The sequence below is a fragment of the Flavobacterium sp. MMS24-S5 genome, assembly GCF_050320125.1.
GTDB lineage: Bacteria > Bacteroidota > Bacteroidia > Flavobacteriales > Flavobacteriaceae > Flavobacterium > Flavobacterium tyrosinilyticum.
This window is the reverse complement of sequence record NZ_CP190016.1, coordinates 2,540,082-2,655,424: the sequence shown is the minus strand read 5'-3', so window position 1 is coordinate 2,655,424 and position 115,343 is coordinate 2,540,082. Positions and strand designations below refer to the sequence as shown.

General features: G+C 34.3%; 106 protein-coding genes and 8 pseudogenes (2 of these 114 cut by a window edge). 55 read left to right on the top strand and 59 right to left on the bottom strand.

Annotated elements, in window-relative coordinates; genetic code table 11:
• On the top strand, positions 1-926 hold the 3' portion of the coding sequence (locus ACPWTF_RS12295) for a hypothetical protein (RefSeq protein WP_427875638.1). Its footprint begins 658 nt before the window's first position; 926 of the gene's 1,584 nt are visible here — the last part of the coding sequence; the start codon falls outside the window, past its left edge; its stop codon occupies positions 924-926.
• Positions 923-1,174, top strand: coding sequence for a hypothetical protein (locus ACPWTF_RS12290; protein WP_427875637.1), 252 nt, complete (start codon positions 923-925; stop codon positions 1,172-1,174). The genes ACPWTF_RS12295 and ACPWTF_RS12290 overlap by 4 nt, the downstream gene beginning before the upstream one ends.
• 47 nt (positions 1,175-1,221) lie before the next feature.
• On the opposite strand, the gene ACPWTF_RS12285 is transcribed toward ACPWTF_RS12290, so the two are convergent.
• The 13 genes from ACPWTF_RS12285 to ACPWTF_RS12225 all read right to left on the bottom strand — a co-directional run bounded on the left by ACPWTF_RS12285 (position 1,222) and on the right by ACPWTF_RS12225 (position 12,316).
• Positions 1,222-2,109, bottom strand: a complete 888-nt coding sequence (locus tag ACPWTF_RS12285) for a fructose bisphosphate aldolase (RefSeq protein WP_427875755.1) — start codon at positions 2,107-2,109, stop codon at positions 1,222-1,224.
• Between the two features lie 90 nt (positions 2,110-2,199).
• Entirely contained in the window at positions 2,200-3,135 is a 936-nt protein-coding gene (locus ACPWTF_RS12280; RefSeq protein WP_427875636.1) for a DUF4421 family protein, read from the bottom strand.
• Positions 3,136-3,224: 89 nt separating this feature from the next.
• Positions 3,225-3,683 (bottom strand): IS200/IS605 family transposase, encoded by a 459-nt coding sequence (gene tnpA, locus ACPWTF_RS12275; RefSeq protein WP_427875635.1) that lies wholly within the window; start codon positions 3,681-3,683, stop codon positions 3,225-3,227.
• 817 nt (positions 3,684-4,500) lie between these two features.
• Positions 4,501-5,403, bottom strand: coding sequence for an oxygen-dependent coproporphyrinogen oxidase (hemF, locus tag ACPWTF_RS12270; RefSeq protein ID WP_427875634.1), 903 nt, complete (start codon positions 5,401-5,403; stop codon positions 4,501-4,503).
• A gap of 3 nt (positions 5,404-5,406) precedes the next feature.
• A complete protein-coding gene (locus tag ACPWTF_RS12265; RefSeq protein ID WP_427875633.1) occupies positions 5,407-5,832 on the bottom strand; it encodes a hypothetical protein in 426 nt (141 codons plus the stop codon).
• Entirely contained in the window at positions 5,829-6,206 is a 378-nt protein-coding gene (locus ACPWTF_RS12260) for a hypothetical protein (RefSeq protein ID WP_427875632.1), read from the bottom strand. Before ACPWTF_RS12260 ends, ACPWTF_RS12265 begins: the two co-directional genes overlap by 4 nt.
• 68 nt (positions 6,207-6,274) lie before the next feature.
• Complete coding sequence (hemE, locus tag ACPWTF_RS12255; RefSeq protein WP_111377708.1) at positions 6,275-7,300, bottom strand: uroporphyrinogen decarboxylase; 1,026 nt, start codon at positions 7,298-7,300, stop codon at positions 6,275-6,277.
• 97 nt (positions 7,301-7,397) lie between these two features.
• Positions 7,398-8,063, bottom strand: coding sequence for a uroporphyrinogen-III synthase (locus ACPWTF_RS12250; RefSeq protein ID WP_427875631.1), 666 nt, complete (start codon positions 8,061-8,063; stop codon positions 7,398-7,400).
• Positions 8,063-8,986, bottom strand: a complete 924-nt coding sequence (gene hemC / locus ACPWTF_RS12245) for a hydroxymethylbilane synthase (protein ID WP_427875629.1) — start codon at positions 8,984-8,986, stop codon at positions 8,063-8,065. The genes ACPWTF_RS12250 and hemC overlap by 1 nt, the downstream gene beginning before the upstream one ends.
• A gap of 94 nt (positions 8,987-9,080) precedes the next feature.
• Positions 9,081-9,485 (bottom strand): GxxExxY protein, encoded by a 405-nt coding sequence (locus tag ACPWTF_RS12240; protein ID WP_089053462.1) that lies wholly within the window; start codon positions 9,483-9,485, stop codon positions 9,081-9,083.
• 182 nt (positions 9,486-9,667) lie between these two features.
• Positions 9,668-10,918 carry a glutamyl-tRNA reductase gene (gene hemA, locus ACPWTF_RS12235; protein ID WP_250834712.1) on the bottom strand — a complete coding sequence of 417 codons (1,251 nt, stop codon included), beginning with the start codon at positions 10,916-10,918 and terminating at the stop codon, positions 9,668-9,670.
• A gap of 358 nt (positions 10,919-11,276) precedes the next feature.
• Positions 11,277-11,864: a hypothetical protein gene (locus tag ACPWTF_RS12230; protein ID WP_229353720.1), complete on the bottom strand. Its 588-nt coding sequence runs from the start codon at positions 11,862-11,864 to the stop codon at positions 11,277-11,279.
• A gap of 17 nt (positions 11,865-11,881) precedes the next feature.
• Positions 11,882-12,316: a hypothetical protein gene (locus ACPWTF_RS12225; protein ID WP_253786423.1), complete on the bottom strand. Its 435-nt coding sequence runs from the start codon at positions 12,314-12,316 to the stop codon at positions 11,882-11,884.
• A gap of 442 nt (positions 12,317-12,758) precedes the next feature.
• Here ACPWTF_RS12225 and ACPWTF_RS12220 point away from each other — a divergent pair, with 442 nt between their 5' ends.
• The 6 genes from ACPWTF_RS12220 to ACPWTF_RS12195 all read left to right on the top strand — a co-directional run bounded on the left by ACPWTF_RS12220 (position 12,759) and on the right by ACPWTF_RS12195 (position 18,441).
• Entirely contained in the window at positions 12,759-13,625 is an 867-nt protein-coding gene (locus ACPWTF_RS12220) for a helix-turn-helix domain-containing protein (protein ID WP_229353723.1), read from the top strand.
• 215 nt (positions 13,626-13,840) lie between these two features.
• On the top strand, positions 13,841-14,854 hold the full coding sequence (gene hemH, locus ACPWTF_RS12215; protein WP_095930220.1) for a ferrochelatase: 1,014 nt from the start codon (positions 13,841-13,843) through the stop codon (positions 14,852-14,854).
• 84 nt (positions 14,855-14,938) lie between these two features.
• Positions 14,939-15,487 (top strand): CopD family protein, encoded by a 549-nt coding sequence (locus tag ACPWTF_RS12210; RefSeq protein ID WP_095930221.1) that lies wholly within the window; start codon positions 14,939-14,941, stop codon positions 15,485-15,487.
• A gap of 128 nt (positions 15,488-15,615) precedes the next feature.
• The gene (locus tag ACPWTF_RS12205) at positions 15,616-17,031 is read left to right on the top strand and encodes a sensor histidine kinase (protein WP_427875754.1); all 1,416 of its coding nucleotides are present in this window, start codon (positions 15,616-15,618) and stop codon (positions 17,029-17,031) included.
• 10 nt (positions 17,032-17,041) lie between these two features.
• Complete coding sequence (locus tag ACPWTF_RS12200; protein WP_427875627.1) at positions 17,042-17,824, top strand: enoyl-CoA hydratase/isomerase family protein; 783 nt, start codon at positions 17,042-17,044, stop codon at positions 17,822-17,824.
• A 218-nt stretch (positions 17,825-18,042) separates the two neighbouring features.
• On the top strand, positions 18,043-18,441 hold the full coding sequence (locus ACPWTF_RS12195) for a hypothetical protein (protein WP_320495439.1): 399 nt from the start codon (positions 18,043-18,045) through the stop codon (positions 18,439-18,441).
• Positions 18,442-18,624: 183 nt separating this feature from the next.
• On the opposite strand, the gene ACPWTF_RS12190 is transcribed toward ACPWTF_RS12195, so the two are convergent.
• The 3 genes from ACPWTF_RS12190 to ACPWTF_RS12180 form a co-directional block, all read right to left on the bottom strand.
• The gene (locus ACPWTF_RS12190) at positions 18,625-19,278 is read right to left on the bottom strand and encodes a metal-dependent transcriptional regulator (protein WP_427875626.1); all 654 of its coding nucleotides are present in this window, start codon (positions 19,276-19,278) and stop codon (positions 18,625-18,627) included.
• A gap of 103 nt (positions 19,279-19,381) precedes the next feature.
• Positions 19,382-21,250, bottom strand: coding sequence for an Nramp family divalent metal transporter (locus ACPWTF_RS12185; protein ID WP_427875625.1), 1,869 nt, complete (start codon positions 21,248-21,250; stop codon positions 19,382-19,384).
• Positions 21,251-21,324: 74 nt separating this feature from the next.
• Positions 21,325-21,717 carry a Fur family transcriptional regulator gene (locus ACPWTF_RS12180; RefSeq protein WP_177211585.1) on the bottom strand — a complete coding sequence of 131 codons (393 nt, stop codon included), beginning with the start codon at positions 21,715-21,717 and terminating at the stop codon, positions 21,325-21,327.
• Between the two features lie 93 nt (positions 21,718-21,810).
• Between ACPWTF_RS12180 and ACPWTF_RS12175 the strand changes: the two genes are divergently transcribed.
• The 8 genes and pseudogenes from ACPWTF_RS12175 (at position 21,811) to ACPWTF_RS12140 (ending at position 29,592) form a co-directional block, all read left to right on the top strand.
• On the top strand, positions 21,811-22,164 hold the full coding sequence (locus ACPWTF_RS12175) for a MerC domain-containing protein (protein WP_095930228.1): 354 nt from the start codon (positions 21,811-21,813) through the stop codon (positions 22,162-22,164).
• Positions 22,165-22,367: 203 nt separating this feature from the next.
• A pseudogene (locus tag ACPWTF_RS12170) lies at positions 22,368-23,272 on the top strand (NAD(P)/FAD-dependent oxidoreductase).
• Between the two features lie 215 nt (positions 23,273-23,487).
• Complete coding sequence (locus ACPWTF_RS12165) at positions 23,488-25,740, top strand: TonB-dependent receptor (protein WP_427875623.1); 2,253 nt, start codon at positions 23,488-23,490, stop codon at positions 25,738-25,740.
• 177 nt (positions 25,741-25,917) lie between these two features.
• On the top strand, positions 25,918-26,382 hold the full coding sequence (locus tag ACPWTF_RS12160) for a thioredoxin family protein (protein WP_427875622.1): 465 nt from the start codon (positions 25,918-25,920) through the stop codon (positions 26,380-26,382).
• A gap of 18 nt (positions 26,383-26,400) precedes the next feature.
• Entirely contained in the window at positions 26,401-27,576 is a 1,176-nt protein-coding gene (locus tag ACPWTF_RS12155; protein ID WP_427875621.1) for a lycopene cyclase family protein, read from the top strand.
• 12 nt (positions 27,577-27,588) lie between these two features.
• Positions 27,589-28,386, top strand: coding sequence for a tetratricopeptide repeat protein (locus tag ACPWTF_RS12150; protein WP_427875620.1), 798 nt, complete (start codon positions 27,589-27,591; stop codon positions 28,384-28,386).
• Between the two features lie 220 nt (positions 28,387-28,606).
• A complete protein-coding gene (locus tag ACPWTF_RS12145; protein ID WP_427875619.1) occupies positions 28,607-29,053 on the top strand; it encodes an ArsR/SmtB family transcription factor in 447 nt (148 codons plus the stop codon).
• A gap of 128 nt (positions 29,054-29,181) precedes the next feature.
• Positions 29,182-29,592, top strand: a complete 411-nt coding sequence (locus ACPWTF_RS12140; RefSeq protein ID WP_111284876.1) for a BrxA/BrxB family bacilliredoxin — start codon at positions 29,182-29,184, stop codon at positions 29,590-29,592.
• 143 nt (positions 29,593-29,735) lie between these two features.
• Here the strand turns inward: ACPWTF_RS12140 and ACPWTF_RS12135 are convergent, their stop codons facing one another.
• From ACPWTF_RS12135 to ACPWTF_RS12125, 3 genes are all read right to left on the bottom strand, one after another.
• Positions 29,736-31,103: an efflux transporter outer membrane subunit gene (locus ACPWTF_RS12135; protein ID WP_427875618.1), complete on the bottom strand. Its 1,368-nt coding sequence runs from the start codon at positions 31,101-31,103 to the stop codon at positions 29,736-29,738.
• Positions 31,096-34,269 (bottom strand): efflux RND transporter permease subunit, encoded by a 3,174-nt coding sequence (locus ACPWTF_RS12130; protein WP_427875617.1) that lies wholly within the window; start codon positions 34,267-34,269, stop codon positions 31,096-31,098. The genes ACPWTF_RS12135 and ACPWTF_RS12130 overlap by 8 nt, the downstream gene beginning before the upstream one ends.
• Positions 34,270-34,432: 163 nt before the next feature.
• The gene (locus ACPWTF_RS12125) at positions 34,433-35,434 is read right to left on the bottom strand and encodes an efflux RND transporter periplasmic adaptor subunit (protein ID WP_427875616.1); all 1,002 of its coding nucleotides are present in this window, start codon (positions 35,432-35,434) and stop codon (positions 34,433-34,435) included.
• A gap of 259 nt (positions 35,435-35,693) precedes the next feature.
• Between ACPWTF_RS12125 and ACPWTF_RS12120 the strand changes: the two genes are divergently transcribed.
• The 5 genes and pseudogenes from ACPWTF_RS12120 (at position 35,694) to ACPWTF_RS12100 (ending at position 39,876) form a co-directional block, all read left to right on the top strand.
• Positions 35,694-36,089, top strand: coding sequence for a hypothetical protein (locus ACPWTF_RS12120; RefSeq protein WP_427875615.1), 396 nt, complete (start codon positions 35,694-35,696; stop codon positions 36,087-36,089).
• Positions 36,090-36,126: 37 nt separating this feature from the next.
• Positions 36,127-36,645, top strand: a pseudogene (locus ACPWTF_RS12115) (polyphosphate kinase 2 family protein); the annotation flags it as partial.
• A 178-nt stretch (positions 36,646-36,823) separates the two neighbouring features.
• Complete coding sequence (locus tag ACPWTF_RS12110; protein WP_427875614.1) at positions 36,824-38,182, top strand: rhodanese-related sulfurtransferase; 1,359 nt, start codon at positions 36,824-36,826, stop codon at positions 38,180-38,182.
• A gap of 222 nt (positions 38,183-38,404) precedes the next feature.
• Complete coding sequence (locus ACPWTF_RS12105) at positions 38,405-39,646, top strand: peptidase U32 family protein (RefSeq protein ID WP_427875613.1); 1,242 nt, start codon at positions 38,405-38,407, stop codon at positions 39,644-39,646.
• Positions 39,646-39,876 carry a ferredoxin gene (locus ACPWTF_RS12100; protein ID WP_427875612.1) on the top strand — a complete coding sequence of 77 codons (231 nt, stop codon included), beginning with the start codon at positions 39,646-39,648 and terminating at the stop codon, positions 39,874-39,876. The genes ACPWTF_RS12105 and ACPWTF_RS12100 overlap by 1 nt, the downstream gene beginning before the upstream one ends.
• A 54-nt stretch (positions 39,877-39,930) precedes the next feature.
• On the opposite strand, the gene ACPWTF_RS12095 is transcribed toward ACPWTF_RS12100, so the two are convergent.
• From ACPWTF_RS12095 to ACPWTF_RS12070, 6 genes are read right to left on the bottom strand one after another with little or no spacing between them, the layout of a single operon-like run.
• A complete protein-coding gene (locus ACPWTF_RS12095) occupies positions 39,931-40,974 on the bottom strand; it encodes an XAC2610-related protein (RefSeq protein WP_427875611.1) in 1,044 nt (347 codons plus the stop codon).
• A 27-nt stretch (positions 40,975-41,001) separates the two neighbouring features.
• Positions 41,002-41,754, bottom strand: a complete 753-nt coding sequence (locus tag ACPWTF_RS12090; RefSeq protein WP_427875610.1) for a hypothetical protein — start codon at positions 41,752-41,754, stop codon at positions 41,002-41,004.
• Positions 41,755-41,814: 60 nt separating this feature from the next.
• Positions 41,815-42,879, bottom strand: coding sequence for an ankyrin repeat domain-containing protein (locus tag ACPWTF_RS12085; RefSeq protein WP_427875609.1), 1,065 nt, complete (start codon positions 42,877-42,879; stop codon positions 41,815-41,817).
• A gap of 43 nt (positions 42,880-42,922) precedes the next feature.
• Positions 42,923-43,465 carry a hypothetical protein gene (locus ACPWTF_RS12080; protein WP_427875608.1) on the bottom strand — a complete coding sequence of 181 codons (543 nt, stop codon included), beginning with the start codon at positions 43,463-43,465 and terminating at the stop codon, positions 42,923-42,925.
• Between the two features lie 19 nt (positions 43,466-43,484).
• A complete protein-coding gene (locus ACPWTF_RS12075; protein ID WP_427875607.1) occupies positions 43,485-44,837 on the bottom strand; it encodes an ankyrin repeat domain-containing protein in 1,353 nt (450 codons plus the stop codon).
• A gap of 18 nt (positions 44,838-44,855) precedes the next feature.
• Positions 44,856-46,037 carry an ankyrin repeat domain-containing protein gene (locus tag ACPWTF_RS12070; protein ID WP_427875606.1) on the bottom strand — a complete coding sequence of 394 codons (1,182 nt, stop codon included), beginning with the start codon at positions 46,035-46,037 and terminating at the stop codon, positions 44,856-44,858.
• 431 nt (positions 46,038-46,468) lie between these two features.
• Here ACPWTF_RS12070 and ACPWTF_RS12065 point away from each other — a divergent pair, with 431 nt between their 5' ends.
• From ACPWTF_RS12065 to ACPWTF_RS12040, 6 genes and pseudogenes are all read left to right on the top strand, one after another.
• Entirely contained in the window at positions 46,469-47,875 is a 1,407-nt protein-coding gene (locus tag ACPWTF_RS12065; protein WP_427875604.1) for a PSP1 domain-containing protein, read from the top strand.
• Positions 47,859-48,338 (top strand): gliding motility lipoprotein GldH, encoded by a 480-nt coding sequence (locus tag ACPWTF_RS12060; protein ID WP_095930250.1) that lies wholly within the window; start codon positions 47,859-47,861, stop codon positions 48,336-48,338. The genes ACPWTF_RS12065 and ACPWTF_RS12060 overlap by 17 nt, the downstream gene beginning before the upstream one ends.
• Before the next feature lie 10 nt (positions 48,339-48,348).
• A pseudogene (locus tag ACPWTF_RS12055) lies at positions 48,349-50,657 on the top strand (penicillin-binding protein 1A).
• 165 nt (positions 50,658-50,822) lie between these two features.
• A complete protein-coding gene (locus tag ACPWTF_RS12050) occupies positions 50,823-51,524 on the top strand; it encodes a CoA transferase subunit A (protein WP_427875602.1) in 702 nt (233 codons plus the stop codon).
• A gap of 107 nt (positions 51,525-51,631) precedes the next feature.
• Positions 51,632-52,288, top strand: coding sequence for a 3-oxoacid CoA-transferase subunit B (locus ACPWTF_RS12045; RefSeq protein ID WP_427875601.1), 657 nt, complete (start codon positions 51,632-51,634; stop codon positions 52,286-52,288).
• A gap of 484 nt (positions 52,289-52,772) precedes the next feature.
• The gene (locus tag ACPWTF_RS12040) at positions 52,773-55,556 is read left to right on the top strand and encodes a M4 family metallopeptidase (protein WP_427875600.1); all 2,784 of its coding nucleotides are present in this window, start codon (positions 52,773-52,775) and stop codon (positions 55,554-55,556) included.
• A 101-nt stretch (positions 55,557-55,657) separates the two neighbouring features.
• Here the strand turns inward: ACPWTF_RS12040 and ACPWTF_RS12035 are convergent, their stop codons facing one another.
• Both ACPWTF_RS12035 and ACPWTF_RS12030 read right to left on the bottom strand, forming a co-directional pair.
• A complete protein-coding gene (locus ACPWTF_RS12035) occupies positions 55,658-56,185 on the bottom strand; it encodes a DUF6646 family protein (protein WP_427875599.1) in 528 nt (175 codons plus the stop codon).
• Between the two features lie 49 nt (positions 56,186-56,234).
• Positions 56,235-56,970 (bottom strand): annotated as a pseudogene (locus tag ACPWTF_RS12030) (metallophosphoesterase family protein).
• Positions 56,971-57,110: 140 nt separating this feature from the next.
• Here ACPWTF_RS12030 and dinB point away from each other — a divergent pair.
• Positions 57,111-58,193, top strand: a complete 1,083-nt coding sequence (dinB, locus tag ACPWTF_RS12025) for a DNA polymerase IV (RefSeq protein WP_250834749.1) — start codon at positions 57,111-57,113, stop codon at positions 58,191-58,193.
• Positions 58,194-58,297: 104 nt separating this feature from the next.
• Positions 58,298-58,624: a PAS domain S-box protein gene (locus ACPWTF_RS12020; RefSeq protein WP_427875598.1), complete on the top strand. Its 327-nt coding sequence runs from the start codon at positions 58,298-58,300 to the stop codon at positions 58,622-58,624.
• Between the two features lie 298 nt (positions 58,625-58,922).
• Here ACPWTF_RS12020 and ACPWTF_RS12015 read toward each other — a convergent pair whose 3' ends face one another.
• From ACPWTF_RS12015 to ACPWTF_RS11970, 10 genes are all read right to left on the bottom strand, one after another.
• Complete coding sequence (locus ACPWTF_RS12015; protein ID WP_427875597.1) at positions 58,923-60,527, bottom strand: fumarate hydratase; 1,605 nt, start codon at positions 60,525-60,527, stop codon at positions 58,923-58,925.
• A 76-nt stretch (positions 60,528-60,603) separates the two neighbouring features.
• Positions 60,604-61,350 carry a hypothetical protein gene (locus ACPWTF_RS12010; protein WP_250834752.1) on the bottom strand — a complete coding sequence of 249 codons (747 nt, stop codon included), beginning with the start codon at positions 61,348-61,350 and terminating at the stop codon, positions 60,604-60,606.
• A gap of 216 nt (positions 61,351-61,566) precedes the next feature.
• Complete coding sequence (locus ACPWTF_RS12005; RefSeq protein WP_250834753.1) at positions 61,567-63,006, bottom strand: nucleoside recognition domain-containing protein; 1,440 nt, start codon at positions 63,004-63,006, stop codon at positions 61,567-61,569.
• Between the two features lie 274 nt (positions 63,007-63,280).
• Positions 63,281-64,351, bottom strand: coding sequence for a winged helix DNA-binding domain-containing protein (locus tag ACPWTF_RS12000; RefSeq protein WP_427875596.1), 1,071 nt, complete (start codon positions 64,349-64,351; stop codon positions 63,281-63,283).
• 63 nt (positions 64,352-64,414) lie between these two features.
• Positions 64,415-65,128, bottom strand: coding sequence for a 3'-5' exonuclease (locus ACPWTF_RS11995; RefSeq protein ID WP_095930264.1), 714 nt, complete (start codon positions 65,126-65,128; stop codon positions 64,415-64,417).
• 165 nt (positions 65,129-65,293) lie between these two features.
• A complete protein-coding gene (locus ACPWTF_RS11990) occupies positions 65,294-65,770 on the bottom strand; it encodes a methylated-DNA--[protein]-cysteine S-methyltransferase (protein ID WP_427875595.1) in 477 nt (158 codons plus the stop codon).
• Between the two features lie 183 nt (positions 65,771-65,953).
• Entirely contained in the window at positions 65,954-66,523 is a 570-nt protein-coding gene (locus ACPWTF_RS11985; RefSeq protein WP_427875594.1) for a hypothetical protein, read from the bottom strand.
• A 135-nt stretch (positions 66,524-66,658) separates the two neighbouring features.
• The gene (locus ACPWTF_RS11980; protein WP_427875593.1) at positions 66,659-67,480 is read right to left on the bottom strand and encodes an SDR family oxidoreductase; all 822 of its coding nucleotides are present in this window, start codon (positions 67,478-67,480) and stop codon (positions 66,659-66,661) included.
• Between the two features lie 59 nt (positions 67,481-67,539).
• A complete protein-coding gene (locus tag ACPWTF_RS11975) occupies positions 67,540-67,866 on the bottom strand; it encodes an N-acetyltransferase family protein (protein WP_427875592.1) in 327 nt (108 codons plus the stop codon).
• Positions 67,867-67,974: 108 nt separating this feature from the next.
• Entirely contained in the window at positions 67,975-68,877 is a 903-nt protein-coding gene (locus tag ACPWTF_RS11970; protein ID WP_427875591.1) for a LysR family transcriptional regulator, read from the bottom strand.
• Positions 68,878-69,023: 146 nt separating this feature from the next.
• Here ACPWTF_RS11970 and ACPWTF_RS11965 point away from each other — a divergent pair, with 146 nt between their 5' ends.
• Positions 69,024-69,419: a rhodanese-like domain-containing protein gene (locus ACPWTF_RS11965; protein ID WP_427875590.1), complete on the top strand. Its 396-nt coding sequence runs from the start codon at positions 69,024-69,026 to the stop codon at positions 69,417-69,419.
• A 51-nt stretch (positions 69,420-69,470) separates the two neighbouring features.
• Here ACPWTF_RS11965 and ACPWTF_RS11960 read toward each other — a convergent pair whose 3' ends face one another.
• The 4 genes from ACPWTF_RS11960 to ACPWTF_RS11945 are packed head-to-tail and all read right to left on the bottom strand — an operon-like array spanning position 69,471 to position 74,652.
• Positions 69,471-70,340 (bottom strand): tetratricopeptide repeat protein, encoded by an 870-nt coding sequence (locus ACPWTF_RS11960; RefSeq protein ID WP_427875589.1) that lies wholly within the window; start codon positions 70,338-70,340, stop codon positions 69,471-69,473.
• Positions 70,341-70,369: 29 nt separating this feature from the next.
• Positions 70,370-72,763 (bottom strand): M28 family peptidase, encoded by a 2,394-nt coding sequence (locus tag ACPWTF_RS11955; protein ID WP_427875587.1) that lies wholly within the window; start codon positions 72,761-72,763, stop codon positions 70,370-70,372.
• A gap of 15 nt (positions 72,764-72,778) precedes the next feature.
• Positions 72,779-73,126: a hypothetical protein gene (locus ACPWTF_RS11950; RefSeq protein WP_057115356.1), complete on the bottom strand. Its 348-nt coding sequence runs from the start codon at positions 73,124-73,126 to the stop codon at positions 72,779-72,781.
• Entirely contained in the window at positions 73,123-74,652 is a 1,530-nt protein-coding gene (locus ACPWTF_RS11945; protein WP_427875586.1) for a GNAT family N-acetyltransferase, read from the bottom strand. The genes ACPWTF_RS11950 and ACPWTF_RS11945 overlap by 4 nt, the downstream gene beginning before the upstream one ends.
• A gap of 177 nt (positions 74,653-74,829) precedes the next feature.
• Between ACPWTF_RS11945 and ACPWTF_RS11940 the strand changes: the two genes are divergently transcribed.
• Complete coding sequence (locus tag ACPWTF_RS11940; RefSeq protein ID WP_250834763.1) at positions 74,830-75,162, top strand: single-stranded DNA-binding protein; 333 nt, start codon at positions 74,830-74,832, stop codon at positions 75,160-75,162.
• Positions 75,163-75,231: 69 nt separating this feature from the next.
• Here ACPWTF_RS11940 and ACPWTF_RS11935 read toward each other — a convergent pair.
• The 10 genes and pseudogenes from ACPWTF_RS11935 to metG all read right to left on the bottom strand — a co-directional run bounded on the left by ACPWTF_RS11935 (position 75,232) and on the right by metG (position 85,997).
• Positions 75,232-75,923, bottom strand: a pseudogene (locus tag ACPWTF_RS11935) (DUF2461 domain-containing protein).
• 351 nt (positions 75,924-76,274) lie between these two features.
• Complete coding sequence (locus tag ACPWTF_RS11930; protein WP_095930276.1) at positions 76,275-76,793, bottom strand: ferritin; 519 nt, start codon at positions 76,791-76,793, stop codon at positions 76,275-76,277.
• 186 nt (positions 76,794-76,979) lie between these two features.
• Complete coding sequence (locus ACPWTF_RS11925) at positions 76,980-78,116, bottom strand: OmpA family protein (RefSeq protein WP_427875585.1); 1,137 nt, start codon at positions 78,114-78,116, stop codon at positions 76,980-76,982.
• Between the two features lie 157 nt (positions 78,117-78,273).
• Positions 78,274-79,668, bottom strand: a complete 1,395-nt coding sequence (locus ACPWTF_RS11920) for a hypothetical protein (RefSeq protein ID WP_427875584.1) — start codon at positions 79,666-79,668, stop codon at positions 78,274-78,276.
• 33 nt (positions 79,669-79,701) lie between these two features.
• Positions 79,702-80,331, bottom strand: a complete 630-nt coding sequence (locus tag ACPWTF_RS11915) for a CatA-like O-acetyltransferase (protein ID WP_427875583.1) — start codon at positions 80,329-80,331, stop codon at positions 79,702-79,704.
• The gene (locus ACPWTF_RS11910; RefSeq protein ID WP_248728701.1) at positions 80,331-81,038 is read right to left on the bottom strand and encodes an HAD family hydrolase; all 708 of its coding nucleotides are present in this window, start codon (positions 81,036-81,038) and stop codon (positions 80,331-80,333) included. Before ACPWTF_RS11910 ends, ACPWTF_RS11915 begins: the two co-directional genes overlap by 1 nt.
• A 189-nt stretch (positions 81,039-81,227) precedes the next feature.
• Positions 81,228-82,112, bottom strand: a complete 885-nt coding sequence (locus ACPWTF_RS11905) for a DMT family transporter (protein WP_427875582.1) — start codon at positions 82,110-82,112, stop codon at positions 81,228-81,230.
• A 295-nt stretch (positions 82,113-82,407) separates the two neighbouring features.
• Positions 82,408-83,154, bottom strand: coding sequence for an SH3 domain-containing protein (locus ACPWTF_RS11900; protein ID WP_427875581.1), 747 nt, complete (start codon positions 83,152-83,154; stop codon positions 82,408-82,410).
• Positions 83,155-83,226: 72 nt separating this feature from the next.
• Complete coding sequence (locus ACPWTF_RS11895; RefSeq protein ID WP_427875580.1) at positions 83,227-83,505, bottom strand: hypothetical protein; 279 nt, start codon at positions 83,503-83,505, stop codon at positions 83,227-83,229.
• 356 nt (positions 83,506-83,861) lie between these two features.
• A complete protein-coding gene (gene metG, locus ACPWTF_RS11890; RefSeq protein WP_427875579.1) occupies positions 83,862-85,997 on the bottom strand; it encodes a methionine--tRNA ligase in 2,136 nt (711 codons plus the stop codon).
• 449 nt (positions 85,998-86,446) lie between these two features.
• Between metG and ACPWTF_RS11885 the strand changes: the two genes are divergently transcribed.
• Both ACPWTF_RS11885 and ACPWTF_RS11880 read left to right on the top strand, forming a co-directional pair.
• A complete protein-coding gene (locus tag ACPWTF_RS11885; RefSeq protein ID WP_427875578.1) occupies positions 86,447-87,946 on the top strand; it encodes a family 43 glycosylhydrolase in 1,500 nt (499 codons plus the stop codon).
• 317 nt (positions 87,947-88,263) lie between these two features.
• Positions 88,264-88,491, top strand: a complete 228-nt coding sequence (locus ACPWTF_RS11880; protein WP_427875577.1) for a CDGSH iron-sulfur domain-containing protein — start codon at positions 88,264-88,266, stop codon at positions 88,489-88,491.
• A 63-nt stretch (positions 88,492-88,554) separates the two neighbouring features.
• On the opposite strand, the gene ACPWTF_RS11875 is transcribed toward ACPWTF_RS11880, so the two are convergent.
• Together ACPWTF_RS11875 and ACPWTF_RS11870 are read right to left on the bottom strand one after the other, a co-directional pair.
• Positions 88,555-89,145, bottom strand: coding sequence for a hypothetical protein (locus tag ACPWTF_RS11875; protein WP_427875576.1), 591 nt, complete (start codon positions 89,143-89,145; stop codon positions 88,555-88,557).
• 15 nt (positions 89,146-89,160) lie between these two features.
• Positions 89,161-90,063 carry a PhzF family phenazine biosynthesis protein gene (locus tag ACPWTF_RS11870; protein ID WP_427875575.1) on the bottom strand — a complete coding sequence of 301 codons (903 nt, stop codon included), beginning with the start codon at positions 90,061-90,063 and terminating at the stop codon, positions 89,161-89,163.
• A 288-nt stretch (positions 90,064-90,351) separates the two neighbouring features.
• Here ACPWTF_RS11870 and ACPWTF_RS11865 point away from each other — a divergent pair, with 288 nt between their 5' ends.
• Complete coding sequence (locus ACPWTF_RS11865; protein ID WP_427875574.1) at positions 90,352-91,854, top strand: patatin-like phospholipase family protein; 1,503 nt, start codon at positions 90,352-90,354, stop codon at positions 91,852-91,854.
• Between the two features lie 4 nt (positions 91,855-91,858).
• Here the strand turns inward: ACPWTF_RS11865 and ACPWTF_RS11860 are convergent, their stop codons facing one another.
• A complete protein-coding gene (locus ACPWTF_RS11860) occupies positions 91,859-92,308 on the bottom strand; it encodes a protease complex subunit PrcB family protein (RefSeq protein ID WP_095930289.1) in 450 nt (149 codons plus the stop codon).
• Positions 92,309-92,643: 335 nt separating this feature from the next.
• Positions 92,644-93,147 (bottom strand): hypothetical protein, encoded by a 504-nt coding sequence (locus ACPWTF_RS11855; protein WP_427875573.1) that lies wholly within the window; start codon positions 93,145-93,147, stop codon positions 92,644-92,646.
• Positions 93,148-93,363: 216 nt separating this feature from the next.
• Between ACPWTF_RS11855 and ACPWTF_RS11850 the strand changes: the two genes are divergently transcribed.
• From ACPWTF_RS11850 to proC, 9 genes and pseudogenes are all read left to right on the top strand, one after another.
• Positions 93,364-93,903 (top strand): DMP19 family protein, encoded by a 540-nt coding sequence (locus ACPWTF_RS11850; RefSeq protein ID WP_427875572.1) that lies wholly within the window; start codon positions 93,364-93,366, stop codon positions 93,901-93,903.
• Between the two features lie 78 nt (positions 93,904-93,981).
• Complete coding sequence (locus ACPWTF_RS11845) at positions 93,982-94,902, top strand: hypothetical protein (protein ID WP_427875571.1); 921 nt, start codon at positions 93,982-93,984, stop codon at positions 94,900-94,902.
• Between the two features lie 159 nt (positions 94,903-95,061).
• A complete protein-coding gene (serS, locus tag ACPWTF_RS11840; protein ID WP_427875570.1) occupies positions 95,062-96,333 on the top strand; it encodes a serine--tRNA ligase in 1,272 nt (423 codons plus the stop codon).
• Positions 96,334-96,417: 84 nt separating this feature from the next.
• Positions 96,418-97,272 carry a prolipoprotein diacylglyceryl transferase gene (gene lgt, locus ACPWTF_RS11835; protein ID WP_427875569.1) on the top strand — a complete coding sequence of 285 codons (855 nt, stop codon included), beginning with the start codon at positions 96,418-96,420 and terminating at the stop codon, positions 97,270-97,272.
• Between the two features lie 73 nt (positions 97,273-97,345).
• A complete protein-coding gene (locus ACPWTF_RS11830; RefSeq protein WP_427875568.1) occupies positions 97,346-99,127 on the top strand; it encodes a tetratricopeptide repeat protein in 1,782 nt (593 codons plus the stop codon).
• Positions 99,128-99,253: 126 nt separating this feature from the next.
• On the top strand, positions 99,254-99,565 hold the full coding sequence (locus ACPWTF_RS11825; RefSeq protein WP_008465514.1) for a DUF4286 family protein: 312 nt from the start codon (positions 99,254-99,256) through the stop codon (positions 99,563-99,565).
• 121 nt (positions 99,566-99,686) lie between these two features.
• Entirely contained in the window at positions 99,687-100,472 is a 786-nt protein-coding gene (rsmA, locus tag ACPWTF_RS11820) for a 16S rRNA (adenine(1518)-N(6)/adenine(1519)-N(6))-dimethyltransferase RsmA (RefSeq protein ID WP_095930325.1), read from the top strand.
• Positions 100,456-101,806, top strand: a pseudogene (gene mgtE, locus ACPWTF_RS11815) (magnesium transporter). Before rsmA ends, mgtE begins: the two are co-directional and overlap by 17 nt.
• 111 nt (positions 101,807-101,917) lie before the next feature.
• Positions 101,918-102,694, top strand: a complete 777-nt coding sequence (gene proC, locus ACPWTF_RS11810) for a pyrroline-5-carboxylate reductase (protein ID WP_427875567.1) — start codon at positions 101,918-101,920, stop codon at positions 102,692-102,694.
• Between the two features lie 510 nt (positions 102,695-103,204).
• On the opposite strand, the pseudogene ACPWTF_RS11805 reads toward proC, so the two are convergent.
• Both ACPWTF_RS11805 and nhaA read right to left on the bottom strand, forming a co-directional pair.
• Positions 103,205-103,282 (bottom strand): annotated as a pseudogene (locus tag ACPWTF_RS11805) (c-type cytochrome); the annotation flags it as partial.
• A gap of 193 nt (positions 103,283-103,475) precedes the next feature.
• The gene (nhaA, locus tag ACPWTF_RS11800) at positions 103,476-104,615 is read right to left on the bottom strand and encodes a Na+/H+ antiporter NhaA (protein WP_427875566.1); all 1,140 of its coding nucleotides are present in this window, start codon (positions 104,613-104,615) and stop codon (positions 103,476-103,478) included.
• A 209-nt stretch (positions 104,616-104,824) separates the two neighbouring features.
• Between nhaA and ACPWTF_RS11795 the strand changes: the two genes are divergently transcribed.
• The 7 genes from ACPWTF_RS11795 to ACPWTF_RS11765 all read left to right on the top strand — a co-directional run bounded on the left by ACPWTF_RS11795 (position 104,825) and on the right by ACPWTF_RS11765 (position 108,903).
• On the top strand, positions 104,825-105,775 hold the full coding sequence (locus ACPWTF_RS11795) for a 2-hydroxyacid dehydrogenase (protein WP_427875564.1): 951 nt from the start codon (positions 104,825-104,827) through the stop codon (positions 105,773-105,775).
• 188 nt (positions 105,776-105,963) lie between these two features.
• The gene (locus ACPWTF_RS11790; RefSeq protein WP_427875563.1) at positions 105,964-106,338 is read left to right on the top strand and encodes a DUF805 domain-containing protein; all 375 of its coding nucleotides are present in this window, start codon (positions 105,964-105,966) and stop codon (positions 106,336-106,338) included.
• A 58-nt stretch (positions 106,339-106,396) separates the two neighbouring features.
• The gene (locus ACPWTF_RS11785; protein ID WP_095930301.1) at positions 106,397-106,675 is read left to right on the top strand and encodes a TM2 domain-containing protein; all 279 of its coding nucleotides are present in this window, start codon (positions 106,397-106,399) and stop codon (positions 106,673-106,675) included.
• Positions 106,676-106,875: 200 nt separating this feature from the next.
• The gene (locus ACPWTF_RS11780) at positions 106,876-107,136 is read left to right on the top strand and encodes a TM2 domain-containing protein (protein WP_427875562.1); all 261 of its coding nucleotides are present in this window, start codon (positions 106,876-106,878) and stop codon (positions 107,134-107,136) included.
• Positions 107,137-107,288: 152 nt separating this feature from the next.
• Positions 107,289-107,894 carry a hypothetical protein gene (locus tag ACPWTF_RS11775; RefSeq protein WP_427875561.1) on the top strand — a complete coding sequence of 202 codons (606 nt, stop codon included), beginning with the start codon at positions 107,289-107,291 and terminating at the stop codon, positions 107,892-107,894.
• 18 nt (positions 107,895-107,912) lie between these two features.
• Positions 107,913-108,386 (top strand): suppressor of fused domain protein, encoded by a 474-nt coding sequence (locus ACPWTF_RS11770; RefSeq protein WP_427875560.1) that lies wholly within the window; start codon positions 107,913-107,915, stop codon positions 108,384-108,386.
• A 70-nt stretch (positions 108,387-108,456) separates the two neighbouring features.
• Positions 108,457-108,903 carry a hypothetical protein gene (locus ACPWTF_RS11765; protein ID WP_427875559.1) on the top strand — a complete coding sequence of 149 codons (447 nt, stop codon included), beginning with the start codon at positions 108,457-108,459 and terminating at the stop codon, positions 108,901-108,903.
• 115 nt (positions 108,904-109,018) lie between these two features.
• Here ACPWTF_RS11765 and ACPWTF_RS11760 read toward each other — a convergent pair whose 3' ends face one another.
• Positions 109,019-110,821 (bottom strand): GNAT family N-acyltransferase, encoded by a 1,803-nt coding sequence (locus ACPWTF_RS11760; RefSeq protein ID WP_427875558.1) that lies wholly within the window; start codon positions 110,819-110,821, stop codon positions 109,019-109,021.
• Between the two features lie 119 nt (positions 110,822-110,940).
• On the opposite strand from ACPWTF_RS11760, the gene ACPWTF_RS11755 reads away from it, so the two are divergent.
• Positions 110,941-111,702, top strand: coding sequence for an exodeoxyribonuclease III (locus ACPWTF_RS11755; protein ID WP_427875557.1), 762 nt, complete (start codon positions 110,941-110,943; stop codon positions 111,700-111,702).
• A gap of 113 nt (positions 111,703-111,815) precedes the next feature.
• Positions 111,816-112,760 (top strand): OmpA family protein, encoded by a 945-nt coding sequence (locus ACPWTF_RS11750; RefSeq protein WP_427875556.1) that lies wholly within the window; start codon positions 111,816-111,818, stop codon positions 112,758-112,760.
• Positions 112,761-112,849: 89 nt separating this feature from the next.
• Here ACPWTF_RS11750 and ACPWTF_RS11745 read toward each other — a convergent pair.
• Positions 112,850-114,210 (bottom strand): IS3 family transposase gene (locus ACPWTF_RS11745; protein ID WP_427872395.1). Its coding sequence is split into 2 segments (ribosomal slippage): positions 112,850-113,727 and positions 113,727-114,210, totalling 1,362 coding nucleotides; the frame shifts between segments, so codons are not numbered across the junction.
• A gap of 239 nt (positions 114,211-114,449) precedes the next feature.
• Here ACPWTF_RS11745 and ACPWTF_RS11740 point away from each other — a divergent pair.
• The 3 genes and pseudogenes from ACPWTF_RS11740 to ACPWTF_RS11730 all read left to right on the top strand — a co-directional run.
• Positions 114,450-114,701 carry a hypothetical protein gene (locus tag ACPWTF_RS11740; protein WP_008465494.1) on the top strand — a complete coding sequence of 84 codons (252 nt, stop codon included), beginning with the start codon at positions 114,450-114,452 and terminating at the stop codon, positions 114,699-114,701.
• Positions 114,694-114,987 (top strand): type II toxin-antitoxin system RelE/ParE family toxin, encoded by a 294-nt coding sequence (locus ACPWTF_RS11735; protein ID WP_369013239.1) that lies wholly within the window; start codon positions 114,694-114,696, stop codon positions 114,985-114,987. Before ACPWTF_RS11740 ends, ACPWTF_RS11735 begins: the two co-directional genes overlap by 8 nt.
• Positions 114,988-115,244: 257 nt before the next feature.
• Positions 115,245-115,343, top strand: a pseudogene (locus tag ACPWTF_RS11730) (aldo/keto reductase) (it continues 940 nt past the right edge of the window).

Genomic DNA, 115,343 nt, shown 5'->3' with positions numbered 1-115,343 from the left:
AATATACTGTTGAACAAGCAGAATTTGATAAAAAATTAGCTGAAAAACAGCGAGAAATCATAAAAGCGTTATTCGAAAACGGATTTACAGCTCCGACTTCTCCAAAAATCAATGTTGCTGCTGATATTTCTTCTTGGGTAAATTATGGCGGAATGATGTCTAGTTTGTATTCCATGTATAATTATCCGCTTTCGTTATTTGGCGGTTACGATAAATATTTGCCAATGCAGAATAATTTTGGGAATTTTATAAAGGGCATCAATTTGGATTTTTATTTTGATAATGATAATGCTCGAATCGAAGAAGAGGTAGAATATTCTCCAGAGATTGCGAATGTTGTGAGTAAAATAAGCAATAGAAAAATCAATAAAAATATCTTTACTTATTTCCCTGCTCAGAAACCTTTGGGTTATATTTCGTATCATGCCAATACAAAAGCGGCGTTAGAAAACTTTCCTTCATTAATGACAGAATTATTTCAAAATCCGAAATTCGCCAAAGAAGATATTACACTTATAACAGATTTAATTTCGACAATTGTAGATGAAGAAGCTACAGCAAAGCTTTTTGATGGCGATTTAAGCGCGTTTTTATATGATGTGAAAGAAGTTGAGGTATTGAGCAAAAAATACGGTTATGACGAGAATTATGAAGAAACAATAACAGAAGAAAAAGTGAAAAAAGATATTCCGCTTTTTTCTGTGATTTTTACTTCTACGCATCCAACATTTGGAGATAAATTGTTGCAATTGGGTGTTCGCAAAAAAATATTAGTTCAGAATGGAAATTTCTACACGATTGCTGGAACTCAGGAATATGATAATATATTTATTCTGAAAGACAAAGACGTGGTAATTGTTGCCAATACAAAAGAGTATTTTGGCGCAGGAAACGGATCTTTACCAAAGACACCAAGAAAGATTTGAACAAAAACTATATTTCTGGAAAACTGAATATTGCACAAACAGTTAAGACATTTGGTAAAAACGCAAAAGACTCCGAATTGGATCGAATGACTAAAATTTCTTCTCAGTTTTCGGATATTGCTATAGAATCACCTAAAAAGTTAATTGATAATAAATTGAAATTTGTTTTTAAGCTGAATTCTTTCAAGTCTGATAAAAACATCATTTTGCAGACTTTAGACATGGCTGAAGAAATGACTTCTAAATAATTGAAAAATAAAATCCCTGAAACTCTTCAGGGATTTTTTTTATGATTTTATTGAATGGAAGCTTCGTAAATCTCTTTAATTGAATTTCCTAGTTGCGAATTAAATTCAGCGTCAGATTGCCCAGCGCTAAGCCCTTCTGATAAAGCTCTTGAAAAACTCGCAATCAATCCATGATTTTCTGCTAGTTTTTGATTGGCATCTTCTCGAGAATATCCGCCAGAAAGCGCTACAACACGAACCACATGAGGATCAGTCATTAAATCGCCGTAAAAATTATTTATAGTTGGGATAGAAAGTTTCAGCATAATTTTCACGTCTTGGTCTAAAGAATTTAGCTGTTTTTGAATTTCATCTTTCAAAATCTGTTCTGATTTTTCTTTATCAGTACTGTAAATATCAACTTCAGGTTCAATTATCGGAACAAGTCCTTTCTTAAATATCTGCAGACCAACTTCAAATTGCTGTTTCACCACTTCCTGAATTCCTTTTGGATTTGCTTCTTTAATAACAGAACGCATTTTGGTTCCAAAAATCTTTCGCTCTACAGCGCGATCAAGCAATTCGTTTAAATTAGAAATCGGTTTCATTAACTGAACGCCATTGGAAAGATCGGCAAGACCTTTGTCTACTTTTAGAAAGGGAATAATATGTTTTTTCTCCCAAAGATAATCTGCTGTCCATTGTCCGTCAATCTTTCGATCCATCGTGTTTTCAAACAAAATGGCACCCAAAATATATTGGCTGTCAAAAACGGGACTTTTAATAATTCTAGTTCTCATTTCATGTACAAGAGTGTACATTTCTTCATCATTTGTGTATTGACTCTCTTCAACGCCATATTGCGATAATGCCTTAGGTGTACTGCCGCCACTTTGATCTAATGCTGCAATAAAACCTTTTCCAGAATGCATGAGATTTAACTGTTCGCTGTTTATACCTTTCATAACAATGAATTTTAGTTTTTATAAATCTCTGTAATTTAAGCATTTTAATTGGGCTGTATGCTTATTTCGGGTTAAGATTTCTTACAAACCTATTTTTTTATTGACATTGTCGTAGACTTCTTTTACTTTTTTTGGAGGATCAAATCGGTAACCAACAGAAAGTTTTACCGTAGCAATATTGTCATTCAATCTTGGATCAACTTTATCATCTTGCGCAAAACTTACGGTATTGAGACTGGCAAAACCAAAGAAACGGTCTTTGTTGTAGGCCAGTTTTAAATTGAAATCGGCTTGGTATAAAGCTGAGGTTTCTTTATCAATAACATTTAACCCACCACCCAAAGCAAGTCCTGCGCCAATTAAAACGCGATCACTGATTACGAAATTATAAAAATAGGCGGGAGCCAAAGTGAATACATAAATATCTCCAGGTGACGAATCGGGAGTGTTTAAATCGAGATTGGTATAATAAAAAGAAAATGAAGGGATAAAACTTCCAGAGCTTTTAGTCTGCCATTCGTTTTGGCTGACCAATGTTTTAAAAGAGAATTTATCATTGAAAACATATGAAGTTGATCCGCCAATTTTTGTGGTACGCATATTAGGCAGCTGAGCTGTAATATTGTCATCACTAATATAAAATCCTTTTTGATTAATAAAAGTGAACGACTGCATCCATTTTTTATAATAAAAGCGAGTATTGAAATTAAAGTTTTTGGAATGAGAATCGCCCTTGTTCTGACTTAAGAATTTGGGAGCAAAACCAATTGTAATATCAACGATTTTATAATTTAAAGTAAAACCAATCTGTTCTCTTCGATTCGGAATTAGATTCACATACGTTTGCGAATCCTGACCTGAAGCAATTTGAAAACTATTGGAAGTGTCTAAATAATAAACGCTGGCAGTGATTTTATCGTTATAAGATTTAAAATACGAATTGTGCAGGGAATCGTTTTGGGCAAAACATCCAAAAAAGCTGATAAAAAATGTGATGTAAATCAGTTTCAAGATCATGTGGTATTTAAGAAATGCTTCGGAGAAGCAAAATATTTATAGTAATAATAATCAAATCAGATTTTAAGCTCCAGAGGAGCGACATAAAATTAAACGTCCTCAAAAATATATTCATTTTTAAAATCAATATTGAATAATTTTAGAAACGTGATATATTCTTCTTTGAACGTTTTAGTTTTATGATGTTCTTCTTGATTTTCAATGTACTTTATAACAGGTGTCAATTGTGAATGTCCGTATGAAAAAGCACCAAAACCTGTTTGCCATTCAAATTTTCCGTTTATCCATTTTTGCTCATTTATGAATTTGGATGAACTTGTTTTAATATCTCTTACCAAATCTGATATCGAAACATTTGGTTTTATTCCAACTAAGATATGAATATGATCTGGCATTCCGTTTATTGCAATTAGTTTTTGTTTCTGATTGGTAATAATTCCCGTAATGTATTTATAAATTTCATCTTTCCATTTTTTGGAAATTAAGTTTTGTCTTCCTTTTACAGCAAAAACAATTTGAACGTACAATTGAGAATAGGTGTTTGCCATTTTAATTAAAATTATTAAACGTAAAGCTAATTAATAAATTTAATTTGTAAGATAAGTATTTCTTTTTTTGTATTAGGCAAATATGTCGCCCCTCTGGGGCTTTATGTAGAGGTAGGTCAATTGTTCTATAAATATTTGGCTTCTCCGAAGCCATTTTAGATTAAAAAAACAGCTTCGGAGAAGCTGAATATTTATAGCAAAAAATTATAGATAAGTTTCAAAAGCTCCAGCGGAGTGACATAGATATTTTTAGATGGTTTATTTGTTGTATATGGTTTCCTTTATTTCGCCCCTCTGGGGCTTTATGCAGAGGTAGGTCAATTGTTCTATAAATATTTGGCTTCTCCGAAGCCATTTTAGATTAAAAAAAACAGCTTCGGAGAAGCTGAATATTTATAGCAAAAAATTATAGATAAGTTTCAAAAGCTCCAGCGGAGTGACATAGATATTTTTAGATGGTTTATTTGTTGTATATGGTTTCCTTTATTTCGCCCCTCTGGGGCTTTATGCAGAGGTAGGTCAATTGTTCTATAAATATTTGGCTTCTCCGAAGCCATTTTAGATTAAAAAAACAGCTTCGGAGAAGCTGAATATTTATAGCAAAAAATTATAGATAAGTTTCAAAAGCTCCAGCGGAGTGACATAGATATTTTTAGATGGTTTATTTGTTGTAGGTTTCCTTTTTTCGCCCCTCTGGGGCTTTATGTAGAGGTAGGTCAATTGTTCTATCAATATTTGGCTTCTCCGAGGCCATTTTAGATTAAAAAAACAGCTTCGGAGAAGCTGAATATTTATAGCAAAAAATTTAAAAAAAATTTTAAACCCATTCAATAGGGTTCTGCAATACATTAATCAATTTCTCTTCTTCGCTTCCCGCTTCTGGATGATGATCGTAAACCCATTGAACATGCGGAGGCAAACTCATTAAAATACTTTCAATTCTTCCGTTGGTTTTTAATCCGAATAAAGTTCCTTTATCGTGTACTAGATTAAACTCCACATAACGACCGCGACGGATTTCCTGCCAGTTTCTGTTTTCTGGTGTATATTCTAAATTCTTTCTTCTTTCTACAATTGGTACATAAGCTTCCAGGAAACTATTTCCAACTTCGGTTACAAAATCGTACCAGTTTTCCATTGACATTGCTTCATTTGCTTTGCAATAATCAAAGAACAAACCGCCAAGTCCGCGGGCTTCATTACGGTGTGCATTCCAGAAATACGAATCGCACTGTTTTTTATATTTCGGATAAAACTCTGGATTATGTTTATCGCAAGCGGTTTTACATGTTTGATGAAAATGTTTTGCATCTTCTTCAAACAAATAATAAGGCGTTAAATCCTGTCCGCCGCCGAACCATTGTTCGATTACATTTCCAGCTTCGTCGTACATTTCGAAATATCGCCAATTGGCGTGCACAGTAGGAACCATTGGGTTTTTCGGGTGAATGACCAAGCTTAATCCGCAGGCAAAGAAGTCGGCTTCTCCTACGCCAAACATTTTTTGCATCGTTTCAGGAAGTTTTCCATGAACAGCAGAAATGTTTACACCGCCTTTTTCAAAAACATTTCCGTTTTCTATAACGCGCGTTCTCCCGCCTCCGCCTTCTGGACGTTTCCATAAATCTTCACGGAATTTTGTTGTTCCGTCAACAGCTTCTAATCCAGCGCAGATTTGGTCTTGTAATTGTTGTATGTAGTTGTAAAATTGGTCTTTCATGTCTTAATTTTCATTTTCTGGTATAGTATCATGATACTTGAATGCAGCATTCATATCAATTACTATTGTAGTATCTTTTTTAAAGATTTTTACAAATCTTGAATTTACTTTTTTAAATAGCGAATCTCCTATTTCAGCTTTTTCCCAAAGAACAGGATAAACATATATTGGAGTCGAATCTTTTAGAATAAATTTTTGAGACATATGGTTATGTTTATCTAAAAATTTTTTCACAATTATCCCAGAAAAATTTTTATGAAACATTTCTTTATATGCGTCTTTACTAATTTTGGCTTCATTTGAAAAATAAGAACAAGTACTAGCAAATACCGCAAAAAATACCATTACAAAAAAACCTTGATATAATGGATTCAATTTTTCAAAATTAAAATCAGCAATATCGTTTAAAATTTTTTCTAAATAACTCATTTAAATTTTAACAAAGCGATTTTATTGTTTATCCCAAAAGAAAAAACCTTGCTTTCCTGCTGAATATATTGATAAACTGCCAAAGCTTTAGCTGTAAAATTATGGTTTTCTTCTTTTGAGAATTCTATTAAAATATCACCAAATTGTTCTAATTGATCCCAATCAAAATGAAGACGGGCTAATAAGGTAATTAATTCTTCGTTGGAGTAATCGATTAATGTTTGGATATTTAGTCCAAACTCTTTTAAATGATTTTCGATATCTGATTTTTGTAAATGACTCAAAGGATAAGGCACAAAAATGAGTGTTCGCAATGTCTTTAGAACATTGTCAATTCTGATTTTTTCTTCGTCTCTTAAACCTTTGTTTAGCATTTTTCTAGTTTTCAGTCGCAGTTTTCAGTCGCAGTAAAATCTGAAAACTGCGACTGAAAACTGAACACTTAATTCCCGTATTCCTTAACCGCGTCAATAAACGCTTTGGCATGATCTACAGGGATATTTGGTAAAATTCCGTGACCTAAATTTACGATATACTTATCTTTTCCGAATTCATCGATCATTTCGTGAACCATTTTCTTAATTGTCGGAATTGGAGAAAGTAATCTTGACGGATCAAAGTTTCCTTGTAAAGTAATATTTCCGCCAGACAAATAACGAGCATTTCTAGCCGAACAAGTCCAGTCAACTCCTAATGCAGAAGCTTTACTTTTACCCATTTCGCCAAGAGCAAACCAGCATCCTTTTCCGAAAACAATAACAGGAGTAATATCAGCTAAAGCGTCAACAATCTGGTTAATGTATTTCCATGAAAATTCTTGATAATCAACCGGAGAAAGCATTCCGCCCCAAGAATCAAAAATCTGAACAGCATTTACTCCCGATTTTACTTTTTCTTTTAAATATAAAATAGTCGTATCGGTGATTTTTTGCAATAAAGTGTGTGCTGCAGCTGGGTTTGAAAAACAGAATCCTTTTGCAGTATCAAAACTTTTAGAACCTTTTCCTTCAACAGCGTAGCAGAAAATAGTCCAAGGAGAACCAGCGAAACCAATCAATGGCACTTCATCATTCAGCATTTCCTTAGTCAATTTCACAGCGTCAAAAACGTAGCCTAAAGTCTCATTTACATCTGGAACGTAAACTTTATGAACATCTGCTAGAGAACGAATCGGATTTGGAATAATTGGCCCCAAATTGTCTTTTAATTCTACGTGAATTCCCATAGCACGTGGAACTACTAAAATATCCGAAAATAAAATTGCAGCATCTGGAGCAATTCTTCGGATAGGTTGAACTGTAATTTCAGCAGCTAATTCTGGAGTTTCGCAACGTGTAAAAAAATCATATTTATCACGAAGTTCTCTAAATTCAGGTAAATATCTTCCTGCCTGACGCATCATCCATACCGGCGGACGTTGCACAGTTTCTCCTTTTAATGCTCTTAAAAATAGGTCGTTTTTTAACATTTTTTCTTGCTTTAGGCTTTAAGCTTTAGGCTTTAAGCTTGTTTTTAACTATGATTTTTTTGCTTACGGCTTACTGCCTAAAGCTTATTGCTTTAATTTATTTGTATTCGTGAATTACATCTTCAATCACGTCTTCAATTGTGGGCTGATCTGCGATGATGATATTCTTTGTGATTTTTGATAAAGCTTCTGCGGTAGTATCACCAATGCAAAAGCAGATTTGTTTATTGATGGTATTATGTTTCAGATAACTTTTGACTCCAGACGGACTAAAAAACAAAATCGCTTCAGGATTTGCTTTTATTTTCTGTGGCTGAAGTGTGGTTTCGTAAACCTGAATTTCATTGAATTTAATTCCGTTTTTTTTTAAAGCTTCAGGCAAAGTGTCTCTTCTAAGATTTCCGCTAAAAAAAGTGTAGCTCTCATTCGCATAAATCAAAGTGATAATTTCAGCTAAATCGGAAGCATAACCGGTGTAAGCCACAACATTAAAGCCATTATCGCTTAAAAGCGTTTTGGTTTTAAGGCCGACGCAATACACATTTTTCTTTTTTAATTCTTCTGATTTTGGATCTGATAAAACACTATGAACAGCATTTTGACTTGTAAAAATCAGACTTTCATTAATGTCTTTTAATTCGAAAGGTTTGTTTTCGGTTTTAATGAAATCTGCTTCGATTAATTCGACGCCATATTTCATCAGCTCTTGTTTATGAAGAGGAGATAATATTTTAGTGGATAGTATCTGAATTGGATTTGCCATTATTTTTTCAGAGATTCTTTAATCTGTTTCATTAATTCCGTTCCGCCATTATTCAAAATTTCCTGAGCAGAATTAAAACCTAATTTTTTCCATTCAGAAATATCAACCGTTTTGTTGATTTCTAGTTTTTGTTTTCCGTCAATAGAAAGTAAAACACCTTGAAAATGCAAAGTATCTTCGTCTTCGTTATATGTTACTAGAGCTCCAATTGGGGCAGTACATCCACCTTCAAGCGTTCTCAAAAACTGGCGTTCGATATAGGTACAAATTTCAGTTTCAATATCATTTAACTGCGAAAGAGCATCTAATGTATAATTGTCATTTTCCATTCCCACGACAAGCATTGCGCCTTGTGCTGGAGCAGGAATCATCCAATCTAAGTTGATGTAATTTTCAGGTTTTAAGTTGATGCGCTCTAAACCTGCAGCCGCAAAAACAGCTCCGTCCCAATCATTGTCTTGCAATTTCTGCATGCGTGTATTCACATTTCCGCGTAAATCAACAACCGTATGATTTGGGTATTTATTGAACCATTGTGCCTGACGACGTAAACTTCCCGTCGCAATGGTACTTGGATTTGTAAAATCAGGATTTCCTTTGTGAACTAAAATGTCCAGAACATTCGCTCTTGGCAAAACAGCACCTTGAACGATACCTTTTGGTAAAGCCGTTGGAACATCTTTCATAGAGTGTACAGCAATGTCAACATCGCCATTGATCATAGCAATGTCTAGCGTTTTGGTGAAAATTCCGGTAATCCCTAATTCGTAAAGAGGTTTATCGAGAATAATATCGCCTTGAGATTTAACCGCAACAATTGAGGTTTTATAACCTAAATCATTTAGTTTTTTCTCGACAGTATGTGCTTGCCAAAGGGCTAATTCGCTGTCACGAGTTCCAATTCTGATTGTTTTTTCAGCCATTTTTTGTTTTTTACCATTAAGGGCATTAAGAGAATTAAGTCAATCTTTGTCAAGAAAATTAAGCTTAACTTTCTTAATATCTTAATGGTTAAATTTAATCTATTAATCTTGCAAAATGATCATTTACAAGAGGTTTCATTGATTTTGTTATGTTTGTTGTATTGAAATTTATCAATAACCCTTGAGGTCTTTGTAATAATTTCATATAAGTTAATAATTGGGCTTCGTGAATGGGCAATAAATTTTCTATAGCTTTTAATTCCACAACTACACAATCATTTACAAGTAAATCAATTCTTAAATCTGATTCAAATTCAAGATCATAATAATCAATTTTAACAGATAATTGTTGTTTTACATCATATCCGTTTCGTTCTAATTCATATTTGAGGCACTTTTCATATATACTTTCTAAAAGTCCAGGTCCCAAAGCTTTATGCACTTTTATAGCAAAACCTGTAATTTCATAAGCCAATTGAGTTACCTCTTTTTTTGTCATAGAACTTATTATTTACCATTAAGATATTAAGTTAATTAAGCTTTGTGTTCAAGAATAGTTTGGCTTAATTCTCTTGACAAAGCTTGGACTTAATTTCCTTAATATCTTAATGGTTTAATATTTATTAAGTATTACTGCTCAAATCTTAACTTTCTTAATATCTTAATGGTTTAAATTAAAAACTAAGATGCTTTTATTTTGAAGACTTTTTCAATCCATTCGATGCTTTCATCTACCATGGTATCGTCGTCTTTTAAATGATTTGCGAAATGAGTAGTGATTTTTTGAATGATTCTGTTACTGATGATTTCAGCTTGCGCCTCATTAAAATCGGCAATTTTTTTGCTTTGAAAATCTAGTTCCGAAGCTTTAATAGCATTTAATTTTTCTTTTAAAGCATTGATTGTTGGAGCAAATTTTCTGCCTTTCATCCAAGTAACAAATTCTTCTTTGATTTCTTCGATGATGGCTTCAGCGGCCGGAATGTGTAATTTTCTGTTTTCCAAAGTTTCATCTGTCAATTGAGACAGATAATCCATGTGGATTAAAGTTACACCTTCTAATTCCTCTACGTTTTCGTTCACGTTTTTCGGAATCGACAAATCCAGAATCAACAAAGGTTTTTTAAGATTCAAAATCGCTTTGTCAACTGTTGGGTTTTGTGCGCCTGTTGCCACAACGACAACATCGGCTTTTTGAAGTTCTAAATGCAATTCAGAGTAATCTTTAACAATCAGATTTAACTTTCCTGCTAATTTCTCTGCTTTATCTTTAGTACGGTTTATTAAAGTGATGTGCTCGTTTTTAGTGTGTTTTACTAAATTTTCGCACGTATTTCTTCCGATTTTACCAGTCCCAAAAAGTAAAATGTTTTTGTTGCTGATATCTTCAACATTCTTCAAAATATATTGTACAGATGCAAAAGAAACCGAAGTAGCACCAGAACTAATTTCTGTTTCTGTTTTAATTCTTTTGCTTGCTTGAATTACCGCATTCACCAATCTTTCCATAAAAGCATTGGCTAATCCCATTGATTTTGAATGTGTAAAACTGGTTTTTATTTGAGATATAATTTCGAAATCGCCTAAGATCTGACTGTCTAAACCAGTTCCTACGCGAAACATATGATTAATTGCTTCCTGATTTTTGTAAACGAAACCAACTTTTTGAAAAGCATCAACAGAGCCGTTGCTGTTGTCGCAGATCAGTTTTATTAATTGAAATGGGTGTTCGGCAAAACCGTAGATTTCGGTTCTGTTGCAAGTTGAAGTAACCAGTAAACTTTCTATTCCATCGTTTTTAGCCTGTTCCAGCAATCGCGTTTTCGCAACGGCATCCAAACTAAATTGACCTCTAACCTCAGCATCAGCTTTTTTATAACTCAGACCAACTGAGTAAAAATAAAGGTGTTTCGGTACGTTATTGTTTTCCATAAATTCACTTTCATAAAAGTGCAACAAAATTATTACTATACCATCGATAAAAATAACGCTAAAAGTACTTTTTATGTCGCTGCATGTTTTTTTAATTGTTAGTAGACCTATTTGGGTAGAAATCAGTACTTTTTCAGTAAAATCAAGTCGTTTGAAATGTTTTGTTTAGAGTGGTTCTAAATAACTAAGAACAAATCACTAAAAAAAAATCAAAAAAAAATATCGCTAAGAGTTCAAAATTAAATTAAAGGATTTCGAAATTATTTAATTTTTAGATTGGCGTTATTTTAACTCATCTAATTATTGAATTAAAAGCGCTATTTTAAATTTGTTAAAATAGCGCTTAAAAGAAAAGATATTATTTTTGAACAATAGGAGTTCTCAAAGATTCTAATACTGCAACGATATCTGTGTAAAGTTCTGTGTTAGAAGCAACACCGTTTGCATTTGCAGCAGCACCAACATAACCTTCAAATTTTGTATAATCAGCATTACTAGCTTTTGTTCCCATACGTGGGTTTTTTGCAGGATCATGTGCAGCAACCATATTTAAACCAGAATAAGTATTTACTGCATTAGTTCCTCCTGTATTAAAAGAGAAGAAATCGGTTAAATTGTCTGATAATTTTGCAATATTAGTAGCTTGAGTATTACCTGTTTCTGCCAAAAGCGGAGCAAAATGAGCTTGTAAATTACCAGATGCATTTGATTGAATATCAGCAACAATTAATCCGATAGTTGAGTTTACCACTTTACGAAAGCTCAAACGACCTTTTTCGATCATTTGTCCTGAATTATCTGGATCTGAAACCATTGTAGTTCCTCCCAGTCTTACATAAATTGACTCTTTTTCAGCTGGTTTATCATTATCATCATTACTGCAAGAAGTTAAAGTTGCCGAAGCAGCAATTAATACACTAAGTGTAATTTTTGAAAAATTTTTCATTGTAAAATATTTAAAGGTTAATTAAAAAAACGATTTATTTTTTGAGACATTTTATAGCTAAAGCTATTTTGGTCTACAGGACAAACTTCTTTGCTTGCTAAATTTGCAGGCAGAATGTATCGCTCAGCGCTATAGTTCCCCTTAGTCATCAATTCGTCATATACTTTTTTAGAATCGGTGATCTTATTATTGTGGAAATAAACCACAACATTTCTTTTTACAATTATAGAATCAGAAGTTAATCCTTTAATAGATCTTAAATCGGCGCAGATTTTTTTTGCAGCTGCAGAATCGATGTTTTCTTTAAAGTCAATTCTGCTTACTTGTAGATTTGGACTTTCGTAAACGGCAGGTTTTGCAGTAATAATGTGAAAAATTAAAATGCCAAAAAATAACACAAAAGTTAGCATTACTCCCCAAAGTACTTTTTTTATTGTTTTGTTAATTTGCATAGCGGTATCTTAAAAATTAGTTAAGTTTTTTTGATACTTACGAGTACTTTATAAAATAGGTTTTGTAAAAAAGTGGTAATTCGACAGTTTAGAATTGTTTTAAATAATTATGGATTGGAATTCAGAAGAGTAGCGCAAAAAAAGGAAAATGGGCGTTGTAAATTAAATTTATAATTAATTCTAAGTTTTTATGTCCTGTTGTAATGATAGTTTGTATGTATTTAGTTTAAGATACGATGGTTGTTCAAAAGAGAACCGTTCTAAATCTGGAGTAGTTTTGACAGAAATAGTTGAAAAATTCTATTTATAAGATTAAAAACAATAAAGAATTTATAAATTTAGAAGCAAGTAAACGATAAACCATCAAAAAGATTTAATTTTGAAATGTCAAATTATCGTTTCTTATAAAATGATATAATAACTTGAATAAAGTAAATCAAAGATGGAGGAAGAAATAAAAATCGAAGATGAGTTTACACTAATCAGGTTTCAAAACGATAGTCTGGAACCTTTTGTTGCACAGCACGAAATTGGTACTGGCCTGATACAGTTTCATTTTGGGTTAAAAGGAAATGCCAAACTTCTCTTTAATCAAGGCAATTATGCTTTAGATTTGAAAGAAGAAAAATCACTGCTGTTGTACAATCCGCAGAAACAATTACCGCTTAATCTAGAATTGGCACCAAATTCTTGGGTGATTTCTGTAATTGTATCAATAAAGAAATTTCACGCTTTATTTTCTGCCGAAGCCGATTATATCACTTTTTTGAGTGCAGACAATAAAGATAAAAAGTATTATAACGAAGGAAATATCAGTCCGTCAATGGCGATTGTTTTGAGCCAGTTGTTTCATTATAACCTTCATCCATCTATAAAAAACCTTTATTATAAAGGAAAAGGATACGAATTATTGAGTTTGTATTTTAATAGAACCGAAGATCCAAATGCAGAACAATGTCCGTTTTTGATTGATGAAGATAATGTTTTAAAAATCAGAAAAGCCAAAGAAATCATTATTGCTAATATGGCCGAACCGCCAGGATTGCAAGAGTTAGCAGATGAAATTGGTCTGAATTTGAAGAAACTTAAAATGGGTTTCAAACAAATTTACGGCGATACGGTTTACGGTTTCCTTTTCGATTACAAAATGGATTTCGCCCGAAAACTTTTAGACAGCGGATCTTATAATGTAAACGAAGTAGGTTTGAAAATCGGTTACAGTACAGGAAGTCACTTTATCGCTGCATTCAAGAAAAAGTTTGCCACGACTCCAAAAAAATATTTGATGTCGATTAATGCGAATGTTTAATTTTTTTCGCCACGAATTCATGAATTGGCACAAAAAAAATCAGCTGCTAAATTTCCCGAATTTGCGAGTGAAATCAATTTTATAAATAAAGACATAATTAAAAAGTAATAATTATCATATTTCCCAAAAGTAGCAAGTTCTACTTTTGACGAAATTTTTAAAAACAAATAAAAGCTTAAAGTCTAGTACTTAAAGCCTAATGCAAAAAAACAATAATGAAAGGCGTATTATTAGTAAATCTTGGATCTCCAGAAAGTCCAACTCCAAAAGATGTTAAACCTTATTTAGATGAATTTTTAATGGATAAATACGTGATCGATGTTCCGTATTTATTAAGAGCATTATTAGTTCGCGGTATTATTTTAAGAAAAAGACCAGAAGAATCTGCGCATGCTTATGCAAAAATTTGGTGGGAAGAAGGTTCTCCATTAGTTGTTCTTTCAGAAAGAATGCAGAAAAAGGTTCAGCCTCTTGTAAATGTTCCTGTTTCTTTAGCAATGCGTTACGGAAGTATGACAATCGAAAAAGGACTTCAAGAATTGAGCGATAAAGGAGTTACAGATGTAATGCTTTTTCCTTTATATCCACAATATGCAATGGCTTCAACTTTGACTATTTTAGTAAAAGCAGAGGAAATCCGTAAGAAGAAATTCCCACACATGAAGTTTACAGATGTTCCGGCATTTTATAATAAACCGGATTATATCAAGAATTTAGCCGATTCAATTCAGAAACATTTAGTTGGTTTTGATTACGATCATTTATTGTTTTCTTACCACGGAATTCCAGAGCGTCATATTCGCAAAACGGATGTAACTAAATCGCATTGTAAAATTGACGGTTCTTGTTGCAATACGCCTTCACCAGCGCACGAGTTTTGTTATCGTCACCAATGTTACGAAACAACAAGACAAGTTGTAAAATTATTAGGGCTTCCTGAAGATAAATACAGTCTGACATTTCAATCACGTTTAGCGGGAGATAAATGGTTGGAACCTTATACCGATGTTGAAATTGATAACATGCCAGCAAAAGGAATCAAGAAATTGGCAGTTGTTACACCGGCTTTCGTTTCAGATTGTTTAGAAACTTTAGAAGAAATTGCCATGCGCGCCAAAGAGGATTTTGAAGCAAATGGAGGAGAAGAGTTCTTAGCAATTCCTTGTTTGAATGACGATGACGAATGGTGTAAGACGGTTTCTAACTGGATTAATGATTGGGCGAAATAATATTTAGTTTCAAGTTTCAGGTTTCAAGTTTTTCTCAAAGTTGATAACTTGAAACTTTAAACCTGAAACTTTAAACTGAAAATAATGGAATACTATAATTACTTAAAATCACTGCATCTTATTTTTGTAATTACTTGGTTTGCGGGTTTGTTTTATATTGTGCGTTTGTTTGTTTATCAAATTGAAGCCAATGAAAAACCTTCGCCAGAAAAAGAAATTCTGCAGGCGCAATATAAAATAATGGCCTATCGTTTGTGGTACATTATTACTTGGCCATCGGCGGTTTTGGCGAGTATTTTTGCTTTTTGGATGTTGTTTTTTACAGATGCGGGAAGCGTTTGGATCAAAATGCCATGGATGCACGTAAAATTATGTTTCGTTTTTCTTTTATATTTATATCACGGAAAATGTCATCAGATTTTTAAACAACTGCAAAACGATGAGGTAAAATATACCAATAATTTTATGCGTTTATGGAATGAAGGCGCAACCATTATTCTATTTGCGGTTGTCTTTTTAGTAGTTTTAAAAAGTGCCATCAACTGGATTTTCGGCGTAATCGGAATTATTTTATTCTCCGTTTTAATTATGCTGGGTTTCCGTTTTTATAAAAGAATAAGAGAAAAAAAGTAATTAGTAAAAAGTGATTAGTAATTAGTTTCAAGCTTTTACTATTCACTAATTACTATTCACTAATCACTAAAAACATGCTAAACTTCAAAATGACAATGCTATCGCTTCGAACCAGGATTTTCCTGTCGATGATTGTATTGATTGTAGTGGCATCTTTTTTATTGGCTTCGATTTCCATTATTCAGTTTAAAACAGAGGCCAAAGAATACCATCAGGAACGTTTAGAACGAAAAGAAAATGCAGTAAAAGAGCATATTAATTATGTTCTGGCAACTACAACTTATCCGCTAAAAACTCAGAATTTAGATTTAATCTTTAAAGATAAAATCCACGAGTTAGCGCAGATTCATAAAATTGAAATTAACATTTATAGTTTGGATGGAAAACTTTTAAAGTCATCCAAAGAATCTTTTGCTGTTGATAAAATTGCACCGCCAATTCCAGAATATATTCTTAAACTGGTTCGTTCTTCTATTGAAAAGCGTTTTGTTGATATTAAAACTATCGACGGAGTCAAAAACCGCTCTTCATACAGTTTAATTAAAGACGAAAAATTCAAACCGCTCGGAATCCTGAATCTTCCTTATTTAGAAGACGATGGTTATTATGATAACGAGTTGAATACTTTCCTAATTCGTCTGAGCCAGGTTTATTCTTTTATGCTGATTGTTGCTTTTGCATTGGCGTATTTTCTTTCAACTTATATCACGAAATCATTAAAAACGATTTCAGAGAGACTAGAAGAGACTAATCTGGATCAGAAGAACGAAAAAATTGTTCTGGAAGCCAACAGTAAAGAAGTTAATTTCTTGATTAGAGCTTACAACGGAATGGTAGACAAATTGGAAACCAGTGCTATCAAACTAGCGCAAAGCGAACGTGAAGAAGCTTGGCGTGAAATGGCGAAACAGGTCGCGCACGAAATTAAAAATCCACTTACGCCGATGCGTTTGACGGTTCAAAGTTTCCAAAGAAAATTCGATCCTGAGGCTCCAGATGTGAAGCAGAAAATGAATGATTACTCCGAAACTTTAATTCAGCAGATAGATACAATGACAGCGGTGGCTTCCGCATTTTCGAACTTTGCTTCGATGCCAGCACAGCAAAACGAAACGCTGAATGTAGTTGAAGTTGTAGAATTGGCCTTGGATATCTTCAACGAAGATTATATTTCTTTTGAAAAAGAAGAAGAAGAAATCATTTCCAAAATGGATCGTACGCAATTGATTCGTGTAATTACCAACTTGGTTAAAAATGCCACTCAGGCTATTCCAGAAAGTCAATTTCAGAAATCGATAGTAGTTTCGGTAAAAAGGCGAAATAACGATGTTGAAATTGCTGTAAAAGACAACGGAATCGGTATTCAGAAACAAGATATCGGAAGAATTTTCGAACCAAAATTTACTACCAAAACCAGCGGTATGGGACTTGGACTCGGAATTATCAAAAACATTATCGAAAATTACAAAGGAACAATTACCTTTGAGTCAACTTACGGAAAAGGAACAACATTTACGGTTTCTCTCCCTATCACCAACTCATAAATATAGCGTCATGGATTACGAAAATATCTTAATTTCAATTGTAGAAAAAGTTGCTACCATCACTATTAACAGACCAACTAAATTAAATGCTTTAAACAAAGCAACTATTAGTGATTTGAGTAATGCTATTCAATCATTATCTAAAAATGATGATGTTCGTATTATTATTTTAACCGGAAGCGGAGAGAAAGCCTTTGTTGCTGGAGCAGATATTTCGGAATTTGCAAATTATACCACTGTTGAAGGCGCACAACTAGCTGCTGAAGGACAGGAGTCTTTATTTGATTTTATTGAAAACCTTAAAAAGCCAGTTATTGCAGCCGTAAATGGTTTTGCTCTTGGTGGCGGATTAGAATTGGCAATGGCATGTCATTTTAGAGTTGCTTCGGACAATTCAAAAATGGGACTTCCAGAAGTAACTTTAGGATTAATTCCTGGTTATGGTGGAACACAGCGTTTACCGCAATTAGTTGGAAAAGGACGTGCAATGGAAATGATCATGACCGCTGCAATGATTACTGCTGAACAAGCAAAAGATTACGGTTTGGTAAATCATGTTGTGCCTCAAGAAGAACTTTTGTCATTTACAAACGTAATCGCTCAGAAAATTATCAAAAATGCGCCATTCGCAATTGGAAAAGCAATCAAAGCAATTAATGCCAACTTTAAAGACGGTAAAAATGGTTTTGATACGGAAATAAAATCATTCGGAGAATGTTTTGGAACTGAGGATTTTAAAGAAGGAACCACAGCATTCTTAGAAAAACGTAAAGCTGAATTTACAGGAAAGTAATTTTTTCTTAACCTCAAAAAATATTAATTTTTAGCCACAGATTATTTGGATTAAAAGGATTTACTGGAATCTGTGTTAATCTCTATAATCTGTGGCTGATTTTTTTGCTCAATTCTTGTGTTCTTTGCGTAAATCTTTGCGACCTTTGCGGTTAAAAAAGACAAAGATTCTAAAAAACTTAGCATCTTAGTATCTCAGAACCTTAGCAACTTAAAAAAATGTACGAACCAATATTTGCCCTTTTTTGTGAACGAGTTAAAGAAAGCATTCAAAAAGGAACTTTCGCCAAACTGACTTTGGCCAAAACCATGGGAGATACCGAACTGAAAAATGTTTATTTCCGATTGGTTCTCAATGAAGATAATACATTCTCAATTTCGCTGACTTTTAGATATAAAACAGAAGAAATAGAAAGCATTCATACTTTAGATGAAGCCTTGTTGGTTTTAGGCTCACATATCAAAAATCCTTTTTTGACTGCATTGCTTTTTACAACTGATGATGATGTTACGTTTAAAGTAAATAAAAAGAACGCTGGAAGTATAATCGAACAAGCACCAACTTTTAAAAATGCTTCGCCAGTTATGCTGGAAATGATTGAAAAGGGGATTGTTTAAAGAATAATTTAAGTGGCTATGGTCGCTATAGAACTTATTTGTCAGGCTGAGCGAAGTCAATGCCTACGTTTGCAGAATCACTTTACGGGCGCTTCGACTTCGCTCAGCCTGACAGAAAAAACCTTGTTCAAACTCTTAGCGTATCTCTGTGAAACTTCTTTGTGAATCTCTGCGAAATAAGAATTAAACCAGCTTCACAAACAAATTAGAAGCAATTTTATTAGAAATAGATAATTCTCTATCATTCACTTTGATTTTAACCGATAGATCGAAGGATTCTTTAGAAAGCAATTCAATTTTTGATCCTAAAGCAATTTCTTGTTTGTCGAGATATTTCAAAAATTCTGAAGAAGTATCTTTTACGCCAACACAAATTCCAGTTTGATTCTCTTCAAGCTCTGATAAAAGGTGTTTTTCGATTTTGATAATTCTTCCATTCGCATCAGGAATTGGATCACCATGTGGATCTTCAGTTGGATTTCCAAGAAAATCATCCAGACGGTTAATCAATTGTTCCGATTTTATATGTTCCAATTGTTCAGCGATATCATGAACTTCATCCCAGCTGAAATTAAGTTTCTCTACCAGAAAAACTTCCCAAAGACGATGTTTTCTCACAATCATTTTAGCAGCCAGTTTTCCGTTTTCGGTTAAAGAAACCCCTTGATATTTTTTATAATTTACCAAATCTTTCTCTGCTAACTTTTTAAGCATATCGGTTACAGAGGAAGCTTTCGTTTCCATAATTTCGGCAATAGCATTCGTACTCACTTCGGTTTCTAATGCCGCTGTCAAGTGATAGATCGATTTAAGGTAATTTTCTTCTGAAAAGGTCATTTTTTTAATCTTCTAAGTTTCTAAGATGCTGAGGTTCTAAGTTTTCTTTTCAGGCTTTTTAATAAAAACCTTAGAATCTTAGTAGCTTAGCATCTTAGAAACTTTATTTAACAATCAACAAAGGTATCGAAATTTTATGTCTCAATTTGTCTACTGTTGTGCCAAAAAGAATATCTTTCAATCCAGTGTGGCCGTGGGTTCCCATGACAAGAATGTCAAAATTTCCTTCGTTTATAATTTTCGGAATTACTTTGTTTGGTTTTCCAAAACCAAGTTCTGTTTTGATCTTGAATCCTTTGTCTGAAAGCATGTCCTTGTATTTCAGCAATAATTTCTCATCGATTGTGGTTTCATGATCGTGAACATGAACGCCATACATTAAGGCTCCGACCGTTTCTACAATGTGAATGAGGGTATATTCTGTGTCAATGCCACCCAATTCAAAGGCTTTGTTTAAGGCAGCTTCATCGGCATGTGAGAAATCTACAGAAACTGCAATGTTTTTGATGCTTTGGCTTTCTCTTGGCGAAAACTTCAATTTTAAATTGTGCGGTGAATGATTTATTGCTTTTGATTTGAATTTGGCAATAAATGGTTTGAAAACAATGTACAGCAATAAAAAGGAGAATGCGATAGCTAATGGAACAACCGTGAACCAAAGAACCATTGGATGATTGGAGCTTGCTAACCACGAAGTAATTTCGTCATAAACCAATTTCGCGTTTAGAGAAACAATGATCGTGGCAATAATCCAAGAAACAACCTGAGTCGTTCTAGAAATATGAAAACCATTCATTTTCGATTTATCACTCACAAAATGGATAAGCGGAATAATAGCAAAACCCAATTGCAAACTCAAAATGACCTGACTAAGAATTAACAGTTTTCCGGTCACGCTTTCGCCATAAATCAGAATCACGATTACGGCAGGAATAATGGCGATTAAACGTGTAATGATTCTTCGTACCCAAGGCTGAATTCTAAAATGTAAATACCCTTCCATTACGATTTGACCTGCAAGTGTTCCTGTTACGGTCGAACTTTGTCCGGCAGCAATTAGCGCAATAGCAAATAAAGCTGGTGCCCATTTTGTTCCCAGTAGTGGTTCTAAAAATTTATGTGCGTCTTGAATTTCGGCCACTTCATACATTCCGTTTTTATGGAAAGTGGCTGCTGCCAGAATTAAAATAGCCGCATTTACAAAGAAAGCAAGATTTAAAGCGATAGTAGAATCTATAAAGTTATATTTTAAAGCTTGCTTGATTCCAGCAGGAGTTCGATCAAATTTTCTAGTTTGCACTAAAGACGAATGCAAGTACAGGTTGTGAGGCATTACAGTTGCACCGATAATTCCGATTGCAATATATAAAGCAGCTGAATTTGGAATGGAGGGAATAAGTCCTTGTAAAACTTTGCCCATTTCTGGTTCTGCAAAAATCATTTCGAAAATAAAAGAGAAGCCAATTATGGCAACCAAAGCGATAATGAAGGCTTCCATCTTGCGAATTCCTTTATTGATCAGGAAAAGCAGTAAAAAGGTATCTAAAACGGTAATTAGAACGGCTTCAAGCAACGGAATTCCGAAAAGCAGATTAATTCCGATTGCCATTCCAAGAACTTCTGCCAAATCGCAGGCCGCAATGGCAATTTCAGCAAGAAAATATAAAATGTAGTTGATGTATTTGGAATAGGTTTCTCGAGAGGCTTGCGCAAGGTCGCGCTGTGTTACAATTCCGAGGCGTGCACTTAAGCTCTGTAAAAGCAACGCCATTAAATTGCTCATTAATAAAACCCAAACCAAAGTGTATCCGAATTGGCTTCCGCCGGCAATGTCAGTCGCCCAGTTTCCTGGATCCATGTAGCCAACACTTACTAAATATGCATGGCCTAAGAAGGCTAAAATTTTTCTAAAACCTTTTTTTTTGTTTTCTGTAGAAACCGATTCGTGGACTTCTTCTAAAGATTTGGTCATTGTAAAAGTATTGTTTTCACAAATATAGAGAAAAATTATATTCGCGAAACAATATTTTTAGACGAGTCTAAAAGTTAAATGTTAGAATTTAAACAATTCGGACATAATCCTGATAACGTAAAATTGATTTCATTCACTTTATAATTGTGTGGCATAATGTAACTCGGCTTTACAGTCTCAAGGCAAGTAATCTCATGACAATTCTCGCAACTAAAGTGAGCATGGTTGTGAATGTGTACACGCTGATGCGAATGATTGCATTTGGCATACTTTACCGTTCCATCCAAATTCGAAATTTTATGAATTACATCTTCATTGATCAAACGATCCAAAATTCTGTAAATGGTAACGCGATCGCACAAATCATTTAATTGTTTCTGAATTTCGGTATGCGAAAGAGCCGTTTTAGATTTCTCAAACACCTCTAAAACAGCTGTCTTTGCTGCGGTATTACGTGTAGTCTTCATTTTTTACAGAATTAAAATTTAAACGCAACAATGTTGCAATTAATAAAATTGTATATATTTGCAACAAAATTGCATTAAGCAAAAGTACACATAATGAAGAAAATAAGCACATCCTTTTACGATATTTTAGGAATTTCGAGCGCGACCATTTGTCTGGTGCATTGTTTGATTTTTCCTCTTTTAACGATTCTCCCTTTAGGCTTGAGTCACAACCCAATTATAGATTTACTATTTGCTTCGATAGGTTTATTTGCAATTCTCAAAATTATAAAAAAATCAGCTCTGTTGGTATCATCAATTTTGGTTGTTTCAATGGCGCTAATTTGGATTAGTATTTTGACAGAACTCTTTTTCGAAATTCATCTTGATCTGATTTATTTTGGAGGAATTGGAATGATCATCGGACATTTAATCAATTACAAATTACACAGAAAACAAAATCATTAAAATAACCCATTGAGCGAAAGTAAAATTTAATTTAAACACATAGAAACATAGATTTTATTGTTTCTTTTTAAGGGTACAGAAAAAGCAAGCTTTAACACATAGTTCTATGTCTAATTATTCTAAGTGAAACGTCTTTACAAAATCCTAAAAGGCTATTTTTCTATGTGTTAAAGTTAATTTCACTCAACAGAAAAATTAGAAGTATGGAACAGAAGCATTTTGAAGTGATTATCATTGGTGGCAGTTACAGCGGATTATCTGCCGCAATGAGTTTAGGACGTTCATTACGTCAGGTTTTGGTTATCGACAGCGGTTTGCCTTGCAACAGACAGACACCGCATTCTCATAATTTTATTACTCAGGACGGCGAGAAACCAGCAGTTATTTCGGCGAAAGCCAAATTACAAGTCGACATTTATAAAACCGTTCAATTTTACAATGGACTTGCGATAAAAGCAGTTAAAATAGAAAAAGGTTTCGAGATTACAACCGAATCTGGAGAAATCTTTACAGCAAGAAAAATATTGTTTGCGACGGGAGTTAAGAGCTGCTTCCTAAAATTGAAGGTTTTGCAGCTTGTTGGGGAATTTCGGTTTTGCATTGTCCGTATTGTCACGGCTATGAAGTAAAAAATGAAAAAACGGCGATTATAGCCAATGGAGAAATGGGATTTGAATATGCTAAACTAATCTCCAATTGGACAAAAGACCTAAGATTATGCACCAACGGAAAATCGGAATTGAGTTTAGAACAAACTCAAATTCTTAAAAATCATGGTGTTCAGATTTTCGAAGAAGAAATAGATTCTTTTGAGCATAATGAGGGTTATATTAAAAAGATCATTTTTAAGAACGGAGAAAAAGTGGAGGTTAAAGCTATTTATGCCAGACCGCCTTTTGAACAGCATTGTCCAATTCCTGAAACTTTGGGATGTGAGATCAATGAACAAGGTTTGTTAAAAGTAGATGCCATGCAAAAAACAAATATTACTGGAGTTTTTGCAAGTGGAGATTGCACAACTCCAATGCGATCAGTAGCAATTGCGGTTTCTACGGGCTCTTTCGCTGGCGCGGTAATTAACAAAGAACTTATTGACGAAGATTTTTAATGTATGCGAAAAATTCTCTCGCAAAGTCGCAGAGTCGCCAAGTTTTATAAAAAAGCTGTGCGACTTAGCGTTTTTACGAGATTAAACATAAATGCTTGCGATTCTTAAAAATGGAAATGTAACAGATTGAACTCAATCAGTTTGAAATTTTTGTTTTAAGAATGAATGTTTGTCGAATTTAATTTTTAGTTTTGTCTAAATTTAATTTTATAACAATGAAATATTTATTTTTGACAATATTAATAATTTCAACACAAAGCATTTTCTCTCAGAATATTTCTGGAAAAGTAGAAAGTATACTTCCTATTGGTCAGGAAATTACCATTCGTTTATTAAATACAAACTTTAGAACACAAACCGATTCTTTAGGACTTTATAAATTAGAAAATATTCCTAGCGGTACATATAAAATAAATGTAACCTCAACAGGATTTAAACCCATAACGCAAAGAATTTCAGTTTTAGAAAATGAAAATCTGAATTTGGATTTTGAATTAGAAGAAGATCAAAATGAATTAAACGAAGTGGTAGTTTCAGGAACTCTAAAACCTGTAAAACGATTAGAAAGTGCAGTTCCCGTTGAGGTGTATTCGCCAACTTTCTTTAAGAAAAACCCAACCCCAAGTATTTACGATGCGCTTCAGAACATAAATGGTGTCCGCCCACAGCTCAATTGCGGAGTTTGTAATACGGGAGACATTCATATAAACGGATTGGAAGGACCGTATACTTTGGTTATGATAGACGGAATGCCAATTGTAAGCAGTCTTTCGACAGTTTATGGTTTGTCTGGAATTCCGAATTCTTTGGTGGAACGAATCGAGATCGTAAAAGGTCCGGCGTCGTCTCTTTATGGGAGTGAAGCCGTTGGTGGTTTGATTAATATTATCACTAAAAATCCAACAAATGCACCGACTTTTTCTGCTGATTATTTTACAACTTCTTATTTTGAAAGCAATCTCGATTTAGGAACGAAATTTAATGTTGGGAAAAAAGCGACTTCCCTTATCGGAATTAATTATTTCAACTACGATCAGGTTATAGATAAGGACAAAGATAATTTTACCGATGTTACGCTTTCTGAACGTATTTCGGTTTTTAATAAATGGAGTTTTAAAAGAAATCATAATCGATTATTTACCATTGCAGCGCGCGGAATGTACGAAGATCGTTGGGGTGGAGACATTCGTTGGGAGAAAAAATACCGTGGCGGAGATGAAATTTACGGCGAAAGTATTTACACCAAAAGAGCTGAATTAATTGGGAGTTATCAATTGCCGTTTGAAGAAAAATTGATGCTTTCCTTCTCTGGAAATGTTCATTATCAGGACAGCCGTTACGGGACAACATCTTATATTGCCAATCAGAAAATTGGATTTTTACAGCTGACTTGGGATAAAAAAATTGGTCGAAACGATTTATTAGCAGGAATCGCAAGCCGATATACCTATTATGACGATAACACGACTGCAACCAAAGAAGCTGAAAATACTTGGCTTCCAGGAATTTTTGTTCAGGACGAAATTACATTTTCTCCAATAAGTCAGGTTTTGTTAGGAATGCGTTACGATTATAACTCTATTCACGGCTCTATTTTTACACCAAGATTTGCTTACAGATTTAAGGCAAGCGAAAACACCATTTTTAGATTAAATGCTGGAACGGGTTTTAGAGTGGTGAATTTGTTTACCGAAGATCATGCGGCGTTGACGGGTTCAAGAGACGTTATTATCAAAAATGATTTGAAACCAGAACAATCTGTAAATGTCAATTTGAATTATATCCAGAAAATCAATTTCGGAAATGGAACGTTTATGGGAATTGAAACGACAGCTTTTTATACTAGATTCAGCAATAAGATCATTTCAGATTACGAAACCAATCCAAACGAAATTATCTACGACAATATTGATGGTTATGCAATAAGCCAAGGAATCAGTACAAATGTCGATCTTAATTTTCCTTCTGGATTAAAATTTATTGTTGGAGCAACGGTTTTAGACAACAAAAATGTCGAAAACGGAATTTCGGAAAGACCTTACCTAACAGAGAATTTCACGGCAACTTGGAGTGTTTCATACAAAATTCAACCTTGGAATTTATCAATGGATTATACCGGAAATGTTTACAGTCCGATGAAATTGCCTTTGTTGAGCGAAACCGACCCAAGAAGTCCAAATTCGCCTTGGTATAGCATTCAGAACATTCAGTTTACGTATTCAGGATGGAAAGATTTTGAAGTTTATGGAGGAATTAAAAACCTGTTGAACTTTACACCAAAACAAAATAATCCGTTTTTGATTTCAAGAACGAACGACCCATTTGATAAAAATGTTCAATATGATTCGGCAGGAAAAGTATTAGTAACGCCAGATAATCCATACGGATTGACATTCGATACCACTTATGTTTATGGACAGAACCAAACTATTCGCGGATTTTTGGGATTACGATATACTTTTAGGTAAATTTATAGGCCACAGATAACACAGATTAAGAGGATTATACTTTTTGTCCGACTGAGCGAAGTCGAAGCCCACGTCTAATTGGAACGCCCTTCGACTTCTCTAAGGGACAAAAAAATAATCAAAAAGCTTAAAGAATAAAATCCTTTCTAATCCTTTTAATCTGTGGCAAACAAAACAATGAAAAAGCTAGCTCTACTTATTTTCATCTTCTCGATAACTTCAACAGGATTCTGTCAATTAAAAAGCAGAACTTTTGAAGAAATAGATAGCTTGCAACAAATTCAGAAACGAAAAATCATTGTTTTTATCCATACCGATTGGTGTCAGTTTTGCCAAAGAATGAAAGCGACAACTTTTAAGAATCATGAGATTGTAGAAAAACTAAACTCCGATTTCTATTTTATTGATTTCAATGCAGAGGAAAAACGAGATATTACTTTTGCAAATCATACTTTCAAATATCAGCCTTCGGGAAATAATGTTGGTGTTCATGAATTGGCTTTGGAGCTTGGAAAGATAAACAACCAAATAGCATATCCTATTTTATGTGTTTTGAACGATAAGAATGAAATTATCTTTCAGTACAACAATTATATGGCACTAAAAGATTTTAAAGCACTATTAGAAAATCTGGAAAAGTAAATTTTCTTATTTTTGAGAATGAATTCTTCACAAATCTCACATTTCGACTACATTTTTACAGGAGCAGGACTAGCATCTTTGATGACGGTTTACAAAATGGTTTTGTCTGGAAAATTCTCTGATAAGTCGATTTTACTGCTCGATAAGAATTCGAAGAAAAGCAATGACAGAACCTGGTGTTTTTGGGAGAAAGAAGAAAGTGTTTGGAATTCGGTTATTTCAAAAAAATGGGATTCGGCCTTATTTGCCAATGAGAATTTCAAACGCGATTTGGATCTTAGACCTTATTCATATAATAAAATCAAGGGTTTAGATTTTTATGATTTTGTTTTCAAAACCATCTCAAAACAACCGAATATTACTTTTTTAAACGAAAAAGTGACCGACATCAATGAATTGGAAACGCACGTTTTTGTTGGAACAGAAGAGAATCGATATACTGGCAATTATCTTTTCAATAGCATTTATACTAAGGCTTTCGCCGAAAGGCAAAACAAATATCCCGTTTTGCAACAGCATTTTGTGGGCTGGTTTGTGAAAACGAAAGAGGAAGTTTTCAATCCAGAAGAAGTCACTTTCATGGATTTTTCTGTTGAACAAAAAGGAAATACGCGATTTATGTATGTTTTGCCAACTTCAAAAACAGAGGCTTTGGTTGAATATACTTTATTTTCCGAAAAACTCCTTCCGCAAGAAGAATACGAAAAAGCAATTGAACTGTATCTGAAAAAACTAGGGACAGAAAACTACGAAATTCTCGAAAAAGAGAAGGGAAGTATCCCAATGACTTGCTATCCTTTTTGGAAGAAAAATACCAAGCGGGTTTTGAATATTGGTACGGCTGGTGGCTGGACAAAAGCCAGTACAGGTTATACTTTTAAAAACGCAGATAAAAAATCTTCGGACTTGGTGGAGTTTATTCAAGAGAAAGATTTCGAAATGAAAAGCTTTCATAAAAAGTCTAAGTTTTGGTTTTACGATTTATTGCTTTTGGATATTCTCTATCGTCATAACGAACGGGGAAGTTCTATTTTCTCTTCCTTATTTCGAAAAGGAAATCCAAAATTAATTTTTAAATTTTTAGATGAAGAAACGAGTTTTTTTGAAGATGTTAAAGTTATTTTAAAGTGTCCAAAAATACCATTTATTAAAGCGTTATTTAGAGTGATTTTTCTTTCAAATAAATCTAACTAAAAAACGTAACCATTGAAAAACATTATTCTAGGATTCAGTTTATTTTTTACCCTTTTATCGTTTGGACAAGTGTCTAAAAACAAAGCACAAGATGAGATTGTTACTCAATATCTCGACAGTTGTGCTTATAAGCATAATTATGTTTTTGAAATGTCTGAATGGCAAAATTGTATTGACGAGGGTTTGAAAAAAGACAGTACAATTGCCTATTTATGGCAACAGAAAGCAATGCCGTATTTTAAATGTAAAAAGTATGAAGTTGGAATGCCATATTTAGATAAAGCAGTTTTCTATGATAAAGAACGCTGGCTTTCTTATCGCGCTTTTATGAAATGCATTTTTTCTCATGATTACAAAGCGGCTATTGTTGATTTTGATGAAGCTATAAAATTATACGGAAACAGCTATGTTATGAACTATTCTTTTAATTTTTATAAAGCGCTATGTTATCTTCAGTTAAATGAATACGAAAAAGCAGAAAAGCTTTTGGATGATTATGTGAACGATATTTACAAAAACAGACAGCAGTTGGAGCATCCTACGGCTTATTTTTATCAGGGAATTGCAAAGTATGAACTTAAAAAATGGGATGAAGCAATTGCTACTTTTGATAAAGCATTAAAAATATATCCTGAATTCTCTGATGCTAAATATTATAAAGCGATTTGCTGGCTCAAGCAAGGTAAATCTCGCGATGAAGTTATCGCATTGGTTGGCATAGCAAGAGAAGATGCCGCAAAGGGATTTTCAATTAATGAGGACAATACTATTTATGAGACTTATCCATATCAAAAGAAATTTGGCAAGTAGTCTTTTATGATCGTAAAAAATAGTTGATAGCCCAAAGTAATTGGTTTTTATTATGACTAAATAGAAACTTATGAGAATAATTTGTCTTATTGTTTTACTTTAACGACTTTCAAGGGTAGTTATAGATTTGCATTGTACTTAGATTTGTTTACTGTCTAAAGACATAATATGTCGCTTATGATAGACAATTAACGATGAAAGAACTTGTAAATTAATAAGAATGGCCAAACCTCTAAAATTTGATGAAGAAACAGAAGTAATAGCTGAAATTTGTAAAGCCCTCGGACATCCGACTAGAGTTCAGATTATGACCCTTCTTTGGAAAAGAGATCAAAGAACTTGTGGTGAAATAGTGGAATTAATTCCATTGGCGCAATCAACAATATCCAAGCATTTGCTAGAGCTAAAAAAGGCAAATCTGGTTCATATACAATATGAAGGCAAGAAGACCATTTATTCTGTTGGGGTAGATAATATTAATGCCCTAAAAAAATATTGCAGCAGTTATCTTTCGACAATTGAAATTTCTGAAGAGAATAAAGAAACAGTTTTAACTACGAAGCATAAAGTAAGAGGCAGGAATAGTCATTTGAAGAAATATAATTATCAGTTTTCGCATAAAAAATCAAAAGAAGAAATCGAAGGGATCACTGAAAAATCGGAGTAAGAAGGATGAACACATACTATATTAAATTTAATATTAAACTATAACAAAACTTTATACTTCAAATTAACTAGTTGCGAGTAAACTTTGTAACTTTGCAGTTCAAAAAGTACAATTTAAAACAAATGAATATGTATCCACTAGATATGGTAAAACCAATGGAAGCTGAATTAACAGCAGCTGGTTTTCAAGATTTACATAGTGCTGAAGCTGTTGAGAATGCTATCAAAGCTGAAGGTACCACTTTAGTTGTTGTAAACTCTGTTTGCGGGTGTGCTGCAAGAAATGCACGTCCGGGAGCAAAAATGAGTTTGGATAATGCTAAAAAACCAGATCATTTAATTACTGTTTTTGCAGGTGTAGACAAAGAAGCTGTTGATGCTGCAAGACAACATATGTTTCCATTTCCTCCATCTTCGCCATCTATGGCTTTGTTTAAAAACGGAGAATTGGTTCACATGTTAGAGCGTCACCACATCGAAGGACGCCCAGCGGAATTAATCGCTGAGAATTTGCAAGATGCGTTTAACGAGTTTTGTTAATTTTAAGATACTAAGTTGCTAAGATTCTGAGATACTAAGTTTAGGATTAAAGCGGCAATGATTTAAAACTAAAAAGCACTATTAAAATAGTGCTTTTTGTTTTTTTATACGTCTCGCTTCAAAAAACTTAGAATCTTAGCAACTTAGAGATTCCACCCTCCGCCAAGTGCTTTGTACAATTCAACCATGGAGCTTAATTGTCTTTCAGATAATTGTGCTAGACTTAATTGTGCATTAAAAAGATTCGTTTCTACGTCTAAAACTTCTAAGTAAGAAACGTAACCGCTATCATATCTTTCATGAGAGAGTTTGAAGTTTATTAAAGCCGCCTGAACTTGTCTATTGCGGGCTTTCCATTCTTCTTGATAAGTTCTAACGTTTTGTATGGATTGTTCTACTTCAGAAACAGCACCGATATAGGTTTGTTGATAAAGAAATTTGAACTGTTCTGCTTGTTGTCTGTTTATTTCAACCTTTCTTTTGTTTTTTCCGAATGCAAATATTGGTCCCGCAATTCCACCAGAAGCATTTTGCATATACGAGCTTCCTAGAAACAGATTACTCAAATCGGCACTGGCAAATCCGGCAATGGCCGCTAGATTAATAGACGGGAAACGCATTGCTTGAGCTACGCCAATTCTTTCGTTTGCTGCCGCATATCTTAATTCGGCCGCTTTGACGTCGGGTCTGTTTTCTAATAGAGCAGACGGAATTGACAATGGAATCTTACTGACGATCTGCAACTCGGTATTGCTTTTTCCTCTCGGAATTTCAGAAGGTAGCTGACCGGTAAGCAACGCAATTGCATTTTCTTGATACGTTATTTGTCTTTCAATGTTAGGAATTGCAGCTTCGGCAATGGCAACCTGCTGTTCAATCTGCACTTTGTCTACTTCAGAGATATATCCTTTTTCGAATCTCTCGGTTATAATCTGATAGTATTTTTCTCTTGTTTCAAGTGTATGTTTGGTTATTTCCAGCTGATCATCAAAATTTCGCATCTGAAAGTACGCTATTGCAATATTGGCAACAATATCAGACAATATTACTTTACGAGCTTCCTCTGTGGCAAGAAGTTCATTTTTAACAGCATTGTTTTCATGACGATATTTTCCCCAGAAATCAAGTTCCCAAGACATGCTAGCACCAGCTGTAGATGGAGTAATATATTTCTTGTTGCTGTTTATAGTAGCTCCATATTGAAAAGACGGAAATAAATCGGCTTTAGTATAACCCAATTCAGCACGAAACTGCTCAATTCTCGAAACCGCAATTTTTAAATCGTAATTATTCTCAAGACCTTTTTGTATAAGACCTTTTAAAACATCATCATTAAAAAGATCAAACCATTTTAAATTGGTTACCGAAGCGAGACTGTCTAAATTTCTTTCGTTTCTATAAGAATCTGATTTTAACTGCTCAGGTTTTTTATATTTTGGTCCGACCATACATCCTACAGGAAATAAGGAAAGAACCAATACAATAGCGATTATCTTATATTTCTTACTCATGGTCTGTAGTATTTGATTCTACATTGTTTTCTCCTGTTGTGATTGTTTCTTCTTTCTTATGTCCAATTTTTTCAATCATAACAAATAGACCTGGTACAATTAATACACCTAAAACGGTGGCGATCAACATGCCGCTAAACACGGCCATTCCCATTACAATACGGGCTTGTGAACCCGCACCTGTAGCGGTCAGTAACGGAACTACTCCAAGGATGAAAGCAAAGGCAGTCATCAAAATCGGACGAAAACGAAGTCTCGCCGCATACATTGCCGATTCGTAAAGCGGTTTCCCTTTCTCATATTCTTCTTTCGCAAACTCAACGATAAGAATGGCATTTTTCGCCACTAATCCGATAAGCAAAACGAGTCCGATTTGAGCAAAAACGTTATTGACATAAGCATCACTTCCAAATCTTGCCAAAAGCAGTCCTAAAAAGGCTCCAAATACGGCGAAAGGCGCTCCAAGTAGTACACTAAAGGGCAGTTTCCAGCTTTCGTATTGTGCGGCTAGGATTAAGAATACAAAAACCAATGCCATAATAAACACCGATGATCCTCCAGGGGAGTGTTTTTCCTGATAGGATAAGTTAATGTAATCGTAACTCATATCTGCTGGTAACGTTTGTTTGGCCACTTCTTCTAGTGCAGTTAAAGCCTGTGAACTACTGTAACCGTCATTTGGACTTCCTCCAATTTCGGCAGATCGAAATAAGTTTAAACGATTCGTAAAATCAGGTCCAGATACTTTGGTTGCCGTAACCAATGTGGAGACTGGTAGCATGTCGCCTTTATTATTTTTTACATAGATCATGTTTAGATCTTCTGGTTTGACACGGTTGACAGCTTCTCCTTGTACATAAACTTTATATTGGCGTCCAAAACGGTTAAAGTCATTTACATAACTTCCTCCTAAAAATGCCCCAAGTGCTTCGGTGACTTTAGAAACGGGTATTCCTAATTTCATCGCTTTGTCATTGTCGATATCCAGTTTGATTTGTGGAGTACCTGCATTAAAAGTGGTGTAAATTCGTTTTATTTCAGGACGTTGCTGAGCTGCGGCAATAAAATTTTGTGTCTGTTCTGCTAAATATTGAGGCGTATTTCCTCCTCGGTCTTGTAACATTAAACTAAATCCTGCAGAGGCGCCAAGACCTTGAATTGCGGGTGAACCAAATGAAAAACAAGTCGCAGTTGTAATTTGAGTGGCCAGTTTTTTATTGAATCTGTCTACAAACTGCTTAGCCGTTTCAGCTCTGTCTTCCCAAGGTTTTAGGGAAATAAAAATGAAAGCGTTGTTGGGCTGATAAGAGTTGGTAAGCATACTAAATCCATTTATCGTTGTATAAGATAAAATAGATTTTTCTTCTTTAAGAAAACTGTCTACTTTTTTCGATATTTCATCAGTTCTCTGTAATGATGAGGCAGGAGGTAATGCAATATTTACTAAAACATAACCTTGATCTTCTTCAGGAATAAACCCTACTGGAATCTTTTTACCTAAAAGCACAATCGAAACAAGAATTACAGCTAGCAAAACAACAATACGAATTGCTTTTTTGGCAAAAAATGTTGCTCCACCAATATATTTTCCTGTAACATTTTCGAAAACCCTATTAAACCAAGAAAAGAATTTAGCAAGCCATCCTTTTTGCTGATCTACGGGTTTTGTTGGTTTTAAAAGCATAGCACAAAGTGCGGGACTTAAAGACAAAGCACTAAATGCCGAAAAGGCGACCGAGACGGCTATGGTTATGGCAAACTGTTGATAAAAACGTCCCGTAATTCCGGGTGTCATAGCAACGGGTATAAATACCGCGCAGAGGATTAATGCAATTGCAATTACGGGTCCAGAAACATCTTTCATGGCCTGAATAGTTGCTTCCCGCGGATTTTTCCCATGTTCGATATGATGTATTACGGCTTCTACAACCACAATAGCATCATCGACCACAATACCAATTGCTAATACTAATCCTAAAAGGGAAAGGGTATTGATAGAAAAACCTAACATTGGAAAAACGGCAATAGTACCAATTAAAGAAACAGGAACGGTAATTAACGGAATTAAAGTGGCACGCCAGTTTTGCAGGAATATAAAAACCACTAAAATAACTAGTATAATGGCTTCAAAAAGAGTGTGTACAATATCATCAACTCCTGCAGTAATAGCCAATGTTGTATCTAAAGATTCTTGATATACAATGTCTTGCGGAAATCTTTCAGACAATTGTTTCATAGTTGTTTTTGCCATTTCTGCCACATCAAGGGCATTACTTCCTGGCATTTGATATAAAGCAATAACTGCACTTGGAGAACTGTTTCTTCTGGCTGTTGAACTGTAATTTTCGGTTCCTAATTCGATTCGGGCAATATCGGCCAATAAAACCTGAGCTCCATCTTCTTTGCTTCGAACTACGATATTTCCAAATTCTTGTTCTGTTACCAATCGGTCTTGGAGTGTTGCACCATATGTAAATTCGGTATTTGGAGGTGCGGGTTCAGCTCCAAATTTTCCTCCTGGGCTAATCATGTTTTGTGCATTCAGAGCATTTTTAACATCTTCAACCGTTACGCCGAGTTTATTCATTATATCTGCCTTTAGCCAAATACGCATAGAATAATCACTTCCTCCAAAAAGAGCAACCTCTCCAACTCCTTTTATACGAGCAAGCTGGTCAACAACATTGATACTGGCGTAGTTATTTAAAAACTTGGCATCATATTTTGGATTATTGGATGTAATGGTAAATAACATCATAGGGAATGAAAGGGACTTTTTTACCACCACACCCTGCTGTTTTACGCTTGAAGGCATAAAGGGAGCAGACTGGTTTTGTCTGTTTTGCGTTAGCATATTGGCATTGTCCAAATTTGTACCTACGTCAAAAGTTACCTCAATGGTACAAGCACCATCAGAAGTATTAACTGATTTCATGTACAACATGTTTTCAACACCATTCACTTTTTGCTCGATAGGAGTAGCAACTGCCTGTTCTACATTGAGCGCATTTGCTCCTGTAAAAGAAGTAGTGATTTTTACAACTGGCGGATTGATATCCGGATATTGCGAAATAGGTGTTTTTTGCAGCGCCAGTAATCCAAGTATCACAATAATAATACTAATTACAATGGCAACAATTGGTCTTCGGACGAAAAATTCTCCCATAATAGTATGTGATTTAGATTACTTTGTAGCTACAGTTTCTGGATCGCCCAATTGCCATTGAACGATTTTAGGAGTAATAACACTTCCGTTTTTCAACAAAGAAGTACCTCCCATGGCTATCTTATCACCTGGTTTTAATCCTTCTTCAATAATATAACCGTTTTTAACAGAAGTGACCTGGTTTTACAATCTGCATTTGAACTTTATTATCATTGCCCACTACATAAACCTGATAGATTCCTTGAACTTCGATAACAGCTCGTTGCGGAATTACAATGGCTTCTTTGCGAATGTCGGTAAGCAAAGAGACTTTTACATATTGACCCGGACGAAGTAATTTATCAGGATTAGGAAATGCTGCTTCAAATGTGATAGCTCCCGTAGAAGGGTCGATTTGTCTGTCGGCAAAACTTACTTTTCCTTTTTCTGGATAAGTAGAACCATCAGATAATTTTATAGTGACAGTAGCACCAGAGGCTTTTAAAGCAGAATTTGGTTTGCTAAACTCTCTAAAGAGGCGCAGAAATTCCTGTTCGCTTATAGTAAACCGAACTCTCACATCGCCAAGATCAGAAATAGTGTTTAAAATAGACATCGCACCAGGTCTTACATAATCACCAACACGAACTTTAGAAATACCGATTAATCCTGAAATTGGGGCTAAAATTTGGCAATAACCCAATTCGATTTTAGCATTTTGTACAGAAGCATCAGAAGCTTTTATTTGAGCTAATGAAGCAGAATATGCTGATTTTGCCGAAACTAATTCGCGCTGGCTCACCGCATTCATTTTGGCTAGCGGAGTAATCATGTCCAAATCTGATTTGGTCTTAGATAATCTTGCCTGCGACTCTGCCGCAATTCCTTGCGCTTCGTTAAGTTTTGCTTTATATGGCAAAGGATCAATTGTATAAAGGACTTGTCCTTTCTTAACAAAACTTCCTTCTTTGAAATTCATACTTTCAATAATACCATCAACTCGTGGGTTAATTTGTATATCCGATTGACCAAAAGTCTGCCCCGTATATTCAGATTCTAAATTTACATCTTGCTGTAAAACTGTTGTAACTGAAATTTCTAATGGTTTGGGGCTTTGTGGTGTTTCTTTTTTGCAAGAAAGCATCAAAAGACTTAGTAAGATTGCTGAGGAGTAGATTTTGTTCATTGTTAAATTCTTTTAGATAAAATTCATTAAATACAACTAATTAAAAACCAATAATGTGCATTAGCTAAGTTAGCGTTTTTTTGGTTAGGTGGTTAAATATTGTGCGAATTTTGTTAATTTTAGTTAAAATTCCATCTGTCTGTTTATCAGTTAGTAATACAAAGTAGGATGAAAGGCCATTTATTGCCGATAAACTGCATTTTTGTAAGAATAGATTATTCAATGAACAAGAAATAATAATTCAAAAACTTTTGTAATCATGTCAAAAAATAACAAGAAAAAACACCGAAAAGAAGATGATGATGATTTAAAAAAATTAAATAAAAAGGAATTATTACATCGGGCAAAAAAATTTTCTGAGCAATATTGTGTTGGAGACGATAAGAACTTCACATTAAAGGACAAACCAACTTCTTACTCTATAGAAGGAGATAAAACACAGGTTAGAAAAATATTAAAAATGGGAGTCAAAGCACTTGCTGCCATGCAGGATATTTTGTACGCACAAGATAAATGGTCGGTTCTTATTATTTTTCAAGCCATGGATGCAGCCGGAAAAGATGGCGCGATCAAACATGTCATGTCGGGTATAAATCCGCAAGGCTGTCAGGTTTCTTCTTTTAAAGTGACGAAGCTCAGAAGAATTAGACCATGATTATTTATGGCGCTGCCAGAAACATCTTCCAGAAAGAGGCCGAATTGGAATTTTTAATCGCTCTTATTATGAAGAAGTATTAGTAGTTCGTGTTCATGAACAGATATTGAGAGGTCAAAAGATTCCTGAAAAATTGATTACTAAAGACATCTGGGAAGATCGTTTTGAAGATATTCGAAACTTTGAAAAATACCTTAATAGAAACGGAACGGTTGTTATTAAATTTTTTCTAAACCTTTCTAAAGAAGAACAAAAGAAAAGATTTATTGAAAGGGTTGACAATCCTGATAAAAACTGGAAATTTAGTGCAGCCGATGCCAAAGAAAGAGGCTATTGGAATGATTATATGAATGCGTACGAAGAATTAATCAAAAATACATCGACCAAAAAATCACCTTGGTACGTAATTCCAGCCGACGATAAATCGTATGCTCGAATTGCAATTGCTTCTGCAATAATTCATGCGTTAGACGAAATGGATTTGGAATATCCTAAAGTAAGTGCAGAAAAAATTGCTGAACTTAATGAGGTTAAAAGAGCATTGTTAGAAGAATAGGCAATAATTAATTATTCAGATCTGTTGAAATAGAGTGTTTTTGATTTCGTAAGATGTTAAAAAAACCAGATAATTAGGGCAAGATCATTTTTAATCTCAAAATAAACCCTAAATTTGCGGCAGATTTAGAGAAAAATCTAAAAAAAACATATATTCTTAACTTAAAACTGTTTATAGCATGCAACTGTATAACACTTTGAGCGCAGAAGAAAGAGCCATCATGATCGATGATGCAGGTAAACAACGACTAACGTTGTCTTTCTATGCGTATGCCAAAATTCAAGATCCACAAAAATTTCGTAACGACTTATTCATTGCCTGGAATGCATTAGATGCACTGGGAAGAATTTATGTTGCCAGTGAAGGAATAAATGCTCAAATGAGTATTCCTGCCGAAAATTTGGAGGCTTTTAGAACCACTCTTGAAGTTTATGATTTCATGAAAGGCATTCGTTTGAATGAAGCTGTAGAACACGATGACCATTCGTTTTTAAAATTGACAATCAAAGTGCGTCACAAAATTGTTGCAGACGGTTTAAACGATGACACTTTTGATGTTACCAATATAGGTGTTCACTTGAAAGCCAAAGAATTCAATGAGATTTTAGATGATCCGAACACGATTGTGGTTGATTTTAGAAATCATTACGAAAGTGAAGTAGGGCATTTTAAAAACGCTATCACACCAGATGTTGAAACTTTTAGAGAGAGTTTGCCAATTATCAACGATCAGCTTAAAGATCACAAAGACGATAAAAATCTAGTAATGTATTGTACTGGAGGTATTCGTTGTGAAAAAGCAAGTGCTTACTTTAAACACCAAGGTTTCAAAAACGTTTATCAATTAGAAGGCGGAATTATTAATTACGCTAAACAATTAAAAGAAGAAGGTCTAGAGAGCAAGTTCATTGGTAAAAACTTCGTATTTGATAATCGTCTAGGCGAAAGAATTACAGATGATATTATTTCACAATGCCATCAATGCGGAAAACCTTGTGATAACCACACAAATTGTGAAAACGATGGTTGTCATTTATTGTTTATTCAATGTGATGAATGTAAAGCGGCAATGGAAAACTGCTGTTCAACAGAATGCTTGGATATCATACATATGCCTTTGGTTGACCAAGTTCGTTTAAGAACTGGAAAACAAGTTGGAAATAAAGTATTTCGAAAAGGAAAATCTGAAAATCTAAAATTCAAACATTCAGGCGAACTGCCAGAAACTGCTTTGGCAACGGCACAAAAATCAGCCGACATTCGTCAGAAAGTAAAAGTAAAAAAAGTACTTCTTGGGAAAGCTGAACATTATTATGTAAAAGCACAAGTTGGACAATTCACTATAGAAAATCAAGAATTAAACAGTGGTGATAAAATCCTTATTTCTGGTCCAACTACTGGAGATCAGGAATTGGTTTTAGACAAAATCATTGTTAACGGCGCAGAAACTCAATCTGCAAAAGTTGGTGATAAGGTTACTTTTGAGGTTCCATTTCGTATTCGTTTGTCAGATAAATTGTATAAAATTGTAAATTAGCGATTTTTAAAATCCTAATTTAAAATGTCGGAGCCGTATTTTACCAAATTATAGATTCGTGCCATTTGGGCAATCAAAAATCAATATAAATATAGCCCACGGTTTCAATCGTGGGCTATATTAATTTGTTACGAATAATTTTTAAAACATAGACTATGATATAAATCATAGGAATCTAATCGATACCCATATTATTTTTGTCATTTGAATAATAAATCAAAAATGACGATTAACAATACAATTGAACTCATGGCTCCCGCTGGGAACTTTGAGTCGCTCCAAGCTGCTTTAGATAATGGCTGTGATTCTGTGTATTTTGGTGTTGAACAACTCAACATGCGTGCAAGATCTACCGTTAATTTTACTATTGAAGATTTAAAAGAAATAGCTAATCGATGTGAAGAAAAAAATGTTAGAAGCTATCTTACTTTAAACACCATTATTTACGATCACGATCTATCTGTTGTAAAAACATTATTGACAAAAGCTAAAGATGCTAATATTACTGCTGTAATTGCATCAGACCAAGCTGTAATTGCAATGGCAAGATCGATCGGAATGGAAGTTCATATTTCGACCCAATTGAATGTAACGAACATCGAAACCATTAGATTCTATAGTTTATTTGCTGATACGATGGTTTTAAGCCGTGAATTGAGTTTACGTCAAGTAAAGAAAATCACAGAACAAATAGAAAAAGATCAGATTAAAGGGCCGAACGGAAATTTAGTAGAAATCGAAATTTTTGGTCACGGAGCTTTGTGTATGGCAGTTTCAGGAAAATGTTATTTGAGTTTACATTCACAAAATTCCTCTGCCAATCGTGGTGCCTGCAAACAAAATTGCCGAAAAAAATATACAGTTATCGATCAAGAAACGGGTTTCGAAATCGAATTGGATAATGAATACATGATGTCGCCAAAAGATTTATGTACTTTGGATTTCTTAGATCAAGTGATTGATTCTGGAATTCAGGTTTTAAAAATCGAAGGTCGAGGTCGTGCGCCAGAATATGTCGCAACGGTCATTAAAACCTATCGTGAAGCGATCGATGCATATTACGAAGGTACTTTCTCAAAAGAGAAAACAGCAGTTTGGATGGAAGCTTTGAATACCGTTTACAATCGCGGTTTTTGGTCAGGCTATTATTTAGGACAAGAATTAGGAGAATGGAGCGATATTCCTGGATCTGCGGCAACTCAAAAGAAAGTTTATGTTGGAAAAGGAATGCATTATTTCCCAAAAGCCGAAGTGGGACAATTCAAAATTGAAGCTTACGATATTAAAGTCGGAGATAAAATTTTGGTAACAGTGCCAAGTACAGGAGCTCAGGAAATGATTATCGATGAGATGTTTGTGAACGATCTTACAGCAGAAAAAGCAACAAAAGGAGACGATTGTACTTTGAAGCTTCCGTTTAGAATCAGAATGTCGGACAAGCTATATAAAATTGTTGAGGCATAATGGTTATTATTACTTTACAGAGAGACAAATGCATTGGTTGTAATTATTGCGTCGAAATGGATCCAGTTCATTTTCAGATGTCGAAAAAAGACGGAAAATCGGTATTGCTTCATTCGCAGAATGCAAAAGGATTTTTTACTTTAAAATCTCCAAATCATTCCATTGTAGAAAGTTGTGAACTCGCAGCAAAAGCTTGTCCAGTGAAGATTATTACGGTTAAAGAAACATAGAATATATAAAAACGGAAGAGCTGCAAAATGCAGCTCTTTTTTATTAAAGTAAATTTATTCTTTAACCATATTTTTGAAAGTAGTGTTTGATAGTAAAGACAAACTTCCTTTTTTAGAAGTTCCCTGCCAATCAGATAGTTTTCCGTTTACATAAATTTTGATTCCAATGTCTGTGGCACTTTCATAAATTATATATTTTATGCTGCCACTATTAAATTCCAATTCATAAGCTGTATTTTGTTTTCGAAATTTAAATCCTGCTTTGTCTGCTTTTTCAGGACTTGATGGGTGGGCAAACGAAACAAATTTATATTCATCGTTTTGCCGAAATGCATAATACAAAATACCGTTATGTTTAAATAAAATTATGCGCCCCTTACCATTTTTAGTATCAAAAGAAACTACTTTTTCTAAGTTTGGTTCGTAAACAGATAAAGTCGAAAAAGGTATGAAATCATTACCTTTTCGTTTTTTGCCTGTTATTTTTAAAAACGGAAAAGAATATCCATCTTCCTCAAAAGTGCATTCTTCTTTAGCTTCCAAACCAGAAACGCTATAATAGGAACAAACATGAAGGGCTGCACCGCCGCTGCTTGAGGTTATAAGACGTTTGTTTTTAGCATCAATTTCAAATCCTCCACCTCTTACACAAAAGGAATTGTAATACAAGTCGCTAATACTATTGCTTAACACAAAAGAATCTGACATATTAATAAATATGTACGCTGTTGCTTGCGGTGTATAACAACCTTCATCGTCATTTTTCTCGTTGTTAAAAATGATAACGTCGGTACGTCCGTCAAAGTTGACATCTCCTAAAACGCGAATATTAGATTCAGGAATACTTTTGAATGTCGTGATTTTGGCTGTTTTGCTTAGTTCCGATTTAGAAAGTTGCTTAGAACCATATTCGAGTACCGTTTTCTTTGTTTGATTCTCTGTAAGCCTATAATATTCTTCTGTTTTCGAATTCTTAGTTTGTTTGGCAAAATACAAAGTATAGCCTTTCAAGAAATCATTAACGACATAAGCTTTTTGTGCATTTGTAATATAGCTTTGCGCAAGTAGAAAAATGACGAAGTAAAACTTTATTTTCATATTGTATTCAGAATAAGGATCATGAAATTATTCGTCAAAAAGATCAAGCTCATCAAAATCTTTAATTTCAGATAATTTAAGAAGTTTTGTTCTTTTGATTTTACTTTCGCTTTTTTCAAAAATTTCATCCTCATCATAAGTGTTTTCATTGATGTTTTGATCTACAATCTTTTTTCGAGTAAGGAAATTAATGCTGGTTTGTGTAAGCACAATAGGTCCTCGATTACTGCTTGCATCATAACCAATTAGTTCAAAATCTGAATTTTGATATCTAAAAGTATACTGCCAATAACCGTATCTTCCATGAGCATAGTTTATGTATAATTTTCCGTCTTTTATTTCAAAGTCAAGTTCGGGAGCATAATAAACGCCTCCATCTTCATTTTCAGAAGAAAAGCAGCCATAGTTTTTAGCAGCCAGTTCGTAGCCGTTATTTTTGTTCAATAGAGCAATAATTCCTCTGCGGTTTCGGTCTAACTCTCCACGATATTCATGCTGAATGACTTTACTTTTATCAGTTCCTTTAATGATTAGAATATAATCTTCCAGTCCGTCTTTATTAAAATCTCCCTTAATGGTATCAAAAGGAACATATCCTTTCGGAATAAAATCTTCAGGTTTTTTCTTTATTTCGATTGAAGCTGTATCTGTTTCAAAAACTTCTGGAATAGTTGGAATTTCTGTAACTTGAGAAGATTCGGTTTTTTCTTTGCTTTTGTTACAACTTGAAAGTCCAGTGAATAGTAAAATAAGGACTGTAATAAGTAAGTTTCTAATCATAATATTTTTTTAGATTTCATAAGAAAAACACTCTTGTATCGTTCAAAATGTTTTATAATCTTATCTTTTGTAATTTGGTTCGTTTAGCAAAATGGGTGTCGTATTGGCAAGAACCCATTTAGTTGCGAGTTCGCATAAAAAATTAAGCTCATCGATTTCTGCGTCTCCATATTTGCGAACATCCTTTATGATCAAATCTACTTTTGCCAATTCGCTTTCAGACAGTGAATTGTTCGAGGACAAATGGATAAAAAAGGCATCTAACATTTTTTTAAAATCGATATTCCAATTTCCACCGCCATTTCTATATATTTCATCGCGTACTTTTCCTGAAATGCGCACGACTTCGCCTTGTATGGTTTTTGAACTGCCCTTTGACGGTATTAAAAGTTCCCATAGTTCTTCGAATTGCTTTTCCCAGGTTGTGCCAGTTACAGAAATAAGAGAAACACCGTCATGCAGAGTACGTCTTTTTACAGGCGGAACATTATACATTTCATAAAGTTGCTTTAATGCATTATCTGTCTCTTCTAAATAATCTTTGTTGAAATTTTCCCTATGAAATTCAAAATCTTCTCCTCTTCGAACAACAGCATCTTTCATGGACTGAGTTATTTCGACATCAGATTTTAAAAGTATTTTTGATATCTCGGCCAAATTTTTAAGATCAATATTATTTGCTCTAACCAAAGCACGTTCCAAAGGAGTTTGTTTGTAGGTATTCAATGCATTGGTATCTGCTCCAGATGCTATCAGTTTTTGGACAGCATCTACATTAAAGCCGCTTCCACTTGCAAAATGCAAAGGCGTATCTCCATAATTGTCCCTTGCATGTATATTGGCACCGAGTTCTAATAAAGTTGAAACCTTACCAGTTCGTATCATCGCGTTTTGATGCAATGCAGTACGGTTATAAGTGTCAACCGCTTCTAAATCTGCTCCATTTTCTACTAACCAAATTATAAGCTCATCGGGAATACCCCAAAAGCTTAAAGCGGTTGTTTTTCCGTAACCGCCTCTTGCGTCCAATTCGCAGGTGCCAAAAACAGCTTTCAAAGCTTCAATGTCTTTCTTCTCAATTAATTCGCTAAAATTTTTCGGAAGCGTTTTCTTTTTCTTTGCCATTCTTTTTGTTCCTTTTTAAAATCATTTGTCAAGAGATTTGATTTCAGACCCCAATTTTAGCATTAATGTTATGCTTTTCAACATAAGCTTTTGCTGCATTCATCAGTTTTGCAAATTTTGCATCGATTTCACTTTGGGTTGAGGCGTCAAAATCTGAGATTGCTTTTTGTATTTGCTCTGGTGAAGCTTTTTCGTCTTTTAGTTTAGCAATCGGCAAATAGCCTTCTTTTTGTTTGGCAATTGCATAAGAAAATAAATCTTTTGAAGCCTGAAGAAGTTCTTTATTATCATCGTCTTCAGCAATATCTTTAATAGTTTGAAAACGTATTTCTAGATTGGTAATATCATATTTAAAAGCATCGTAGTAAGAAGAAGGAACCATCTTTTTTTGACTCTCATCATAAACTTGTGCTTCCGATTGCAGTTTTTCATTGATTTCTTTGCTTCCAAAACGAGACAATAAATTCGAATTTAAAGCAGCAATTTCAAAGGTTTTTTCTGGCGAAAGGTTGGTACAAGATGTAGAAACTATGCTCGAGGCAATTAATACTAAAAATAGAGTCGTGGCATTTAAGATTTTTTTCATTTGTGAGTTTATTTATTATTTATCCTTTTAAAATTTTACTTTTCTCAATATCAAATTCTTCCGAAGTTAAAATTCCAGCATCTAAAAGCTCTCTTAAGTCTAGTAATGCTTTTTTCTTTGTTTCCATCGAATTTGAAGTGTCTGCTTTTGGAGCTTCGGTTTGCGGTACAGTGTTTATTGGATTTACGGTAGTTCCAGAAGGAGCATATTTCAAAATCAATTCTGTAATTTCATTGAAACCTTTTACATTCGAATAGTCAATTGCTTTTTGCTCTTTTACATTTACGATGGAAGCATCGGCTTTATTGTCTAATAGATATTTTACAACATCTTTCTTTCCGTTTGCAGCGCTGTAGTGAAGGGGTGTATTTCCGGATTCGTCTTGAATATTGATATTTGCTCCAGCTTCAATTAGTAGTTTTACCATACTCAGATTGCCTTTTTTGGTTGCAACATGTAGAAGACTTTCTCCTCCGTAAGTATAAGAATTATTTAAGGTAAAACTAGATTCGTTAGAAATATTGGTTGCACTGACAATCCAATCTAGATAATCATTCATTGAAGAAGTATCATTGGCAACTGGTTTGCTGTAATTCACATCGACGCCATTTTCTAAAAACAATGCCACAATCTCCTTTTGATTATTTGCGCAAGCGTACCAAATAGGAGAGTATGCATTATTACTTGAAGTGAATACATCTGAACCTCTTTCAATCAATAATTTAGCTAACATTCTATTAGTTTCGTAGCATGCAATTAAAAGCGCGTTTTCCCCAGAATGATTCGTATGATTGATACCCGCGCCGTTGTCCAAGAGTAACGTTACCATTGGCAATGACTTTGTATAACATGCGTAAAGTAACGGCGTATTACCTTGTTTATCGGTCGCATTAATGTCGGCACCTTTATCTAAAAGCAATTGGATTATTTCACGGTTTAGTTTTGCAGAAGCCAACAACAACGGAGTTTCTCCATTGTTATTCAGTAAATTAACATCAATTCCTGCTTCAAGCAACTTTGTTGCAATTTCTACTTGAGCCGTCTGTACAGTCAAGTGTAAGAGACTGTTACCGTTTTTATCGTTGATTTCAACTTTGGCGCCATTCTCCAACAAAAACAAAGCAGTCTGCTTTTGCTTTTGCAGACAAGCAAAGAATAAAGGCGTTTCTCCTGCATGATCTTCATAGTCGATATCGGCTCCATCTTCAACTAATAGTTTTACAATATCCAAATATCCTCTGTGTGCGGCATAATGCAAGGCTGTTCTTCCTTTTTCGTCGGTATATTTTACCTCTACTTCTTTATTTTGAAGTAGTAATTCAGCTATTTTTCGGTTGCCGTTTTCACAGGCAATTATAAATGACATTGACATAGAATTGTGATTTTAAATTTAGGCTTTCATTAAAAGCTCAACAGTTTTAACTTTCAAATTGTCTGTAGAAGCAAGCGTAAGAGCAGTTTCATCTTTATCGTTTGTAATCTCTTTATCTGCACCATTCTCCAAAAGCAGTTTTACTTTTCTGTAAATTTCTTTTGCTGCTTCAGCATCATAATTCACATTATAGGCGCAGACTTTGTGCAAAATGGTATTGCCTTGATTGTCTTGTTCGTTAACATCAATTGCCCCGCTATCTAATGCCGATTTTAAAATACCCGATTTTTTCTCAGCAATATAATCGATGCCTGATTTCGGATTTCCGTAATATTGGGCACAGTGATTTAAGTCGGCACCATCTGACAATAGTCTTTGTAAAGAATTGAGATCATTCTCCGAATCAGACATCATTCGGATAAATTCAGTCAATAAAGTTCTTCCGTCTTTATTGATGCTGCTGAAATCTGCTGAAGAGGATTCGGCTAAAAGTTCGTACATCGGAATAGAAAACTGCTCGCCAACCGCGTAATAGAAAGAACTATTTTCCTGATTGTCTTTTTCGTTAGGATCTGCTCCGTTTTCTAATAAGGTCGGAATGTATTCTTTTTTGTTTCTTTTTACAGCGTACATCAGCGGTGTTGTACCCACTACATTTTTCTCGTTGATGTCGACCCCGTTTTCGAGAAGTATTTTAATATATTCTTTGCCTTTTTCAGCATTTAAAGAATAATTGTTCACGATTTTGTGAATTAGATTTTCCTGAGCGTTGTTTAGGTATTGCGCATTGCATCCAAAATCTTCTATTAAGCTTTTAATGACTTCTGGAGCCGCTTCTTTTTCTATAAAATAACCCAATAAAGTCTGATCGCTGATTTCGTCATTAACATTATCGACTTTTGACATTATCTCTTTGAAGAAAGAAAGAGATTCTTCGTCATTTTTTATATTTCGGGAAAGTGGGTTAAATATAGACTTATCAAAACTGTCCAATTCGTAAATATCGGTTTCAATAAAGCCGGCTTTTATCAGTCGTTCAATGAAATCAATCTCTTTGGATTCTATAATTTTGGCGGATATTTGAGAAAAATTATTTTTAAGATATTGATCGTTAAAGTTTTCTCCGTTATTTAGGCATTCTCTGGCCTCGTCAAATTTTCCCTGAAAAAGGAAATTTTCAATCTGGTTTTGTGTTGACATCCGAAATATATTTAAAAATGATTAAAAGTTTTACTCACAATTTTGGCTTGTAATTAGTGGCTTCACAAACATTGTGTAAGATAAAACATAAAAATGAGAAATATATTTCAGGATAAAAATTAAAAATGGCTTTTTATGTTAAGAAATAGACCAAATAGAGATTTTTGGTTTTTTTTTGGTCTGATTTTTTGAAAAAAGTGAAAACGAGCTTAATAAATCATAAAACAAACAGAGTAAGATTTTTATTTAGAGAAGAAATAAAATATTTTTAGCAGAGAATTTTAAAACTATTATTTTAAAAAATAGGGTCATTTTTTATTTAACACCCCTTTAGAACTAATCTATAAATAGCCAAATAAAAAAAATACTATCTTTACCGATCAAACGTTTATGAACTTAAGCTGCATTCTGGCAGCACTACATATATAATTATGGCATGTACAAGTTGTTCAACCTCAGATGGTGGCGCACCAAAAGGTTGTAAAAATAATGGGACTTGCGGCACCGATAGCTGCAATAAATTGACGGTTTTTGACTGGCTTTCGAACATGAGTCCGTCTAATGGAGAGGCGATTTTTGATTGTGTTGAGGTTCGTTTTAAAAACGGACGTAAGGAATTTTTTAGAAATTCAGAGAAATTAACTTTAAGTATTGGCGATATTGTAGCAACTGTTGCTTCGCCAGGACATGATATTGGAATTGTGACTCTTACAGGAGAATTGGTAAAGATTCAAATGAAGAAAAAAGGAGTGAATTACGAAAGTAATGAGGTTCCAAAAATTTACAGAAAAGCATCTCAAAAAGATATAGATATCTGGTCTGTAGCGCGTGATCGTGAGGAACCAATGAAAGTTCGTGCACGTGAATTGGCGATTCAGCACAAACTGGAAATGAAAATTTCGGATATTGAATTTCAAGGTGACGGATCTAAAGCAACGTTTTACTATACAGCAAATGATCGTGTCGATTTTAGAATGCTGATTAAAGATTTTGCTAAGGAGTTCAGTACTAGAGTAGAGATGAAACAAGTTGGTTTCCGTCAGGAAGCCGCTCGTTTAGGAGGAGTTGGATCTTGCGGACGCGAACTTTGCTGTTCGACTTGGTTAACCGATTTCAGAAGTGTAAATACATCAGCAGCTCGTTATCAGCAATTATCGTTGAATCCGCAAAAATTAGCGGGACAATGCGGTAAACTAAAATGCTGTTTGAACTATGAGTTAGACACTTACATGGACGCTTTAAAAGATTTTCCGGATTACGATACCAAGCTAATCACAGAAAAAGGAGATGCTGTTTGCCAAAAACAAGATATTTTTAAAGGATTAATGTGGTTTGCGTATACAAACAATTTCGCAAACTGGCATGTTTTAAAAATTGATCAGGTAAAAGAAATCATTGCAGAAAATAAACATAAAAATAAAGTTTCTTCTCTAGAAGATTTTGCTGTTGAAGTAGTTGCAGAGCCAGAAAAAGATTTCAATAACGCAATGGGTCAAGAAAGTTTAACTCGTTTTGACCAGCCAAAAAGAAAGAAAAAACCAAATCGCAAGCGCAAGCAAAATGCAGAGGCGGCTACCGTTGCAACTCCAGCAAAACCACAGCAGGAGAAAAATGTAAACCAGGCTAAACCAGCAGGAAATAGCAATCCGAACAATGGTAATGCAAACAATGGCAATGGAAATAAGCCAAATAATCAGAATAATCCAAATAAGCAAAATCATAAGAAAAAGCTTAATTCGAATAAGAACAATCCGAATAAGCCAAATTCTAATGAAAACAAACCTGCTGCTGAACCTAGAAAACCAATAACGAATACTAAAAATGAGAATAAAAAATAGCGGAATTCTTCTTTTGGTAGCCATACTTCTTTTTTCTTGTGATAAAAAAAGAGTATTTGATCAATACAAATCTGTTGGAAGTGCTTGGCACAAAGACAGTATTGTGAGCTTTGATCTGCCAGTTTTAGATTCTACGAAAAAGTTCAACCTCTTTGTAAACATAAGAGACAATAACAATTATCCGTTTAATAATTTGTTTTTGATTGTAGCTTTAGAAACTCCAAGCGGTTTTACAAAAGTGGATACATTAGAATACCAAATGGCAGAGCCAGATGGAACATTGTTAGGAAATGGATTTTCTGACATAAAAGAAAGTAAGCTTTATTACAAAGAAGATGTGAAGTTTACAGGGAAATACAAAGTTCACATCAAACAAGCGGTTAGACAATCGGGTAAAATTCCAGGTGTTGAAGCTTTGCAAGGAATTACAGACGTTGGTTTTAGAATAGAACAAAAAGATTAGATAAATAGTTATGGCTGCTAAAAAAAACAATCAATCCAAAAACGTTAAGGATATTAATTATTATAAAAAGAAATTTTGGCGGGTTTTTGCCTACTCTTTACTTGGAGTTCTAGCCTTCTTCTTATTTGCTTCTTGGGGTTTGTTTGGATCTATGCCTTCATTTGAAGATTTAGAAAATCCAGATTCAAACCTTGCTACCGAAATTATCTCTTCTGACGGAGTGGTTTTGGGTAAGTATTTCAAAACCAACAGATCTCAGCTTAAATATTCAGATTTGCCTAAAAATCTGGTTGAGGCACTTGTTGCAACTGAAGACGCACGTTTTTACGATCACTCAGGAATTGATGGACGTGGAACTTTAAGAGCTGTTTTTAGTTTAGGAACAAATGGTGGAGCGAGTACATTGACACAACAGCTTGCAAAACAGTTGTTTCACGGTGAAGGATCGAAATTTTTACCTTTTAGAATTGTACAAAAAATAAAAGAATGGATTATTGCCATTCGTCTGGAAAGACAATATACAAAGAACGAAATCTTAGCAATGTATTGCAACGTTTATGATTTCGGGAATTATTCTGTTGGTGTAAGTTCTGCCGCTCAGACTTATTTCTCCAAAGAACCAAAAGACTTGACAGTTGACGAATCTGCTATTTTGGTCGGAATGTTCAAAAATTCAGGTTTGTACAATCCGGTAAGAAATCCGCAGGGCGTAAAAAACCGTCGTAATGTGGTTTTGTCGCAAATGGCAAAAGCAAAAATGATTTCGGAAGCTGAAAAAGAAAGACTTCAAGCACTTCCAATTACGCTGAAATTTAAATTGGAAAGCCACCGTGAAGGTATCGCTACTTATTTTAGAGAATATCTTCGTGATTACATGAAAAAATGGGTTGCTGAAAACAAAAAACCGGATGGATCTGATTACGATATTTACAAAGACGGTCTTAAGATCTATACTACGATAGATTCGAGAATGCAAACTTATGCTGAAGAAGCTGTAGCAGCGCACATGCAAAATCTTCAACAGCAGTTTTTTATTGATCAAAAAAACAATAAAAATGCTCCTTTCGTAAATATTACACAAGCTGAGACAGACAGAATCATGATGCAAGCAATGAAAAATTCTGTTCGTTGGGCTCAGATGAAAGATATGGATAAAAGCGAGGAAGATATCATTGCGTCATTCAAAGTGAAAACTAAAATGCGTGTCTTTACTTGGAAAGGTGAAAGAGATACCACTATGACACCATTAGATTCTATTCGTTATTACAAACACTTTTTACAATCTGGTTTAATGTCTATGGAACCTCAAACAGGAGCAATTAAAGCTTGGGTTGGAGGAATCAATTATAAATATTTCCAATATGATCACGTTGGACAGGGAGCAAGACAGGTAGGTTCTACTTTCAAGCCATTTGTTTATGCAACAGCAATCGAAGAATTAAATATGTCGCCATGTGATTCTATTCTTGATGAGCAGCTTTCATGATTCATAAAGGACGTCACCATGTAACAGAAGACTGGGAACCAAGAAACTCAGATTACAGATACCGCGGAATGGTAACTTTAAAACAAGCTTTAGCAGCTTCTATCAATACAGTTTCGGCTAAATTAATTGACAGAACAAGTCCAGAAGCAGTTGTAGAATTGACTAAAAAATTAGGAGTAAAAACAGAAATTCCAGTTCAGCCTTCAATCGCATTAGGTGCTGTAGACATTACAGTTGAAGATATGGTTGCGGCGTATAGTACTTTTGCAAACCAAGGAGTTTATGTAAAACCACAGTTTTTAAGCAGAATTGAAAACAAAAGTGGAGAGGTTATCTACGAACCAATTCCGGAGTCTCACGACGTTTTAAATAAAGATATTGCCTTTGCGGTAATCAAATTACTTCAAGGGGTTACAGAAAGTGGTTCTGGTGTACGTTTACGTACGCAAGGAGGCGGAAGCGGTGATAATCGTTGGACAGGATATCCATACATGTTTACAAACCCAATTGCAGGTAAAACAGGTACAACGCAAAACCAATCTGATGGTTGGTTTATGGGAATGGTACCGAACTTGGTAACTGGAGTTTGGGTTGGATGTGAAGATCGTTCAGCACGTTTCAAAAGTTTGACTTACGGACAAGGAGCAACTGCAGCTTTGCCTGTTTGGGGGTATTACATGAAAAAGTGTTATGCTGATAAAACCCTTCAGGTTTCTAAAGGCGAGTTTGAACGTCCGGCAAACCTTTCTATAAAAGTAGACTGTTATGCTAGGCCAGTTATAGTTAAAGATACCACACAGACCGAACAAAATACGGATGAATTTGAATTGTAACATTGTTGCAATAATTCTTATCTGATTATATATCAATCCCTTTACCACTCTTCTAGAAGATTTGTAAAGGGATTTTTCTTTTCTTTTTATTTTTACGAAATCGTTATAATTTCACCTAAAAATCTTATTTTTATCAAAAATATTCAGCAATAAAGATAGTTTGTTATGATAACAAAAAAAGTAAATAGCGTTCATGAAGCTATTGAAGGAATCGATAGCGGTATGACCATTATGTTTGGTGGTTTCGGTTTATGTGGTATTCCTGAAAATACAATCGCAGCTTTGGTAAATACATCCATTTCAGATTTAACCTGTATTTCCAACAATGCTGGTGTAGACGATTTTGGTTTGGGATTGTTGTTGCAGAAAAAGCAGATCAAAAAAATGATTTCTTCTTATGTGGGAGAAAACGCCGAATTCGAACGTCAGATGCTTTCAGGAGAATTGGAAGTTGAATTGACGCCTCAAGGAACTTTGGCAGAACGCTGTCGTGCGGCTCAGGCCGGAATTCCTGCTTTTTTTACACCAGCAGGTTACGGAACTGAAGTTGCTGAAGGAAAAGAAGCACGCGAGTTTAATGGAAAAATGCACATTATGGAAGAAGCTTTCAAAGCCGATTTTTCTATTGTAAAAGCTTGGAAAGGTGATGAAGCCGGAAATTTGATTTTCAAAGGAACAGCTAGAAATTTCAACGCTTGTATGGCGGGTGCAGGAAAGATCACGATTGCAGAAGTAGAAGAGTTGGTTCCTGTTGGTACATTAGATCCCAATCAGATTCATATTCCTGGAATTATGGTACAGCGTATCTTTCAAGGAGAAAAATTTGAGAAGCGAATTGAACAACGCACAGTAAGAGCTAGAAATTAGATAATTAGAAAATGAGTCAATTAGATAATTAATTTAGATTGTGTATAGAATTATCTTATTATCAAATTGACTAATTGACACATTAAAAAAATTGACACATTAAAACTATGGCACTTAGTAAAGAAGATATAGCAAAACGAATTGCAAAAGAAGTAAAAGACCGTTATTTTGTAAATCTTGGAATTGGGATTCCGACTTTGGTCGCAAATTATGTTCGAGAGGATATAGCGGTTGAATTCCAAAGTGAAAATGGAGTTCTCGGAATGGGGCCTTTTCCTTTTGAAGGAGAAGAAGATGCAGATGTGATCAATGCAGGAAAACAAACTATCACGACACTTCCAGGAGCAAGTTTCTTTGATTCTGCTTTTAGTTTTGGAATGATTAGAAGCCAGAAGGTAGATTTGACGATTCTTGGAGCAATGGAGGTTTCTGAAAACGGTGACATCGCAAACTGGAAAATTCCAGGTAAAATGGTGAAAGGAATGGGAGGTGCAATGGATTTGGTAGCTTCTGCCGAAAATATCATCGTTGCTATGATGCACGTAAACAAAGCAGGAGAGTCAAAAATCTTAAAAAGATGCACTTTGCCATTAACGGGCGTAGGATGCGTTAAAAAGGTTGTAACCGAGCTTGCAGTTCTAGAAGTAACCGAAAAAGGTTTTAAGCTCTTGGAACGAGCGCCAGGTGTCTCAGTCGAGCACATCATCGCCTCAACCGAAGCCGATTTGATTATTGAAGGAGGAATTCCTGAGATGTCGATTTAAGAGAAATTGCCACGAAGGCACAAAGACTCGAAGTAATTTTAAGGAGAAAAATAAAAAACCGCCCCAAAAGGCGGTTTAGTCTTAAAAAAAACTTTGTGATTTGGTGCCTTTGCGGCAATCATACTTTTTCTAAAAAACTGATCAAGGCCAGCTTTTAAAAGAGCTGGCCTTTTTTGTAGGAATTAATTAAAGGATTTACAGCTATTGATATTAATAAATTATATCAGATTCAAAACTTATTTTCAAGTATAAGTGGTTATTAATCAATTAAATAATTATTTTTTAAGGCATTTTCTTATGAGATTGTTATGATTTGTTAAATAAAAATGGAATTAATGTAAAAAATGTTGCTTTTTATCGATTAACGACGTATTTAATCGATTATGTAACATAAATAAAATATTTTTACACAAAAATAAAGTATTTACCTACATTAAATATTTTGTTTGTAATCCATTTAACCAAAATTAAATACCACATTATTATGGAAAGAAAATTACCCAAGATTATGGCATCAGCCGTTATTATTCTTACATTTTCAGCGCCTGTATTTGCTCAGAATACAGACAAGCGGATAAGTCAGAAAAATTTATCAGAAAATGGACAACCGAGTCTAATCACTTTTAGTGATAAATCTACCTACAAGGGAACAGATTACAATACTGTTTTTAAAGAGCAACTTGGACTAAAAGATAATCAGTCTTTTTTGAAAGTTAAAACCGAATCAGATAGAGAGGGGTTTACTCATGAAAAGTTTCAGTTGTATGAACAAGGAATTAAAGTAGAATTTGCCAATTATACATTACATTCTAAAGAAGGCAAATTGGTTTCTATGAATGGTGAGTTTTATGCTTTTAATAGTGTAAAAACTACTCCAAAATTATCAAGTCAGGATGCATTTGCTAAAGCGATTGCTTACACGGGAGCAAAAGAATACTTATGGGAAAAGCCCGAAGATGCCGCTGCAATGGATTATGAAAAACCAAAAGGGGAATTGGTTTTATTACCAGATATGGAAGAACAGGGACAGGATAGAAAATCAGACAAAGTTCGATTGGCTTACAAGTTTGATATCTATGCTACGAATCCGTTGAGCAGAGGTGATCTCTATATCGATGCTGAAACCGGAAATGTTTTGTTTTATAATGCTACAATAAAACACCTTGGAGAACATAGTCACGGAGGGAAATTGGAATCTGCGAAAGCAAATCAAGAGGAAACATCTAGTGCAAAAGTTGCCATTGTTGCAGCAAATGCAGCGACACGTTATAGCGGAACTCAGACCATTCAGACTACTCTAAGTGGATCTTCTTATATTTTATCTGATGGAACTCGAGGAAATGGAATTCAAACCTATAATTCTGCCAGAACAGCGACATACCCAACAACCAATTTCACAGATGCTGACAATAACTGGACAGCTGCAGAGTATAATAATACAAATAAAGATAATGGAGCATTAGATGCACATTGGGGTGCTGAAATGACCTATGATTATTGGTCTGCTGTTCATGGAAGAAACAGTTATGACAATGCTGGAGCAAAAATTAGAAGTTATGTTCACTACAATTTAGTAGCCGCCGGATATCCAAATAACAATAATGCATTCTGGAACGGAAGCGTTATGACTTATGGTGACGGAACAGGAACTGGAGGATTTGATATCTTGACGTCAATAGATGTTGCTGGACATGAAATAGGGCATGCGGTTTGTACTTATACAGCAAATCTTGCTTATCAAAAAGAATCGGGAGCAATGAATGAGGGTTTCTCTGATATTTGGGGAGCTTGTATCGAATATCGTGCTGCACCAACAAAATCAACATGGTTAGTGGGAGAAGATATTGAAAGAAGATCAGGACATCTTGCTTTGCGTTCTATGAGTAATCCAAAATCTGAGGGACAGCCAGATACTTATGGAGGAACTAATTGGGTGAGCCAAAGCTGTACACCAACTAGTAGTAATGATTATTGTGGCGTTCATACCAATTCAGGAGTTTTGAATCATTGGTTTTACATTTTATCAGTTGGTAAATCTGGAACAAATGATATTGGGAGCACATATAACGTAACAGGTATAACTATCGATAAAGCGGCAAAAATTGCCTATCGTTTAGAAAGTGTGTATTTAACCGCAAATTCTACTTATGCAAATGCAAGGACATCAGGAATACAATCTGCAATAGATTTGTATGGTGCAGGTTCGGCTGAAGTTATAGCAACAACCAATGCTTTTTATGCAGTAGGTATTGGCGCAGCTTATGTCGGATCTAATGATACTGTTGCGCCTACAGCTCCAACAAGTCTTGCAGCTTCGGGTACTACGGGAACTACGACTAATTTATCTTGGACAGCCTCAACAGATAATGTTGCTGTTACAGGGTATGATATTTACCAAGGAACAACATTAAAAGGTTCGTCTACAACAACTAGTTATACCGTAACTGGTTTAACAGCATTAACAGCTTATAGTTTTAGTGTAAAAGCTAAAGATGCAGCAGGAAATGTTTCGACAGCGAGTAATACGGTAAATGTTACAACTACTTCTGCCGCACTAGCATATTGTACGTCTCAGGGTAATAGTACGGCAGACGAAAGAATTGGTAAAGTTGTATTTGGAACAATCAATAATACATCTACAGGAACAGCGGGTTACGAAAATTACACCTCAATTTCGACAAATGCAACAAGAGGAACTGCATATACAATTACGATCACACCGAGTTGGACGTCTACAGTTTACAGTGAAGGATATGCTGTATTTATAGATTACAATCAAGATGGTGATTTTGCAGATGCTGGTGAAACGGTTTGGACAAAAGCGACATCAACAGCAACTTCGGCATCTGGAACTATTACAATTCCGGCAACGGCAACTCTTGGGACAACAAGACTTAGAGTTGCTATGAAATACAATGGGGTTCCAACATCTTGCGAAAGTTTTTCTTATGGACAAGTTGAAGATTATTCGATAAACATAACAGCTTCAGGAGCAATTGTGAATGAAGAACTTGTTGCGGGATTGATAGAGACTAATGAAAATTCTGAATTTGTATTATATCCAAATCCTGTTACAAACGAGCTAAATGTTTCATTTTTAAACAATAAAGGATATACATTTAGAATTACAAATGTTTTAGGTCAGCAAATTAGTAATGGTGAACTTTCTGAAAGCCCTATAGATGTAAGTCAACTTAGTACGGGAATTTACATTATAGAATTGAACAACGGTACAAAAAGAATCGTTAAGAAATTCGCTAAAAAATAAAATAGTAATACTATAAAAAGTAAAAAACCGCCTACTTGGGCGGTTTTTCTTTTTCAAAATCTTAGAAACTTAGGATCTCAGTATCTTAGAAACTTTAAAAACTATAAATTAAATGAAGCTCCTAAACTAAAAGTCGCTTGATTATTCAAATGATAAAAAGGATCATTGTTTGAACCGTATTTTGCAATTGGGAATCCGATTTCTGTGAAAACACCAAATCCATCTGTAAAGAAATATCGCCCACCAACGTGTCCGCCGAAATTATGTAAACCTAAGCTTAATCCAGGGTAAACGTCCAATTCTTTTACACCAATTACGCTAGATAAGTTAGCATTGATTCTTGCTTTTGCATCAAAACGATCTGAGAAATCTGGCTCAGCATCACGGTAAGGATTTGTGCTGCCGTGGTAGAAACCGTTAAAATTATCAAATCCTAGTATGTAGTTAGCAACAAAACCAAAAGAGAAATTTTCTCCTAAACCAAAATCAACAGAACCTTGAATTCCAGAACCACCATCTTGCAAATTAGCTCCTACGTTTACTTTAACATCTCCCTTTCCTTTAAAAGCTTCTTGAGCATTAACAAATCCGAATGTCACTAAAAATACAAGTGTAATAACCTTTTTCATAAAAATTTAATATTAATTATTTGGGTAGCAAATGTAAATTTTAAATAAATTAATTCCTACCTTTTTCGTTAAAATAGAGTTCGTTAAGTGGTTCACTTTGCCAGTATTCTTTCGTGTCAACATCTAAAATCGTAAGCGGACCTCTAAATGCTGCGCCTGTATCTACATTCCAGACACAAGCTCTGTTGACAGGAACCGTTTCTCCAATTCGGGTAACGGGCGTGTGGCCAATATAAACTTCCTTATAAACGGTAAATCTTTTTGGATAGTGTAAATCGTCTTCTTTTAATTTTGGGTCTAATGAAAGTGCTGTTTCCCAAAGGTGCCCTATCCCAATAAAATAGCTTAGAAAAATATTCCCATTTTACACCATTTAAATTAGTGAAGCCAGCATGAACAAACAAACGATTTTGGTCGTCAAGATGAAAATCCTGAAGATTTTCTAGAAATTCGATATGCGCTTTCTTTTTCTCTTCAGAAATTTTAGCATAACCTTCAACCGTAGCTTTTCCGCCATGTTTGTACCACATTTCTTCGTCAAAATCATCATGCCTGTTTTCGAGCCAGTCCAAAGCCAGCTGATCGTGATTTCCTCGTATGCAGATGCAGTTTTGTTTGCTTTTTAAATCAATCAAATAGTCGATCACTTCAACAGACTGACTCCAGCCGTCAACATAATCGCCCAAAAAAATTAGAGTATCTTCTGTGGTAACGTTGGCTCTCTCTAGTACTTGTTCAAGTGCAAGTAATCCGCCATGAATGTCACCTATAACAAATGTTCGCATTATTTAATTTTTCGAGTAGAAGAACAAAAATAGAAAGAATAATTGGTTTGAACTCATCGAATTCAGATTCTTTAAAAATTGATATGATTTATAACTACTTACAATACTTTTTTATTATTTTTCCTCAGTAAATTTGCAAAATGTCTGAAACACCAACATATCGCAAAATTATCCATATTGATATGGATGCATTTTACGCATCTGTAGAACAAATGGACAATCCGGAATTAAGAGGCAAACCGGTTGCAGTTGGAGGTTCTGAAAATCGCGGTGTAGTTTCGGCGGCAAGTTACGAAGCCAGAAAGTTTGGTGTGCGAAGTGCTCTTAGTGGGGCTTTGGCCAAAAAATACTGTCCAGAAATTATATTTGTCAGACCGAGATTTGATCGTTACAAGGAAATTTCATCCAAAATTCATAAAATCTTTCATGATTACACCGATTTAGTCGAGCCTCTTTCGCTTGACGAAGCCTATTTGGACGTTACCCAAAACAAAAAGGGAAATCCTAGCGCAAGTCTTTTAGCGCAGGAAATTAGGCAAAGAATTTTTAATGAAGTGGGGTTGACGGCTTCGGCTGGAATTTCGATCAATAAATTTGTAGCTAAAATTGCCAGCGATTATAACAAACCAAACGGACAAAAAACGGTAAATCCCGACGAGGTCGAAGCCTTTCTGGAAGATCTTCCCATTCGTAAATTTTACGGAGTTGGAAAAGTGACTACAGAAAAAATGTATCAGCTCGGAATTTTTACTGGAACCGATTTGAAAAGCAAATCTCTAGAGTTTTTAGAAAAGCACTTCGGAAAATCGGGAACATTTTATTATCATGTGGTTAGAGGCATTCATAATAGCGAAGTAAAATCTTCACGAATTACCAAATCTGTTGCTGCAGAACATACTTTTGATGTGAATTTGTCTTCGGAGATTTTTATGATGCAGCAGTTGGAGCGTATTGCAACTTCGCTAGAGAAACGTCTTCAAAGGCATAACATTTCTGGAAAAACGATCACGCTCAAAATCAAATACAGCGATTTTTCACAACAGACGAGAAGTAAAACGCTGCCCTATTTTATTTCTGATAAAAGTCTGATTATGGAAAACGTTGAGGAATTATTGTATCAGGAAAAAATGAAAGATTCTGTAAGATTGCTCGGAATTTCGTTGAGCAATTTGAATAACGAGGTGAAAAAAGCGGTGGTAGTACAGCTTAAATTTACTTTTTAATAACAATTTTGAAAAGTTTAAAATAAGGTCTAGATTATGAATAGCAAGATTTTTCTGCTATCTTTGAGTAAAAAGATGATATCTGTCTTCTGAATTGATTTTGTATGAAAAATAGAAATTCCGACGATCCGTTACAGCGAAATTCAGTTCCAATTCTTTCTTGGGATTTTCACTACGAATATCTAAACGAGCTAAAAGCATTAAGCACTGATTTAAAAAGGGTAAGCGAAATCTCAGATGAGTTTATCTGGGATGAAAAAACGCTCAATATTCAAGAAAGAATCAAAAATGAAGTGGTTTTAATAACCGATTTAGATTTGAAAATAGTTTTCGCGTCAAGCGGAATAAAAAAAATGACGGGTTACAAAGAAGAAGAAATCTTAGGAAAAACGCCTAAGATGTTTCATGAGCAACTTCAGAAAAGGATTTAAAGGAAATTAGAGATGCCGTAAAAAAGAAGATTCCCTTTGCCAAAACCATCGAGAATTATAGAAAAAACGGTCAAACCTATAAATGTAAAATCGATGCTTCGCCAGTTTATAACCTGAAAGGTGAAATATCTCATTTTATAGCCTTTGAAAAACAAGACATAAGCGCTTAGTTATTTTGCCGCAAAGGCACTAAGACACAAAGATGTTTTTTAAAGAGAAAAAAATAAAGCTATCCGTTAGGGATAGCTTTATTTTTATAAAAAACTTTGCGTCTTAGTGCCTTTGTGGCAAAACATCTTTATAAATTAGCAAAGAAATCATTTCCTTTATCATCAGTAATAATAAAAGCAGGGAAATCTTTAACGGTAATTTTACGAACAGCTTCCATTCCTAATTCTTCAAAGTCAACAACTTCTACTTTAAGAATGTTATCTTGAGCCAGAATCGCAGCAGGCCCTCCAATAGAACCCAAATAGAATCCGCCGTATTTGTTGCAGGCATCAGTAACTTGTTTGGTACGGTTTCCTTTTGCCAGCATAATCATACTTCCGCCATTTTTCTGGAATTCATCCACATAAACATCCATACGTCCAGCAGTTGTTGGTCCGAAACTTCCTGAAGCCATTCCGTCTGGAGTTTTTGCATGACCGGCGTAATACACTGGGTGATTTTTGAAATACTCTGGCATTGGTTTTCCAGCGTCTAATAATTCTTTGATTTTTGCGTGAGCAATATCTCGGGCAACAATTACAGTTCCGTTTAGTTTTAAACGAGTTTTAACTGGATATTGAGATAATTTAGCCAAAATATCTGCCATAGGCTGATCTAAATCAATTTCTACAGGAGCTTCTAAATGCGGAGCTGTTTCTGGTAAAAATTGCTTTGGGTTTACTTCTAATTGCTCAACAAAGATTCCGTCTTTAGTAATTTTTCCTTTAATGTTTCTATCAGCCGAGCAAGAAACTCCAAGTCCGACTGGACAAGAAGCTGCGTGACGAGGCAAACGGATTACACGAACATCGTGCGTGAAATATTTTCCTCCAAATTGCGCTCCAATAGCACTTTCTTGACAGATTTTCTGAACTCTTTCTTCCCATTCAAAATCACGGAAAGCTTGACCCGCCATGTTTCCAGAAGTTGGAAGGTGGTCATAATATCCAGCAGAAGCTTTTTTGACCGCGCTTAAGTTTGCTTCTGCAGAAGTTCCGCCAATTACTAAAGCTAAGTGATATGGAGGACAAGCAGAAGTTCCTAAATCTTTGATTTTTGTGCGAATGAATTCGTCTAATGATTTTTCATTCAACAAAGACTTTGTTTGTTGGTATAAGTATGTTTTGTTTGCAGATCCTCCACCTTTTGCCATGAACAAAAAGTCGTAAGAAGTTCCTTTTTTAGCATAAATATCAATTTGTGCCGGCAGATTTGATCCTGAATTTTTCTCTTCAAACATCGAAATCGGAACAATCTGAGAATAACGTAAATTTCTTTTTTGATATGTATTAAAAATACCACGGCTTAACCACTCTGCATCATCAACACCAGTAAAAATACTTTCGCCTTTTTTAGCCATTACAATCGCAGTTCCAGTATCTTGACAGCTTGGCAACTGACCTTCGGCAGCGACAGAAGCATTTTGAAGCAAATTGTAAGCTACGAAACGATCGTTGTCTGTTGCTTCTGGATCGTCAAGAATTTTTCTTAGTTTCTGTAAATGCGTTGTTCTTAGCATAAACGAAACATCTGTCAAAGCTTCTTCAGCCAATAATTCTAAACCTTTTGGGTCAACGGTTAAAACTTCACGTTCTCCAAATTGTTCTACTTTCACAAAATCAGAAGTGATTTTGCGATACTGCGTATCATCCTTTAAGATCGGATAAGGATCTTGGTATATAAAATCGATCATTGTTTTGTTTTTTTACAAATTTAGAAATTATTTACCTAAGAAAGAATTTGAATTAGAACTCTTCTACAGATGTTTTTTACTCTGCAGCGTTAAATTGATCAAACGTCATCTTTTTTTCAAAGTATGGTTTGTCTTTGGCAGAAAGCAACATCTTTTTCCATTTATTGTCTTTTAATTCGAAAGCTATTGAGTCTGAGTGCTTAAGGATGCCCATGTCCATGTTTTCATCTTCGTCTGCAGGTATAAACGCAACAGTTTTGCAATAAAAGGATTTTGGTTCAGATTTCGTAGAAGGATTTACGATTTCAACCCAGCTTCCCCAGCCGCTGTCGGTCATTGAGCTCCATTGGTGTACCAATTGTAATCCGCTGTTTTTTAGATAATACAAGTAGTTGTCATGTGAATAACCACAAGCAGGAAATCCAACGGTGATTTGTATGAATGGCGAATTTTTAGAAGTTTCAGATGTTAATCCGTAAGAAGCCGTCCACTCAGAACCTTTCTCAAAACCTTTTATAGCAACTTTAGAAGATGCTGTTTTGGTTTTATTTTGATAAAAGTCTAATCGGTATTTTACCGTAACTATACTGTCCTTGTCTGCTTGCTGATCTACCAAATGCGCCAGGATAAAATCTGTAGAAGATTCTGTTCCGTCCGTGTAAATGGCTACCGTATCGGTTTTAATAATCTTTTCATCAGCAGAAACCTCTAATGTCTCTTGTGGCTCAATTATCTCTGCTATTGGTGGCGCAGCATCTGTGGGTTTTGTTTTTTGACATCCGATAAAAATAAGTAGGGAGAAAAATAGAGTGTGGATTTTCATCTTTGGGGAGATATTTAATTGTTTTTTTAATTCTAGCGAAACCTCTAAAGTATAAAATTATGAGATTTTTTTGAAGAAAAAAGAAAAAGAAGCACTTGAAAAATAAGTTTAATTACTTTCAAAGCTTCTTTTAAAACTTTAATTAATTAGTCTTTACCCTTTGTAATAAAGGTATTTAGAGTGTTTTTTTAAGGAGAAAAAAATGTTCTTAATTTTTTAAAAAAACCAAGTCGCTACAAAAATCGCTGTAATTACACAGATTAAATCTACCAAAAGCATTGTACCCAAAGCGTAACGAGTGTTTTTGATGTTTACCGATCCAAAATAAACCGCAATTACGTAGAACGTGCTTTCGGCGCTGCATTGGAAAATACTGCTCAATCTTGCAGTTAAAGAATCGGCTCCAAAGGTATTCATCGAATCAATTAGAAAACCTCTTGAACCTGCAGAACTAAATGGACGAAGCATCGCAACTGGCAATGCATTAGTAATTTCTTTGCTTACCCCTAAATTCGAAAAGACAAATCCGATTGCATCGCTGATAATTTCGAATAAACCGCTGTTTCTGAATAGTGAAATTGCAACCAGCATTCCTAAAACATAAGGAAAAATCGTAACTCCAGTTTTAACTCCGTTATTGGCGCCAACTACAAAAGTGTCGAAAACAGTGGTTTCTGCCTCTTTGAATTTCTTTTCATGTATGAATGAGAAAATTAGAGTAAATGCAATAATGGCAATTAAGATTAATCCAGAAAGGTTAGAAGTAAAATAGTTTTTTCCGATTAAGTCCAAATGATTTACATACATCAATAAACTTACAATTGCAGCAATTAGAACCATCAAACCAATAAGAAGCGAAGCGCTTTTAAAATTGATTTTTTGTTTGATTCCAACAATCAGGAAAGCCGCAATGGTTCCGATGAAAGATGTTATAATACAAGGCAGCATAACATCGGCAGGATTACTGGCGTTTGCCGCAGCACGGTAACCAATAATTGAAGTTGCAATTAAAGTCAAGCCAGAAGCATGAAGGCACATAAACATGATTTGCGCATCACTCGCTTTGTCTTTTTCGGGATTTATTTCCTGTAAACTTTCCATGGCTTTCAATCCGAATGGAGTTGCAGCAGAGTCTAATCCCAAGAAATTGGCAGCAAAATTCAAAGTCATGTAAGATATCGAAGGGTGATTTTTAGGAATGCTAGGGAAAACTTTCACAAAAACCGGACTCAAGGCTTTGGCCAATTTTCCTGAAGCTCCAGAAACGATTAAAAGTTCCATCAAACCACAGAAAAAAGCTAAATACGCAATAAGAGGCAAAATTAGATCGACCAAAGTGCTTTTGCAAGTGGGCAATAAACCATCAGATTTTTGAAGTCCGCTGTAAATTTTTACGGTTTTGTTTTTGTAAACGTAAGTAGTGTCGGCATTAAGCGTATCACGATTGATAATCATGGTCTGATCTGGCGCTTTTTTAATGCTGTCTTTTAAGAAAGCAGGAAGTTCTTCGACGTATTTTTCAGAAACCAAAATTGGATCGTCTTTCTTTCCATTCAAAATAGAATCAATAGTATACGTGTTGGCAGTAAACAAACTGACTACAATAAAAACAATCGAAGAAATAAAAATCGCTAACCAAAATCTGCTTAATACCATAATTGTAATTTTTTGTAAATGTAATTATTTAGCAATAATAAGCATAAAGATTTTATGTAATGAAACGGTAATTTGAGTTTATATGTCGCCCAGCTGTGGCTTTTTGAAATAGGGAAATTTCATTTGCTATAAATATTTTGTTCTTCCGGAGCTTTTTTTGAATTTTAGTCAGATGAATAGCTTTGAAAGAGCGAAATATTTATAGAAATCGATCAGGTTATAATTAAAAAGGCCCAGCGGGGCGAAATCTAATTTATCTATTTTTTAAAATGGACTATACAATCACAACTTTGGTATCCAAATAGGTTTCAAAAGCTTTAATTCCTTCAAACAAAATTTCCTTTTTTGAACTTTCGGTTTCATTAAAAAATTCCGTTTCAATTTTGGCGTGATCTTTTTTTATGGTTCGCTTCCAGATTCCGATTACTTTTCCGTTTTCTACAATTATGGGTTTAAAGATGCCATTATTGGTAAAAACTTTCGATTGATGTTCGGTATTAAAAGAAGCATCGCGTGTTTTATACGAAATTAAAATTTCATCAAAAGCAGGAAGAAAATGTAAGCTTTCGCGAAAATTTCCCTCGTCTCTTAGCCCTTTTTTGAACCAATATTGCTGATTATCAATAGTTATATTTTCTAATCGCAACTCTATTGCGTTAATTGTTTTTTTGCATATTGTAGCAGGAAATCCTGACCACCATGAAAAATCATGCACTGTTGCTGAACCATGACTTTCAAAATAGCGTAAGGCAAGTTTGGCTAATGCTTCTTCTGTTGACAATTTGGTTTTGGGTTTAGAAACTCTTTCTTCCAGCAGCGCATAAGTAATTTGTTTGCCTTTCATTTTACCATTGCAAACCAAACCATCCAATTCGGCATTCATCATTACAATAACAGGGGATAAATCTCCAGCTTTTTTGTGAATGTTAAGTTCCTGCATGATTTCCTCTCGTGTTAAATGATTATTTCCTGCTAGAAGTTTTTCTATGGCGGCATTGACCTGATCGAATTTCTTTTCATCAAAACCATGCTCTTTAGCCATTGTAGCAAAAAGGCGCTTTACTTGTGGCGAAGAAAGCTCCAGCATCCAATAAATATCATCAGGAGAAACAAAATGCCAAGTTGGGCGCAGAATATGAGTTCGAATAATTTGAGCTGAATTTATGGCTTCTTCTATTTCTTTTTCGCTTGAACTACAACGAGAACCAATTGCCCATTTTGCCATAGCATAATCCTGAGCTTGCATAGCACCAAAATGCTTTACAATTTCTTGAGGTGCACATTGATTTTCCTGATAAAGCTTCTGAGAAACCATACGATAATGTGAAATTTCGGAATGAATCATTTAAATAAAATTAAAGATTATAAGTTTAAACCTCTGTTCCTTTACAACTTGAGCCTTTGCACCTTAAACATGAATAATTTCATCATCAATTAACAAATCCTCTCGTCTCAAACGAAGAAAAACCTGCGCAACAGCAATGGTGTCTTTTTCGCAATACGTAATAATTCGATCAATGTCTTTTTCGACATAATAGACGTGAGCAACCTGACTTCCGTCAATATCGCCTTTTGGCGATGGTACGCCAAGAATCTTAGTTAGAAGTTTTAAAGAAGTAAAATGCTTATAATCGCCAAATTTCCATAATTCAAGAGTATCCAAATGTGGAATCTCCCAAGGTTTTTTACCGAACAAATTCAATTTGTCGGGAATGGGCATTTGGTTGATGATCATTCTTCGGGCAATAAACGGAATATCAAATTCTTTCGAATTATGTCCGCACAGCAAATGCTGAGGCTGATTAAAATGATTGTTAACCAGATTCGAAAAGTCTTTTAAGATTTTCTTTTCTTCACCAAAAAAAGAAGTCACTCTAAAATTTCGAACGTCTCCTTTGATGGTAAAAAAGCCAACGGAGATGCAGATTATCTTTCCGAACTCGGCCCAGATTCCGGCGCGTTCGTAAAATTCTTCTGGAGAAAATTCGTCTTTTCGCTGATATTGTGTTTTCAAATCCCAAAGCGATTGCATCTCCGCGTCAAGCGAATTGAAGCTTTCTTCTTCGGGAACGGTTTCTATATCAAGAAAGAGAATGTTATTTAGGTTTATCTTTTCAATCATTTTTTGAAGACATATTAGATTCTTAGACTTTTAGAATGATAAAGCAATCTCAATTATTTAAAATTTTATTTATGTAAAAAAACGAAAATTAATCTTACTTTTCAAAGAATAAAGCGTGTTTTTAAATCTAAAAGTCTAAGAATCTAACAATCTAAGATGTCTAATTTAAAATAAACTTTGTTGTGCAGACGGACATTCGTGTTCCAAAAGCCATTTTTTGCGTGACAATCCGCCAGCATATCCAGTTAAAGACCCATTTGTGCCAATAACGCGGTGACAGGGAACCACAATCCAAAGTGGGTTTTTACCATTTGCTGATGCTACGGCGCGAATTGCTTTTACATCGCCCAATTTCTTGGTCTGATCCATATAACTAACCGTTTTTCCGTAAGGAATTTCTAAAAGAGATTTCCAGACTTTTTGCTGAAATTCGGTTCCTTGTGGATTTAGTTTAAGATCAAAATCGGTTCTTTTCCCTTCAAAATATTCATTCAATTGCGAAACGGCTTCTTGTAAAACGGCTGGAATTTCCTTAGAAACTTCATTTGTTTCAACATCGGAAACAGAAATTACCGAAATACCGTTTTCATCTCCAATGATTTTGGTGATTCCGAGAGGCGAATTGATGAAAACTGTTTCCATGATTTTTGAGTTATAACCGTATAGAAGCAAAGGTCAATCGCAAAGTTCGCAAAGTTTTTTTAAATCATGTAAGTAATTTAAGTTTTTGTACAACGCTTTAAAGGATTGTGAACCTGAGCGAGTAAGGCTTGTGAAAAATAATATATCCCGAACTTTGTTAAGTCTAGAAGCATAAAGAATCAATTAAAAAGTCATTAATAGTCCACAGTTTGATTCTTTGGCTTCTTCGTAAATCTCAATTAATTCTTCATAAGCTTGGATAACTTCTTTGTCTAAGCTCTCAGTCTCGAAGATATTTATGAAGTTTTCTTTTAAACTTATTAGTTCTTTATGAATGCTAGAAATTTGCTGAGAGTCAATAAAACCAAGTCCCATTCTGCCTGGGTCTAAAGTAAAGTTTTCAGAATCTAATGATTTGCCAAGTATATAATATTCATTATTAAACTTAAGGTCTAATTCATCAAATGACTCTAATAATAATTCCCAGCTATAAGATAACCCTAATTCTTCATCAGGATTATAATATTTTGTCATTGCAAAATCTGCTAGTTCTTGAATATCTTCGGTTTCTAATTCTTCTACCCATTCAGCGGTAAGTTCTTCTCCTGAATAAGGTGACTTTAAATCGTTTAAATTTTGGTTTATAAAAGTAATTAGTAATTTTTCGTTATCTGTTTCTCCAGCAGTAAGAATAATTTCTGATAATTCTTTTGTGAAGGCTGATGTGTTAAACAAAAATGATTTGTGTTCCATTGACATGATTTTCGCTTTAAAATTTTTTGCAAAAATGTTTTATGGATGTGTCTTTAATAGCCTCAATAAGATGTATTTATATCATTTTAAGTTTAAATTAGGATTTTAACTTTACCAAGCCGGATATCTTAGAGTTTAATAATTGTCTAAACAAAATTTATAGTTCAAATAGTTTTCAATCTTTTCGCTAGAAACCACTTTTTTAATATTTGATTTTTCAGAACTGAATTTTGGTTCTGGCAAATTCAGTTCAATCGCTTTTTGAGTGTAATAGTCTTCTCTTGTTGGGTGAAAAGGTGCAACGGCATTAAAAATTTCATTCCATTTCGATTGATTTATAATTGCTTCAATAATGCCAATACAATCGTTTTGATGAATTAAATTGATTGGAGCATCAGGATTGTCTAGGTTTGCTTTTCCAGCTAAAAACTTTATAGGATGACGATCTGCACCAATTAATCCGCCAAAACGCAGAATTGTAGTGTCGAAGTTTTGATTTTCTTGAAGGAGTTTTTCAGCTAAAACTAACTGTTTACCACTTTCAGTATCTGGATTTGGACTCGTTTCTTCTGTTACCAAACCATTTTCATCTCCATAAACCGATGTTGAACTTACAAAAAGGACTTTCTTAACCGTTGATTTTGCTATAAACGGAATCAAATTCTTGATTTTGTTTACAAATGTCATTTCGAGCGGAGTAGAGAAACTTTGGTTTGCTCTTAATTTTGGCGGAATGTCTATGATTAAGATTTCGTTTTCCGCTAAAAAATTAGTGGTATTTTCAGAAACACTTTCGCTTTCAACAGTTACTAAAAACGAATTTATTCCAGCATTTTCTAAAATTGAAAGTTTATTTTCTGAAGTTGTTGACCCGTTTACTGCATTACCTTTTGCAATTAAGTTTTTTGCTAAAGGAAGTCCTAACCAGCCACAGCCAAGTATACTAATTTTTGTCATTTTTCTCTTTTAAGTTGCAAAGTTGCAAAGGTTTTTGTTTCACGCAGATTTAAAAAGATTTACAAAGTTAAAGTAAATCGGACTTTGTCTTTTCCTTTTGCGCCCATTCTGTTGTAAAATTTAATAGCTCTTGTATTGAATTCTGGAGTTTGCCATTGTATGTTGACGCAATTGTTTTGTTTTCCGATTTCTTTTAATTTCTCGATTAAGATTTCGCCAATTCCAAAACCTCTCGTTTCTTCTTCCAAAAACAAACAATCCATGTAAAGAAAGTCTTGCGCATTCCAGGTTGAAAAATCAAAAGTGTAAGAGGCATAACCGACAATGGTTTCTTCTGTAGCCACAACCAAACAATATAGTTTTGGGTTTGGCACCAAATAAAGCATTTTTTAAACCTTTTTCTTTTCCTTCAGGAGAAAATTCGGCTTTTTCAAATTCGGCATGCTTCTGAATTAAAACCAATAGTTTAGGCAAGTCTGTGATTTCGCAGTTTCTTATTGAATATTCCATTGCAAGTTGATTTCGTTTTGTAAAAAGCTGATGAAATGATAGAAATAATCAGGATAACTTTCATTGGCGCGTGTTGCAATGAAGTGCTTTCTTTTTAAACCATTTTTTCCAACTTTTACTGCTTTTAGCGAGGTGGTTTTTAAATATGGCGTAAATGCCCATTTTGCCATCGACATGACTCCCATATCGGCTTTTACCATTTCTAGAGAAGCTTCGGTTAATGGCATCGGAGTTATTTTCTTCGGACTTACTTTGGCTGGAGCCAAAAGGAACTGATGAATAGTAACGGTTTCTAACGGAAGCGAATGAATTATAAAATGCTCGTTGATAAAATCTTCTGCAACGACATATTTTTTATCTGCCCAAGCATGATTTTTAGAAACGACCATTACCACCTCGTCCTGAAAAAGCTCTTGATATTTTATATTGCTGTCTTTTATCTGATCGCTTACAATGGCAATGTCAATTGTGTTTTCCAGTAATTTTTGCAACGGGATATGAGTTGCTTCGGCTACTATTTTCAATTCGACATTTGGGTATAAAAGATGAAATTGCTTTAAAACGGAAGGAAGCCAATGGTAACTTGAGAAACATTCGGTACTGATTCGGATTTCGCCATGTTCGCCAAAGACCATTTGTTTGATTTGAGTTTCGGCTTCGGCAAGTTTGTTCAGGATTTCATTGGCCAGTTCGTAGATTTTTTCGCCTGCTTTTGTAAGTACTAGTTTTTTATTTGTTCTTAAAAAAATGGCTGTTCCCAATTGATATTCGGCTTCTTTAAGCTGATGACTCAAAGCCGATTGTGTCAAATGAAGCTTGTCGATCGCTTTTGTGATGCTTCCTTCTTCGACAATTGCTTTTATCAATTTTAAGTGGCGTATTTCCATTTTTGAAGAATTAATACGCAAAGTAACAAAATTTTAGACTGGCTTTTGCATGAAAAAAAGTAATGCTTTTGATGAATTCTTTTCGTTTTTATGATGTTTGATGTTCGGCTACTTTTGGAAAAGTAAAACATTAAAACGCAAACAACATGGAAGCACAAATTAAACATTATGAAAACAAACTAGCTTTTGAAATGGATCCGTCTGATTTATTTGAAGCTTTAAACAATGGCGAGAAAATAATTGTAATCGATGCCAGAAGAGCTTTTGGATACGATGAAGAACATATTCCGAATGCGGTTAATATTCCGCATCGCGAAATGAATTTAGAAACTACAAGTCATTTAGATAAAGATGTTCTGTATGTGACATATTACACCGGAATTGGCTGTAATGCTTCGACAAAAGGAGCTTTGAATATGACGAAATTAGGTTTTAAAGTAAAAGAACTAATTGGCGGACTAGAATGGTGGAAAATCGACGGATATGCAACCGAAGGCACAAAAGGCGAAAAGCAAGGTTTGAAAATAGAATGCGCTTGCTAAAACTGAAAAAAGGCAGACTTTAGAATTATAAGTCTGCCTTTTATTTAAGTTTTATTCAATTTTAATGTTGTTTTTCTCCGCAATTTTTTTGAACACATCCTCTTTGTTTTCCGATTTCATTTTCTGGTAAAGAGCACCTATAAGCTGTTCTGAATCTTTTGCATATTCAGAATTTTCATTGGTATAAATGATATGGGCCAAAAAAAGATTATCTAAAGCTTTTTCATCATCTTTCAGCATGAAATAGTTTTTTCCAGCTCCAAAATAGCCTTCAGCATTGTTTGGATGATATTGAATTAGCTTTTCATAATAACTTATCGCAGTTTGATAATCAGATTTAAAAGTATAAGCAACACCAATATTCATCAGCGCAAAATTTCCTTCGGGATAAATTTCGAGCGATTTTTTATAATATTTAATGGCATTATCATAATCGCTTAATTGTCTGTAAGAAACCGCCATGTCATCAAGAGCAAGAACAAAATTTGGATCTTCTTTTAAAGCCAGCTGAAAACTTTCAATAGCCATTTTATAGTTGCTCTGGCGCATAAAATCTTTTGCAATTACATAAGAGTTCTGTGCGTTTTGGTTCTTTGATTTGCTATAAAAAACATCATCTTTGTTTTCCGTTAATTCTGGAACCAGATTTGGGCATTTTTTTGAAATGACACCTTGAACTTTCAAAATCATACCCTGAATGCCTTCAACTGTATTTATTGATTCTCTAACTTTAGGATCTTTATCTGTCAAGATCAGTTCGCTCATTGGTTTAGTTAGACAATCTCTATAAACATCTTCGGTAATTTTCGAACTTTTTTCTAAACAATCACATGCTTTTGTGGCGATTTTTTCTTCAACGGTTTGCGCATTCAGTGCCAGAAAGCCGCTAAAAGTTAAAAATAACGAGAAGTTTTTTTTCATTTTAAATGATTAAGGTTAGAGTGATTTTCTTATTCTGGTTTAACAACAGCCGGTTTCAAAGTATCTTTACTTACCGCCAAACTATCTACTGGAACAACAGGCTCAAGAGGTTTTACTGGCGGCACATATCTTTTGATTTTCTGCTGTATTAAAATGGCATCATTTAAAACGAATGGTGTTGGCATCATCCAATCATTTCTTGGTTTAACATTCAATAGCGGATTGCTCATTAAATCGAATGAACTTTCGATTAAATCCATATCAAAAATAGACGATTTATTGATGTAGAATTCCATTTCAAGCGGTTCATTCCCTACAACATAATAACATAAAATTTTGCTGTCTTCTCTTTGCAGGCGATTTCCTTTTTCGCCAGAAGTTGCCACTCCGTTTGCTTTAAAGTTAAAGAACGTCATTTTCGGATTAGCATAAATGTCGTAACGGTTTACTTTTCTGTTTGGAGTAATTTTGATTTTTAGATATCTATTATTTCCAATTACACTGTCTCTTAAAAACTGAATTGTTGGTTTCGGAACTTCAACAACAGGAGCAATAGCGCTATAGGTAAACGTGGTGTTGTATTTGCTTGCCAGAGGAAGCGTATTTAATCCAACTGCTTTTTGATTGTTTTCGCCTAGGTAAGATTTAGTCCATTCGTCCAAATTAGTATCGTATGTTGTCCAAACAGCCGAATTGTTGTCTGCATTGTAAACATATAGTAAACTATTCGATTTTGCTTTACCATGTTCGTAACCAGAATTGTATCCTGCATAAATGAAGAAAGCCATAGAAGAAAGGAAGAAAACAACAATCCAAGCTCCTTTTTTTGCAAATGCTCCAAATATCGGAAGCAATAATCCGAACAAAAGAACGGTTAGAACAGCACTTCCGTACAATATTTTAAGACCTAAACCAACTGGGAACATTACTATGAAAGGCGCAACAATTGCTAGGGCAGGAATAGAAAATAGTAAATTCATTCCTAAACTGTAATGTTGTGTAAAGACAAAGATTCCGAACAATAAGATTCCGAAATAAACCGGAATAATTAAAAAACCTGCACCTGTTAAGCTATTTGCTAAAAACGCATTAATGATGATCCAAGTCAGTAAGGGCGCCACAAAATGGTTCATCGTTGTTTTTGCCTCAGAAAAATGATGGTAAAAAGCAAAACAAATTGCAATACTTAATGTAACAAAAGCGCCAATGTAAGCATGTCCGTTATAAGTAAATCCGTTTAGAAGATCAGAATACTGTGGGTAGATTTCAAGAACAAGTTTCCATCCTAAAAACGTTACCAATCCTGCAATTATAAGTGATCCAAGAAGCGGAACAAAACCTTTAAAAATTTCTGTGAAAGTAATGATTCGTTTTACTTTTCCAACGAAAATGAAAATGACCAATAAGCCAAAAGCAATAAGTGTCATTGGCATTACCCAAGTAAACGGATAACTGATGAAAGTAAAAGGAGCGTTGAAATAAACATCGTCTTCTGTAGACTCAGTTTGGTTTAAATCAATATTAGAGAAGTATTTTATCAAAGGCATGATGTAAGTGCCTTGATGCGCCAATGTATTTTTGTTTAGATGTTGAACATCATCCTGTTGCGTATGATAGTTAAAATGCCCATCGATAAATGCAAAATTAAAACCTTGAATATTTCCTTGTTCTCTAAAAACAGTTAAATCGGTATCGTTAGGAAGCATTTTGTAAATACTGTACATCAACGAATTTGAAACGGGATGTGAAGGTTTTGCTTTGGTAAATTCTTTAATCAGAGCTTGGTTTCCTTTATTGGTTTCCATCAGCATGTAGCTCGGTCCAGAAGTTCCTCTTGCTTCAAAGTTTAAAACCAGACCAACGTCTTTTGCCCAAGGATGTTTGTTTACGAATAAAGCAGCGCCGTTTAAACCTAATTCCTCAGCATCTGAGAATAATATGATAATATCGTTTTTTTGAGGATGTTTTGAGTACAAAAAGGCACGAACACCTTCTAAAATAGTAGCGACTCCAGAAGCATCGTCGCTTGCGCCTTTTGAGAACGAGTGCGGCGCACTATCATAATGAGAAAGAAGTAAAAGTGCTTTTGTATTGTTAGTTCCTTTAATTCGAGCCAAAATATTTTTTGACTTTACCAAAAGACCTTTATCGTTTAGAGTAAAACCTTCCTGGACACTCGTTTCTAAACCAATTCGGTTTAATTCTAGTTTTAAATAGTTGGCAACAAGTTCGTGATTGGTTGACCCTACATAGTGTGGTTTCTGTGCAATAATTTCGACCTGATTTAAGGCTCTTTCGGTCGAAAATTCAGCAAGCGCTTCGTCATCTTTAGAGATTCCTTGCGGCATCATCGTGGCGTATATAATGCCAAGTAAGGCTAAAACGCAGACTATGGCTAGAATTGAGGTGGGGTTTTTTCTCATGGTAATAAATACTAACTATATTTCTTTTTTAACAAGCATAAAATAATCATTGTCCAAGGAACGATAGCCTTGATCGTACAAGAAATAATATGTATTTCCTGTCTTGGTCTGTAAAATGTTTGTAAAGAACTCAAAATCAAAACCTTTTGTTAGTAATTTATCTCTCGAAGCTTTCGATTTTCCGTCTACATTTAACTCTGCCAAAATACGGTAATTTTTGCGTAACTTGTTGTTTATATTTCGCATGAAATTCGTACTATCTTTATTTATTTTGTTATTGTAGGCATTTCGACAACTGTCTGAGCAGAATTTCTTGTCTTCTCTGCCAACAATTTTGGCTGAGCATTCGAGGCATGTTTTCATGAATTCAATTTTTTAATTTCATAAAGATCGGATCTTCTGTCTTTTAATGTTTTTACGCTTCCATGTTCATGAAGTTCTTTCAGTAAGTTTAAATCAACATCTACAATTAGGGTCATTTCTGTGTTTGGCGTAGCTTCTGCTTTGATTCCATTACTTGGAAAAGCAAAATCGGATGGCGTAAATACAGAAGACTGTGCATATTGAATATCCATATTATTTACTTTCGGAAGATTTCCAACGCAACCTGCTATGGCTACATAACACTCATTTTCGATGGCGCGTGCCTGCGAACAATGTTTTACGCGAGTGTACCCGTTTTGAGTATCTGTTAAAAATGGTACAAACAAAATATTCATTCCCTCATCTGCTAAAAGTCTAGAAAGTTCTGGAAACTCAACGTCGTAGCAGATTAAAATTCCAATTTTACCGCAATCGGTGTCAAAGGTTTTAAACTGAGATCCGCCTTTCATTCCCCAATGGATAACTTCGTTTGGTGTGATATGAACTTTGGTATACATTTCTGATGTCCCATCTCTTTTGCATAAGAAGCCAACATTATAGAGATTTCCGCCTTCGAGATAAGGCATACTTCCAGTAATAATGTTGATATTGTATGAAATGGCAAATTCCTGAAACTTTTTTCTAATAGGATCAGAGTGACGAGCCAGTTCACGAATGGCTTCTGCTTCAGACAAGTGATTGTAATCGGCCATTAAAGGCGCAATAAATAATTCTGGAAATAAAGCAAAATCAGAACCATAGCCCGAAACGGCGTCAATAAAAAATTCGGCTTGTTCAAAAAGCGCTTCAACATTATTAAGCGGACGCATCTGCCATTGAATTAATCCTAAGCGAATAATATTCTTCTTCAAATTAATCAGCTTCGGACTATCGTCGTAGTAAATATTATTCCATTCCAATAGAACCGCAAATTCTTTCGATTCTTCATCTCCTTCAAGGTAATTTTTGATGACTCTCAAAACGTGAAAATCGTTGCTTAACTGAAAAGAAAGAACCGGATCGTACAATTCTTTGGTACGCACCTTTTCGATATAAGCTTTTGGAGACATCTTTTTGGCATGTTCTCTATAGTTCGGAATTCTTCCTGCAAAAACAATCGCCTTAAGATTCAATTGTTCGCAAAGTTCCTTTCTTGCATCGTACAAACGGCGTCCTAAACGCAAGCCTCTATAATTAGGATGAATAAAAACATCTATTCCGTATAAAATTTCAGCATTCGGATTGTGGGTCGAAAAGGTATAATCGCCACTAATCTGCTGATAATTATGTCTTTTTTCTACTAATTTTTCGTCAACAATAAGAGATAGGGCAGAGCCAACAACTTTTCCGTCAACCAAAATCACCAGCTGTCCTTCTGGAAAAATGGAAAGAAGTCTTTCTATATCCTCAGATCTCCAATAAGAATCGGCCATTTCTGGATACGATTCGATCATCGATTTTTTTAATTGCTTATAGTCTTCTATTTCAAGATTTCGTAACTCTACTTTTTTAATTTTTGCCTGCATATCGTAAGATTTATCTCAAATATACAAAAAACAATTTCCATTTACAAACGCTTACAAATAGTTACAGTCGATAGTAAATAGTTAATAACCGACTGTCTCGTCTGAGCTTTCGCATCTTTGCCATGTTGAATTTGATAAACGATTCAATTTAATAGTAACATTAAAATAGTATACGCCATGAGTGCAATTAGAAACAAAGTTCAGTTAATTGGGAATGTTGGAAATGATCCAGAAATTAAAACATTAGAAAGCGGTAGAAAACTAGCACACCTTACGATCGCAACAAATGAGGTTTATAGAAATGATAAAGGCGAGAAAGTAGAACAAACAGAGTGGCATCGCATAACTGCTTGGGGAAAAACGGCAGAACTTATAGAAAAGTATGTTGTAAAAGGTAAAGAAATCGCTGTTGAAGGAAAACTGACACACAGAAGCTATGATGATAAAAACGGAGAGAAACGTTATATAACCGAGGTTGTAGTAAATGAAATTTTACTTCTAAGTAAATAACGCTCTTGTGAAATCGTTAAACCCGACAGGTTTTTGAAACCTGTCGGGTTTGTTGTTTTTATAAATGAATTAAAGTATCGAAACGCCATTAGCATCAGTTGTAAGAACTTCGCTCATATAATCAAAAAAAGGTCTCATATTTTTGAAAGCGTCCAAAGCCATTTCTAAAAATTTCGGACTCAATACTTCCTCATCGGTAAAACGTTTTATGACCAAGAATTGTTTGAAACGAAGCAAATCAATGGCAGGATGATCAACATCAAAACCTTTTGGCTTTGTTTTGAGCTGTTCTCCTTGCAAAGTGCCAAAATTGCGTTTGAAAGAATCTGAATTCAATATTTCTTGAAAGGTTTCGGGATCATGAGCAAATTCGGTTCTGATTCGTTTTAAATCTGCGGCATTTGGCACCAGAAACCACCAGCAAAAAAGCTGTTTCCTTTTTCCAGATGAAAATAATAACCGCCACGTCTTGCTGCAGTTGCTCGTGTGTAACTTCCTCCCCAATAATGCTTAAAAGGAGTTTTATCTTTAGAAAAACGAATGTCTCGATAAATTCTATAAACACTTTTCTTGCCAGAAGCATTTTCTAAAACATCAGTTTTGGAAAGTTCCTTCAATAAAGCGCCTGCAAAATTTTCAATATGATTGAGCTCTATCAAATATTGTGGTTTATGTTCTTCAAACCAAGGTTTATTGTTGTTCTTTTTCAGTTCAACTAAAAAGTCAAGACTAGATTTGGGAATTGTAACAGTGTTTTCCATAATTGAATTTAAAAATCGAAAGTGACTGCAATTTAAAACTAAAAAACCCACCAGAGAAATCTGATGGGTTTTTCTATATTGTATTAAGCAGTTTTTTTGAATAAGTCAAACATAGGACAGCGTGAACAGCGTTTCTTTTCGCTTTTTTTATATTTCTCGCAACAAGAAGATTTACAGTTTTCAATCTTCTTAATTTTATCAAGGATATCTTTGTTTTTCTTTTTCTTTTTATCCTTTTTTTTGTCCTTGTCTTTTTCTTTCTTGCTCACTTTTTCCTCTGAATTTTAAAAACAGAGACAAATATAAACCAAAAAAGTTATTTTTAAATGTTCTAAATAAACTTTAACTTTTTTATTTAGGATTGATAGCGATTGAACTCGTAACTGTTAATTGCTGAATATCACGATCAAACAAATAAAGTCCGCCTTTATCATCACCAATTAAGTTGATTTTATCTAAGATCGATTTAGCTGTAGCTTCTTCTTCAATTTGTTCAGAAACGTACCATTGCAAGAAATTGTGTGTAGCATAATCTCTTTCTTCAAAAGTAATGTGCACTAATTCGTTGATTGATTGCGAAACAAAAAGTTCGTGATTGTAAAGCTCTTCAAACATCTCTTTGAAAGTAGTATAAGTTGTTTTTGGTGCTTTAAGATCTGTTACCTGAGCGTGTCCTCCGCGTTCGTTTACATACTTAACTAGTTTAAGCATATGCGCGCGCTCTTCATCTGACTGTGTGTACATAAATTGAGCGATTCCCTCTAATCCTTGTACTTCAGCCCAACAAGCCATAGAAAGATAAGTTTGCGAAGATTCTGCTTCTATGCGGATTTGCTTGTTTAAAGCCGATTCAATATTTTTTGCTAACATAATAAGTGTCTTTTTTGTAAAATTAAGCAAAATTATTCATTTCATTTTTCTAAAGCTCGAAAACATTAGACTCTTAGATTAATTTCAGTATAATAATAGTAAGAAGCTAGGATTTAGTTATGTAGCATAAAAAAAAGCCCCTAAGAAAAAATCTTAAGGACTTTCGAATCAAGTATTAAAAAGAAATTATTTTACAATAAAAGTAACTCGTCTAGCTAATCTTCTAGCTTCGTCAGAATCTTTTTGAATTGATGTATCTGCACCATTTGCAACAACATTTAAGCGAGAAGAAGCAATTCCAGCTTTTTCGAAAATTGTTTTTACGTTAGTAGCTCTAGTATAAGATAATTTTTCATTATACTCAGCTTTTCCAACTTGGTCAGCATAACCAACAAGGTCTAGAGATGCAGAAGGGTTTTTTCTTAAGTAATTTAACACAACGTCAATCGCAGCTGTTGAGTTCTCGATTGGAGTTGTTTTATTGAAATCAAAGTAAACACTGTAATATTTGTCATTAATCATTCTTCTGATTAATTCATTATCAGTTGCCTGAGGAGTGTTTATTTGTTTTTCAACAACTACTTCTTTTTGAGCAGGTATTTTCTTGATTTGTGCTTCAAGATCTGCTACTTTGCTTTCTAAACCAGAAATATCCACATTGTTACCTTCACTTGAAGTTACAGTCCAGTCTGCATGTTTTGCATTTTTCCCTAAGTACACATTTAAACCAATTGTACCATTAAAAATCAATCCTGAGAAACCTCTGTTTTGAGCTACATAAGCTCCGTCAAAGGTATGATCTTGTGATGCATTCAAAATAGTAGAGAAATCACCCGTTAAAGCAACTCTGTTTGATAATTTTATTTGTCCAGTTACACCGGCAATAAAGTTACCTACTTCATCTGCTCCTTTAAAGTTATCACTTCTTAACTGACCATAACCGAAACCAGCATGTCCTAATAAACCAACAGTGTTTGTCCACGTTTCAAAATTCATGATACGACCTAAGTTAGCAACAGCCTGTAAATCTACTCTGTAGTTTTTTGAATCAAAATCGATAGAGTTGCTTTTTGAAGTAAAACTGTTGTATCCAAAATCGGCCTTTAAACCAAATTTGTTGTTGAACATATAACGAACCCCTACTTCGCCAACCCAAGGACTTGGAGTACTTGTTGAGTAACCTGCTGAAAATGAGCGTTGAGGTTTAGTTAGTCCGCCAGCTAGTTCTACAGACCACTTATTATAGCTGCTATTGTTTTCTGTTTGCGCATGTACTCCTGTTAAAGCCAGGGCAAATGCAAGAGTCATTACAATTTTTTTCATTGTTTCTTAATTTTAAATATTGTCCAAAACAACGACAAATTGTAAGTAAAAACTTTCCCTTAAAGACAAAAAAGTATTAAAATAGGGTAATTGGCAAAAATCTAAGAGATAAAAAATAAGGAAAATAAAAGTAAACAGTTTTTATCAACGAATGGGTTTAATTAAATCCGTCAGCAAATTTGCGAAGAACAAGCTGTTTCGCAACAATATCATAATAAGTCAAAATGGTATAATTACTTAGTTTAACAGAATTAGGAAGAACTGCTTCTCGATGGGAATCTAAAAAGTAGAAGATTTTATCTGTAGCAAAAGGTTCGTGTGTTTCTTGTGTTGGTTCTAGTTTTTTTGTCCATATGCTTTCGAAAAAAACAGAATAATTGGTCTCGACATTATAATAATTATTTGAAGGAAAATCTCCAAAAGGATCACTAAAATTAAAGCCATTAATAGATACCGTATTAAAATCTCTTCCGCTTCCTCCTAGTGTGATAAAGAGATTTTTCTCGTTTTTATAAACCGAAACTCCAGCGTCTAGGGAAGATAAAGCTTTTAAAAATTTCGCTGTATTCTTTAACTTTCTGGGCTCACGATCTTCAATTTGCATTAGTAAAGGGGAATTGCTAAAACGAATGGTGTCTTTTTTTGAAACCGCAAAAGACTTTATCGATTCACCAGATCCATAATCTTTGATGTCAAGCAAAAGCTCATCGGCATTAAGATTAATTTGATATAATTTATTCTCGTGATAATAAGAATTAGATGTTTTTGGGTTTTTATCTCCAACCGGTTTTAAAAATGTCTTTTCTTTTATTTCTAGGTTTTCTAAATTAATATCAAACAATTGCGTTTTTCTAAAGTTTTGATCTAAAGTTAGAATCAAGCGATTAGGAAGGGTATAAATTTTACTTTTGGCAGTAACCTTATACAACGGATTGTATTCGCCAGATCCCATCAGTTCTATTGGATTTTCAAACAAAATTTGATGAAATGTTTTAGGCTGGTTTTTCTGATCTATAAATTTGAAAGCGCTAAAATCTAAAAACTTTTGTTCGGCCATTCCGTTTTTAAAAATAAAAGCAATTAAAGCCTCTTTTGTTCGATCTTTCATCAACAAATAGAAGTTGTTGTCTTTCTGATAATTTGTTATTAGCGAATTCTCTTCAAGCGGAATCTGAAATTTTAATGCTCTAGAGGTTTTGTTTTCCAGATAATATTTAATTAAAATAATTGATTTGTCTTCTTTCGAAAACCAATATAAAGTAGGATTTCCATCTTCGCTGAAACTGTAACCCATTAAAGATCTGTTTTGAGTATACTGACGATTTGTAACAAATTTATCTCTAAGAAATAAAGCACTATTGTACTTTAATATCGAAAGGCTATCTGCACTGGCAGCAAAAAGAAAAACATCATGAGTAATCGTATTTTCACCAATCATAATTTCAGATTGGCCAATTTGGTTTTTTAAATCTATTGCATAAGAAGTTAGTACTGTTTGACTTAACAAAACAGAACTAGAGATAAAAAACAAAAAAAGAAAAATTCGCTTCATATGTTTTTGGGCACAAAAATCATTCCGATTATTTTACTGATTCATAAGCTCTTGAAAAAGATCTACAAACTGACCAACATGCATTCCGTCCATTAAACCATGATGAACATAAACGGCCATTGACATGGTTCTTTTTCCAGTTTCGGAAACCATCATTTTGCCAAACGAAATTTTTGGACAGCTGTCTGGATACGTAAAACTGCGTGCATGAGTTATCGAACTAAAATTCAACCACGGAATTGCCGAAAAATGAATCAGATTATCATCATCAAAAGATCTGGTAAAAAGTCCGTTTGTGTTTTGAATGCGCTCGATTTCGCTTAAGGCAATTTGTTCAAATGTTTTAAAATCTGGATGATATTCAATTAAAGAAAATCCGAAAGTGCCATCTTCACGACCAATTGTTGCCGATGCATCAATTTGATCGTTTATGTATATTTTGTCTTCTGAAATTCGATATTTAAAATTTTCAATGGCGTTTACCGCAGCCAAAGTTTTATGCAAATAGAAAATGAAGAAAGAAGCGTTTATACTTTTTGCGGTTTGATACGCTTTGGTGCAGTCAATTTCTACGGTGACTCCAAAAAAGGGTTCTTCCATTTGTTTGAAATGGGCAAAATGCTCTTTTCTATTCCAATTTTCTAGGTCTAATAATGTTTTCATTATAATAAATTCGGAACCACTTCTGCAATAGTTTCAAATGAACTAAAATGCTCGTGTTCTATAGTATGATTAATTTTTTCGTGTTCCCAAGTAGTATGAAATGGAATATGAACAGCATAACCGCCAATTCCTAAAACAGGAAGAACATCTGATTTTAATGAATTTCCGATCATCAAAAACTCATGTGCTTGGATGTCTAAACGACCTAAAAGTTTCTGATAATCGATTTCTTGTTTGTCTGACATTACTTCGATATGATGAAAATAATGCCCCAAACCAGAACGATGCAATTTGCTGTGCTGATCTTTTAAATCGCCTTTTGTAGCAACGACCAATTTGTATTTTCCTTTTAAGGCTTCAAGAGTTTCTTCAATTCCGTCTAGCAATTCGATTGGTTTTTCCAGTAATTCTTTTCCGTATTGAATGATTTTTTCAATAACTTCAACAGGAATTGTATTGTTAGAAATATTCATTGCCGCTTCAATCATCGAAAGAATGTATCCTTTGATTCCATATCCGTACAAAGGCAGATTGGCAATTTCTATTTTGAATAATTCCTGCGAAATGCCTTGATGTGAAAGGTAATCTTCCATCAAGGCGCAAAATTTATGTTCGGTTTCCTCGAAATAAGGTTCGTTTACAAACAAAGTATCATCGGCATCAAAAGCGATTACTTTTAAGTTTGGTATTTTAGTTTTATGTAACATAGAGTTTTTTGTTTCAAGTTCTGTTTGTTTCAGGTTTCAAGTTTTTTTGCCACAGATTATTAAGATTAAAATGATTTTTTATTTGCTTAATCTGCCATTCCGATGGCTATCGGGAGCTTGATATTTTTTTAAAATTAATTAATAATCTGTGTTAATTTTTTAAATCTGTGGAAATCTGTGAACTGTTCTTTACTTAGAAAAAAGCCCTTTCAAAGAAATCGTTTTATCGTAAAACGTAATTCGGATTCCGAAAAGCAGAATGATTCCGCCAAAAACCATCTGTAAAGTTATTTGTTCTTCCAAAAACAACCAAGCTAAAATTGAGGTAATTACAGCTTGACTCAATAAACTTAGCGAAACCCTCGTTGCACGCATGTGCTGAGTCGCATAACTAATCGAAAGCCAAGCGCATAATTGGCAAATAACAGCTTGAAGCACGAGAACAAACCAGCCAGTATTTGAAAATCCGGTGAAAGGTTCGCCTAATGCATAACATAAAATTCCTAAATAAATGCTTGAAGCGAATAAACTAATCGTCATAAACGAAAGAACATCGACCTCTGAAAGGACATTTTTGCTGACCAAAAGATAAATGGAATATAGAATGCCAGATAAAACGGCAAATAGAAATGCTTTATCGAAGTTTAAATCGATAAAAAATTCAAAACCAACCAAAGTGACCATTCCGAATAAAGCGACTAATGTTCCGATCCAGAAATTTGTTGCAGGTTTTGCTTTCAGAAAAAAGAAAGAACCAACACCAACCCAAACTGGAGATAAATTGGTTAAAAGTGAAGCCTGAGTCGCGCTTGATTCCTGAATAGCGATATTCCAAACGGCAACATCAGACGAAAATAAAACACCGCAAAGTATTGCTAAAAGTGCAAATTTTAGTTTTGGAAGTTTAAAGTTTCTGCTAAAAATAACGTAAGGCAAAAGTAGCACCACAGCAAAAAACATCCGGTAAAAAGCCGAAATTAATCCTGGTGTTAAACGTAATTTTACCAATATCGGGAAAATAGATATGCAGAGTATACCGCAGATTAATGCTAATCTTGGTTTGGTGAGTTTCATTAGATGTATTTTATTCTTGTATTATTTTTCAAAGATAATTCAGAAAGCGACTATTTTGAAAGGAAAAAGCGCGAATCGATTAAAAATGTTAATCGGTTCGCACTTTTTTATGAGAGAATTTAAAAATTATACTTCTTTTTCTACAACTTCAATAGTTGGCGGAATTTCGGGTTTGTCTTCATCTTTTAAATAATTCGGTAAATTCAACCCCGCCATGTTGAAATAAATCATTCAATGGTGGTACATGTAAGCTGAAAAAATGAAGAATTACTTTCTGTAACTGTAGCTACGTTGTTTAGAAATCCCTAAAAACAAATTGATCTTTTACATGATTGTTTTTAATTGTCCAGACAACATTGTAGGCACCAGCGGCATCTCCATTTGACATTGCTATAAAAATGGTTTTATCAGAACCTATAAAAATTTGTGTGTTTTCGAAATTGGGACTGTACATTCCGATAAGATTATTTGTTGGGATAGTATAAGTCTCATTTTTATTGAAAATTTTTATACTTTTTATTTCAATGAGTTTCTCAGGTATTATTCCGTCAATTCCCCAAGGATATTGATCGTCTATTTTTGATACAAAACCATCTTGTCTTTTAATTTGATGTTGTTTAGGAATAAATTTTCCGGTTTTAATAGTAATGACAAGATCATCATTTTTGAATTCTGCGTTATTTTCTGAAATAATCTTCATTTTTAATTTTGGCAGATTACTTAAATATTCTATTCTGCTTTTGTGAATGTAGCCATAAGCCTGATCTTCGGTTTTATTTGCCGAACTTGCTTTTTGTTTTGAAATTCCATAGGTAATGGAAACCCATTCATTTTTTTCGTTTTCTAAGACATCCAAATCTTCAAAAACTTGATTTTCAAAAATTTTTCCAACTATTTTTGATTTTACATTATTATTTTCCCTAACATTTACAAAGCCATCTTTGTCTTTAATAATTGCAAAAGCAGCTATGTATTGGGCTTGAGACCAGGTAAAACTTAAAAGAAGAAATAGTATAAAGATCAATTTTATTTGTTTGCTCATGATTTATTGTTTTTTTAACGAAAAGCGCAAATCAATTAAAATTAGTAATTGATTCACGCTTTTTTGTTGTTTTTAAGCAGCTAAAAATTTACTGCAAGCTTTCTGAATTTGTTTATCCGAAAACGGTTCGAGTGTTTCGGCAAGCATTTCACTGGTTTTGATGCATTCCATCATTTTTGATCTTAGCTCTTTGTCATCTCCCAAATCTGTTTCAAGAATTCGCTTGAAAATTTCAGACAGATAATGGGGCTGTTCTCTAAAATCTCCTTCAAACCATAAGTCTGAAAGGAATTTTGCGATTGATGGCATTACATCTTGATGTGTCGGTTTTTCATTTTCTCTTTTTTGCATAAACCTGAAAATATTAAACGCACGAATCCCTCGTTTTAGATGTGCAAAAAATACCCCATAGGGATAGGTTTTCCCATTGTTTCCGCAGGGACATCATGACGAGGGATTCGCTTATGTTAACTTTGTTTGAAAGTTCCTAAATAAATCCTATAGTGTATTTTTTGCAGAACAAACTTACAAATATAAATTTGAAAGAAACAATAAAATGTAAGAATTTTATTCGTATTTTAATTCTGCAATCTTGTCATTTCGAGGAACGAGAAATCGCACTAGAAACTCAACAACAGTGCGTGAATCTCGCGTGCGATTTCTCGTTCCTCGAAATGACAAACGATATGCTTAATATCTAAATCGGTTTAATTTACTGTCGCTCCATTTGGCGCATCAGCATCTGGATTTACAAAAACCAGTTTTCCTTCTGCGTTTGTTGTCATCAAGATCATTCCTTGGCTTTCAACACCACGTAAAGCTCTTGGAGCAAGGTTCGCTAAAACAGAAACACGTTTTCCGATGATTTCTTCTGGCGAAAAACTCTCAGCAATTCCTGAAACAATTGTACGAACATCGATTCCTGTATCTACTTTAAGAACCAAAAGTTTGTTTGCTTTTGGCATTTTTTCAGCTTCCAAAATAGTTCCGATACGAATATCCATTTTCGCAAAATCATCAAACTGAATTAAATCTTTTTGTGGTTCTGCTTGTTTGTTTTCAGCAATATTTGCGGTTTTTGTCGCTTCCAATTTATCTACTTGTTTTTGTATTTCTTCGTCTTCAATTTTAGCGAAAAGTAATTCTGCCTCGCCAATTTTATGTCCTGCTGGAATTAAATCTGAGTTTTCAGAAATGTCATTCCAACCTAAAGTTTTCTCAATAAATATATCTTTTGCATCACGATCTTTCTCTTTCAAGAATTTACTGAAACCTGCAAAATGCTCTTTAAGGTCAGCTAAATTCAAGATTTTAGAAAGTTTCGCAGCCGTAAAAGGTAAAAACGGTTCAGCTAAAACGCTCAACGCCGCAGCGATTTGCAAGGCCACATACATTTGAGTTTTTACACGCTCTGGATTGTCTTTCATTACTTTCCAAGGCTCTTCGTCTGCTAGGTATTTATTTCCTAAACGAGCCACATTCATCAATTCGCCCAAAGCTTCACGGAATCTGTAGCGTTCCACAGAGCTTGCAATTACAGCTGGATACGCTTTTAATTCGTTTAAAGTTTGTTCATCAACTTCTGAGAATTCGTTTGGAGTTGGGATAACGCCATCGTAATATTTATTAGTTAAAACTACAACACGATTCACGAAGTTTCCGAAAACAGCAACTAATTCATTGTTATTTCTAGCTTGGAAATCTTTCCAAGTAAAGTCATTATCTTTTGTTTCAGGAGCGTTTGATGTTAAAGCGTAACGTAAAACATCTTGCTTATCTGGAAACTCTTCTAAATATTCGTGCAACCAAACTGCCCAGTTTTTAGAAGTCGAAAGTTTGTTTCCTTCCAAGTTCAAAAACTCATTTGCAGGAACGTTGTCTGGTAAAATATAGCTTCCTTCAGCTTTTAACATTGCTGGGAAAATGATACAGTGAAAAACAATATTGTCTTTTCCGATAAAGTGAACCAATTTCGTTTCTTCATCTTTCCAATACGGTTCCCAATCTTTTCCTTCGCGCGCAGCCCATTCTTTTGTAGAAGAAATGTAACCAATTGGCGCGTCAAACCAAACATATAGTTTTTTGCCTTCGGCACCTTCAACAGGAACATCAATTCCCCAGTCTAAGTCACGCGTTACGGCGCGAGGCTCTAATCCGGCGTCGATCCAAGATTTTACTTGTCCGTAAACGTTCGTTTTCCAATCGTTTTTATGTCCGACTAAAATCCATTCTGTTAAGAAATCAGAATATCTGTCTAAAGGTAAAAACCAGTGTTTAGTTTCTTTAAGAATAGGAGTTTCTCCCGTAATAGTCGATTTTGGGTTAATCAGATCGGTTGCGTTTAAAGTAGATCCGCAATTTTCGCACTGATCTCCGTAAGCTCCATCATTACCACATTTTGGACAAGTTCCCACAACAAAACGATCTGCTAAAAACTGATTTGCTTTTGCATCGTACAATTGTTCTGTAACTTCTTCAATAAAATCGCCTTTATCATACAATGTTCTAAAGAATTCCGAAGCTGTGTCGTGATGAATTTTAGCCGAAGTTCTTGAATAGTTGTTGAATGAAATTCCGAAATCTTCAAATGATTTGCGGATAATCCCATCATATTTATCAATAACTTGCTGTGGTGTAATTCCTTCTTTTTTGGCTTTCATAGAGATTGCAACTCCATGTTCATCGCTTCCGCAAATAAATGCTACATCTTTTCCTTGCAATCTTAAATATCTCGAATATATATCTGCAGGCACATAAACTCCCGCCAAGTGACCAATATGAATAGGTCCGTTGGTGTAAGGCAATGCCGCCGTGATCGTATATCTCTTTGGATTCTGTGTCATTAATATGAATTTTAGAGTGCAAAAATAAGCAATAGAATTGAGATTTTAATATTACACGAAGATTCACAGAGAATTTCGCAGAGATTCGCTAAGATTTTTTTGATTTTAGTTCTCGCAAAGTCGCGGAGACGCAAAGTTTTTTGTTTTTAAGTTAAGAATTAACCATACAGTTTGTCATTTCGAGGAACGAGAAATCTTCGCGAGTAACTCCGCTCCTAAAATAGCCAATCTTTGTGGAGATTTCTCGTTCCTCGAAATGACAAACTATTCCTAAAAACTTCGCGCCTCTGCGACTTTGCGAGATTATTTTTAACTTCTTTCATAAAAAACTTTGCGAATCTCTGCGAAATTCTTCGTGCATCTCTGTGTAAAAACTTAACAAAATTTCACTCCATTAAAACCTTATGGTCTTTTTGACTATATTTGAAAAAAATATCAAAACATACATCATGAATAAAATATATCTAACCTTTTTAGTATTGTTTTCGCTTTGTGGTTATTCTCAATCACAATTAGAAAAGGATTTAAAACAAGGACAATATTCTAATCCAATTTTTGCGGGTGATTATCCCGATCCGAGTTTGTTGCGCGACGGAAAGGATTATTATGTCGTTCATTCTTCATTCGATTATTATCCAGGACTTTTAATTTGGCATTCTACCGATTTAATGAATTGGGAACCGGTAACCAATGCGCTTCATAAATATGTTGGCGCAGTTTGGGCACCCGATTTAATCAAGTACAACAATAAATATTATATCTATTTTCCTGCGAATAATACCAACTTCGTAGTTTCAGCCGATTCTATAAATGGGCCTTGGAGCGAACCAGTAGATTTGAAAATTGGCAACATAGATCCTGGACACGTAACAGATGATAAAGGGAATAGATATTTATATTTCAGCAATGGAGGCTATGTCGCTTTATCCAAAGACGGACTTTCGGTAACAAGCGAGTTAAAACATGTTTACGACGGATGGAAAATTCCGCGTGAATGGAGTATTGAATGTTTTTGTATGGAAAGGCCAAAATTATTCAAGCGTGGAGAATATTATTATTTAACGGTTGCCGAAGGAGGAACTGCGGGGCCCGCCACAAGTCATATGGTCATTTCGGCAAGATCAAAATCTCCATTAGGCCCTTGGGAAAACTCGCCTCATAATCCGATTGTGAGAACCAATAGCAGTTCTGAAACTTGGTGGTCAAAAGGACATAGCACCGTTTTTGAAGATGCAAACGGAAAATGGTGGATGATTTTTCATGGTTACGAAAAAGACTATTACAACTTAGGGCGCCAGACTTTATTGCAGCCTGTTGAATGGACAAAAGATGGCTGGTATAAAATTCCAGATAATATCGAGACCGATAAACCAATTGCAAAACCAGAAGGAAAAACGCTTCCTGAATTTTCTCTCAGTGACAATTTTGAAGGTTTGGCTCTTAAACCGCAATGGAAGTTTTATAGTGGAGTAGAAGCTTCAAGATTTAAAGTTGCCAATAACACTTTAACTATTGAAGGAAAAGGCGACGGAGTAGGAAACAGTTCGCCTCTAGTAGTTGTTCCAGGCGGACATTCGTATATGGCTGAAGTTGAAATGGAAATTGAAGGCAACGCAACAGGCGGATTAACGCTTTTTTACGATAATAAATATTACTCTGGAATACTAGCCGATCAGAACAACATTTTGGCAAACTTGAGAGGCTGGCAGTTTCCAACAGAAAAAAATACACATAATAGAAAAGTCTTTCTTCGTTTAAAGAATATCAAAAATACAGTCGATATGTTTTACAGTTTAAATGGAAAAGACTGGAAGAAAATTGAGAATTCAGTTGAGGTTTCAGGATACAATCATAATGTCTTAAGCGGATTTTTGGGATTAAGAATTGGTCTTTGTTCTATTGGAAAAGGAAGTGTGAAATTTAAGAATTTTGTTTACAAGACGCTGTAGGTTTTTTTGCCGCTAAGGCACAAAGACGCTAAGATTTTTATTAAGAATCTATTAAAATCCGCGTGCAACAATACGTTTTAGTTTTTTGCCACTAAGACACTAAGGCGCTAAATTTTATTGCTTCACGCAGATTTTAAAAGATTTTGGCAGATTAGCACAGATACTTAGTTAAGAAACTTCGATTCTTTAAAAAAAACTTAGCGCCTTAGCGTCTTCGTGGCAAATCCCCTCAATAAAATAGAACCAGTTTAAACTACGTTTCCCGCTTATAAATGAGAATATATTTCGCAATCTTTGCACTCGAAAAAAACAAGTTTATGAGCAAGACAAAATTAATCATCAATAAAAACGGATCAATCAAAATCGAAGGTGATTTTGAAATTATGGATCCAGAAGGAGCACTTTACGGTTTACAAGGAAGATCTTCATTAGGTCTTTGCCGTTGCGGATTATCTGCAAACAAACCATTCTGCGATGGAGGACACAGAAACAATTTCGAACACGATTCTGTTGCGTTTGATTTACCGCCAATGAAAACGAACTAAGAAGAATTATCTAGTTTTAAATAGTTAAACCGCATTCTGCCAGATGCGGTTTTTTTGTTTGATTTAATATACGATGCAGTTTTTAGTTTTTAAATAAAAACCTTGACTTTCTATTTTTTTCAATTGCCCCAATGAATCTATAGAAACGATAAATGATTCTTTGGATTCGGGGCAGTTGATATATTTCATGACTTTTAAATCATAACCATTTTTTGTTTTGAGATAACCATTCCCTTTTGGGTTATATGGATCAATATTAAAATCATGGATTTTAGCAATTAGAAAAGCTTCTTCTGGATTATCAATTTTATTTATAAAAGAAGCCAATTCTTTTTCATCATAAATATAATTCCATTTGGCATTTTCTAAATAAGCCACAGTATAGGAACAAGAAACTGGTTGACAGCCTTGAAAAAAACCACCATAAACTGGGGTGTAATTATATCGATTTTTTAATTTTTTATCTCCTTTATGAAAAATAGTTTTAGGTGTAATCGATAAGCAAAAGTTTACTTCCCAATAATCATAAGCTTTATTTGGATTAATTTTTTTTAGAAGGCTTTCCGTATCTACTTTTTCTGGGCGTAATGACTCATAGTTAGAGTTATTACAACCTAACAGAATTAGAAAGAGTAAGAATGCAGTTTTTTTCATTACTGTTTGTTTATATTAAACATATAATTCTCCTTTCATAGTAATAATCGAAGAACCGCCCACCAGAATATCTTCGTCACGATTCATGACTTCAATCATTGAGGGCTGCTTTAATTTAACTCCTTGAAGAATTTTATACTCTTTATCGGGTTTAGTAAATTTCTTTTGCGTTAAAAAACCAATTAAAGGGCCAGCGGCTGTTCCCGTTGCTGGGTCTTCATTTATTCCGATTATCGGATTAAAAAATCTTGTTTCAACTATATGTTCCTGACCTTCCTCTGCAGGAGCGAAACAATAAAAGCCTTCAAAATTATATTCTTTTGAGATCTGAATTAAAAGCTGGTTGTCTGGAACAAAGCTGTTCAATATCTGGCTGTTTTTTATAGGAACCATTGTATGCGCAACTTCTGTTTTAACTATTGTTGGAACAAAAGAATTTACATCCAAATCTTCGATCTTTAAACCCAGTGCCACCGCAATTCTATAAGTTGGAATTTCGCTTTTTATAACTGCCGATTTTTGATGCATTTGAACAACTGGTGAAAAATTATCCAAATCGAAACTTACTGATACAGGAATTGCCGAATGGTTCATAATTACAAACGGTTCGCTTTCATTTTGCTCCTCAAAAATGGGTATTCCTTTTAGAAGAGCTCCGCACACTGCGCCCAATAAATTGTGACCTGCGCCATCGATTTCAATTCCGGTTGGTGTAAACGAACGAACTACAAGTGCTTTTTCTCTTGTAGAATAATAGACAAATGAGGTTTCAGAATAGCGAAATTCTCTAGAAATATCCTGATAAGTTTCTAATTTTAAATTTCCATCTGTAAAAACAACCGAAAGTGGATTTCCTTTGTAGCTTTCGTTTGAGAATACGTCTAAAACGTAATATTCTAATGCTTTTCTTTCGCTCATACTTTCCTATTTTGAATCTAAAACGATTCTTAATGGAATAAAATTACGCTTTATTCTTGTATTTCAGAGACACGTTTTGTTTTTCATGGTTATTTTAATATTACTTTTTGGTTAAAAGTTGGCTTTCGAAAGCAAGAAATAAAAGCAGAAAAGTTAAAAAATACTAGGCAAAGATTTCATTTTGAATTAATTCAGTTAATTTTAAACCTTCAAAATAATGTTGTCGTTTTTATGATGTTTAAAAAGCTTTCGATAGGATTCTTTTTTCTTTTTCTAATAAATGAAGGGATGGCTCAAAATAAGATTAATCTTTTTTCTGAGATTAACTATAATTCGATTCCTGCAGTCAATTTAAATGAATATAAATCGGTTCAAGATCGCGACAACCGAATCCAAAATCCAAATATTGCTTTGGGAGTTGCTATTTCTGGCGGTGGATCGAGAGCCCAGTTTTTTAGCATGGGCATTCTTTTGGGTCTCGAAGAAATTCAAGAAGGCAATTCGAGTCGTAATTTTCTAAATGAAATCGATTATTTTTCGACTGTTTCTGGCGGATGCTATTCGGCGGGATATTACTTGACAATTCTGAAAAATAGATTGCAATATGATAATTGTTCCTTTAACGAATTTTATTTTTCAAAAGCCGATGCTTTCAAATCGGATGTCAATAAATCGGCTACTATTTTTTCTCTTTTAAATAATGGCAGAAACGAAAAAGGAGAAAAAGTCTCGATGGCGCAGCGTCTTGATCTGGAAGTTTTGCAATACGATAGCGCCAATCCAGAAAATCAGAATAAGTTTAAGACTCAAATGCTTTTGTCGGATTTCTTTATTCCGAAAGATAGCAAACTCAATCCGCAGTTGCCCATTATGGTGGCTAATGGAACGGCTTATAACAATGGAGAACGCTTTCCGTTTATGCCTCATATTATTCGAGCCTTAAAAATCAATTCGTCTTTGGCTCCAAATAAAGCTTCGCTTTCGCTTGACGAAAATCATATCAATAATGGATATGATTTTCCGCTGACTTATGCGATTACGGCTAGTTCTGCTTTTCCAGGAGTTCTTCCTAAAACGAAATTCGGAATCAAAAATCAAGATAAAATTTTATGTGTGATTGATGGTGGCGCTTCTGATAATATGGGTTACGAAACTTTGATAGAACTGCTTCACAATGATTCTAAAGTTAAAGACAAAAACAAAAAAGCACTTTTTATCGATTGTTTAGGGCAAGGAAAGAAAGCGCCTTTTATAAACGATGGTAAAATTGGATTGCTTTCTTTGCTGGAAACAGCTTCTTTATATACGGTTCAAACCAGATACATGACTTTTGAAAAAGATGTCGAAAATGTGCTGGAAAAATATAAAATTCCGACTTCAAATTATCAAGTTATTGGTTTTACAACTTTGCGTGATTATTTATTAACCTTAAAAAAGGATCAAGTTTATGAAGATTTAGTCGCGCAATTGAAAGAGACCGATGATGATGCTGGAAATTGGCTGAAACTTTATGGTAATTTTAAAGCAGAATTGATTGCAAAATTTGGTGCAGATAGTTTTAAGAAAGATAAATACGGCGAACCTATGCTTTCTAGTTTGGACAAAGAAAAATTTAAAGATTTTGATGCAAGCAAGCTTTTAATGCTATATGAATATGCTTCGCATGTTGAAACCAAACTAAAAACAACTCCAGAAGAAAAAGAAATGTTATTGCTATCTGGACGTTTTGCCGCTTATTTAAAAACCAATGAATTGAAAGATTTGCTGGTGGAGAATAAGGGAATTTATTAAAGATTTATTGCTCAAAAATAACCTTTTTGTCCGTTTTATCTGTTTTGATAATGTCGTACGGTCTTGATAGTTTTAAAGTGCTATTGCCGCTTTTTAGTCTTTCTACTTTTACAATTATCGTATTTCGGTTTTCGGTAATTTCAACAATATCTATCGAATGACCTTCTGTATTTTGAGTTTTATCTATAACCGCAATAACTTGATATTTGCTAAAATCAATATTAATTTCTTTAAAATCTTTAGACAAATTGGTAGAAACATTCATTTCTGCAATTAATTTATCCCAAGCTTTTTGGTCTTTAATAATCAAATGTATTGGTGCAAGACTTTCATCATTTGGAAAAGAATCTCCTTTAGCTATTAACGAATATTGCACATCAGAATTTGGTAAGTCATCATTCTCGCAACTCGTTAAAGCTAGCAATATGCTAAATATTAGGATAATCCTTTTCATGGTTTTGGTTTTGGTTGCAAAGACTTTTTGTGTTAAGCCTTCCCTTCTCTATATAAACAGATGCATTTTTGTTCAAATAGTTGCGTAAAAGGTGTTTAGTTTTATCTGCATCTTTTATTAGATAAAGATAACGTTAATTTTGAAGAAAGATTGTGCTCAATAACAAATAAATGTGATGCAAAAGGTTTTATTTTACTTCATGCCGTTCTCATCTATTAGCATTTGTTCTCTTATATAAGTTTGAAATGACTTATTTGTGTAATAAAGTTCTCCGCTTTCATGCCAAAATTCAACGACTTTGTCATCATTCTGATCCAAGTTTATCGCCATAAATTTTAGTCTTCAAGTTCGTTCCAGCAAATATCTATTTCACGTTGTACTTCATTTTTCAATTTTGGCAATTCGTTGGTAATCCAATCTTGGCTTTCTTTGCTGAGGTAGTTTTGATTTTCGTTTAGTTTATACTTCATGGCGCCATTAATGACGTCTATCATTTCTTCTACTTCCGATGTGCCGTTCGCAAAGTTTGGACCTATTAAATATTTTAAAATTTCTTTTTCATATAAAGGTTTATAGTAAAGAATATGGCTTACTATTGGAAAAAAGAAATAAAAATGATCGGTGGGGTTTGATGGATATTGTATTTTATGTAAAGCTGTTATTAAAGAGTCTGATTCTGAATCTGTAGTTTGAAAATTCAACTTTTTTAAAAGATCGAAACAAATTTTGGAGTGAGGCAGTATTTTTCCAACTTTTTCCATATAAGTAAATGTTTTTTCAAAATTAGTGTGGTCATTATTTCCAAAAGAACTAATAAGAGAGGACATTTTCTTTTTCATTTCAAATCTGTGGAGTAGTCTAAATGATACATTTTTGCGATGTATTTATTTAGAAGTTTTTAATTGGCGGAAGAGTTTTAGATAATGCTAAATTACAATTTTCTATTTAGTGAGGACGAAATTAAAGCTCAATGAGCTAGGAAACATGCAAAAAAATGTAATTTATATTATTATTTCTCTCAACTTTGCATCACAATCTTTTAAATAAAAACACAAATGGAATTCGGTAAAATCATAATTTCAGAAACTGCAGCGAATAGTGAAAATCCGCAAGACGTTGTCAATTCGAATATTTCAGTAATCAATTTAATGCGCGAAGAAAAGATAGACGACGATTTAATTCACGAAGATGCTTTAATGAGTTATTATTTAGATTTTTACGCTTCAAAATATACGGAAGGAAATTTTTCTAAGTTCGTTTATGATTCGGGGTGGAATAAAGAATTGAACGAATTAATAGAAGAAGGTTTAGCTTTAATTGGAGCAGAAAAACATTTGGAATTGTTTAAAGAGCAATGCCGTAAGCTGCGTTTGCAGAGTACGATCAAATTAGGGAAATTTCTAAAAGAGAAATACGATACTCTAAATGCTTTCAAAGATTTACTAAACAACAATGCTTATTTTGAATTGGATGAAAATTTGGTTGAATTGAATGCTGCATTCTTAAAATCGCATCCCGATACAGAAGTGCTTTCGGTAGAAGAAATGTTTGCAACACTGGAAGAGTTTATAGGACACGAAATTAAGAGAGATTAAGTTTTTATTTTTTTTGCGGTGGTTTGTAAGAAAATTATATATTTGAAATGCCCTAAAATTTCTAACAAACCTAAGTCTATGAAAAAAACGATTCTTTTAAGCACCGTTTTGATGTTTTTGTTTTCTTGCGGGAAAAATGAAAAGGTTCCAAACGATGCCGAGGTTGAGTATCAGGAACTCCTTTCGGAAACACAAGCTCATCTTGGTCTTAATAAAAAACCAATAAAAAAACTCATTTTTAAAAATCTGGATGAGATCGAAGATTCTAAAGAAATGAATCTGAAGTTGCTCTCCATAGTAGCATCAAACTTAAAAATCAAATATTCAGATATTAAAATTGCCGAATCGAGTTCCATCAATTTTGATAATCAAACCACTTTTTTTGTCCTGACAACTGTTGCGCACGATAAAAAAGTGTTGAAATCTCCAGATGAAGAAGAAATGGGAAATTATTTTCAGCGTAAATACTTATTTGTGAATCGGGAAGACGGAAGCATAATTGCCGAAGAATTTGATGAGAATCTAGGTTATTATGATAATGAAGCCATTCAGTTTTCAAAATCGCATATTTTGAAAGAACTTGTTTTTTTAAACGAAAATACTCCAGCAATTGCCTTTTATACAGAAGCGAGTGCAAGCAGTAGAATTGTTTTGTATTCGGAGAAGAAATTCACATTGGTTACTTTGGCTGACAATGAAATTAAAAAGGTCTTATACGAATATCCAATTCGATTAACGAATGGCGATTCTAACGGAAGCGGGACTTTTCAAGTAGAAACTCTAGAAACCGGTATGAGCTTTTCGGATCATAAAACGAATGGTTATTTTGATTTGATCATAACCAAAAACTTTTCTTATGAAGAAGCGTTCGAAAGTGATGCTGAAAACGGAATCGCAGAAAAAAGTGATCTGAAAATTAAAAAAGAATTAGAGAAGATTAAGTATAACGGAAGAGAATACGCTTTTCACAGAGACGACAGACATCGTTTTCTGGAGTAAAATTCAAAAAAAGCGAAATAACATCAAGGGCACTTTTATAGTGCTTTTGTTGTTTATAGGAGATTTCGGTTTTACTGCAAAACTTTGACCTATTGTTAACAAACATTTCCTTAAATTTGCTTCCGTTATAAAAAATACAATAGTTATAAAAATCAAGCTATGTTACAAATTGCATTTATTAGAGAAAATCAAGAGAAAGTAATCAAGGCTTTAGCAAAGCGAAATATCGATGCTAAAAGCGTTGTTGAAGAGGTGGTTCAATTAGACGAAAATCGTCGTGCTGCACAGGTGGAATTAGACAATACTTTATCAGAATCTAATAAATTGTCCAAAGATATTGGTGAATTGATGAAAGCTGGAGAGAAAGCGAAAGCCGCAATCTTAAAAGAAAAAACAGTTTCACTAAAAGAGAAAAGTAAAGAACTGAGCGAAAAAGCAGAAGCTTTGGCTGTTGAGTTAACCAATAAATTATACACTTTACCCAACCTTCCGGCAGATATTGTTCCTGAAGGAAAAACGCCAGATGACAATTTGAATGTTTTTCAAGAAGGAGATATTCCAGTTTTGCATGAAGGCGCACAACCGCACTGGGAATTGGTAAAGAAATACGATATTATCGATTTTGAATTGGGTGTAAAAATTACTGGAGCAGGATTCCCTGTTTACAAAGGAAAAGGAGCAAAGCTGCAACGTGCTTTGATCAATTATTTCTTAGACAAGAATACAGCTGCAGGATACAACGAAGTCCAGGTGCCTCATTTGGTAAACGAAGCTTCAGGTTTTGGAACGGGACAATTACCAGACAAAGAAGGACAAATGTATCATTCTACAATCGATGATTTATATTTGATTCCAACGGCTGAGGTTCCAGTTACGAATTTATTCCGCGATGTTATTTTAAACGAAAGTGATTTGCCAGTTTTGCATACGGCCTATACGCCATGTTTTCGTCGTGAAGCTGGTTCTTACGGAGCACACGTTCGCGGTTTAAACCGTTTGCACCAATTTGATAAAGTTGAAATTGTGCGTGTGGAGCATCCTGATAATTCTTACGCAGCTTTAGACGGAATGGTAGAACATGTAAAAGATATTTTAAAAGAATTAAAATTGCCTTACAGAGTTTTACGTCTTTGCGGAGGAGATATGGGATTCACATCGGCTTTGACTTACGATTTTGAAGTATTTTCTACAGCGCAAGATCGTTGGTTAGAAATCAGTTCTGTTTCTAACTTTGAAACGTTCCAGGCAAATCGCTTGAAACTACGTTTTAAAGACAAAGACGGAAAAAATCAATTGGCGCACACACTTAACGGAAGTTCATTAGCGCTTCCTAGAGTTTTGGCTGGAATTATAGAAAATTACCAAACTCCAGAAGGAATTGTAATACCAGAAGTTTTACGTCCTTACTGCGGATTTGATATTATAAACTAAAAAAAGATAGTTTTTAAGATACAAACCTAACAGGTTTTAAAACCTGTTAGGTTTTCTTAATTTATAGAAATTAAAAAACGGAGCATGATGAATGGAATTTTAAACTGGAACGTAGATCCTGTTATTTTCTGGATTACAGATAGTTTTCCTTTAAAATATTACGGAGCTCTTTTTGCCTGCGGAATTCTTTTAGGTTTCTACATTGTTAGAAATATTTATAAGAAAGAAAATCTTTCGCTAGATAATCTCGATACTTTATTGATTTATGTAATTGTCGGAACCGTTTTAGGCGCTAGACTTGGACATTGTTTCTTTTACGAACCGGAGTATTTCTTGAAACATCCGATAGAAATTCTTTTACCGATTCAGAAAATAAAAGGAGTTTATCAATTTGTGGGTTACCAAGGTTTGGCAAGTCACGGAGGATTGATCGGAGTTATAACGGCAATGATTTTGTACTGCCGAAAATATAAAGTTCAGTTTTTAGGACTTTTAGATAAAATGGCAGTTGCTGTTCCTGTAACGGGTACTTTTATCAGAATGGGGAATTTTATGAATTCTGAAATCTACGGAAAACCAACCAACAGAAATTGGGGAGTTGTTTTTGAAAGAGACGATCTAATCCCGAGACATCCAACACAATTATATGAAGCTTTTGCTTATTTGTTGATTTTTGGAATTCTGTTTTATATGTACAAATCAGAAAAAATTAGAAATGCACAAGGATTAATCTTTGGAACTTTCTTAACTTTATTATTCACAGCTCGTTTTATAATTGAATTTTTCAAGGAAAATCAAGAAGCTTTTGAGAACAATATGCTGATTAATATGGGACAAATTTTAAGCATCCCGTTTATTTTAATTGGTTTAGGATTGATTTTTTGGAAAACTAAGAAAGTCTCAGTATACAGTGACAGTTTACAGTTACCTAAAAACTAAAAAAGTTCCGGTTTGCAGTTTAGGTATGACTGAAAACCGCGACTGCGACTGAAAAACTAAATAAAAAGGCAGTATGAGAAACATATTGATCGGAATCGTTTTATTATGTTCTGGTTTGGCGTTTGGTCAAAACGAGCAGCTGGCTCAATATTATTACGACAAAGGTGATTTTGATAAAGCTAAGATCAGTTATGAAGAGCTTTTAAGAAGCGCGCCATCCAATACGCAGTATTTTTTACGAACTGTAGATTGTTATCAGCAATTGCAGCAGTTTGCTAACGCTGAAAAAGCTATTCAAGATCGTTACAATCGTTACAAACAAGGTGTGTTTTTGGTTGAATTAGGATATAATTTCCAGTTGCAGAAAAACGATTCGAAAGCTAAAAATTACTACGAACAGGCGATCGAAAAAATAAAGGTCAATCCAAACGATGTGTATGGAGTTGCGAGTTCGTTTGAGAAAAAAGTATTATTAGAATATGCTTTAAAAGCGTATCAGACTGCAATGCAGATTCAGCCAAACTTCAATTTCAATTTTCAGATCGGAATGTTGTATGGACAGTTAGGTAAAACCGATTTAATGATTGATTTGTTATTGACAGAATCTTTTACAAATCCACAGAATACCAATTTGATTCAGACGCAACTGTCGCGATTCATGAATGGCGAAACCGATAATACGGCTTTTAAAGATGCAATGCGAAAAGCCTTAATCTTGAAAACCCAGAAAGATCAGGATGTTTTTTGGAATCATTATTTGAGCTGGTTTTATGTGCAGCAAAAGGAATTTGGAAAAGCCTTTATTCAGGAAAAAGCCATTTACAAACGCGAACCAGAATCGTTGATGAGTATCGTCAATTTGAGTCAGTTTGCGATGAATGAAGGAGACACCGATACGGCTGAGGAAATTCTGAATTTTATTCTCCAAAACACAAAAGATCGTGATTTACTGATTCAGTGTAATGCCTATTTAATGCAAATTAAGATCGATAAAGCGCAGGAAAAAGATTATCCAGCCATCAATCAAGAATTGCAGCAATTATTGGCAACTTACGAAATCAGTCCTTTTACCTTATCTTTGCAAATCATTCAAGCCCATTTTCTGGCCTTTAATTTGAAAAAGACAGAAGAAGGAAAGGCAGTTGTCAAAAAAGCTTTAGAATTAAATTTAAATGAATATCAAAAGGCAGACGCTAAAATGGAGCTCGCTGATATTCTGCTTTTAGAAGAAAAGTACAATCAGGCACTTATTTACTATTCGCAGATTCAATTGGATTTAAAGAATGATGTAATGGCGCACGAAGCGAGTTTGAAAGCGGCTAAAACAAGTTATTACAAAGGCGATTTCGAATGGGCGAATAAACAGTTTAAAGAATTAAAAGCAGCCAATACGCAGTTAATTGCAAACGATGCTTTAGAATATTTTCTTTTAATTAATGATAATACCGCAGCAGATTCGACTCAAGTGGCACTGAAACAATTTGCAAAAGGAGATTTTTTAATTTATCAGAATAAAAAACAAGAAGCGATTGCACAGTTTCAGAATATTTTAAAAACCTATAAAGGTCAGGAAATAGAAGCCGTAACATTATTGCGTTTAGGAAAAGTTTACGAAAGCCAGAAAGATTTTGCTTCGGCTTTAAGTCAATACCAGCAGATTATAGACAATCACAGCGACGGAATTTATGTTGATGAAGCGCTATTTTTCTCAGCCGAAATTTACAACGACGAACTAAAAGATCCAGAAAAGGCAAAGCCTTTATATGAAAAGGTAATTTTTAATCATCAAGACAGTATTTACTTTGTCGATGCCAGAAAAAAATACCGCGAGTTAAGAGGGGATAAGAATTTATAAATTCCAATATTTTAAATTCCAAATTCCAAGAATAAAAATTAGTAAAATGATGATTTGAAAAGATTTAAGAGGCAAGAGGAAAAACTCAGAACCTTAGAATCTAAGCATCTCAGAACCTTAGAAAAAATGATTATTTACAACGTTACCACAAACATACACGAAAGCGTTCATGACCAATGGTTAAAATGGATGCAGGAAAAGCACATACCAGAAATTCTGGCTACTAATAAATTCTCTTCGGCGCGAATTGTAAAAGTTTTGGTTGAAGAAGAAATGGGCGGAATTACGTATTCTGTGCAATACATAACAGACAGCAAGGAAACGCTAGAGAAGTTTTATATCGAAGACGAACCAGAATTTCACAGGGAAGCATTAGGTTTATTTGCAGATAAAATGCTTTCTTTTAGAACAGAATTGGAAGTTATTTCGGAACACTAATATTTAGTGTTCAGTTTTTAGTAATTAGTATTCAGTCAAAAGAAATTAAATCTTTGTGTCTTTGAGCCTTTGTGGCAAAAAAAAGAATACTTTTGCGCCCTCGTGGCAAACAAGAAATGAAATGGAAAAAGTAAAAGCCAAAAAACATTTAGGACAGCACTTTCTTAAAGACGAAAGCGTAGCAAAAGCTATTGCAGACACTTTAAGTCTGAAAGGGTACGATGAGGTTTTAGAAATAGGACCAGGAATGGGTGTGCTTACTAAGTATTTGCTTGAAAAGCCAATTACTACACATGTTATAGAAATCGATACCGAATCTGTAGCGTATTTGGATGCACATTATCCAAAATTAAAAGACAAGATTATTTCTCAGGATTTCCTGAAGTATAATATAAATGAAGTTTACCAAGACAAACAGTTTGCCATAATTGGAAACTTTCCGTACAATATTTCTTCTCAGATTGTTTTTAGGACATTAGATCTTAAACATCAGATTCCTGAATTTTCAGGAATGTTCCAGAAAGAAGTAGCCGAGCGCATCTGCGAAAAGAAAGGCTCGAAAACCTACGGAATACTATCCGTTTTAGCCCAGGCTTTCTATACTACAGAGTATCTGTTTACGGTTGATGAAAACGTTTTTATTCCTCCGCCCAAGGTGAAATCGGGTGTGATGAGAATGACCCGAAAGGAAGATTACAGTCTTCCTTGCAGCGAAAAGTTATTTTTTACAGTTGTAAAAACCGCTTTTCAGCAGAGACGAAAAACATTACGTAACAGTTTGAAAACATTAAATTTATCAGACCATTTGCGAGAAGACACTATCTTTGATAAACGTCCGGAGCAGCTTAGCGTCGATGAATTTATTGAACTAACTCTAAAAATAGAAACCGATGGAGTTCAAAGTTAGTAAAGAATTTATACACCAGCTAGAGGAGCTGATCAATAAGAAAAACGACAATGAATTAGAAGTTTTACTTAATGATCTGCACCACGCTGATATTGCCGAAATTTTAGACGAATTAGATTTCGACGAGGCAACTTATATCTTTAAGGTTTTAGATAGTGATAAAACAGCCGAGATTCTTCTTGAATTGGAAGAGGATCTGCGTGAAAATATCTTAAGCCGACTTTCACCAAAGGAAATCGCAGAAGAGCTTGACGAGCTTGAAACCAATGATGCTGCCGATATTATCGCAGAACTTTCGCAGGAAATCAAAGCGGAAGTAATCTCTGAAATATTAGACGTTGAACACGCCAAAGATATTGTTGATCTTTTGCGTTACGACGAAAACACTGCAGGTGGTTTGATGGGTAAAGAGCTTGTAAAAGTGAATGAAAATTGGAACGTTTTGACCTGCGTTAAAGAGATGAGAATTCAGGCTGAAAATGTATCTCGAGTACATTCTATTTACGTAGTCGATGATGAAAACCGATTAAAAGGAAGATTATCGCTGAAAGATTTACTGACTTCTTCTACCAAAACTCAGATTGGTGAAGTCTATATCCGAAAATTAAATTTTGTAAATGTTGATACAGAAGACGTAGAGGTCGCTCGTATCATGCAGAAATACGATTTAGAGGCAATTCCGGTTGTTGACGAATTAGGCCGTTTGGTGGGAAGAATTACCATTGACGATATCGTAGACGTAATAAAGGAAGAAGCCGATAAAGATTACCAGTTAGCTGCCGGTATTACCCAAGACGTTGAATCGAATGACAGCGTTTACGAATTAACCAAAGCGCGTTTGCCATGGCTTTTGATCGGAATGGTGATCGAAATTGTAGCGTCTTTTGTTTTGAAAGGCAATGAAGCAACTTTTCAGAAATATTCTACACTAATCATTTTTGTTCCTTTACTTTCGGCAACTGCTGGAAATATCGGAGTTCAGGCTTCGGCAATCGTAGTACAAGGTTTGGCAAACGGAACACTTAAAGATTTCAGCCGTGCTTATTTTACTAAAGAAATTACCGTTTCAATGATTTCCGGAAGTATCATTTCGTTTCTTTTGTTATGCTATCATTCTATCATGTATCAGCAGTATTTAGTAGGATTTGCGATTTCAATTTCAATGATTGTTGTGATTTTGTTTGCGGCGACTTTAGGAACTTTGGTTCCTCTTTTCTTAAATAAAAATAAAATTGATCCCGCAATTGCGACTGGTTCGGTTTATCACAACGACCAACGACGTATTCGGAATTATGCTCTACTTTGGAGTAGCAAACTTAATTCTTGGATTTTAGATTTTTGCCACAAATTAGTAGATTACAGTGATTTAAGATCTCTAAAATCTACGTAATTTACAGGCGGAAAAAATGCTGTTTATCAGCTACAAATAATTAAAGCCAACCAGAATGAAAGTACACATAATTGGAGGAGGAAACCTTGGGGTTTCTATTGCCTTGGGAATTGCTAAATTCTCGAAAAACAACCAAGTTACTGTCACAAGAAGAAACATAGCAAGCATTCAATATTTATCTGAATATGGAATTGCTGTTTCTAACGATAATAAACACAACATCCAAGATGCCGATGTTGTAATTCTAACTATAAAACCGTATCAGGTAGATACTGTTTTGGCCGAAATTTTGCCCGTTATTCAAAACAAAACAATTGCTTCAGCAGTAAGCGGATTGTCTTTGGATGTGCTTCAAACCAAAACAAACTACGAATATCCAGTTGTTCGCATTATGCCAAATATTGCAGCACAGTTTGGAGAGTCGGCAACTTGTATTTCTTTTCCAGAAAAATATGCAGCAAATGCTTCGCCAATTGTTGATTTATTCCAAGATTTAGGAACTGCTCCTGTAATCGACGAAAAATTGATGGATGCGGCAACCGTTTTAGGTGCTTGTGGAACTGCGTATGCATTGCGTTATATTCGCGCGTCTATGCAGGCAGGAATCGAAATTGGTTTTGATTCTAATACCGCTTTAGCAATTGCGGCGCAAACCGTAAAAGGAGCAGCAAAAATGCTTTTAGAAGAAAAAGTGCATCCAGAACAATTAATCGACCGTGTGACAACACCACAAGGTTGTACAATTGTCGGTTTAAATGAAATGGAGCATAATGGCTTCAGTTCGTCTTTAATTAAAGGGATTAAGACTTCTTTGAAACAAATCAAAGGTTAGGTTTTTAAAGAAATTCCAAATAGTTTTAAATTCCAAATTCCAATTTTTGTTGGGGTTTGGGATTTTTTTTATGGATAACTATTTTCAGTCTGAGCGAAGTCGAAGACCTTACACGCTGTAAAATCCTTCGACTTCGCTCAGGAAGACAAACAGGATACAAGATTGTTATTGTTTAGATTGAAATTTGAGATTTAGAATTTTTTCACGAGCAACGATTGTCAGTCTGAGCGGAGTCGAAGACCTTATATGCTGTAAAGTCCTTCGACTTCGCTCAGGAAGACAAACAGAATACTAGATTTTATTGTTTAGATTGGAATTTGTGATTTTTGCCTTTAATATTTAATAACGTCTTTCTGAGCAGTACTCAAATAAGAAAGGAAGATTGTCTTCATTCAAAACATCTTTAAACATTGTTCGATGGTAATCGATTCCTAAGTTCTCGATTTTTGTACTGTCGATTTTGTGATTTTTTCTAAGCATCCATTTTACAAGAATTAAAGAATCTACATCACGAAGTGCAGGTCCAGTGCTTTTGGAGTCTAATTTGTGACAGGCAGCACAATTCGAATTAAAAATCTCTTTTCCTTTGTATAGATTTCCTGTTAATTCAAAAGCTTGGGTTCCGCAAAACGAAACGGGTATTTGAGGATTTAAGTTAGGGTTTGGAGGAGTATATTTTATTTGATAAATAATAATACCAACAAGCAATAGTATGAGTGATATTGATATCGCAAGTATTTGCCTGATTCTTTTCATTTAATAACCTTAGGAAATTTGAATTTTATTTCAATCTATTTAGCGTGTATTTCAAATAAATAAATCCCATAAGTCCCGCTAAGAAAGAAGCAATTAGAATCGCTATTTTAGAAAAAACAATAATTTCAGGATTTTTAAAAGCAAGAACGGTAATGAAAATCGACATGGTAAAACCGATTCCGCCGAGCATTCCTGCGCCTAAGATATGCGCCCATTTTAAATTTTTCGGCAAAGTGCACAAACCTGCCGTTACACCAACAGAAGAGAAAAGTAAAATTCCAAGTGGTTTTCCGACTACTAGTCCGAGAATGATTCCGTAAGTATTGGCGTGATTTAAGCCTTCGTGCCAGTTTTCGGTAATCGTTAGAGCAGTATTGGCAATGGCAAACAAAGGCAAAATAAAAAAAGCGACAGGTTGGTGTAAAAAATGCTGTAACCTGTATGAAGACGTTTTCTCGCCACCATCTCCAAACGGAATAACAAATGCTAAAATTACACCCGTTATTGTGGCATGAACTCCAGAATTAAGCATAAAGTACCACATTATGACTCCGCCAATGAGATACGGAATGAGATTGTGAATTTTCATTCGGTTTAAAACAAAAAGAAGGCACCAAATTCCAAGTGCAATTCCGAGGTTTAAAAAAGAAATAGAAGTCGTGTAGAAAATAGCAATCACGATAATGGCACCCAAATCATCAATTACAGCCAAAGCGGTTAAAAATACTTTTAAAGAAGCTGGAACTCTGTTTCCTAGAAGCGATAAAATTCCGATAGCAAAAGCAATATCGGTCGCCATTGGAATTCCGGCTCCGTTTTGAGTTGTTGTTCCGTAATTTAAAACCAGAAATATTGCGGCAGGAACCAGCATTCCGCCAAAAGCAGCCATTATGGGCAATGAAGCATTCTTAATATTGGATAATTCACCATGATAAATCTCGCGTTCCAGTTCTAAACCAATCAAAAGAAAGAAGATGGTCATCAATCCGTCATTGATCCAATCGGTTACAGAATGTCCTGAAAATTCTTTTTCCCAAAAAGAAACATACGGAATTTGAACTGAAGAGTTAGCGAGAAAAAGAGATAAAATCGTGACCACGAGCAAGATAATTCCTCCCGATTTTTCGTTTTCAAAAAAGGCTTTAAAAGTCTTGGTTAATTTCATTGGGAAGATTTTCTGAAGATTTATATGATAGATTGTAAAATCTTTATTCTTTCAAAGTTAAAAAAAAATCTGACCAATAAAAAGTTTAGGCGCAAAGGCGCAAAGATTCAGAGGTTCAAAGTTTTTTGTAATAGGAAAAACTTTGGGGCTTTGTGACTTGACGAGATCAAATTAACCGTATTTTTGTGTTTTATAAAATTCAGAAAAAAATGAGCATAAAAATTCTTCATATCGACAGCAATAATCCAATTTTATGGAATCAATTGGAAGAAGCTGGTTTCGAAAATCACGCCGATTTCAAATCTTCAAAAGAAGAAATTGAAGCGAAAATTCAAGACTATAACGGAATCGTAATTCGCAGCCGTTTCAAGATTGATCAGACTTTTTTAGACGCTGCAACAAAGTTGCAATTTATTGCGAGGGTTGGCGCAGGTCTGGAAAGTATTGACTGTGAGTATGCTTCTTCAAAAGGAATTCATCTTATTGCCGCTCCAGAAGGAAACCGCAACGCTGTTGCAGAACATTCGCTTGGCGTAATTTTATCTTTATTTAATAATCTAAACCAAGCTGATTCAGAAGTAAAGGCCGGACAATGGAATCGCGAAAGCAATCGTGGCCATGAATTGGATTTAAAAACGGTCGGAATTATCGGTTACGGAAATATGGGAAAAGCTTTTGCTAAAAAACTGAGAGGTTTTGATACAGAAGTTTTATGTTATGATATTTTGGATAACGTTGGCGATGAAAATGCGAAACAAGTTTCGTTGGAAGAATTACGTGAAAAAACAGACGTTTTAAGTCTTCACCTTCCGTGGACACCAGAAACAGATAAAATGGTTGATAGCGACTTTATAAATGCGTTTAAAAAGCCTTTTTGGATTATTAATACTTCGCGCGGTAAAAACATTGTTACGGCCGATTTGGTTGAAGCTATGAAGTTTAAAAAAGTTTTAGGTGCAGGTTTGGATGTTTTAGAATACGAAAAGCTTTCGTTTGAAACTTTATTCCAAGAAAATAATACACCCGAAGCACTTCAATATCTTATGGAGGCAAAAAATGTATTACTAACGCCTCATATTGCAGGTTGGACTTTTGAAAGTCATGAGCGTTTGGCTCAGGTAATTGTCGATAAAATCAAAGCGGTTTATAGTAAAAAATAGTCTACAGCCTTTAGATTTTAATAACGAGTTTTTTCCTGTAAATTTTATTTGGCAAGATTAGTTTTATTTGTTAATTTTTAATAATATTGTTTCCGAATTTAAAAGAATGAGTCTAAATAGATTCTTTTTTTAAGTTCGGAGAAAACCGAAAATCCCAAGAGTAGGTTCAAAAACAAATTATCCTAAGTATGATTGAATGGTATAAAATTGCCATGTTCCAGAACTATTCGAATTTTAGCGGAAGAGCTAGAAGAAGTGAATACTGGTATTTTCGTCTCACAACAGCACTTTTGTTTTTTGTGTTTATTTTTTTAGGAGGGATACTAACCGCAGTTTTAGGTACAACAGCAGGTTTTTCAATTGCAGTAGGATTGTTTTGCCTTTATGCGATAGCTTCTATCATTCCATCTTTAGCTGTTACAGTTAGAAGAATGCATGATATTGGCAAAAGTGGCTGGACAGTTTTGGTCTCTTTAATTCCCTTAGCAGGGCCTATCTGGATATTAGTTTTGTTAATAACAGAAGGGGAGCATGGCGAAAACTATTACGGTCCAGAATCCTAAAAGTACTATTGAAGAAATTGATGAAATCGGAATTAATAATTAACTAAATAATATAAAAATGGAAACTACAAAACCAGAAAGCTGGAATACGCCATCTCAACCTAGACAAGAGAATAAAAAAGTATTAGCAGGAATTATGGGAATTATTTTTGGATACTTAGGTATTCATAAATTTATCTTAGGATACACTCAAGAAGGAATCATCCAAATTGTAATTACAATCGTAACTTGCGGAGTTGGTAGTATAATTGGATTCATTGAAGGAATCATCTATTTGACAAAATCAGATGAAGATTTTTACCAAACGTACCAAGTTGGTAAAAAAGGCTGGTTTTAAGAGAAAAACGCATATAATACTAGAAATCCCATTCAGAACTGAATGGGATTTTTTTATGGTTTAAAAATGTCTTTTTATGATAGTATAAAAACTTTTAGTGGCTATTCGCGATTGGCAAAGTGAGTAATCTTGCACTCTGTTTAAAAGTATAAATGGAGTTACTGAAAATCCTTAAGAGTAGGGAATTATAAAAATAAAATATGGAAAACACAGGATTAAATTCAGGAAAAGCTGAGAATAAAAAAACAACTGCAGGGATCTTAGGAATCGTATTAGGATCTTTTGGTGCGCATAAATTTTATTTAGGTTATCAAAAGGAAGGAATCATTCAACTTGTGGTTACGGTAGTAACATGCGGTTTAGGCGGAATGGTTGGTTTTGTTGAAGGAATTATTTACTTAACAAAATCGGATGATGAGTTTTATCAAACGTATCAAGTTGGAAAAAAACCTTGGTTCTAAAAAATTTATAAATCCCATTTCTGATTGCTGAAATGGGATTTTTTTTGAAATTTCTCCCAAAGAAATGATTTTAACTTAAGACATTATAATAAAAATTTTCTTTTACTAAATAAAAAACGTTACTTCATTGTAATTAAATTTTAATGTAAAATATGGGATTATTTAGTAGAAACAATAAGATTGAAAAGCCTGAAGTTCTTCTTGAACTTCGAAGTCCAAATTGTCCAATAACAGCGGTTGTAGAACAAGACAATAGAACAGCTTATTTTTATTTGTTTGGTGATAACGAAGATTTTGGTATGAAAAGCTGCTGGATTCGAAATTTAACTGAAGCACCAGAAAAAATAGAAACAAAACTGATGGAAAAAGGTGTTCCTCCTATGTTAACCAAAGAGTTTTGCAAATTCCCGAAAGGTCAAGAGGCACTTAGTTCTGATAATTTGGAAATTGTTTGGTTGGAAGAAGGGGATGGGGCAGCATTATTGGAAAATGGAGAGATTTTATGCGTAATTCCTAGTTGGGGTGGCGATGGAGGATTTTATGGATATGCACGTGATTGCAACGGTACAGGGGATTTTGCATGGGAGTTTTCAGAAGATAATGAAATGCGCAAACGTATCGAGAATGCCATTGAATTTTTTGAATCATGGGATAAACAGCCTAATCCTTTTCAATTGGTACAGCCAGAAATCTTAAATTACTACGATGAAATATTCGGTAAAAGTGAAAAATATTTCGCAATTGATGAACCAGAATGACCTCCAAAAGGTTTGTATGTGCTTGAAGGAAAAGAAAAGACTGTTTTTGCAACTGTAGCAGTATCATTACGTCCACAGCCAAAAGTAGAAATGTATTGTGAAAATCCTAATGAAGTGAATAGGATTGAACTTGGAGTTATTTTAAAGTCAGGAATGACAAATGAGCAAGTAAATGACGTTGCTGGTCTAGTAAGCGGAATTACAATGATTCCATGGGACTATATTACATTTTTAGCAGAAGGACATACGGTAGAATTTCAAACAAGTATTAGTGAAAAATTTAAGTATGCAGTTCTTACCAATAACTTAAAAGTTTTGCCTCAAATGAAATTTCCTGGCTATGCCGATTCAAATGTGACTTTTTTATGGATAGTGCCTGTTTCAGAAAGAGAATTGGAGGAAATGAAAGAATCTGGTTCACAATCTGTACTAAATGAACTTGACAAGTTAGGAGAGGAAATATTCAATTTAAATCGAAATGAAGTGGTTTAAAGAATATAGATATAAAAACAGAACAAAATGGTTATCCGTATAAAAAGAAAGAGATTAATTTTAATAGGTAATGAGTAGAGAAATTAATTGGATTGAGCTAGATGCATCTATCATAAAACTAAATCCAATGGAACAGTTGATGGCTTGTACTAGCTTAGAAAATGACAATGTAGGTGGTAATGAGTGGATGTCTTTAATAACTCCAACTTCTGAAAATATGGAATGTTTTGTAATTTCATTATCGAATAATGCTCAATTTAAATTTACGGATAAAATTATTGACGTTTTTAAGGACATATGCAAAGATATTTTAAGTAAATGTAGTTCTGAACAAATAAAAATAATGGTGGATGATGAAGTTAAAAAGGGAAATAATGGAGAATTGATTGATGCAGGAGGAGGAATGTTGCAAATAATTGTTCCAAAAAATTTATTGAATTATTCTAAATCTAAAATTGAAAACATCTTTAAGAAAGAAAGAAATGTTGTTGAAGAAAATGAATGGTGGCTAGATTGAAATAGCCGATAGCGCGGATTTGCAATCCGTGCCCGTTCCAATTAAGAAACAAATAGAAAATTCCATTTACTAATTAAGCAAATGGGATTTTCTATTTTATATCAAAAGAGAAAACTTAATCTTCCTTCTCAGATAATTTACGTTCCAATTCAATCTGAAACTCTTCGATAACTGGTTTCATTGTGCTTTCTGGAATATCTGCAATTCTAATGTACATTAAACCGTCAATAGCATTGTTGAATAATGGGTCAACGTTGAAAGCTACAACTCTTGCATTTTGTTTGATGTATTTCTTAATTAAAACAGGCAAACGTAAGTTCCCTGGTTCCAATTCGTCAATAATTTTGTCAAACTTGTTCAAGTCAGATTCTGCTTCGTCGAAGATAAAATCTTTATCGGCGTCTTTTAGTTTTACTTTGTACGCTTTTTTCGGGTGAATGTATTGTGCGATATACGGATCGTAATAGTTCGATTTCATGAACTCAATCATCAATGATTTAGAGAAATCTGAAAACTGATTACTGATACTTACACCTCCAACTAAATATTTGTGTTCTGGATGGCGCAAAGTGGTGTGAATAATACCTTTCCACAATAAGAACAAAGGCATTGGTTTTTGCTGATAATCTTTTACAATAAATGCACGACCCATTTCGATCGATTTGTGCATCATATCATGAAGTTCTGGTTCAAACCTGAAAAGATCCGTTAAGTAAAAACCTTCAATTCCGTATTTTGGATAAATTTCAGAACCTAATCCCATACGGTAAGCACCTGCGATTTTTTTGGTTTCATCATCCCATAAAAACATATGGTGATAATATTGGTCGTATTCGTCTAAGTCAATAGATTCATTTGTTCCTTCTCCAACTTCACGAAAAGTAATTTCGCGAAGACGCCCTATTTCATGTAAAATGTTCGGAATCTCTTTTGCACTTGCAAAGAAAACCTCATAGTTTTTGCTTTGTAAAAATCTGCTGTCATTATCACGCAATGCCTGAACTTCATCAATCAATTTTGATTCGCTTGCAGCTGTTACAATTTTTTTAGGTGCTTTTGGTATTTTAAGACTTGCTGTATCAATCAGTTTGGTGTCTTTTTCAAACGGATTGGCTAGCATATAGGTTTTCTTTCTCAAGAATTCTGAGTATTCTTCAAAAGATTCAATTTCGTTTTGTTCAGATACAGAAATTGGTTTTCCAATACGAACTTTAATTACACGATCTTTCTGCGTTAACAGTTCAGAAGGTAATTTTGCAGTACGTAAAGTATCGTCAATTTTAGAAAGCCAGTAGAATAATTTACTGTTTTTGGCATGAAAATAAATCGGAACTACAGGAACTTTTGCTTTTCTAATTAGTTTAAGAGCACCTTCTTCCCAAGGTTTATCCACTACTAATTTACCATCTTTATAGGTAGAAACTTCACCAGCAGGAAAAATACCCAGTGGTTTTCCGTCGCTTAAATGGCGCAACGTTTCTTTAATACCAATTACGCTCGATTTTGCATCCTTATGGTTTTCAAAAGGATTAACCGGCATAATGTATTTTTTCATCGGAACAATTCTGTGTAATAAGAAATTGGCAATGATTTTGAAATTTGGCTCTCTTTCAAGCATTAATTTCAAAAGTAAAATTCCATCAATTCCTCCAAGCGGATGATTTGAAATGGTAATATACGCACCATCTTTTGGTAGACGTTTTAAATCTTCTTCTGGGATTTCGAACTTAATTTCCATTTCATCCAAAATTCCGTTCAAAAACGCAAGGTCTTCCAAGTGTTTATTGCGGTCGTAAATTTTATTAAGGGTCGAGATCTTAAGAACCTTCATAAGAATCCAGCCAGAAAAGGTACCGAAAACTCCGTACTTTTCAACATTTATTGCCTTTGCAACTTCTTTCGCGGTAACTAAACCCATGTACTACTTTTAATTTATTAGAACAGCGAACAAAGATAACAAAAAAGTCTACTTTTCGTTGTTTCCAAGACAAACTTTGCACTTTTTTATTACATTTGAAATCCTTAAAAAAATCACTGATGAAAATTATTTCTTATAATGTAAACGGAATTAGAGCCGCAATAAACAAAGGGTTTATTGAGTGGTTGCAACAAGCAAATCCTGATATTATCTGCCTTCAGGAAATAAAAGCTACGCAAGATCAAATTCCGGTAGATGATATAACAGCAGCGGGTTATCCGTTTCAATACTACTATCCTGCAACCAAAAAAGGGTATAGCGGAGTAGCTATTCTTTCTAAAACTAAACCAAACAATATTGTTTACGGTACGGGAATTCATCATATGGATTTTGAGGGTAGAAATCTTCGTGCAGATTTTGATGATGTTTCTGTAATGAGCTTGTATCTTCCATCTGGAACAAACATTGAAAGGCTGGATCATAAGTTTATGTTTATGGATGATTTTCAGAATTATGTCAATGAATTAAAACTTACGATTCCGAATCTGATCATCTGCGGAGATTATAATATCTGTCACGAAGCAATTGACATTCACGATCCAGTTCGTAACAAAACAGTTTCTGGATTTCTTCCGGCAGAGCGCGCTTGGTTGGATACTTTTATGAAATCTGGATTTATAGATAGTTTCCGTCATTTCAATAAAGAACCGCATCATTATTCTTGGTGGAGTTATCGTGCAGGAGCAAGAGGAAACAATAAGGGTTGGCGTATTGATTATAATTTGGTAAGTAACGCATTAGAAGACAGATTAAAAAGAGCGGTTATACTTCCAGATGCTATGCATTCAGATCATTGTCCGATTTTAGTTGAGATTGATTAATTTTTGGTATTGTTCTTGCTGAAAAAGATTTAAATTTTAAAATTGATATTGCAATTGGCATTGAATTTTGAAATTTAAAATTATTAAATGCCTAAAATAAAAACTGATTAAAGATGATTAAAAAAGCCTCCATCGGATTACTAGCATTAGCTTTGTCCACAACGTCGTGTGTTTCTAAGAAAATTTACAATGATCTAGAAACAAAATATTCAGATTTGAAAAAAGAAAATCGTTCTATTGCTGATGAAAATGAAAATTTGAAGAAAGCAAAGAATCAATTGGAAACCGATCGTGATAAACTGGTTAAAGATTTAGCAACTGCTAATGATGATTTGGCAAAACAAAAAGCAGATTTGGCGGCGGCTCAAAATAAATATAAAGTTTTACAAGATTCGTATAATGCATTAGAGAAAAACAGCAATGATGCATTAGAGAAAAACATGGCAAAAAACCGTGAATTGTTAGCACAATTAGAAGCAAAAGGTAAAGCTCTTGCAGACGAACAAGCTCGTTTGGATAAAACAGCAAATCGTCTAAAAGAATTGGAAGATATGATTGCGGCCAAAGAAGAAGCAATGCGTAAGCTTAAAGAAACTTTATCTAAAGCATTAACTGGTTTTGAAGGTAAAGGTTTGACAGTAGAACATAAAAACGGAAAAGTTTATGTTTCTATGGAAAACAAATTGCTTTTCAATTCAGGAAGTTGGGCTGTTGGAACAGAAGGTAGAAAAGCGGTTGTTGAACTTGGAAAAGTTTTAGGTGATAATCCAGATCTTTCTGTTTTAATTGAAGGACATACAGACGACGATCCGTATGCTGGTTCGGGGCCAATCGCAAACAACTGGGATTTATCAACTAAAAGAGCAACAGCAATCGTAGCGATTTTAACCGAAAATCCAAAAATCAATAAACAAAAACTAACAGCAGCAGGAAGAAGCGAGTTTTCTCCTTTGGCAAGCAACGCAACTCCAGAAGGAAAAGCGAAAAACCGTAGAATCGAAATTATCTTAACTCCAAGATTAGATGAGATTGCGGAGATGTTGAATAGTATTAATTAAAGATGTTAAGGTTCTGAGATACTAAGTTTCTAAGATTTTAAAAAGGGTTGAAGTTTAGACTGCACCCAAAAGTTTAGACAAATTAATAATTAAGTTTTATAATAATGAGCTCGATATTGTATCGGGCTCATTGCTTTTAGATTAAGTTTTATTCTGTCATTATTATAATAATTAATATACTCAATAATCTCCTGTTTTAATTGACCAATGGAACTGTATTTTTTAAGATAAAACAACTCTGATTTTAATGTTCCAAAGAAGTTTTCAATAATTGCATTGTCAAGACAATTTCCTTTTCTGGACATACTCTGTTTAATTCCTTTTTCTTTTAATAAGCATTGGTACTGTTTCATTTGATACTGCCATCCTTGATCAGAGTGCAGCGTTAAATTAGTATTGTCGGGTATTTTCTTAAATGCTTTTTCAAGCATCACGGCTACCTGATTAAATACAGGTCTTTCAGCCAGTTCATAACTAACTATTTCTCCATTAAACAAATCAATTATTGGTGATAAATATAATTTTTTTCCTGAGACGTTAAATTCAGTTATATCGGTCGCCCATTTTTGATTAGGCACTGATGCTTTAAAGTTTCTGCTCAGAATATTTGGGGCAATCCTGCCTTGTTCTCCTTTATAGGATTTATATTTTTTAACTCTGATCAGGCTTTTTAATCCCAACGATTTCATTAGCCTTAAAACTGTTTTATGATTGATGATTATCCCTTGAAGCTTTAACTCACTAGTGATCCTCCTGTATCCGTAACGCCCCTTATGCTTAGAATAAATTGATTTTATAAGTTCTTTTACTTTTTTGTATTTATCAGCTGTTTTACTCTGTTTTTGATAATAATAAAAACTGCTGCGCGCCACATTACTGCAATTTAAAAGTAATTTTAAATCATAGCGATGCCTTAATTCCATTATGACTTGCGATTTTTGGCTTTTTCTTCGGCTTGAATTAAGGCTTGTAACTTTTTTAGATAATCAATTTCACAGCGTAATGCTTCATTCTCCAACAGAAGTTCTTCTTCCCTGGTTAAAGGTTTTTCAGATTTACTTTTTTTATCTTTAAAATCACTCATAGATTTTGGTCTCCCTTTTGGTTTTAGTTTTAATCCTTCTAAACCAAAATTAGCAAAATCTTTTTTCCATTTAATGATAATTGAATCCGAAGGAATGTTAAATCGCAAACGAGCTTCTCTTAAAGATAATGAATCCCTGCAAATTGACTTTAAAACCTTTAATTTAAAACCAATCGGATAAACCTGATTTTTTCGTGACATTAAACCTGCCCTTCCATATTCCCTGTAAAAACTGACCCATTTGCGTATATTAGATTTGCTGGTTCCTTTCTCGCTAGATGCTAATGCAAATGAATAATGTTTAACAACTACTAATTCTACACACTCAAGTTTGAATTCATAGCTGTGCTTGACTTTTCTTTCCATAAAAATGCCCCCAAATAGCGTCTAACTTTTTGGGGGCAGTGCAGTTTTACTTCAACCCTTTTTGTTTCCTGCAAGGTTTTTAAAACCTTGTAGGTTTAGCTCGTTTGTTTGGAGAAGAAATACACCTCTAAGGTTTTGAAAACCTTTTAGTTTAAACGTTAGATTTGGAATTTGGATTTTTTAAATTGGGATTTCTGTTTTATTATTTTCGTAACTTTGGATTTCAAAAAGATTAAACTATGGGACTTCCTGAATTAAAAGAGAAAATAAAAAATCAATTGGATTTGGCTGATGAAAGAGTTCTGCGAATTGTTTCTTCAGTTTTTGATAATTATTTAAATGAAGTGGTTTCGTATGATGCGAAAGGAAATCCTGTGACATTAATTGATTATCATAATAAAGTAGAAGAAGGTTTAGAGGATATTAAATACAATCGCATAATCTCAAGTCAAGATTTGTCAAAAGAAATGAAAGATTGGGATAATGAATAAACCAACAGTTTTTTGGTCAGAGCATGCAAAATTGGATTTGAAGGAAATTTATTTCGAATTTAAGAGTAAATATTCGAAAGAAACAGCATTAAAAGTTAGAGACGAATTATTTAATAGTGCAAATAATATCATTTTTGCCGAGCAATTTCAATTCGATGAATATAGAATAGATTGCCGTAGAATTGTGGTTAGAAATTTTAAAATTCTATATAAAATCAAAGAAGATTCTGTTTTTATTGTTAGAATTTTCAACACATTTCAAAATCCATTAAAAAGCTTAAAATGAACTTAGGTTCAAAGTGACAAAGATGCAAAGGCTCAAAGTTTTTTACTTTGAGCCTTTTTATTTCCTGCAAGGTTTTCATAACCTTGTAGGTATAGGTTTAGGTTTGTTTGTAATAAAAAAAAACACCTACAAGGTTTTGGAAACCTTGGAGGAGAGATCAAAAAAATCTTGTAGTTTTTTTAACCTTTTTCAAATCCTAATTTGAAAAATCCCTTTGTAACTTTGTCTCTTTGCAACTTTGAACCTTTAAAGAAAAAATGAAATACACTACATTACCCAACACCGATATAAAAGTTAGTAAAATATGCCTTGGAACAATGACTTTCGGGCAGCAGAATACAGAAGCAGAAGGGCAC

Bases quoted from the DNA above. Each gene is read 5' to 3' on its own strand.
- ACPWTF_RS12280 (WP_427875636.1), bottom strand. From the start codon at position 3,135: ATGATCTTGAAACTGATTTACATCACATTTTTTATCAGCTTTTTTGGA.
- tnpA (WP_427875635.1), bottom strand. From the start codon at position 3,683: ATGGCAAACACCTATTCTCAATTGTACGTTCAAATTGTTTTTGCTGTA.
- hemF (WP_427875634.1), bottom strand. From the start codon at position 5,403: ATGAAAGACCAATTTTACAACTACATACAACAATTACAAGACCAAATC.
- ACPWTF_RS12265 (WP_427875633.1), bottom strand. From the start codon at position 5,832: ATGAGTTATTTAGAAAAAATTTTAAACGATATTGCTGATTTTAATTTT.
- ACPWTF_RS12260 (WP_427875632.1), bottom strand. From the start codon at position 6,206: ATGCTAAACAAAGGTTTAAGAGACGAAGAAAAAATCAGAATTGACAAT.
- hemE (WP_111377708.1), bottom strand. From the start codon at position 7,300: ATGTTAAAAAACGACCTATTTTTAAGAGCATTAAAAGGAGAAACTGTG.
- ACPWTF_RS12250 (WP_427875631.1), bottom strand. From the start codon at position 8,063: ATGGCAAATCCAATTCAGATACTATCCACTAAAATATTATCTCCTCTT.
- hemC (WP_427875629.1), bottom strand. From the start codon at position 8,986: ATGGCTGAAAAAACAATCAGAATTGGAACTCGTGACAGCGAATTAGCC.
- ACPWTF_RS12240 (WP_089053462.1), bottom strand. From the start codon at position 9,485: ATGACAAAAAAAGAGGTAACTCAATTGGCTTATGAAATTACAGGTTTT.
- hemA (WP_250834712.1), bottom strand. From the start codon at position 10,918: ATGGAAAACAATAACGTACCGAAACACCTTTATTTTTACTCAGTTGGT.
- ACPWTF_RS12230 (WP_229353720.1), bottom strand. From the start codon at position 11,864: ATGAAAAATTTTTCAAAAATTACACTTAGTGTATTAATTGCTGCTTCG.
- ACPWTF_RS12225 (WP_253786423.1), bottom strand. From the start codon at position 12,316: ATGCAAATTAACAAAACAATAAAAAAAGTACTTTGGGGAGTAATGCTA.
- ACPWTF_RS12220 (WP_229353723.1), top strand. From the start codon at position 12,759: ATGGAGGAAGAAATAAAAATCGAAGATGAGTTTACACTAATCAGGTTT.
- hemH (WP_095930220.1), top strand. From the start codon at position 13,841: ATGAAAGGCGTATTATTAGTAAATCTTGGATCTCCAGAAAGTCCAACT.
- ACPWTF_RS12210 (WP_095930221.1), top strand. From the start codon at position 14,939: ATGGAATACTATAATTACTTAAAATCACTGCATCTTATTTTTGTAATT.
- ACPWTF_RS12205 (WP_427875754.1), top strand. From the start codon at position 15,616: ATGATTGTATTGATTGTAGTGGCATCTTTTTTATTGGCTTCGATTTCC.
- ACPWTF_RS12200 (WP_427875627.1), top strand. From the start codon at position 17,042: ATGGATTACGAAAATATCTTAATTTCAATTGTAGAAAAAGTTGCTACC.
- ACPWTF_RS12195 (WP_320495439.1), top strand. From the start codon at position 18,043: ATGTACGAACCAATATTTGCCCTTTTTTGTGAACGAGTTAAAGAAAGC.
- ACPWTF_RS12190 (WP_427875626.1), bottom strand. From the start codon at position 19,278: ATGACCTTTTCAGAAGAAAATTACCTTAAATCGATCTATCACTTGACA.
- ACPWTF_RS12185 (WP_427875625.1), bottom strand. From the start codon at position 21,250: ATGACCAAATCTTTAGAAGAAGTCCACGAATCGGTTTCTACAGAAAAC.
- ACPWTF_RS12180 (WP_177211585.1), bottom strand. From the start codon at position 21,717: ATGAAGACTACACGTAATACCGCAGCAAAGACAGCTGTTTTAGAGGTG.
- ACPWTF_RS12175 (WP_095930228.1), top strand. From the start codon at position 21,811: ATGAAGAAAATAAGCACATCCTTTTACGATATTTTAGGAATTTCGAGC.
- ACPWTF_RS12165 (WP_427875623.1), top strand. From the start codon at position 23,488: ATGAAATATTTATTTTTGACAATATTAATAATTTCAACACAAAGCATT.
- ACPWTF_RS12160 (WP_427875622.1), top strand. From the start codon at position 25,918: ATGAAAAAGCTAGCTCTACTTATTTTCATCTTCTCGATAACTTCAACA.
- ACPWTF_RS12155 (WP_427875621.1), top strand. From the start codon at position 26,401: ATGAATTCTTCACAAATCTCACATTTCGACTACATTTTTACAGGAGCA.
- ACPWTF_RS12145 (WP_427875619.1), top strand. From the start codon at position 28,607: ATGGCCAAACCTCTAAAATTTGATGAAGAAACAGAAGTAATAGCTGAA.
- ACPWTF_RS12140 (WP_111284876.1), top strand. From the start codon at position 29,182: ATGTATCCACTAGATATGGTAAAACCAATGGAAGCTGAATTAACAGCA.
- ACPWTF_RS12135 (WP_427875618.1), bottom strand. From the start codon at position 31,103: ATGAGTAAGAAATATAAGATAATCGCTATTGTATTGGTTCTTTCCTTA.
- ACPWTF_RS12130 (WP_427875617.1), bottom strand. From the start codon at position 34,269: ATGGGAGAATTTTTCGTCCGAAGACCAATTGTTGCCATTGTAATTAGT.
- ACPWTF_RS12125 (WP_427875616.1), bottom strand. From the start codon at position 35,434: ATGAACAAAATCTACTCCTCAGCAATCTTACTAAGTCTTTTGATGCTT.
- ACPWTF_RS12120 (WP_427875615.1), top strand. From the start codon at position 35,694: ATGTCAAAAAATAACAAGAAAAAACACCGAAAAGAAGATGATGATGAT.
- ACPWTF_RS12110 (WP_427875614.1), top strand. From the start codon at position 36,824: ATGCAACTGTATAACACTTTGAGCGCAGAAGAAAGAGCCATCATGATC.
- ACPWTF_RS12105 (WP_427875613.1), top strand. From the start codon at position 38,405: ATGACGATTAACAATACAATTGAACTCATGGCTCCCGCTGGGAACTTT.
- ACPWTF_RS12100 (WP_427875612.1), top strand. From the start codon at position 39,646: ATGGTTATTATTACTTTACAGAGAGACAAATGCATTGGTTGTAATTAT.
- ACPWTF_RS12095 (WP_427875611.1), bottom strand. From the start codon at position 40,974: ATGAAAATAAAGTTTTACTTCGTCATTTTTCTACTTGCGCAAAGCTAT.
- ACPWTF_RS12090 (WP_427875610.1), bottom strand. From the start codon at position 41,754: ATGATTAGAAACTTACTTATTACAGTCCTTATTTTACTATTCACTGGA.
- ACPWTF_RS12085 (WP_427875609.1), bottom strand. From the start codon at position 42,879: ATGGCAAAGAAAAAGAAAACGCTTCCGAAAAATTTTAGCGAATTAATT.
- ACPWTF_RS12080 (WP_427875608.1), bottom strand. From the start codon at position 43,465: ATGAAAAAAATCTTAAATGCCACGACTCTATTTTTAGTATTAATTGCC.
- ACPWTF_RS12075 (WP_427875607.1), bottom strand. From the start codon at position 44,837: ATGTCAATGTCATTTATAATTGCCTGTGAAAACGGCAACCGAAAAATA.
- ACPWTF_RS12070 (WP_427875606.1), bottom strand. From the start codon at position 46,037: ATGTCAACACAAAACCAGATTGAAAATTTCCTTTTTCAGGGAAAATTT.
- ACPWTF_RS12065 (WP_427875604.1), top strand. From the start codon at position 46,469: ATGGCATGTACAAGTTGTTCAACCTCAGATGGTGGCGCACCAAAAGGT.
- ACPWTF_RS12060 (WP_095930250.1), top strand. From the start codon at position 47,859: ATGAGAATAAAAAATAGCGGAATTCTTCTTTTGGTAGCCATACTTCTT.
- ACPWTF_RS12050 (WP_427875602.1), top strand. From the start codon at position 50,823: ATGATAACAAAAAAAGTAAATAGCGTTCATGAAGCTATTGAAGGAATC.
- ACPWTF_RS12045 (WP_427875601.1), top strand. From the start codon at position 51,632: ATGGCACTTAGTAAAGAAGATATAGCAAAACGAATTGCAAAAGAAGTA.
- ACPWTF_RS12040 (WP_427875600.1), top strand. From the start codon at position 52,773: ATGGAAAGAAAATTACCCAAGATTATGGCATCAGCCGTTATTATTCTT.
- ACPWTF_RS12035 (WP_427875599.1), bottom strand. From the start codon at position 56,185: ATGAAAAAGGTTATTACACTTGTATTTTTAGTGACATTCGGATTTGTT.
- dinB (WP_250834749.1), top strand. From the start codon at position 57,111: ATGTCTGAAACACCAACATATCGCAAAATTATCCATATTGATATGGAT.
- ACPWTF_RS12020 (WP_427875598.1), top strand. From the start codon at position 58,298: ATGAAAAATAGAAATTCCGACGATCCGTTACAGCGAAATTCAGTTCCA.
- ACPWTF_RS12015 (WP_427875597.1), bottom strand. From the start codon at position 60,527: ATGATCGATTTTATATACCAAGATCCTTATCCGATCTTAAAGGATGAT.
- ACPWTF_RS12010 (WP_250834752.1), bottom strand. From the start codon at position 61,350: ATGAAAATCCACACTCTATTTTTCTCCCTACTTATTTTTATCGGATGT.
- ACPWTF_RS12005 (WP_250834753.1), bottom strand. From the start codon at position 63,006: ATGGTATTAAGCAGATTTTGGTTAGCGATTTTTATTTCTTCGATTGTT.
- ACPWTF_RS12000 (WP_427875596.1), bottom strand. From the start codon at position 64,351: ATGATTCATTCCGAAATTTCACATTATCGTATGGTTTCTCAGAAGCTT.
- ACPWTF_RS11995 (WP_095930264.1), bottom strand. From the start codon at position 65,128: ATGATTGAAAAGATAAACCTAAATAACATTCTCTTTCTTGATATAGAA.
- ACPWTF_RS11990 (WP_427875595.1), bottom strand. From the start codon at position 65,770: ATGGAAACAGTTTTCATCAATTCGCCTCTCGGAATCACCAAAATCATT.
- ACPWTF_RS11985 (WP_427875594.1), bottom strand. From the start codon at position 66,523: ATGGAACACAAATCATTTTTGTTTAACACATCAGCCTTCACAAAAGAA.
- ACPWTF_RS11980 (WP_427875593.1), bottom strand. From the start codon at position 67,480: ATGACAAAAATTAGTATACTTGGCTGTGGCTGGTTAGGACTTCCTTTA.
- ACPWTF_RS11975 (WP_427875592.1), bottom strand. From the start codon at position 67,866: ATGCTTTATTTGGTGCCAAACCCAAAACTATATTGTTTGGTTGTGGCT.
- ACPWTF_RS11970 (WP_427875591.1), bottom strand. From the start codon at position 68,877: ATGGAAATACGCCACTTAAAATTGATAAAAGCAATTGTCGAAGAAGGA.
- ACPWTF_RS11965 (WP_427875590.1), top strand. From the start codon at position 69,024: ATGGAAGCACAAATTAAACATTATGAAAACAAACTAGCTTTTGAAATG.
- ACPWTF_RS11960 (WP_427875589.1), bottom strand. From the start codon at position 70,340: ATGAAAAAAAACTTCTCGTTATTTTTAACTTTTAGCGGCTTTCTGGCA.
- ACPWTF_RS11955 (WP_427875587.1), bottom strand. From the start codon at position 72,763: ATGAGAAAAAACCCCACCTCAATTCTAGCCATAGTCTGCGTTTTAGCC.
- ACPWTF_RS11950 (WP_057115356.1), bottom strand. From the start codon at position 73,126: ATGAAAACATGCCTCGAATGCTCAGCCAAAATTGTTGGCAGAGAAGAC.
- ACPWTF_RS11945 (WP_427875586.1), bottom strand. From the start codon at position 74,652: ATGCAGGCAAAAATTAAAAAAGTAGAGTTACGAAATCTTGAAATAGAA.
- ACPWTF_RS11940 (WP_250834763.1), top strand. From the start codon at position 74,830: ATGAGTGCAATTAGAAACAAAGTTCAGTTAATTGGGAATGTTGGAAAT.
- ACPWTF_RS11930 (WP_095930276.1), bottom strand. From the start codon at position 76,793: ATGTTAGCAAAAAATATTGAATCGGCTTTAAACAAGCAAATCCGCATA.
- ACPWTF_RS11925 (WP_427875585.1), bottom strand. From the start codon at position 78,116: ATGAAAAAAATTGTAATGACTCTTGCATTTGCCCTGGCTTTAACAGGA.
- ACPWTF_RS11920 (WP_427875584.1), bottom strand. From the start codon at position 79,668: ATGAAGCGAATTTTTCTTTTTTTGTTTTTTATCTCTAGTTCTGTTTTG.
- ACPWTF_RS11915 (WP_427875583.1), bottom strand. From the start codon at position 80,331: ATGAAAACATTATTAGACCTAGAAAATTGGAATAGAAAAGAGCATTTT.
- ACPWTF_RS11910 (WP_248728701.1), bottom strand. From the start codon at position 81,038: ATGTTACATAAAACTAAAATACCAAACTTAAAAGTAATCGCTTTTGAT.
- ACPWTF_RS11905 (WP_427875582.1), bottom strand. From the start codon at position 82,112: ATGAAACTCACCAAACCAAGATTAGCATTAATCTGCGGTATACTCTGC.
- ACPWTF_RS11900 (WP_427875581.1), bottom strand. From the start codon at position 83,154: ATGAGCAAACAAATAAAATTGATCTTTATACTATTTCTTCTTTTAAGT.
- ACPWTF_RS11895 (WP_427875580.1), bottom strand. From the start codon at position 83,505: ATGCAAAAAAGAGAAAATGAAAAACCGACACATCAAGATGTAATGCCA.
- metG (WP_427875579.1), bottom strand. From the start codon at position 85,997: ATGACACAGAATCCAAAGAGATATACGATCACGGCGGCATTGCCTTAC.
- ACPWTF_RS11885 (WP_427875578.1), top strand. From the start codon at position 86,447: ATGAATAAAATATATCTAACCTTTTTAGTATTGTTTTCGCTTTGTGGT.
- ACPWTF_RS11880 (WP_427875577.1), top strand. From the start codon at position 88,264: ATGAGCAAGACAAAATTAATCATCAATAAAAACGGATCAATCAAAATC.
- ACPWTF_RS11875 (WP_427875576.1), bottom strand. From the start codon at position 89,145: ATGAAAAAAACTGCATTCTTACTCTTTCTAATTCTGTTAGGTTGTAAT.
- ACPWTF_RS11870 (WP_427875575.1), bottom strand. From the start codon at position 90,063: ATGAGCGAAAGAAAAGCATTAGAATATTACGTTTTAGACGTATTCTCA.
- ACPWTF_RS11865 (WP_427875574.1), top strand. From the start codon at position 90,352: ATGGCTCAAAATAAGATTAATCTTTTTTCTGAGATTAACTATAATTCG.
- ACPWTF_RS11860 (WP_095930289.1), bottom strand. From the start codon at position 92,308: ATGAAAAGGATTATCCTAATATTTAGCATATTGCTAGCTTTAACGAGT.
- ACPWTF_RS11855 (WP_427875573.1), bottom strand. From the start codon at position 93,147: ATGAAAAAGAAAATGTCCTCTCTTATTAGTTCTTTTGGAAATAATGAC.
- ACPWTF_RS11850 (WP_427875572.1), top strand. From the start codon at position 93,364: ATGGAATTCGGTAAAATCATAATTTCAGAAACTGCAGCGAATAGTGAA.
- ACPWTF_RS11845 (WP_427875571.1), top strand. From the start codon at position 93,982: ATGAAAAAAACGATTCTTTTAAGCACCGTTTTGATGTTTTTGTTTTCT.
- serS (WP_427875570.1), top strand. From the start codon at position 95,062: ATGTTACAAATTGCATTTATTAGAGAAAATCAAGAGAAAGTAATCAAG.
- lgt (WP_427875569.1), top strand. From the start codon at position 96,418: ATGATGAATGGAATTTTAAACTGGAACGTAGATCCTGTTATTTTCTGG.
- ACPWTF_RS11830 (WP_427875568.1), top strand. From the start codon at position 97,346: ATGAGAAACATATTGATCGGAATCGTTTTATTATGTTCTGGTTTGGCG.
- ACPWTF_RS11825 (WP_008465514.1), top strand. From the start codon at position 99,254: ATGATTATTTACAACGTTACCACAAACATACACGAAAGCGTTCATGAC.
- rsmA (WP_095930325.1), top strand. From the start codon at position 99,687: ATGGAAAAAGTAAAAGCCAAAAAACATTTAGGACAGCACTTTCTTAAA.
- proC (WP_427875567.1), top strand. From the start codon at position 101,918: ATGAAAGTACACATAATTGGAGGAGGAAACCTTGGGGTTTCTATTGCC.
- nhaA (WP_427875566.1), bottom strand. From the start codon at position 104,615: ATGAAATTAACCAAGACTTTTAAAGCCTTTTTTGAAAACGAAAAATCG.
- ACPWTF_RS11795 (WP_427875564.1), top strand. From the start codon at position 104,825: ATGAGCATAAAAATTCTTCATATCGACAGCAATAATCCAATTTTATGG.
- ACPWTF_RS11790 (WP_427875563.1), top strand. From the start codon at position 105,964: ATGATTGAATGGTATAAAATTGCCATGTTCCAGAACTATTCGAATTTT.
- ACPWTF_RS11785 (WP_095930301.1), top strand. From the start codon at position 106,397: ATGGAAACTACAAAACCAGAAAGCTGGAATACGCCATCTCAACCTAGA.
- ACPWTF_RS11780 (WP_427875562.1), top strand. From the start codon at position 106,876: ATGGAAAACACAGGATTAAATTCAGGAAAAGCTGAGAATAAAAAAACA.
- ACPWTF_RS11775 (WP_427875561.1), top strand. From the start codon at position 107,289: ATGGGATTATTTAGTAGAAACAATAAGATTGAAAAGCCTGAAGTTCTT.
- ACPWTF_RS11765 (WP_427875559.1), top strand. From the start codon at position 108,457: ATGAGTAGAGAAATTAATTGGATTGAGCTAGATGCATCTATCATAAAA.
- ACPWTF_RS11760 (WP_427875558.1), bottom strand. From the start codon at position 110,821: ATGGGTTTAGTTACCGCGAAAGAAGTTGCAAAGGCAATAAATGTTGAA.
- ACPWTF_RS11755 (WP_427875557.1), top strand. From the start codon at position 110,941: ATGAAAATTATTTCTTATAATGTAAACGGAATTAGAGCCGCAATAAAC.
- ACPWTF_RS11750 (WP_427875556.1), top strand. From the start codon at position 111,816: ATGATTAAAAAAGCCTCCATCGGATTACTAGCATTAGCTTTGTCCACA.
- ACPWTF_RS11740 (WP_008465494.1), top strand. From the start codon at position 114,450: ATGGGACTTCCTGAATTAAAAGAGAAAATAAAAAATCAATTGGATTTG.
- ACPWTF_RS11735 (WP_369013239.1), top strand. From the start codon at position 114,694: ATGAATAAACCAACAGTTTTTTGGTCAGAGCATGCAAAATTGGATTTG.